Here is a 115,343-nt window from a genome sequence, read left to right on the forward strand (position 1 = left end):
TGAGAGAAAAATTAGAAGTATCGCCTGTAAAACCCAAATTTTTAAGTCGCTTGCTGGATTGAATTCTTGATTCTAAATCAAGCATATCTATGAGAAAAAAATTAGAAGTATCACCTGTAAAACCCAAATTTTTAAGTCGCTTGCTGGATTGAATTCTTGATTCTAAATCAAGCATATCTATAAGAGAAAGATTAGAAGTATCACCTGTAAAACCTAATTTTTTAAGACGTTGACTACTATTAATTTTAGAGGTTAATTCAAAATTATCTAGAGAGGTAGAGTAGCTATAGAGTTTAGTATTTTTCTTACTAGAATTTGATGAGTACGAGGTTGTGTAGGGAATATTTAAATCTTTTACAGTTGAAGGTGTATAAACTTTTTCTTTATTAGAGTTAAGAGTTTTTATACCATATTCACCTGTATATGGATTCACATTGCCACTAGTTGACCAATTATTATAAAAATTCCCATCAGGATTTGATCGGTAATGTGGTTGTACATAAGTACCATCTTTACGATAGTAGCCTTTAACTTTAACATCTGCTAATAAGCTTGAGCTGAAAATAATTAAAGTTAAAAAAGTTACTAATATTTTATTTAAATTCATATAAAAACCCCGCATTAAGCGAGGTTTTTATAACATGGAATCAATTCATTAGCGAATAAATCAACCAATCAACTTCTTCATCAACTCATTTACTTGTGCAGGGTTGGCTTTACCCTTAGACGCTTTCATTACTTGACCGACAAGACCGTTAAATGCCTTCTCTTTACCCGCTTTGAATTCTTCAACCATTTTTTCATTGGCTGCAAGCACGTCTTTAATAATCGCTTCAATTGCACCTGTGTCGGTTTCTTGCTTCAAGCCTTTTTCGCTAATAATGGCATCGGCAGATTTACCTTCATCCCACATAAAGCCAAAGACTTGCTTCGCAATTTTACCGCTGATGGTGTTGTCCACAATACGCGCAATCATGCCACCTAACTGTTCAGCCGAAACAGGGGATTCAGCAAGGTCTAGGCTCGCTTTATTTAAAGCACCTGAGAATTCGCCCATCACCCAGTTTGCAGCCACTTTACCTTGAGCCGCACCGCCAGAAGCCGTCACAACAGCTTCATAAAAGTCTGCCATTTCGCGTGAAAGTGTCAATACATGAGCATCGTATTCAGTCACAGCAAAGTCAGCCACAAAACGCTCACGACGTGTCGCAGGTAATTCAGGCAAAGTCGCACGTGCTGCTTCAATCTGAGCATCAGAAATAATCACAGGCAACAAGTCAGGATCAGGGAAATAGCGGTAATCGTTCGCTTCCTCTTTCGAGCGCATTGAACGGGTTTCCATTTTCACAGGATCAAAAAGACGCGTTTCTTGGTCAATCTTGCCATCCCACTCCAAAATTTCCATTTGACGTTCAATTTCAACATTGATCGCTTGTTCAATGAAACGGAATGAGTTGAGGTTTTTAAGCTCACAACGTGTACCAAATTCATTGCCCGGACGACGCAACGACACGTTACAGTCACAACGGAACGAACCTTCGGCCATGTTGCCGTCAGAAATACCCAACCAACGTACCAAAGTGTGAATCGCTTTAATATAAGCAACCGCTTCTTCAACCGAACGCATGTCCGGTTCAGACACAATTTCAAGTAAAGGTGTACCAGCACGGTTTAAGTCAATGCCTGACATACCTTCAAATTGGTCGTGAATCGATTTACCTGCATCTTCTTCAAGATGCGCACGTGTTACGCCAATGCGTTTTACTGTGCCATCTTCAAGTTGAATGTCGATATGACCTAAGCCGACAATCGGATTATCCATTTGGCTAATTTGGTAGCCTTTAGGCGAATCTGGGTAGAAATAGTTTTTACGTGCAAATACCGACGCTTTGTCGATATAAGCATCAATTCCCAAACCAAAGCGAATGGCAAGATCAACCACTGCTTTGTTCAATACGGGCAACACACCCGGCATCGCCAAATCAACAAGGCTGGCTTGTGTATTTGGGTCTTGACCAAAAGTGGTTGATGAACCTGAGAAAATTTTAGAGTTTGTTGCGAGTTGAGTATGAATCTCAATCCCGATCACCACTTCCCAACCATCAATCAACAGTGATTTAGCTTTCTTTTGAGCTGTTTTTGAGATATTCGTCATTTATGCATTCTCCTCAGCAATTGCCGCACGTTGAGTATGCCAATCGGTCGCTTGTTGATACTGATGAATCACAGACAACAATTGCGATTCAGACCAATAGTTACCAATCAGTTGTAAGCCAACAGGCAATTGATCTTTATCAAAACCAACCGGTGCATTGATTGCAGGAAGACCCGCCAAGTTCACAGCGATGGTGTAGATGTCGCCCAAATACATTTCAACAGGGTCTAAAGAGGCACCAATTTTATATGCCGTGGTTGGCGCAGAAGGAGCGGCAATCACATCAACAGATTCAAAAGCTTTTAAGAAGTCTTGTTGGATCAGACGACGTACTTTTTGTGCTTTGACATAGTAGGCATCGTAATAACCAGCAGACAACGCATAAGTACCAATCAAGATACGACGTTGTACTTCAGGGCCAAAACCTTCTGAACGTGAACGCTTATATAAATCGGTTAGATCAACTGGATTCTCACAACGGTAGCCATAACGTACACCGTCATAACGCTGTAAGTTTGACGATGCTTCAGCAGGGGCAATCAAGTAATACGTCGGAACATAAGCTTCAGTCATGTTGAGATCAATCTCAACCAAGGTTGCGCCCATGTCTTCTAACTTTTTCAATGATTCTTCAACGCGTGCTTTTACATCAGCATCTAAGCCGGCAACATTAAAGTATTGTTTAGGAATACCAATGCGTAAGCCTTTTACCACTGTGCCGTTTAGGTTAGCCACATAATCATCAACGTCTTTTTCCATAGAGGTTGAATCTTTTGCGTCATGACCTGCCATCACGTTCATCAGGTAAGCACAGTCTTCAGCCGAGCGAGCCATTGGGCCGCCTTGGTCTAAAGACGAGGCATACGCGATCATACCGAAACGAGATACACGACCATAAGTCGGTTTAAGCCCTGTAAGACCACAGAATGACGCAGGTTGACGAATTGAACCACCTGTATCTGTACCTGTGGCAAACGGTGCCAGATCAGCCGCAACAGCCGCAGCAGAACCACCTGATGACCCCCCCGGAACATGATCCAGTGCCCATGGATTTTTAGTTGCGCCAAAGTAAGATGACTCCGAGGTCGAGCCCATGGCGAATTCGTCCATGTTCACTTTACCTAAAGTCACCAGACCAGCAACTTTGCCTTTCGCTACAACGGTGGCGTCGTAAGGAGAGATAAAGTTATCCAGCATTTTTGAACCCGCAGTGGTCTTAATGCCTTGGGTACAAAAAATATCTTTATGCGCAATCGGTACACCAGTCAGTACAGTTGCAGTACCTGCTTTGATTGCAGCATCCGCAGCATCTGCTTGAGCCAATGCCTGTTCTGGCGTTACGGTTACAAAACTTTGCACTTGAGCATCAATTTTATTAATGCGTTTTAAATAATGTTCAGTCAGTTCGCGAGATGAGAATTTAGCTTGGCTTAAACCCTCAGTGATTTCACGAATCGATAAGCGATGTAAATCAGTCATGAGAAAAAATTCTTTACCTTAAATTTGATTTAATGGGTTTAACTGAATAAAAATTATTCAATCACGCGAGGAACTAAGTACAAGCCATCCTGTGTTGCAGGTGCAACAGCTTGATATTCTTCACGATGATTCTGTTCAGAAACCACGTCTTCACGTAAGGGTTGTGGGTGATCAAATGGGCTTTTAAGTGGTTCAACACCATCAGTGTCGATACCTTTTAAGGTTTCCATCATGCCTAAAATTTTATTTAGACTTTGAGCATATTCAGTAGATTGCGTCGCATCTAGCGACAATCGAGCAAGATTGGCGATTGCCGAAACTGTTTGTGCATTTAAATCCGCAGAATGCTGTGCATCCGATGTAGACATAACATCACCTGAGTCAGTATTAAAAAAATTCAAAATATCGTGCGTTATAATAAGCGATTGACTTGTTCAAATCATCACATTTAGTTAAAGTTGCCACCTTGCGTCCACATAAAGTTTAATCGAGAACGTCTCCGTGATTCTAAAAAGACTAATTGGCTTGTTTTCGCCCGATCTAGCCATTGATTTAGGTACAGCAAATACACTTATTTATGCACCAGGACGAGGCATTATATTAAATGAACCGACTGTTGTGGCAATTCGTCATAGTGGTTCACAAAAAATTGTTGCCGCGGTCGGTCTGGATGCAAAGCAAATGCTGGGTCGTACGCCTGCGAATATTTCTGCAATTCGTCCGATGAAAGATGGTGTGATTGCCGATTTTGAAGTCACAGAAACCATGCTGCATCAATTTATCAGTAAAGTGCATGAAAAACGTCTATTTCCACCTGCGCCGCGTGTTGTGGTGTGTGTGCCGTGTAAATCGACTTTGGTCGAACGCCGTGCTATCCGTGAAGCGGTTTTTAATGCTGGTGCGCGTGATGTGCGTTTAATTGAAGAACCAATGGCTGCGGCAATTGGTGCAGGTATGCCGGTTGAGCAAGCATGTGGTTCGATGGTGGTTGATGTTGGTGGTGGTACCACTGAAATCGCGATTATTTCATTACAAGGCTGTGTCTACGCTGATTCATTACGTATCGGTGGTGATGTGTTTGATGAGCAAATCATTAACTACGTCCGTAAAGCACACGGTTGTGTGATTGGTGAAACGACGGCTGAAGTGATTAAAAAAGAAGTCGGTATGGCTTTGCTTGATCCTGACTCAAAAGTACTTGAAATTGAAGTACGTGGTCGTAATTTGGCAGAAGGCGTGCCGCGTGCAATTACCGTGACTTCGGTTGAAATTGCTCAAGCGATTTCTGATCCATTACAAAATATTGTTTCTGCGGTGAAGTCGGCACTTGAACAAACTCCTCCTGAATTGTCTTCTGACATTGCCGAGCGTGGCATTGTGTTGACGGGTGGCGGTGCATTATTACGTAATCTAGATAAACTCCTTGCACAAGAAACGGGCTTACCTGTGGTTGTTGCTGAAGATCCATTAACGTGTGTGACTCGTGGTGGTGGTAAAGTCTTAGAATTCTTTGATAATCCAAATCATGACATGCTATTTGTAGGCTAAGTTAAGGACGAGGCGGGTGCAAACAAATCTGTTTTCTAGACAACCGCCATCTTTTCGCTCATTTATCATTGCGGTCATCACATGTTGGGTTGTGCTGTTTTTTAATTGGCACATGCCGCATGTGATTCAACCCGCACGTGATGTCTTGTATGCGGCATATAATCCAATTTATGCCTTAGCAAGTTATCCAGTGTTATCGCGAGAATGGCTCAATCAACAAACCAAGTCCGAGGCGCAGTTACGTCGTGAAAATACCGCGATGCATGCCGAACTTTTACAGGCGCAAGTTCGTCTGCAAAAACTATCTGAACTTTCTGCTGAAAATACCCGTCTAAGAGGCTTACTCGATACGCCACTGATTATTGATGGTCGGATGGAAATTGCAGAAGTGATTGGTACAGATGCAGATCCACTGCGTCATATTATTGTGATTAACCGAGGTGCAAGTAGCCAGCTGAAAGTGGGTCAAACCGTACTGGATGACAAAGGTATTATGGGGCAGATCATTAATGTCTATCCACATAGTAGTCGCGTGATGTTATTGTCGGATAAAGAGCACTCTTTATCTGTACGTTTAGAACATACTGGAATGCGGGCCATTGTTTCGGGTACGGGTGATTTAGGTCATTTGAAAATGGAATATGTTCCAACCAGTGCCAATATTAAAGTGGGTGAAAAAGTCTATAGTTCTGGACTGGGCGCACATTTCCCTGCGGGTTATTTGGTCGGAACGGTGTCTAAGGTGAATCGACATAATTCAGGTGAATTTTCCAAAATTGATGTGATTCCAGCAGCACAGTTGGCCGGTGGGCATCATGTGGCGGTTCTATTTTCCGATTCTTTAGCGATGGAGCAACCTTATGCTAATCGCTAAACTGCGTTCTGAAAAAAATCGTGATCCGTTAATTGCGATTGTACTTTCCGTCATTATTTGTTCAGTACTCATCGTTTATCCGTTGTCTTACGCTGTTTCAGGTGCGCGTCCATTATTCATGCTGTTGGTGGTGCTGTTTTGGGTCATGTGTCAGCCCACATGGTGTGGTATTTGGTTTGCTTTTGGGACAGGAATTTTTACCGATCTTTTGGTTGATGCGCCTTTAGGCATGAATGCCTTCAGTTTTGTTGTGATTACCTTTGTGGCACGATTTTTAACCCGTGAACGCCGTATTTTGACTTTTGGTAATCTGTGGGCAATTAGCTTTTTAGCCGTATTGGCACATTTATTTATCACTTGGATTGCGCAAATTATGGGTGGGTTGCAGTTTTCGATTGCAAGACACTGGCAGCCTTTGTTAAGCAGCATTTTAGTTTTCCCACTGATTTATTTTGTACTGAAAAAATGGCGCATTTAATTCTTGCTTCAAGTTCTCCACGTCGCCGTGAGTTACTGCAACAACTGGGACTAGAGTTTGATATTTTTAGTCCAGAAATTGATGAGTCTGTTTTAGCAGGTGAGGACGTTGCAGCCTATGTTGAACGACTGGCATGTGCAAAAGCTCAAGCAGTTTTAGAGCAATTCCCAGATGCCATTATTCTGGCTGCTGACACCAGTGTTGGGGTGGCTGATCAAATTTTAGGTAAGCCTGAATCTAAGCAACATGCTTTTGAAATGTGGCAATCCATTTCAGGACGTAAACATGATGTATTTTCAGGTGTTTGCGTGCGTACAAGGCGCGAAAAATCAAGTATAGTGGTACGAACGCAGGTTGAGTTTCAAGCATTAAGCCGCAATGATATGGAAGATTATTGGGCGACAGGTGAGCCTTTAGGTAAAGCTGGTGCTTATGCCATTCAGGGGATTGCAGCACGTTATATTCCTCGTATCGAAGGAAGTTATAGTAATGTGGTGGGCTTACCCCTATACGAAACAGTACAGTTATTAAAAGTAGTTAAGGCCCTAAATTAACTGCTGAACAAGAATTTTTATAATGTTTTGAGTCTTATTATGTCTGACGAGCTACTGATTAACGTCACCCCTATGGAATGTCGGGTGGCTTTAATCCAAAATGGTACGGTCAATGAATTATTTGTAGAACGCACGGTTAAACGTGGTTTAGTGGGCAATATTTATAAAGGCAAAGTGGTTCGCGTTTTGCCGGGTATGCAAGCGGCATTTGTCGATATTGGTTTATCTCGCACAGCCTTTTTACATATCAATGATATGATCTGGCCACGTAATCAGCCCACACCCAATGTATTTGAATTGCTGCAACCGGGCCAAGTGCTTACGGTTCAAGTGATGAAAGACATGCTTGGAACCAAAGGCGCTCGCTTAAGTACAGACTTGTCTATTCCTTCACGTTATTTGGTACTCATGCCGTATGGTCATCATATTGGTGTTTCACAACGCATTGAGTCTGAAGAAGAACGTAACCGCTTACGTTCGATGATTGAGCCTATTCAAAGCACACATCAGCTACCGGGCAGTGTGATTGTTCGTACGGCTGCCGAAGGGATTCCAGAATCAGAAATTGCCCAAGATATGGCATATTTGGCCAAGCTTTGGGAATTTATTCAACGTAAACAAAAAAGTATTGTGGTGCCTTCACTTATTTTTGAAGAGTTACCCCTTCCGCAACGCGTGATTCGAGATTTAGCCAACGAAGCAACCTCTAAAATTTCAGTTGATTCACGTGAAATTCATGCCAAGTTACAAGAATTTGTCGCTGAATTTGTACCTAGTATGCAAACCAGACTGATTCACTATCCGGGTGAACGTCCTATTTTCGATTTATATAATGTCGAAGAAGATATCCAGAAGGCTCTACAAACTCGTGTAGCGTTGAAGTCTGGTGGATATTTGATGATTGACCAAACTGAAGCCATGACCACCATTGATGTCAATACGGGTTCATATGTAGGGGGAAGAACACTAGAAGATACGGTGTTTAAAACCAATATGGAGGCAACGCAAGTCATTGCACGTCAACTCCGTTTACGTAATTTGGGCGGCATTATTATTATTGACTTCATTGATATGCAAGAAGCGCAGCATCGTGAAGAGGTGATGAGCCAGTTTGAGCGGATGCTTGAACGTGATCATGCAAAAACCAAGATTACGCAAGTTTCGGAACTGGGTTTGGTTGAAATGACGCGCAAGCGTACCCGTGAATCCTTGGAACATTTACTCTGTGAATCCTGTCCAACCTGTCAGGGCCGTGGTTATGTGAAAACAGCAGAGACAGTGTGTTACGAAATTTTTCGAGAAATTTTAAGATATGCACGTGCTTTTGAATCAAAAAGTGGCTTTACTGTGATTGCTCATCCGTTGGTGATTGACCGATTGTTAACAGCTGAAGCACCCGCAGTGGCCGATTTAGAGCATTTTATCGGGCGTGTGATTAAGTTTCAGGTGGAAAATTTATATACGCAAGAGCAATACGATATCATTCTGAGTTGAAATTGTAACAGAATATCGTTAAACAGTTGTTACATCTGAAATTTTACTTTCGAAGTGTAATTTTTAATACTAGGCATACACAGTAGCCAAAGCCAAATTTCTCCTTTTGGCTTAGCAAAAAAAAGAGGTATGACATGAGTATAAGCCAAGTAATTATTAAACAAAGTTCGAAAGTTTTAGACCATAAACCTGACACTAATAGTGGTTATATTGTGGATGAACAAGGTAAAGAAGTTCAAATTACCACGGCTATGGTTCGTTCCGTCTGCCACCAATTATTAAATCGATGCCGAGCTATTAAAAATTAAGGGGCTAATTTTAAGCCCCTTAATTTATTTAAGATTTATTTTCAAAAATCGCGGTTAACTCACCGCCTGTAACTTTGGGTTTTCTTGACCTATGATTTGTTCAAATCGTTGAATTTCATCTTCTAAGTGGGTCAGTAAGTTTTGTATTTTAGGTAATGCATTGCGGCAACCCGTTAAACCGACTTCCAATTTGTCTAAATAGCTGGTCATCGTGATATTAAGTGCTTGTCCATCTAGCACAATAGATGCAGGGTAGAGCGCATCTAGTTTGGCACCATTCCAATACAGCGGTTCGCGTGGTCCCGGTACATTAGAAATAACAATATTAAAAGCTTGGCGCTTAGGCATCATGCCTGAAACGATATTGAAGCCAGCTGCACCATAAACCAATGCACTATAGTTTAAAATCTGATTTGAGTTCATGCGCTTAAAACGCTGTTTTGCGTTTAGCACACTACGGCGAATAATTTGTAGGCGTTCTAGTGGTGTTTCTTTATTGGTCCCTAAGTTGGCCAAAATCATGGTAATACGATTCGATACCTCAGAATCATCATCACGGATAGATGCCGGAACCATTGCAATCAGTGGTTTTTTCGGTAAAGCCTGTTGAGTAATCAGGTACTCACGTAAAGCCCCTGAGCAAATAGCCAAGACCACATCATTAATGGTGACACCCAGTGCTTTAGCAATTTTGCTTAAGCGTTCCAGTTCAAAGGATTGTGCTGCAAAACGACGAGAAGAACTGACTCGTTGATTTAAAATACTGCTAGGTGCTTGGAAGCTGGATACGTAATCTGGATTACGCCCCATATCCTTCATAATGGTTTGAGATAGCTCACGGAACACGATTGGGGTAGCTTCAAATTGTTGTTTGATTCCGCCCATAATTTTTTTAAATCTGCTTGATGTGGGTTCTTTTAGGCGTTTAGCACGTGGACCTTCAACACACCAAGGCGGCACAATACTTTTCGCGTTTGGATCCTGTGAGAGCGATTTTTCAACGAGGCGCATGCCTGCAATGCCATCCACCATCGCATGGTGAATTTTAAAGTACATGGCAAAGCGATTACCCTCAATGCCTTCAATAATATTACAGGTCCAAAGTGGCTTAGCACGATCAATTAGGGCACTGTGTTCTTGTGAAATATAAGTTAATAATTCACGGATTCGACCGGGGTGTGGAAGTGCAATATGACGGAAATGATGGTCTAAATCGAATTCTTGGTCTTCATCCCAAAACAGACCATTCAGTTTATTATTAAAAGGTGGGACGGGGATTGATTTTGAACTACGAATATCTGCAACAAGATCTTGAATAAAGGTTTTCGGTGCATGATCGGGAATTTGGAATAGAAAGAGTCCACCAACATGCATCGGCTGCTGTCGCTTTTCTAGTGACAGGAAAATAAAATCAATTGGGTGTAAAGGACGCATAGCGTTGGATGCCTCACTGCAATTTTATTGGCTGTTCATGTCTAAACTTTGAACAGGTTTGTTAGAATTATAAAAACCGTCTTTTTAGTATATCGCTTTTCAAATATAAAAAAACTTATTTCTGTATAATGATGAGTATAAGAAAAACCACTGATATACAGTGGTTTTTTTGAAAAAAGCTATTTTTTTAAGTTGCCGGAATGCAATCCGCACTCTTTATGGGTTGCTTCTTCCCACCACCAGCGACCTTCACGTTCATGTTGATTGGGAAGGACTGGACGAGTACAAGGTTCACAGCCAATGGAAATAAAACCACGTTCATGCAGTGGATTATAAGGGATTTCCATCATCCGAATATAGTTCCATACGTCGGCACTTGACCAGTTTGCTAAAGGATTATATTTGATCAATTGCTTATCTGGACCTGAAAAACCAGCATCTGCTTGAATAACAGGAATTTCATTACGTGTGCCCGGACTTTGATCTTTACGTTGACCTGTAATCCAGCCATCTAATGTAGCAAGTTTTTTACGTAGCGGTTTTACTTTACGAATACCACAACATTCTTGATGGCCATCTTCAAAAAAGCTAAAGAAACCTTTTTGTTTGACTAAGCTTTCGATGGCTTCAGATTCAGGAAAGCAAATTTCAATCTCAATATTATAGTGTTTACGCACCGTTTCGATAAATTGATAGGTTTCTGCATGTAAACGCCCCGTATCTAAGCTAAAGACACGAAAAGGTTTACCGAGATGAGAGGCCATATCAATCAAAACCACATCTTCAGCACCTGAAAATGAAATGGCAATTTCACCTTCTTGGCTTAAAGCCAGTTCTAAAATCTCACTTGGAGACTTATCGGTATATTCAGATGCAAGTGCATCGACAAGGTCAATGGTAGGGATAATTGTCATGACAGTTCCTGGCTATAGGCTTGGACACTTAAAAACCTATATTAATTTAATTCACAATGATTTTAATAGCATTGAAATAATCTGCTTAGCAATAAAAAATAAATGCTTATGAATTAAATAGATTTAAAAAACAGCACCTAAGAAATCATTTTTTAAGCTATGATAGCGCAAATTTTTTTCACTGGCCTGAGGAGAACCCATGGAAATCGTATGTCTTGATCTTGAGGGTGTGTTAGTTCCTGAAATTTGGATTAACTTCGCAAAAAAAACCGGTATTAAAGCATTAGAAGCAACGACACGTGATATTCCAGACTACGATGTGTTGATGACGCAACGTTTGAATATCTTAAAAGAGCATGGATTAGGCTTAAATGATATTCAGGATGTGATTGCAGATATGGGACCTTTCCCAGGTGCAAAAGAGTTTGTGAAATGGGTCAGTACTCATTTTCAGCTGATTATTCTTTCAGATACATTTTATGAATTTGCTCATCCATTGATGAAACAGTTGGATTGGCCAACTATTTTTTGTCATAAATTAGAAACTGATGAAAATGGCATGATTGCAGCGTACAAACTTCGCCAACCGGATCAGAAACGTCAAGCGGTGAAAGCCTTGCATGGTTTGAACTTCCGTGTGATTGCTGCGGGTGATTCGTATAATGATACGACCATGCTGGGTGAGGCTGATCATGGTTTCTTATTTGATGCGCCTGAAAATGTGATTGCTGAATTTCCACAATTTCCATCTATTCAGGGTTATGAGGCATTAAAAGAAGCGATTCGTAATGCTTCTGTACGTGATATTCCAGCTTAATTTGATCACTAAGTTGTAATAGAGAAGGGCACCAATGGTGCCCTTTCTTATTTAATTTGAATCTTTTTAATTAATTAGAAACGGTAGCCGATTTTCATACCATAACCAAGAGCCGTATTATCTTCAAAGCTACCAGCAACTCTTCCACCTGTTTGGGCTTGAGCATCACCTAACCAGAAGTATTTAACGCCTGCTTGGATGAAATAATTTTCAGCAGGACTATATTGACCACCTAAGCCAACACTCCAATAACCTTCAACGGGACCTAAAGTTGTTACTGGATTACCAGCACCTGAATCCCAGCCAACAGCAGCTGTACCAGACCATTTAGCGTTAAATTTATGACCTAAACCTACTGTTGCAGACCATTGATCATCAGAATAATCAATCAAATTATTTTTTGATTTTTCTTTAAGAACATTTGGTGTAACTGCAAACTGGCTCCAATGTACCCAACGGATATTCGCAAACGCCAAAGTATTTTTAGCAATACCTGATTGTAAATCTAGATTAACAGATTGTGGTGTAGTTACTTCAGTGGTGCTACTAGGAAATATTAATTTACCTAAGCCGAAGGTCTCAAATGTTTCTACTTCATGTTTAATTTCAGAGCGATAAGTTACTGCTGCTTTTAGCGCAATTGCAGGAATTTGGTAGGCAAAACCTGCCAACCAGCCATAAGCATCATCTTCTTTAAGCGCAATATCATAACCACCGACAGCAGTTGGACCACCATAAGCAGTACCACGTAAAGATACTTTTGCCTTTACAGTTTGATATACAGGACCTGCATAAACATTCCAGTTTTCAGTCGGTTGGTAACCAATTAAAGCTGTAATATTATTGGTTTTAACTTCAACGCCTGTACCTTGTTTACCGTCGCCAAATGCGCCAGCATCAGTTGCGTATTGAGAATCTGCGCCATAAGGTTGATCGTAAAGTAAGCCCAAAGAAATTTGATCTGTTGCTTGAATTTTTATAGCAGCAGCAGGAAAGTAGTAGTCTTCGCCCATATCGCTGACTTTATTGCCAGCATTGTCTTTCCCTTGAACCTCAGGATCTAAAACTGAAAGACCTGCTTCAGCATAGTTTCCCGGTTGTAAAAAGGCTGAAATAGATTGTCCTGAACGATCAAGTCCAGCGGCAAATGTTGCTGTCGTCGGAATTAAACTAAGTAAAATTGCTGAATGAATCGCTGTAAGCTTCATGAATTCTTTTCCTTGAGCCGCTTAATCGTTATTTAAAAGTTACGGGAAAATAACATAAATAAAAAAAGAGTAAATGCTCAGCTCTGATTGGGAAATGAACTGTGTAATTCAAAAAATAAACTTGAATAGAGTAAAAGTACTAATAGTGACTTAGTATGTAAATGATTTATAAGTAAAAAAATAGAGTAATCATTTTAAAAAATGAAAGTAATATAAGGGGTTCTTTTTGATTAAATTTAAAACATATAGAAAGCTAAGTTTAAAAAACAATAGGCATAATGTAAAAAGACCATAGCAAACTATGGTCTTTTTTTAAATATTGAATGGCTTAAATTAGAATTTGTAACCAATTTTTAGACCATATGCAAGTGCATCATTGTCTTCAAAATTTGCTACATAAGAAGCTGTACCAAAGTCAGAAGCAACTTGAGCTTTAGCATCACCTAACCAGAAATATTTAACGCCGCCAGCAATAAAAGTTTGTGGTGTTGGGCTAAACTGAGCACCTAAACCAACATTCCAATAACCTTCAGTTGGACCTAATGTAGAAATAGGGTTGCCTGCACCAGAGTCCCAACCTACTGATACGTTACCAGCCCATTGTTCACTTAGTTTACGACCTACACCGACAGTTGCTGAGATTTGGTCATCTGTGTATGCAACTAAATCAAATCCTTGAGCTTTACCAGGAATGAATTTGGATGCATGACCAAAATCATTTGGACGAATCGCAAAATCTTTCCAGTTAACCCAGCGAATATTTGCGAATGCTACGGTATTTGCCATTACACCTGTTTGGAAATCTAAATTTACAGATTGAGGTGTTGTTATTTCAGTTTGGCCTGGTGTGTATCCAAGTGCAGGATTAATTGTTGCTGCTAACCCACTAGCGCCTAAACTTTCAGTTACTTGTATTTTATGTTCAATTTCAGAGCGATAGGTAACTGATGTTTTTAAAGCAATTTCAGGGATTTGATATGCGAAACCTGCAAGCCAACCAGCAGCACCATCTTCATCAATATTGGCATTATAATCTCCAAATGCTGCTAGGCCACCGTATGCGACACCGCGTAATTGAACATCACCTTTTACTGTTTGATAAACAGGGCCTGCATAGATATTCCAGTTTTCAGTTGGTTGAAAACCAAAAATCATTGATAGGCTCTGTGTTTTTACTTCAACAGATGTTCCTTCTGTGCCATTGTGGAATGCACCTTGATTAGCAAGTGCAGGAGGTAAAGCAGCAGATGTTGTTTTTGTATCTGTTTTATATTCAGCATCAGCACCAAATGGTTGGTCGTAAATCAAACCAAAAGAAAAGTTATCAGTAACTTGTAGTTTTAGTGCAGCGCTAGGAAAGTAATAATCACCAGCCATTTCACCAACACTTGTATTTTCAAGACCGATATTTGCTGCTGGTAATGCAGGATTTGGAGTCCATCCACTTTTTACATTACCTGAAACATTTGGGTCTAAAACAGAAATGCCTGCTTCAAAATAGTTACCTGGCTGTAAAAATGCTGCGATTGATTGACCTGAACGGTCTAAAGCTGCTGCGAATGCACCTGTCATTGGTACGGTTGTAAGGATAATGGCTGTGGTAAGTGTTTTTAATTTCATGCTGTATCTTTCCTTGAGGTACAAATTTTATTACTGAAATTGCTGTTATTTATGTTCAGTATTCATTTTTGGCAACATCGGTTTTTAAACCTGATATGATTTGTTACTCCATGTGACAAAAATAGCACAATAAAAAAAAGAGTAAATGCTCTAGAAAAACAAATAAGGATAAAAATTTATTTATTTAATTTTTTTTGTTTAAAAAGTGTTGGTTTTTTTATTTTAAGTTATTGAAAATTAATTGAATAAATAAAATTTAATGCTGCTTAGTTTTGTTTTTTATTTGGTTATAAAATAATCGTTTATTATGAGGGATAGAATGTTTATTTGCAGTTTTGATCACACTATTTAACAGTAAGTACCTTACTCAGCTAACGATAATCTTTTAATAGATTAGATCATGATGATTGTGGCCTTGCAGAGCCATGCTCCTCATACAGTATCAAACCATAGATATTCTCTTTTTTGCCCATTAATTAAACTGATATAAATCTGCAAATTAGGTGTTGATAGTCTTCGCCAGAAGAGTAAATTTTTTGTACATAGCGGGCTACTTTCTACTCCAAAAGAAGCGAATGCTGTCTGATTTGAATAGATTGAAATTTACTATAAATCGGGTAACACAGTATTCTGTAAATAGTTGGTTAGGTCCTAAAAACCTTGAGCAAAAAGATTTAATAATTTAGAGGGATGAGGAGCCTTATTCCGTAAATTTCATAATTTTTTAATAGTTTTGTCTAGTATCAAAAACTGCATAGCTTTGATGTTATGGCAACTCATGGTAGGATTACGCTTGTTGTTTCAATCCGATGATTTAAACTTTGAATAATGATATTGATATATTTTTCAACATCATCTTTAAAAATCATATATTGCAATGCTAAACCATAACTTAATGAAATTAACTCAGCGGTAATCGTCTCAATCTGATTTTGATCTACAGGTTGTGCTGCTGGAATGAGGCAGATTAAAATTTTGGCTACTTCATCTTTATGTGTCTGCCAAACTTTTTGATATTCTAATGCAAAAGATTTATCACGCGCTGCATATAATTGAAGCTCAATTGATATTTTTAACCATTCAAAGTTATTAAAAAAATCACTTAGCCAAACACGAAGTTTCTCAATCGAATAATCACTATTTAAGTCTTCTTTGGATATTATCGTTTGAAGTTGAAGATTTTCTTTCTCAAATTGCAGTCGCATTAATTCTAATAAAAAATCTTCTTTATTACTAAAATTTGAATAAAAAGCACCTTGAGTGTAGTTGGCATGTTTAGAAATATTTCTAATAGAAACAGCACCATAACCATGAGTGGAAATTAAAGAAAATCCAGACTCAATAAGGGCTAGGCGAGTTTTAAGCTGTTTTTCATCACGTGATAGTTTTGTTGAATTCATGAAAGCGAAATAAATGAGATAACAATTGATATCTTAAATTTTATGAGATAAATTTGCTACTTATTTTTCAAATATCAGTTGTAATCTGAAAAATAAATATTTTAATTTTAGAGATGATTATGAGCCATAGTGCATATAAACGAATAGTTGTCATCAATGGGCATCCTTCAAAAAGCAGCTTCAATGCTGCATTGGCAGATGCATATATAACGTCCGTAGCCAAGTACAACGTTCAGGTCGATTTGATTGAAGTGGGGCAATTGCATTTTGATCCTAATCTTAAAAATGGCTATGAAAAGAGAATGGAACTAGAGCCAGATTTAATCGAAGCTTGGAAAAAAATTGAGCTTGCTGATCATTTGGTCTGGGTTTTTCCTGTGTGGTGGGGCGGGCTGCCAGCAGTGACTAAAGGTTTTATTGATCGTGTATTTTTACCGAGTACTGCCTTTAGCTATTATGAAAACAGTAATCGCATTAAAGGCCATTTAGTCAATAAAACAGCCAGAATAATTACAACATTGGATCAGCCAGGTTGGTTCTATAAGTGGTATTTTGCTGAACCGAGTACTCGGCAGCTGAAAAAAACCACCTTAGAATTTTGTGGGGTAAAAAAGATCAAAACGGTTTATATCGGTTCTGTTCGCGGTTCCAGTGAACTGAAACGTGAAAAATGGTTAAGACAAATGGAAATGTGTGCAAAGCAGGATTGCTATAATGCTCAAAGTTTTTACTTAAATAATAAGCCAGCAGCGAATAAATCAGGAAATTACTGAGCTGTAAAAATGAATGCCTATTTGGAGTGTGTTAGCTTGCAGGGGGTTAGGCTATATGGCGAATGGCCAAATAGGCAATACAGTAAAGACTAAATAAATGATCTATATTTTTAACGCGCAATTGAGATCGTATCGATTTATTTCCATGACTGCGCTAAAAAGCATCTGCTTCACATAAATTTCATGTCGACTCCATTAAACTCATTTAAACAAAATCTAATAATTTTGAAATTAGGATTAGCGATGTTCAAAAGTCTTATGCGCTGGGTAGATAGTTGGTCCATAGCTGTTCAGGCAGAGACCATTTCATCTGAGAAAAAGAAAATTCAATGGCTGCGGATTTTCCCCTTTATTATTCTGCATATTGCTTGTCTTGGCGTATTTTGGGTGGGGGTCTCGTGGTTCGCAGTTGCCTTCATGCTGATTTTTTATTTGATTCGCATGTTCTCAATTACCGCATTTTTCCATCGTTATTTGTCACATAAGACTTTTCAGACTTCAAGGACGGTGCAATTTATTTTTGTGTTGCTTGGCACGATGAGCGCACAGCGTGGACCTTTGTGGTGGGCGGCCCATCATCGTTATCATCATCGATTTACTGATACAGAGCAAGATCCGCATTCATCTACTCATGGATTTTGGTACAGTCATGTAGGGTGGTTTTTAAATGAATATAACTTTGCCACACGCAAAGAAGTGATTAAAGATTGGTTGAAATATCCTGAACTTATTTGGCTTGACCGATTTAGCTTTATCATTGTATTCATGACTGCGGGGGCAATTTATATATTAGGAGAATGGTTGGCTGTTGCCTATCCATTTCTTGCAACATCGGGTTTACAGTTGTTGGTCTGGGGGTTTGTCATTTCAACTGTATTACTGATTCATGCGACTTTGTGTATTAATTCACTTGCCCATCTCTACGGCAGTCGTGACTTTGAAACTCAAGATCAAAGCCGCAATAATTTATTTTTATCCATTATTACGTTAGGTGAGGGTTGGCATAACAATCACCATTTTTATGCAGGCAGTACACGGCAAGGCTTTTATTGGTGGCAAATTGATATCACTTATTACCTTTTAAAAATGATGTCTTGGTTTGGCTTGGTCTGGGGATTCAAGCCAATTCCAGCGCGGGTTTATGAGCTAAGTAAAATAGCGCAATCATCCGTAGCAGCAAAAAAATTAATTAAGACCAATACAAAGAATATTCAAACTGGGGAGTCTTCATGAAAATTGCCATTATTGGTTCGGGTATTTCTGGGTTATATGCGGCATGGAAACTTTCAAAGCAACATCAAGTGACTGTTTTTGAGAAAAATAATTATTTTGGCGGTCATACAGATACGCATGATCTAGAAATAGAGGGGCAGATGCTTGCCGTCGATAGTGGTTTTATCGTATTTAACGACTATAACTACCCACTTTTTAGTCAAATGCTTGCTGAACTTGGGGTCAAAGCTCAAAGCAGTGATATGGGCTTTTCTGTGAATAATCAGGTGACGGGGCTACAATATAATCCATCGAAAAAAATATCATTACTGTGCCGACCGCAGAATTTTTTGAAATCTAATTTTAGAGTAATGTTAGCCGATCTATTTAGATTTTATGCAGCAAATAAAGAAGTGATGGTCGATGATTGCGAGATCACATTAAGTATAGAAGATTATTTAGACCAAAATGGCTATTCAGAGGCCTTCCGCCAAGAGCATTTATATCCGATGTGTGGTGCACTCTGGTCATGCCCAATTGAGCAAGTGGGACAAATTCCTTATAAATTTGTGGTCAGTTTTTTTCAGCACCATCGAATGTTACAGCTCAAAGACCGGCCACAATGGCAAACAGTCAAAGGCGGTTCTGCTCGCTATGTTCAAGCCATTCAGCAACAGTCACCCAACATTGTGTTTAAGCAACTTGCGGTCAACAGCGTATCACGGTTATCCGATCAGGTGATTGTTCAAACAGACGTGGATACACAGCAGTTTGACTGGGTGGTTTTTGCCAACCACGCCGATGATAGTTTAAAACTTTTAGCGGATGCGACAACACTTGAGCAAGATGTACTGGCAAACTTTTCTTATCAAGATAATCGAATGGTGGTACATAGCGACCTGAGTATCATGCCGAAACGCAAGTCTCAATGGGCGAGCTGGCATGTGCATGTCACTGAAGCTGAATCTGATGTTGAAGCCGTATTTCAGCATGCAAAGGTTCACTATGGTTTTAGCTACTGGATGAACAAGCTGCAAAATTTATCCTGTAAAACACAAATTTTTGCCACGCTGAATCCGAATTTTCGCATTAATCCCAAGTTTATTTGGGTCGAACGCCAGTATCGCCATCCCATTTTTAATGCAGCAGCCATTGCGGCGCAAGCGCGTTGGGCAGAAATTAATGGACAAAATCGAACCTCATTTTGTGGGGCTTATTGGGGTTGGGGATTTCATGAGGATGGTGCGCGTAGTGCGGCGAAAGTGGTGGAGCAATTGGCACAGTTCGTAGCCGAGCCTGCTTAGGAGCATGGTATGTTGATGACCTCACTTGCTGTTGCGCCTGCCATGATCAGGCATCGTCGCTATTTGCCGAAGTCACATGAATTTGACGCGCAATTAAGCTACCTATGGTTTGATCCCGATCAGATGGATTCTATTACGCAGCAATCATGGTTGTGGTCATTGAAGCGCTGGAGTGTGCTGCGGCTAGATGCAGATGATTTTTTAATTGCAGAGCATGGTTCAATTCGGGAAAAAATTAAAAAAATACTCCTTAAACAAGTCAATATTATCTTGGCTTCAGATACTCAAATTCGTGTGTTGGCACTACCACGCACCTTGGGTTTTTATTTTAACTCGGTGGTCTTTTATTTTATTTTGGATGCCACTGAGCATCCGATCTTTATTTTGAGTGAAATCACCAATACCCCTTGGAATGAACGTCAGGTTTATATCCACGATTGTCGGGATAAAGCAGTTCAACATTCACATTTTCAAAGCTATTCGTTCGAGTTTGAAAAATCATTTCATGTCTCACCTTTTATGCCGATGGATATGGATTATTGTTGGCGCTTTAATTTTTCAGAACAGCAAACTGTCATCCATATGCAGTTGTTTCAACAGGATGTAGTGCAATTTGATGCCACAATGCGTTTTTCACTGCATCCCATCACAGTTCCTTCACAACACTATCGTTATGCTATTTCCTGTGTCTTTGAACCTTTTAAAATGATGGCGGGTATTTATTGGAACGCTTTTCGTTTATGGACGAAAAAAGTTCCATTTTATCGACATCCCAAGAAAAACAAGGGAAATACAATATTATGAAAACACTCATTTCCAGTGAACAAGATTCGCTACCTTTGGTTTTACGTAGTTTATTTAAGTTGCGTCACGGTCAAATTATATTTCAAGGGGTCTGGAATGGTTTTGTCGGCGACAGTATTGAGTTAAGTGCTGTAGTTCGAGTTCATAATAAAAAACTGATGGAGTTGATTTTTAAAAATGGTGTATTGGGTGCAGCCGAAGGCTATATTCGGGGCTATTGGAGTACGGATCATTTAGTCGAACTGATCCAAATTCTGGCGCGTAATCGAGATGTTTTAGATAAACTTAATCAAAATATCATTTCTCAAGCCAGCCAAATCTTTTTAAAGGCATGGTACAAAACACGTAAAAACTCAATCGATGGTAGTCGAAAAAATATTGCTGATCATTATGACCTGAGTAATGATTTCTTTAAGTTGTTTCTTGATCCATCACTGATGTATTCCAGTGCTGTATTTAAAGAACCGAGTATGAGTTTAGAACAGGCTTCAAATTATAAAAAAGAGCTGATTTGTCAAAAATTACAGCTTAAACCGATGGATCATTTGGTGGAAATTGGCAGTGGCTGGGGCGGGTTTGCAATTTATGCAGCACAACATTATGGCTGCAAAGTTACCACGATTACCATTTCACAAGCGCAATATGATGAAGCCGTGGCGCGTGTAGATGCTGCTGGTTTGGCACATCGTGTCGATGTACAGTTAAAAGATTACCGCTTGCTGGAAGGGAAATTCGACAAACTGGTTTCTATTGAAATGATTGAAGCCGTGGGTGAACCCTACTTACCGACTTATTTTCAGCAATGTCGCAATTTGTTAAAACCGAATGGTTTGGCTCTGATTCAGGCGATTACCATTGAAGATGCGCGTTATAAAAAAGCGTTAAATACTGTGGATTATATTAAGCGTTATATTTTTCCCGGCAGTTTCATTCCGTGTATCAGTGTCTTAACTCAAACGGCATCAGAACAAAAATTACGTTTAAAACACTTGGAAGATATTGGGCAAAGTTATGCCCAAACATTACATCTTTGGCGGAAAAATTTTTTAGCTGCACGTGAACAAGTCCTTGCACTGGGTTTTGACGAAAACTTTATCCGTATGTGGGATTTTTACTTGTGCTATTGCGAAGGTGGTTTTAAGGAAGGCGTGATTAGTGATGTGCATATGTTGTTTGAGGTCAGTGCATATTAAATTTCAACCTTCTATATGAATTTGCCAAGGAGAACGCTAAATGCTGTTGGATTTATTGTTGCTTGACGTCTTCATTATGCTGTGTTGCTGGGTCATTGTGACTTATAACCATCGTGCAGGTTTAGTCGATGTTGCATGGAGTTTCAGTATTGCCTTCAATGTCATATGGGCCGCACTTTTTCTGAATACCGCACCAATGGCCGTGCGTGTCTTTATTGGTCTTGCAAGCAGTATTTGGTTTTTACGCCTGACATGGCATTTATTGCGTCGTTATGGGCATGAAACCGAAGAAGATCGTCGTTATGCCAATATGCGCCGTGCTATGGGGGCATTCCAGCATCTTGGTTTTTTAGCTTTTTTCATGTTTCAAGCGGGTCTTGCGATTCTATTTTTATATCCGATGCTGGCGCTACTGAGTACCACACAGATGCAGTGGAATGACTGGAGCAGTTGGGTACTGATCGCTGCCGCATTGATTATGCTGGTGGCATTTATGGGGGAAAGTCTGGCCGATCATCAACTGTATCGATTTAAACAAAATCCTGCCCATCAGGGTAAAACTATGGATCAAGGCTTATGGAAATATTCACGGCATCCAAATTATTTTTTTGAATGGCTGCATTGGTTTGCCTATCCCATTTTAGGTCTTGCGGCTGGGCTGTATATGTTATGGATTTATCCCGTATTGATGTGGTTGTTTTTGTACTACATCACAGGTATTCCGTTTAGTGAACAACAAGCATTACGTCATCGCGGTCAAAACTACCGAGATTATCAACAACGCACGTCAATGTTTATTCCCTGGCAACCTAAAGAGTAGGACAACCTATGGATTTTATTATTCAACAGTCGCTAAGAATTGTCGAAAGTGGATTGCTTCCAGATCAGGCGATTCGTGCTGCAATACGGGGCTTAAGTAAAAAACGCTTAATACAAGAAGGACGTTATGATCCTGAACAGGGCGCCCAGCGTTATATGGACGTACTGAACATGCTCAAACACAGTGAAATTGCCATCGAAACCGATAAGGCCAATGAACAGCATTATGAGTTACCAACTGAATTTTTTCAGGCTGTGCTGGGCAAACGCTTAAAGTACAGTGCAAGTTTATTTGCCGATGCTCAAACCACGTTAGATGAAGCTGAGGAACTGGCTTTAGCGAGCTATTGTCAACGTGCGCAATTACAAGATGGTCAACATATTCTAGAGATCGGTTGTGGTTGGGGATCTTTAAGTCTATGGATGGCAGAGCACTATCCGAAGGCAAGCATTACCGTGGTCTCTAATTCTGCAACGCAACGTAAATATATTCAACAACAAGCTAAATTACGACAGTTTAACAATTTGAGTGTAATCACTTGTGATGTGAATGTATTGGAACTTGAAAGTGCTACATTTGATCGAGTCGTATCGGTGGAAATGTTTGAACATGTGCGTAATTATCAAAAACTATTTGAAAAAATAAACACTTGGCTGAAGCCTGAAGGATTACTTTGGTGTCATATTTTTTGCCATCGTTTTTTACATTATCCATTTGAAATTAAGAATGAATATGATTGGATGTCAAAATATTTCTTTAGCGGTGGACTCATGCCATCGGCTTCAACTTTCTTACATTTTCAAGATCATTTACAGTTAGAGCAGCATTGGCAGTGGTCAGGGACACAGTATGAACGCACTGCCAATGCTTGGCTGGAAAATATGGATCGGCATGAGCAACGCTTAAAACCCTTATTTGAAAAAACCTATGGCAAGGCTGCCGCAGCGTGGTGGCAACGTTGGAGGATTTTCTTTATGGCCTGTGCTGAATTATTTGGTTTTGAGCAGGGGCAAGAGTGGGTAATTGGTCACTTTTTGTTTAAAAAGAAAGTCCTATAATCTAAATTGAATTTGACCCTTCGTTGGTCAGGTAAGGGATTGAGTCTATGTTGAAGCTATTTAAGGGCAACCGTGCTCATCCCTTGGGTGAAGTCTTTAATCGTTACTATTGGTTGCAAATTGGACTGATTGCGTTATCAATTGTGATTGGTATTTCATGCAGTGCATGGGTGATTAAAGGCACATTGCTGAAAACGGCGCTTGAACAGGAAATGGAGCATTATTGGATGCGTGTTGAGCGTAATCCAAAGGCAGATTTACCCGATACGAAAAATTTGTATGGCTACCGATGGAACGGGGTTAGGCCAAGCAAGTTTCAAAATATGCAGTTAAAATCAGGTATTGACCGTCATTTTATTGATGGCAAAGAGCGCATGACCGTTTATGGAGAACGCAATGGACAGCATGTACTTTTAGTTTTTGGCGAGAGTAACGTCAATAAGCTGGTTTGGTTGTTTGGTTTGGCACCGTTAATGTTTAGCCTATTTATCCTTTATAGTGTGCTGTGGTGGTGGAATCGTCGTGCGCGCCGATACTTTTCTCCAATTACCCGACTGGCCAATGCTTTAGAAAATATCGACTGGGAACATCAAAATAAAGAAGCGTCGCCGTTTCAGGACATCAGCACGGATGCCAACATGGAAGCGGAATATTTAAAACAAGCGCTAGAGAAATATCATCAGGTATTAAGTGAGTTTATTCGTCGTGAACGTGAGTTTAGCGGTGATGTCAGTCATGAGCTTCGCACACCGTTGACGATTTTAAAAGGCAATGTGCAACTTTGCCAAGCACGTTATGGTGATAACAAAGCTTTTACGCGTTTGGGCAATACCATTGAAGATATGCAGTTATTGGTCGATACCTTGTTGGCAATTGCGCGTAATACCACCAATACGCTGACTCCAGAACATAGATCACTATTCAATATTTTACAGGAATTACAAGTCGATTTAGACAGTGTGGGGCAGGCCAAAGGGATACAGATTCATCTTCAACAGCATGGAGATGAACAGACACGTCAACTTTATCCGTCTATGACCAAAATGGTCTTTGGTAATATTTTGCGTAATGCCTTAAATTATTCGCAAGGTTCAGAAATTGATATTATTTTGCAAAAAAATAAAGTGTTAATTGCTGATAATGGCATTGGCATCAATTTACCCAATGATGTGAAAGTACAGGAATTGTCGAGCCGGCAACTTAAATTAGAAACCAAAGGGCATGGTATTGGGCTGCAATTGGTACAAAAACTGTGTCTGCAATTGGGCTGGCGTGTGGAATTGTTTGATCGTCAATATTATTTAACGATCCAGAGCGATATTGATTTAAAGCCTTCAACGGGATTGATTGTGGTGGTGTATCTTGCCTAGTTTAGTTTAGCTGAGCTGGATCGGTTTCAATTGAAATTTTTAAGCCAACCCCAGACACGGTATGGATTAGTTTCTGATTGAAAGGTTTGTCGACCATTTTGCGTAGATTATAAATATGACTACGTAGCGCATCACTTTCAGGCTCGGCATCACCCCATAAGGCCATGATAATTTCTTGTTTAGTCATGACTTTGGGGGAGTTGCGCATTAATAGCTTTAACAGTTTAAACTGAATTGGCGGGAGTTCGATGCTTTGACCCGCACGGCTCAAACTTTGACGAGCACTATCTAAAATAAGGTCATGAATTTGCAATTGGCTCTTTGAAACTTCACCCAGTGATCTTTTAATTAAAGCCCGAACGCGCACCACCAACTCATTAAAGTCGAAAGGTTTGACTAGGTAATCATCGGTGCCTGAAGCAAAACCTTTTAGTTTATCATCTAAGGTATCGCGTGCAGTCAGCATCAGCACAGGCAGGTCTAAGCTTTGTTCTGTCCTTAACCATTCACAGAGATCATAACCTGAGCCGTCCGGCAAATTAATATCCAATAACAGAATATGATAGGGATGCTGTCTTAATAAATTGCGTGCCGCATCTAAATTACGTGCATGATCTATGACAAAACCATGCTCTTCTAAAAACTCAGACAGGGTAGAGGCAAGCTCGTAATGGTCTTCGACGATGAGGATAAAATGTTTGGTCATAACAATAAATTCAGAGATTTAGTTTAAGAGTTGTTGTTTTAATTTAGCATTAAAAGGCTGTGGCCCTAGCCAAATTTTAAAATACTGATTGGCTTGATCATTTTGAATATAACCTAATTTTTTTTGATTCAGGGACAGTGTCAATGTTTTCGATGGATGTGTATATAGCAAAGCGTATAAATCGCCATTTTTGACTGGTTTGTAGAGCTGTGTAATATGATTCAGGGCAGAGTTTTCTTGAAAATTGGCAATATTTTTCTTTAAAAAATGCGTGGCTGCGCGTTTAAATGCCCATTCTGGAATATCTTGAGTATAAGCAAAATTCAGTTGAATACTTTGACTCTCCCAAGTCTTGTTACAAGACTGGGCAAAATAGCTTGCTTGACCGACTTGTTTTTTGCCAATGAAAAGCGGTGCTGTTGCACATGGTTGGAGCGCTGTGTCGAGCGTTAAGGCACTGACCGATAAACTGCTTAGGCAAACAAGGCTTAAGGCGATTTTTTGAATGGTAATAACCATGAGTAAACACCTCCAACATAGGGTAGTGAACGATATAAACCATTTGCTGGATCCCAAAAATCTTGCTGGAAAATAATTTGCTGGGCAGCATTCACTTTAATTTCACTTATTCCGTGTGAAGCCATCTTTTTATGAGTGCCTAAAAATTTGAAATCATAAGCCATATACCAATGCACATACGCTGAATCTTGATGATGGCTTGTGCTTAATAATTTGACCGTGACATTACTGACACGTTCATTCATGCCTTTGAAATGCTCAACCAAATTTTGTCGCGATGAAAACTGAGACAGTGTGTCATTAATAAAAAGTTGCTCTGCATATAGCGCACTCGCTTGCTGGACAAATTCGGGCGTGCCCAAGGTATTAAAGGTCGAGGTAAAGCGTGTACCAATTGCTAAGGCTTGTGCGTCATTTAGCATGATGCCAGTCATATTATTCTTGGCGCTATGATAATCAGCGGAATAACTGGGGATACTTTTACATCCGGATAAACACAGTAATGCCAGCAAAGACGTTGCTATTGTTTTACGGTATTTCATGATCATTATCCATCTTAAAGCTTATATTGATACTTTAGAGCGATGGGTGTGAATGGAATGTGAATATTTAAGCTTTGAAAAGTTAAGTTGCTGCTGAAAAATTAATAGTTTAGCGTACGACCACGTTGCCATTTTGATGCAGAATTTTACGCAAATTTTACGCCTAAGGTCATTTATTCAATAGAGAGTTTACGCCGTTATTTTTCATACTACATCGTGGAATATCCCCGATGTTTAGGATGGAAACGATGGACGCTAAATTCATAGCTCATCAGCAGTTAAAACAGCAAATTAGATGCTTACAATGCAAGACAATTAAAAATATAACGCAGATCAACAGGGTGACCTTATTTCAAGGGGCGTTGCCATGTTAGAACTCATTCTGCTTTTAGTTATGGTCACGCTTTTGGCTGTTCCACTCGGAAAATATCTTGCTGCCATTATGCACAACCGTACGATGAAGATTGATCCACTGTTTAATTGGATTGAAAAACCGATTTATGCAATTTTGGGAACCAATCCTAAACAAGGCATGAATGTTAAAACGTATATCTTAAGTTTTATCTTCAGCTGCATGGTCATTGGTGTGGTCGTCTGGGCACTCTTTATGGTGCAGGCATGGTTGCCGTTCAATCCAAACCATGCACCCAATATGTCATGGGATTTGGCTTTACATAGCATGATTTCATTCTTGACCAATACCAATCAGCAACATTATTCAGGTCAGGCACAGCTTTCCTATTTGTCACAAATGGTTGGAATTGTGGGCTTACAAGTCATTACCCCAATGATGGGCTTGGCAATGGTGGTTGCAACCGTTCGTGCTTTATTTTTTGATCGTTCCAATGAGCAAAGGGCGACAGCATCGCATTCTTCTGACCAAAGCTTTGCTGAAAAAATGAAAAGCATCAATGTCGGAAATTATTGGGCAGATGTGATTCGTCCAACCTTTCGCTTTTTATTACCCATTTGTATGGTTTGGGCATTATTTTTAAATAGCCAAGGTGTACCTGCAACCTTTCAGGGTGGGCCAGACGTTCAGGTTGTTGACCAGACTGCGGAATTAAAAACACAAAAAATTCCATTGGGACCTGTTGCACCGATGGTTGCCATTAAACAGCTCGGCAGTAATGGTGGCGGATGGTATGGCCCAAACAGTGCTGTACCTTTAGAAAATCCAACACCATTTTCCAACTTTATGGAAATGTTGGCGATCTTATTGATTCCGGTGAGCGTTATTTTCATGTTGGGTTTTTTCACCAAACGTCCAAAATTTGCAGCCTTTGTTTTTGGCTCAATGTTGTTGATGTCGGTGATTTCAGCTTCAAGTGCAATCTGGTCAGAAAGTCTTTCGCAAACTGCATCGCAAATTTCTGCGATGGAAGGTAAAGAAATGCGTTTTGGTGAATCCTCTTCTGCGCTATGGGCCGCATTAACCACGCAAGTGAATAATGGTTCAGTCAATATGATGCATGATTCGGCATCGCCATTAACAGGATTGGTTGCGCTGTCCGATATGCTGATTAATGCGATTTGGGGCGGTATCGGTTGCGGCTTGCAGCAATTCATCATCTATTTATTTTTGGCGGTGTTTATCGCAGGTTTAATGACTGGGCGTACTCCTGAACTTTTTGGTCGAAAAATTGAAGCGGGTGAAATCAAACTGCTGGCTGTGGTGATTCTGATCCAACCAATTGTGATTTTAGGATTCACCTCGGTGACTTTATTTTTCCCTGAACTCACAGGCAATAGTAATCCTGCCTATCACGGCATTTCGCAAGTTTTATATGAATATGTTTCCGCATTTGCCAATAATGGTTCAGGTTTTGAAGGTTTAGCAGATAACACGGTGTGGTGGAATGTGACCTGTAGCATAGCCTTATTACTCGGACGTTTCCCAACTTTAATTATTCCGCTGATTATTGCGACACGTTTAGCCGCTAAACGTCAGGCGCCTGAAAGTAATGGTAGCTTAAAAGTCGAAACCCCCACCTTTGCTTTAACCTTAATTGCCATCGTAGTGATGTTGACCTTATTACAATTTATGCCTGTCTTAGTGTTAGGGCCAATCGCGGATCATTTGTTATTGGTTCAAGGCTAAGGAGTGAAATTCATGAACAAGTCAGTACATTCTGAACAAAATACTTCAACGCTTTTTCAAGCTGAAGCATGGAAAAATGCCTTTGTTAAGTTACTCCCACAACATGCTATGCAGAATCCGGTCATGGCAATTGTGTGGCTTGGCACGATTGTGACTTTTATTAGTACCATTTTAGGCAAAGCCAGCCTTATTTTTGGTTTGCTGGTAAGCCTAATTTTATTGATTACCGTGTTGTTTGCCAATTATGCAGAAGCCATTGCAGAAGCCAAAGGGCGTGGTCAGGCATCATCGCTTAGACAGGCGCGTCAAAATTTAACCGCAAGACGGATCGCAAATTTACACGATATTGATGGCATACAAGTTGCTGCGACTGTATTAAAACCGAATGATTTAATTGAGGTTCGTGCCGGTGAACTGATTCCCTCCGATGGTGAAATCGTTCATGGCTTTGCCACCATTAATGAAGCCGCAGTAACAGGTGAGTCTGCACCAGTGCTACGTGAAGCAGGAACAGATCGTTCAGGTGTGATTGGCGGAACCAAAGTTTTAACCGATCGTATTATTGTGCAAGTTACAGCAGAAGTGGGTAATAGCTTTTTAGACCGTATGATTGCTTTGGTGGAAGGTTCAAATCGTCAAAAAACACCCAATGAAATTGCACTGGGTATTTTATTGACCGTCATGACGGTGACTTTTGTCATGGTTGTGGTCAGTTTGCCGATCATTGGGCATTTTCTGAATATTTCCATCAATCCGATTCTGTTGGTGGCTTTATTGGTGTGCTTGATTCCAACCACCATTGGCGGCTTACTGCCTGCAATTGGTATTGCGGGAATGAACCGTGCGTTAAAAGCCAACGTGATTGCAAAATCAGGTAAGGCGGTTGAAGTTGCAGGGGATATTGATGTTTTGCTGTTGGATAAAACAGGAACCATTACCTATGGTGATCGTCAGGCGACGGCATTTTATCCTTTAGCCGGTGTTTCGGACGCGGAACTTCGTCAAGCCGCGGTATTGACCTCACTTGCCGATCCTACACCTGAAGGTAAATCCGTGGTTGCACTGGCGAAAGAACAGGGTGAAAAGGTTCTAGAACCTGAGCAGGCTGAATTTATTCCATTTAATGCCTCAACCCGTATTTCAGGTTTGAATCTGCTCAATGGTCAGCAAATTCGTAAGGGCGCTTTAGATGCGATTTTAAAATTCACCTCACAGGATATTTCCCGCAATAGCGAACTCAAAACCCGTGTTGAACAAGTCGCATCGAAAGGGGCAACACCGCTTGTCGTTGCTTATGGTCAAAACCTATTGGGCGTGATTGAACTGTCGGATGTAATTAAATCTGGCATTAAAGAAAAGTTTGCACGTTTGCGTGAAATGGGCATTAAAACAGTCATGGTGACTGGGGATAATCCGCTGACTGCTGCTGCAATTGCCGCTGAAGCAGGCGTGGATGATTATATTGCCGAAGCCAGACCTGAAGATAAATTGAACTGTATTCGTATTGAACAAAACAAAGGCCATTTGGTTGCGATGGTTGGTGATGGGACCAATGATGCACCAGCACTGGCACAGGCAGATATTGGCTTGGCGATGAACTCAGGTACACAAGCGGCCAAAGAAGCTGGCAATATGGTGGATTTAGATTCTGATCCGACCAAATTATTGGCTGTGGTTGAAATTGGAAAACAACAATTGATTACCCGTGGTGCATTGACCACCTTCTCTTTGGCCAATGATATTTCAAAATATTTTGCAATATTACCGGCACTTTTTGTTGCCGCCATCCCACAAATGAGTGTGTTAAATGTGATGCAATTGGGCAGCTCTGAAAGTGCCATCCTTTCTGCACTGATTTTTAATGCCATCATTATTCCATTACTCATTCCAATCGCGTTACGTGGTGTGAAATTTAAACCATCAACATCGACACAATTATTACGCCGTAACATGCTGATTTATGGTGCAGGTGGTGTGATCTTACCATTCATTGCCATCAAAGCCATTGATCTGGTGATCAGTCAAATCTTGGTTGTATAAGGAGCGGAACATGAATACTGTAAATACAGAACACTTGCTACAACCTTCATATGCCTCATTGCTTCGTGCTTCAATTGGGCTGACCATCGTCGGTTTGGGTTTATGTGGTTTTTTATATAGTGCAACGGCGACAGGACTTGGGCAGCTTTTATTTCCAGCTCAAGCCAATGGTAGCTTGATTGAATTAGATGGAAAGATTTTAGGTTCCAGTTTAGTGGCGCAACCCTTTACTGATCCGAAGTATTTTCAGCCCCGACCTTCGGCAGCCAATTATGACCCTATGGCCATGGCAGGCAGTAATATGGCAAGAACCAATCCTGAATTGACGAAAATCATTGAGCAACGTATCGCGGATATTGAAGCTAGGGACCATATTGATGGTCGTCAAATTCCGAGTGATTTGGTGACGGCTTCAGGCAGTGGGATTGACCCTGAAATTAGTTTGAAATCTGCCATGATTCAGGTGCAACGTGTTGCAGAGGTGAGACATTTGTCTGATCAGCAAGTGATTGAGCTGATTCAGCAATATACCTTAAAGCCAACATTTGGTGTATTGGGGCAAGAGCGTATTAATGTACTTGAGTTAAATTTGGCTTTGGATCAGATAAAAGAATAATTCCTGTATATTTACCAGAAGGGTTAGTCATATTTTTTCACGACGGAGTCCTACCAGATAAAGTTTAATGGTAGGAGCTCGTTTATTACTTTTGTCATGGCAAAAGTAACCAAAACCATTTGTCATCCGCTGAACTCGTCAAAATGCAATAGTGCTCAAATATTTCGCAGAAACATGATGGAATAGATTGCTGTTTGCCTCGAACAGCAGCGGATGACGTTACCGCGTATCCTATTTTTAGTTCGGGTATCAATAATTTATATTTTCGAAAAGCAACATTGTTGATTTAATTATTTTAAAAAGATATTTCTATGGAAAATCGAAAGAATAAAGTAGATGTTTTATTGCAACATGCCAAGCGCTATCAATCGGGGCGTTTAACCATTTTTTTAGGTGCTGCTCCAGGGGTAGGAAAAACCTATGCCATGCTGGTTCGAGCACGTGATTTATTTCAGCAAGGGCAAAATATTGTTATTGCGTATATCGAGACGCATGGTCGTGCGGAAACCGAAAGTTTAATTGAGGGATTACCCTGTATTCCTCGAAAAAAGATGCAATATCAAGGGCATCATCTTGAAGAAATGGATTTAGATGCCGTTTTAGAACAGAAAGCGCAAATTGTTTTGGTCGATGAATTTGCCCATACCAATATGCCCGGCAGTCGGCATGAAAAACGCTGGCAGGATATTAATGAACTGCTTGATGCCGGTATCGATGTTTTTACCACCATGAATATTCAGCATTTGGAAAGTTTAAACGATGTGATTTATCAGATTACAGGGATTCGAGTTAAAGAAACCGTACCAGACCGCGTCTTTGATCGCATTCGGGATATTCGCTTAATTGACTTACCGGTCAATGAGTTGTTAGAGCGTTTAAATCAGGGCAAAGTTTATATTCCCGAGCAAGTTCAACATGCATTACATGGCTTTTTTAATAGTTCAAATTTAACTGCTTTACGTGAACTGGCCATGCAAACGGTTGCCAGTCATGTCGATAGCGATGTCCGTGAGAATTTTGCCTTACAAGGACTGACCCCAATTCCGCTTAAGAATCATTTGCTGATTATGGTTGATGGTTTGGGACAATCTGAAGCTTTGGTACGCGCAGGATGTCGGCTTGCTGAAAACCGTTTAGCCACTTGGACGGTGGTTGCTTTTATTGATCAGCATCAGCAGCAAAAACAGAATCAACAGCTGCATCAAACAGATGCACAAAGCAGGGAAATAGAGCGGACCTTGAATTTATGCCGGCAACTGGGTGGGATGACCGAAATTTTATATGGTCAGCAACATGCCAAAATACTGTCAGAGTTTGCGTTGGAACGGGGTATTTCAACTTTGGTGGTGGCACAGACGCAGGCTAAAAAATATCGCTTCAATTTTAAATCCAATTTAATTGCGCAAATTTTAAAGCATCATCCACATTTTGAGCTGAGTATTGTTCCGATTCCATCGGGACAAAAAATGCTGCACCCTGTAACCCAAATTGGTTTATTTCTAAGTGTTAAAGAATCACTATTGGTTTTATTCACGACAATTATCAGCATTATCATTGCCAGTTTGGGGGAGAGGTATCTGGGTATTGAAGAACTTTCAATCATCTTTATTACCGCCGTGGTCTTTGTTGCATCCAAAACACGCATGACCGCAGCAGCATGTTCCGCAATCATTTTCTTCCTTGCATATAACTTTTTCTTTATTGCACCTCGATACACCTTTCAGATTTCAGCACATCAGGGCGTAATCACCGTTGTGGCATTTTTTGCAGCGGCACTGATCGCCAGTCGTTTGGCATCTCGTTTACGTGAGCAAGTGACTGCGTTAAAAGCCGCCAATAGCTATAACAGCATCATGCAGGATTTAGGGCAGAAGTTATCGACAGCGGTAAATATTGAACAGGTGAATGAAATCGCAACACAGAGTTTAGAAAAAAATCTGCAAGCTGATGTCCTGCTGTATTTTTCCAATCAAGAGCTGATGGGCAATGATCACGCTGACTCAGCGCTTTCAGAGAAAGAGCAAATATCGGCAGCATGGAGCATTTCCAATCAGCAGCCTTCGGGTCGTTTTACCCAAACCTTGACCGAAAATGAATGGTGGTTTTTGCCGCTTTTGGCATCGAAACAATGTTTGGGTGTGGTCGGGTTAAAGTTTCCCAGTGTTATGAACATACTGAGTGTTGAACAAAAGCGTTTAGCTGAAACCATGATTGAATATATCGCGCAGGCCATTTCACGAACGCAACTGAGCAAAGAATTGGAAATCGCCAATGTGACATCTGAAACTGAGAAATTACGTTCGGCATTGTTATCCTCCGTTTCACACGATTTACGTTCACCTTTGGCTTCCATGATTGGAGCCGCGGAGACTTTAACGCATTATCGACATGCGATGGATGAGGCAGATCAAGACAGTTTACTTGAGGCGATTCATTTAGAAGGTGAGCGCTTAGATCGTTATATCCAAAACTTATTGGATATGACCCGTTTAGGGCACGAAGGCTTAAGTTTAAAACGGGACTGGATTGGAGTCGACGAATTGGTTGGGTCAGCCGTGCGCCGTTTAAAGCGATATTTACCGAAAGTTCAGGTACGCATTCGCATGCCTGAAGAGGGGATGAATTTATTTGTACATGCGGCTTTAATTGAACAAGCCATTTTTAATGTATTGGAAAATGCAGCGAAATTTTCACCTGAAGATGAAGCTGTTGAAATTGAAGTTAAAAAAGTCAGTGAGGAGCAGATACAAATCGCGATTAGTGATCAGGGTTTGGGGATACCTGAAGATGAACGCAATCGAATTTTTGATATGTTCTATACCATGCAACGTGGCGATCGTGGACAATACGGCACAGGTTTGGGATTGACCATTGTAAAAGCTATTATTGGGGCACATATGGGACAGATTTCAGCCACTGAAGCAAAAAATCATCGCGGGACCTGTATTCGCATTGTATTGCCGATACAGCAGGGCATAAATGAGAAATAAATGAAAATGAATGATTTAAATGTTCCAAGCAATGCCGTGAATGTATTAATCATTGATGATGAACCACAAATCCGTAAGTTTTTGGATATTGCTTTACGTGCGCAAGGCTATAAAACTTTTTTGGCAGAAACTGGGCAGATGGGACTGGAAATGCTTGCCTTACAAGGTGCCGATTTGGTGATTCTAGATTTAGGTCTACCTGATTTAGATGGGCAAGAGGTTTTAAAAGAGTTGCGGGCGTGGTCACAAGTCCCCGTGATTATACTTTCAGTACGTGCCGATGAGACTGAAAAAGTGGCACTTTTGGATGCAGGGGCGAATGACTATGTAACCAAGCCTTTTAGTGTACAAGAGTTGATGGCACGTATACGGGTTATGTTGAGAAATCAGGTTGCACAGACAACAGAATCCGCTATTTTTGATGATGGGGTATTAAAAATTGATTTTGCCCAGCGGCAGGTGTTTTTATCCAACGCGTTATTATCTTTAACCCGTAAAGAATTTCAACTCTTGATGTTGCTTGCGCAACATCGTGGGCAATTGATTACCCAACCCCAAATTTTAAAAGAATTATGGGGGCCGACACATCAGCAAGATACGCATTATTTACGCATTTTAGTGGCGAAATTACGCGCTAAATTAAATGATGATGCCATTCATCCTCAGTATATTGCGACGGAAACAGGCGTGGGGTTACGGTTTTTAGGTAAAAACGGTTCTGCTGCATCAGTCAAAGAATAACCACGTTCCGTTGTCACGATATTATCTTGAAGCATAGGTGAAATGTGTCAGATGAATAACAAAAGGCAAACCTGACTCGAGCTGATCAGGTTTGCTATGCGCAATGTGCTAATACTTCATTTTTATTTCATTATTTTTATTGAATCAGAATTTATGCTTTATAGGTAGACAATAAAATACTGGTTTCGGTGTTATAAATTCCTGATATATTTCGTATTCTTTCTAATATTTTATCAAAACTTTCTAAGCTATCTGACTCTAATTCTACCAATAAATCCCACTTGCCATTGGTCGTATGTAAAGTCTGTACTGCCGAATCTAGGCGTAATGCTTTAACAACAGCACGGGTTTGGGTGCCTTCCACCATAATATTCATCCAAGCCCGAATGGTATTTTGGTTGGCACTGGGCTTAATACGGATGGTATAGCCCATAATGATGCCATTCATTTCCATATATTCAATCCGTTTTTGAACGGTGGCGCGTGAAACACGAATTTTATTGGCCAAATCGGTAATCGACATTCTGGCATTGTCACGCAGTAAACCTAGAATTTGGCTGTCGGTATCATTCATTTTGATTTTGTCACTTAGCAAATTGATAAAATTTATTTCATTTTAATTAAAATAACAACTTTTTTGATTCAATTTGATTTTTCATACTATATCTATGGACACATACATGACATTCGGAAACTCATCTGGATAGATAAAGACCATGTTGTATGGTGTCACCTGTTTTTTTAATGGATTTGATCAAACGAATTTTACAAGGGAAAATATCTATGTCTTTGTCGTATGAAATGGAAACTAGCCGAGCATGGCAGACTTATCTTGCGCAGATCAATCAGGTTACTCCTTATTTAGAAGAAGATTTAATTCCTTTTGTTAATACATTAAAGCGACCAAAGCGTGCGCTTATCGTAGATGTACCGATTGTGATGGATGACGGTTCTATTCAGCATTTTGAAGGCTACCGTGTTCAACACAATCTATCGCGTGGTCCGGGTAAAGGCGGGATTCGCTATCATCCAGATGTTGAACTGAATGAAGTCATGGCACTGGCTGCTTGGATGACCATCAAGACCGCAGTATTGAATTTACCTTATGGTGGTGCCAAAGGCGGCGTTCGCGTTGACCCACGTAAATTATCTCCTCGTGAATTAGAACGTTTGACGCGTCGCTTTACCAGTGAAATCAGCCCGATTATTGGTCCACAAACCGATATTCCAGCACCGGACGTAGGCACCAATGCTAGCATTATGGGCTGGATGATGGATACCTATTCCAGCATTAAAGGTCATACCGTAACTGGCGTAGTGACAGGTAAGCCTGTGCATTTAGGCGGTTCATTGGGTCGTGTGCGTGCGACAGGTCGTGGCGTGTTTGTGACGGGCTTAGAAGTTGCCAAAAAAATCAATTTGGCAATTGAAGGCAGCCGTGTTGCGATTCAGGGCTTTGGTAATGTCGGCAGTGAAGCGGCTTACTTATTCCATAAAGCCAATGCCAAAGTAGTTTGCGTACAAGACCATACAGGCACGATCTATAGCGAACAAGGCTTAGATGTTAAACAGTTGCAGGATCATGTAGCACAGCATCAAGGTGTCGCGGGCTTCCCAGAAGCAAGCATGATTGATGATCAAGAATTCTGGAATATCGACATGGATATCCTGATTCCTGCTGCTTTGGAAGGTCAAATTACCGCAGAACGTGCGCAAAAGCTCACTGCTAAATTGATCTTGGAAGGTGCAAACGGTCCAACTTATCCAGAAGCTGAAGAGATTTTATTACAACGTCAGATCAGCATTGTACCGGATGTATTGTGCAACGCTGGCGGGGTAACGGTCAGTTACTTCGAATGGGTACAGGACATGGCGAGCTATTTCTGGACGGAAGATGAAATTAATGAGCGTTTGGACAAACTCATGATGTCGGCGGTTGAAGATGTTTGGGGCAAAGCGCAGGAAAAACAATGCAGCTTGCGTACAGCAGCTTACATTTTGGCATGTGAACGCATCTTGAAAGCACGTAAAGAACGCGGAATTTTCCCGGGCTAATTGTCGCTTCACCACTGTTCACCCTTCAGTTTAAGTAAAAATAAAGCCTTATTTATGTAAGGAAGAGGATCTCATGAGCCAAAATTTTCATCCGAATCGCCAAGACTTCAATCAGTATATGGTCCCTGTTTTTGCACCTGCACAATTTATTCCTGTACGAGGCGAAGGTTCTCGTTTGTGGGATCAGGCAGGTAAAGAATATATCGACTTTGCTGGTGGTATTGCCGTTAATGCTTTGGGGCATGCGCATCCTGTAGCCGTTAAAGCTTTGGTCGAACAAGGGCAAAAGCTTTGGCATATTGGCAATGGCTATACCAATGAACCGGTTTTGAATTTGGCAAAACAATTGGTTGAAAGTACTTTTGCCGATAAAGTCTTTTTCTGTAATTCAGGCGCAGAAGCCAATGAAGCGGCATTGAAATTAGCACGTAAGGTGGGCTTGCTTTCAGGTTCTGCCCATAAAAATAAAATTGTCGCTTTTCAAAATGCCTTTCATGGTCGCACATTATTTACCGTGACCGCCGGTGGTCAGCCGAAATATTCACAGGATTTTGCACCGCTGCCAGAAGGTATCCAGCACCTACCATTTAATGATTTGGAAGCTGCACGCGCTGCCATTGATGCCGAGACTTGCGCAGTGATTGTCGAGCCGATTCAGGGCGAAGGTGGTGTGATTACCGCAACACCTGAGTTCTTAAAAGGCTTGCGTGAATTGTGTGATCAACATGGCGCCGTACTGATTTTTGATGAAGTGCAAACGGGTGTGGGCCGTACAGGTTCATTGTATGCCTACATGAACACCGAAGTGACACCCGACATTTTAACCACAGCAAAAGCTTTGGGCGGTGGTTTCCCGATTGGTGCGATGATCGCTACAGACAAATACGCCAATATGTTTGTGGTGGGTGATCACGGTACGACTTATGGCGGTAACCCGCTGGCGTCTGCGGTAGCAAGCGCGGTATTTGAGTTTATCAACACGCCTGAAGTCTTGAATGGTGTGCGTACTCGTGCACAGATTTTTGCCGAAGGCTTAAATGAGTTAAATGCACGCTATGGCCTGTTTGAAGAAATTCGCGGCCAAGGTTTGTTAATCGGCTGTGTACTGAAAGCTGAATATGCTGGCAAGGCCAAAGACATTGTGACCCTTGCGGGTCAGGAAGGCTTGTTGGCTTTGGTGGCTGGCCCGAATGTCGTGCGCTTTACACCGTCATTAATCATTGCTGAAGAGCAGATTAAAGAAGGCTTACAGCGCTTTGACCGTGCTTTAGCGCGTTTCGTTAACGAGAAATAGGCTTCTCGCTATGATGATTGTTAGACATGCAGAGCATAAAGACCTCGACGATATCTATATTTTGGCAGGGAAGTCAGGCATTGGCCTGACCTCTCTTCCGCAAAATAAAGAGATTTTGTCTGCCCGTATTTTACGCACCCAAAATACCTTGCAAGGCCAAGCTGCCCAAAGTGAACAGGGCTATCTTTTTGTCTTGGAAGATACCGAATTACAACGTGTGGTGGGGGTCAGCGCAATAGAGGTTTCTGTCGGTCTGACTGAGCCATTTTATAACTATCACGTCGGCAAGCAGGTGCATGCATCACAAGCACTGAATGTTTATCAGACGCTGAATACGCTGTTTCTAAGTAATGACCATACTGGATGCAGCGAACTATGCACCTTATTTCTTGACCCTGATTTCCGCAAAAATCAGAACGGCAAATTTTTGTCCAAAATCCGCTTCCTATTTATGGCGGCTTTTCAGGACTGCTTTAAAAATACGCTGATTGCTGAAATGCGTGGTTACTCAGATGAAAATGGGCGTTCGCCATTCTGGGATGCGTTGGGCCATCATTTCTTCGATATGGACTTTGCTACCGCAGACTATTTAAGTGGCATTGGGCAAAAAGTCTTTATTGCAGAATTGATGCCGCGTTTTCCGGTGTATATGGACCTGCTTCCTTCCGCTGCGCAGCAAGTGATTGCACAGGTGCATCCACAGACTTTGCCGGCAGCACATGTGCTGGAAACGGAAGGGCTACGCTATCAGGGCTATGTCGATATTTTTGATGCTGGCCCGACGTTGGAAGCTGAAATTAAAGATTTGCGCGCTGTTCAGGACAGCCACGTCTGTAAGGTGAGACTGGTGCCTGAAGTGCAGGAAGGAACCATCCGCTATTTGGTTGCCAATGACTGCTATCAGCATTACCGCGCCATTTTGGTCAGCAATCAGGCGGATCACGCAAGCTTGCCTTTAACCGCTGCACAGGCCGAGGCCTTGGGCGTACAAGCGGGGCAGTGCGTTCGCCTGCTGCCTTTAGATATCATGGAGAAACAATAATGTCACAAGGAAATTTATATATTAACGGAGCATGGTCTCCTGCGCATGGCGCAGTGTGGAACAAACTTGATCCGGTGACTCAACAACCAATTTGGCAAGGCGCTGAAGCAACTGCGGACGAAGTCGCACAGGCTTGTCAGTCTGCACGTGCCGCATTTGTAGCGTGGGCACGTCGTCCTTTAGCAGAACGTCTTGAAATTATCCAACGCTTTGCCACTTTATTGGAACAGAACAAACAGCAGTTAGCGACAGTGATCAGTCGTGAAACCAGCAAACCACTTTGGGAAACGCTCACCGAAGTTCAATCTATGGTTGCCAAAGTGGCGATCTCGGTTCGTGCTTATCATGAACGTACTGGGGAAAGCCTGACTGAAATGGCGGATGGGGCTGCATCATTACGTCATCGCCCGCATGGGGTGTTGGCTGTATTCGGACCGTACAATTTTCCGGGTCATTTACCCAATGGTCATATTGTTCCTGCCTTGATTGCAGGGAACACCGTGGTGTTTAAGCCGAGTGAGTTGACACCGTGGACGGCAGAAGAAACCGTTAAGTTATGGCAAGCCGCAGGTTTACCTGATGGTGTGTTGAACTTGGTTCAAGGTGGTCGCAGCACAGGCGAAGCGCTTGCACAATCAAGCGAAATTGATGGCTTATTGTTCACGGGCAGTGCCAACACGGGCTACCACTTACACCAGCAATTGGCAGGTGCGCCTGAAAAGATTTTGGCGCTCGAAATGGGTGGCAATAACGCACTGATTATCGATGAAATTACCGATATTGATGCTGTAGTGAATTTGACCATTCAATCGGCTTTTGTTTCTGCGGGACAGCGTTGTACTTGCGCACGCCGTTTAATTATTAAAAACGGTACAGAAGGTGATGCTTTCATTCAACGTCTAGTTGAAGTGACGCGTGATTTGGTGGTCGGTCAATGGGATGCACAGCCGCAACCGTTCATGGGCGGTGTGATTTCCTTAAATGCTGCACAACAAATTTTGCAAGCACAGCAGCGTCTGATTGATTTAGGCGCAACGCCATTATTGTCAGTGACGCAGCCAGATGCAAATAGCAGTCTATTAAGCGCTGGAATCCTTGAAGTGACCGGTGTTAGCCATGTGCCTGATGAAGAATACTTTGGGCCACTGAGCTGTATTTACCGCTATGACAACTTTGATGAAGCGCTGAAAATTGCCAACGCAACACGTTTTGGTTTGTCTATTGGCTTAGTTTCTCCAGACCGTGATTTGTTTGAGCGTTTGTTGATTGAAGCACGCGCAGGCATTGTCAACTGGAACAAACCATTAACTGGGGCTTCAAGTGCAGCACCTTTTGGTGGTGTTGGTGCATCGGGCAACCATCGTGCAAGTGCTTTCTATGCGGCAGATTATTGTGCATGGCCAATGGCATCGCTTGAAAGTGATCAGGTGAATTTACCTGAAAAATTATCGCCAGGCATTGTGCTGTAGTTGAAGGATAGGGAGTTTAAAAATGTCAGGCTATGAAATTAATTTTGATGGTTTAGTTGGACCGACTCATCATTATGCGGGATTGTCGTTCGGGAACGAAGCATCGACCAAAAACCGCAATAATGTTTCCAATCCTAAACTTGCTGCCAAGCAAGGCCTTTTAAAAATGAAGGCTTTGTCGGATATGGGCTTGAAGCAAGGCGTATTTGCACCGCAAGAACGTCCACATGTCCCGACTTTACGTAAGTTAGGTTTTCGCGGTGATGATCACAGTGTGATTGAACAGGCGATGCGTACATCTCCTGCATTGTTGTCTGCACTCAGTTCAGCGTCATGTATGTGGACGGCAAATGCGGCAACGGTTTCGCCTTCGGCAGACAGTGCGGATGGACGCGTGCATTTTACTGCAGCCAATTTGAATAACAAATTCCATCGTTCGATTGAACATGAAACCACGTCACGCGTTATGGCCGCGATGTTTAATGATGAGTGTCATTTTGCGCATCATGCTGCATTGCCACCTGTCTCATTGTTTGGCGATGAAGGTGCTGCCAATCATAACCGTTTAGGCGGTGCTTATGATCAATCCAGCGTACAAGTGTTTGTTTATGGACAGCAATTTTTGGGTGGCGGTATTGGCCCGAAACATTATCCTGCACGTCAGTCGCTTGAAGCCAGTGAAGCCGTTGCACGCCTACACCAGCTTAATCCTGCACAAACTGTATTTGTACAGCAGCATCCGGATGTGATTGACCAAGGTGTTTTCCACAATGATGTAATTGCGGTAAGTAACCAACAGGTCTTATTCCATCACCAGCAAGCCTTCTTAAATCAGACTGAAGCTTTGTCTGAAATCCGCCAGAAAATGGCGCATTTAGAACAGGACTTTATTTCGATAGAAGTGCCTGAGCAGCGTGTTTCGGTAAAAGATGCGGTAAATACCTATTTGTTTAACAGTCAGCTGTTGACCCGTCCAGATGGCGGTATGAGCATCGTTGTACCAGAAGAATCACGTCAAAATAAAGCGGTGTGGGACTATCTGAATGACATGATCCAGATGGGTACACCAATTGATGACATTAAAGTCTTCGACTTGCGTGAAAGCATGCGTAATGGCGGTGGTCCAGCGTGTTTGCGCTTGCGTGTCGCGGTGAATGAAGCAGAACTACAAGCGATTAACCCGAATGTGTTGATGAATGAGCATTTGTTCAATCGTTTAAATGTATGGGTAGATCAACATTACCGTGATGCAATGACTCAGCAAGATTTGGCCGACCCGATGTTGTTGATTGAAAGCCGTACGGCGTTGGATGAACTCACCCAAATCCTTGGATTGGGTTCAGTTTACCACTTCCAGCAATAGTTCAGCACACGAGTTGAAAGCGCATGATTGATTTCTTAGGTCTGGTTTTAGCAGCAAAACAACCCGCATTATTGCGGGGGATGCAGGACCATTTTGCATGGGAATGGCTGGCTGAAGGGGTTTTATCTTTGACCCCGAAACAGGCCTATGAAAAAGTTGTGGTGCTTTCAGCGGGTGTACATGGCAATGAAACTGCGCCAATCGAATTATTGGCACGCTTGAGTCAGGATATTTTTACGGGACAGTTGGAACTGAAGGTTCGTTTATTGCTGATTTTAGGTAATCCTGAAGCGATTCGTTCAGGGCAACGCTATATTGAAAATGACATAAACCGCATGTTTTGCGGTGTGCAGCAGCAATTTGTGGTGACGGACGAAGCACAGCGCGTGGTAGAACTGGAGCAAATCGTAACGGATTTCTTCACAAACAGTCATGCACAGGCACAGCGTTACCACTATGACTTGCATACGGCGATTCGCCCGTCATTGCTGCCAACCTTTGCTTTATTTCCGTATCAAACCCATGCCTATGATGCTACGTTGCTTGCCAGTCTGAATGCTGCCGAGCTGGATGCTGTTGTGTATCACAATGCCGTAGGCAAAACTTTTACACATTTCACCAGTTCAATATTTCAGGCCGCAAGTGCCACTTTGGAACTGGGACATGCCAAGCCTTTTGGTCAAAATGATTTATTGGCATTCTCTGCCATCGATCAGGTGCTGCGGACTGTACTGAGTGCGCAAGACCTACCAGTGCGTAACAACAAAGCAATTCAAACATTTCAGGTCGCGGATTCCATCATCAAAACGGAAGATGATTTTCAGCTCAATCTTGCAGATTCCGCACCGAATTTTTCAGTGTTCCAGTCTGGTGCAGTGATTGCCACACAGCAGGGTAAACCTTATGTGGTGGCGCAGCAGCAGGTCTGGATTTTATTTCCCAATCCTCAGGTAAAAAAAGGTCTCAGGGCAGGCCTGCTTTTAACTGAAGTCAATTAATTTGTTTTTAAGTGTCATATTTTAAAATGGTGAAATTATAGTTTTAGGTTGCATAGTTTTGATTAACTTTTTAAATGGAATTAAATATATGGATATTGTTAACAATATAAATTCAATATATTCCGGTGAAGATCATTTTTATATTAATCTTCAACGGGAAGTTTTATATCGTGTTTTATTTAAGCTCATGTTTTTTAATAGATAATAGCTTTATTTTGGCATGCGTGTTGCATCTTGCGACAATTATATCAGGTGACTCTAGATTTTAAGGATATGGAATCTAGCGCCTGAATAATATGCAGAATAAGTGTATTAAAAATATGTGTGGCTGAATATTGGATTGCGAAAAATCAATGATTGATTCCTGTGCAATCCCATATTTACAACCTGATGTGTTGTAAATTGGAGTAATAAACATGATGAATGGCAACAAGAACAATCGATCAAATGAAGCGCTGGAAGGTGATTTGCTGGGCGGGCATCATTATGAGTCGGTTGAAGAGGAAAAATTAGAACGGTCACTGACAAACCGTCATATTCAGATGATTGCCATTGGCGGCGCCATTGGTACGGGTCTATTTATGGGATCGGGCAAGACACTGGCTGTGTCGGGCACCTCGATTATTTTGACTTATTTAATTATTGGCTTTTTCTTCTTCTTCGTCATGCGTGCGATGGGAGAGCTGCTGCTTTCCAATACCAACTATAAGTCTTTTGCTGATTTTGCCACGGCTTATTTAGGGCCTTGGGCAGGCTTTTTCTTAGGCTGGTCATATTGGCTAAGCTGGATTGTGACTGCAATTGCGGATGTGATTGTGATTGGCGGCTATGCCCAATTCTGGTATCCCGATTTACCCGCATGGATACCGGCATTCAGCTCGATTGTTATTTTAACGGTACTCAATTTTGTTGCGGTGAAATTGTTTGGTGAAGTCGAATTCTGGTTTGCCCTGATTAAGATTCTCGCGATTATCTTGCTGCTGATGGTGGGGATTTATTTGGTCACCGTTGGTTTTGTCTCTCCAGATGGTGTTAAGGCTTCTTTGGCACATGTTGTTGATCGGCAATCCATGTTTCCCTATGGCGTCAGTGGTTTCTTAGCGGGCTTCCAGATTGCTGTTTTTGCTTTTGTCGGTATTGAGTTGGTCGGGACAACGGCCGCAGAAACCAAAGATCCGCATACTGCTTTACCACGTGCAATTAACTCTATTCCTTTACGAATTTTATTGTTCTACGTTGGCGCACTGGTCTGTATTATTGCGGTCACGTCTTGGGCACATATCTCACCTGATAAAAGCCCGTTCGTAGAAATGTTTACCTTAATTGGCTTGCCTGCTGCGGCCAGTATTGTCAACTTTGTTGTCGCAACTTCAGCGATGTCTTCGGCAAACAGCGGCGTCTTTGCCACCAGTCGTATGTTATATGGTTTGGCGGTTGAAAAAGATGCACCTAAAAGCTTTGGTCGCTTGTCAAAAAGCAAAGTGCCTGTCATTAGTTTGTTGTTTTCGATGTTGTGTGTGGTGATTGGTACATCCATTTTATTTGTTGTACCGAATGTGATGACGGCCTTTATTATTATTTCGGCCTTTACCTCCATTTTGTGTATTTTCACCTTTGCGATGATTATTTTGTCTTATTTGGCATATCGCAAGAAAGCACCAGAATTACATCAACAATCTGCTTATAAAATGCCGGGTGGGGTATTTATGGCGTGGATTACCTTGGCTTTTCTGATTTTTGTGGTTGCGATTTTGGCATTAGATCATGACACCATGATTTCTTTGGCTTTTTCACCTTTATGGTTCATCGGACTCTTTATTGCTTATCGCTACAAGAGTAAAAAATACGTGCAACGTTCATGGATTTTGACCCATGGCAAACGTATAGAACCTGATGAATTTAACGAGACTAACTAGCGTCTGTTGACATTAGTTGTTTAAAAATAGCGAGCAGTAAAATTCAACTCCCAAACTGAATTGACTGCTCGCTATAACGGGTACAATGCTGACTGATCATGATCACAATAGAAAACCAGTTCAATTGATAATAAAGACTAGAACACTGCATGATGCAAAAGGTACATCTGATTTAGGTGCTAAATTCGATTAAAGACAAAACCGAAATTGTTCGAAACCATTTAAAGTGCTTAGAATCAGCGATATGAAATCAGTCATATTATGATTCAAGATCAACTAACGCATGGTGACGAATTCTTCCGCTGAAGTGGGGTGTATGGCGACCGTATCGTCAAAGTCTTTTTTGGTGGCACCCATTTTCAGTGCAACAGCAAAACCTTGCAGGATTTCATCCATTCCATACCCAATGCCATGAATACCAATAATTTTTTCTTCTTTGCCAGAACAAATCAATTTCATTTTTGACACTTGTCGATGCTGCGTGACTGCCGTATACATAGAGGTAAAAGACGAGCTATAGACTTTAATTTGATCTTGACCAAATTGGGCAATGGCTTGTTCTTCGGTTAAACCAACCGTACCAATAGGTGGATGACTAAACACAACTGTCGGTATATTTTCATAATTGAGATATTCTTCAGATTTGCCATTGAACAAGCGCTCTGAAAGTTTGCGACCCGCAGCGACGGCAACAGGTGTTAATTCTGCTTTGCCGATAATATCTCCTACCGCATAAAGACCAGATTGGGAGGTATTTTGAAATTGATCAACTTGAATGTAACCTGAATCATCCAATTGAATATGGGTACGCTCTAATTTAAGTGCTTTCGTGTTGGGCTCTCTGCCTACAGCCCAAATCAGACAATCAATTATATGTTGCGTGCCATCCTCAAGCTGTAAAAGCAGAGACTGATCTTCAAGTTTGGACACTTTAACCGGAGTCGCTTGCGTGTGAACTTGAATATGATCACTTCGCATACTTTCTAATAAGGTTTCACCTAAAAATTTATCTAGGCTACGTAAAGGCAAATGTTTGCGTATAAAAAGTTGAACATTGGAACCTAAAGAATTTAAAACACCCGCGAGTTCAACCGCGATATAACCTGAGCCAATAATTGCGGTACGTTTTGGTAATTCTTGTAATTCAAAGAAACCATTTGAATCAATGCCGTATTCTGCACCTTCAATATTAGGACGCGAAGGCTGCGTTCCTGTGGCGATTAAAATATGCTCTGCTGTGAAGGTTTCACCGTTAACTTCAATGGTTTTATGATCTACAAACGTTGCAAAGCCATGAATAACATCGACCTGATTTTTACTCAGACCAGATTGATAAGAGGCATGAATTCTTTTGATATAAGCTTGTCTATTTTCGATGAGTTTTTTCCAATCGAAGCTTTTGAGTTCGCTATCAAAGCCATAATCAGAACCATATTTTTGAATGGCATCCGCAATTTGAGCAGAATACCACATGACTTTTTTAGGCACACAGCCGACATTGACACATGTCCCGCCCAGATCACCCGCTTCAATCAAAGCACATTTTTTGCCATAAGATGCAGCACGATTCACCGATGCAATTCCGCCACTCCCTCCACCAATTGCAATATAGTCATAATGTTTAGACATGAAGGACCTCGTTCTATTTTCAAGTTATTTTGTTTGAGATGCACGCTTGCTTGTAAGTGCTTAAAGTAGGAATAACCGAAGTTTAACATTGGCTAAATTTAAGTCATTGCAATGTTTTGTATCTATTTTTGCCAGAAGTTGTTGTTTGTTTGAAGGTAAGTATTGACCAATATCTTGTAGCGAGTGATTTATTTAGCTCACTTTTATGTTAAAAAATTTACAGGTGATGATGTCGATTTTTATCGTGGAAAAGACAGCGTGAAATTTAGATGCTATGAACTGAAGTGATGAACGGTTGTAAAATGAATGAGAACATTGATTTGTTGATGCTCTCATGTATAAATTTAACTTTCTAAAATTTTAATTTAAATATGAATGATCTGCACCTACAGCGAATACCACGCCAATAATAAATATAGAGCAGTAGATAAAGAACCACAAAATTGCGCGTTTAAATGCTTTATCTGAAATAGAGCTATCTGCATATTGCGGCGATTTTCTTGAATTTTGATCTTTGTTCATTGTCAAATCTCTATCAATATTGAAGATAAAATAATTATGTAGCGTTTGGCTTAAGACGTGTAGATACAAAAAAGGATTAAAAAAATATAACAAATTTTGGGGTTTTGACTCATCTGTTATGGTTATCTGTCTATCAATGCAACATCAGGCTTTTTGCCTCAGTCATTTTTTGCTTGATGCAAGCGATCTAATATATGGATTTGCCTTTATATAAAATTAGCGAGTCAAAATACAGGGCTACATAAAATCATTACCAAGAATTTCAATATGCGATGATCCGCTAGAATGATGTTATAAAAATATGCTAGCTTTAGCGTGTACGCATTTCGAGTTAAGAATTTTAATTCTTAATATATTTCATATAAAACAATAGTTTATTTGGTTTTATAGGGTCATTGAGATGTATGGGCAAGGTTTAAAAACCGATACTGATGGTGCTGTGTTGCATCATGATGTCTAATTTAGACCAAGCCATGTATTATTTTAAATAATTGATTCGTTCGGGATATGATCATGGATGGTTTATCTAAATTTTCTTGGCAGGATATCAAGCATAACTTTTATAATACTGGCGAGCTTCCAGAATCTATTGAAAAAAATTCGCCTATTATTCAAGCATGGCAGCAGTCTAAACAAGCAGGCCTGAGCCCATTTTTCAAGGTGACCTCTTTACAGGGCTTTCCTTTAGATGGCTTGTCATTAGAAGATCAAAACTTAGCCACGCTTACAGAGGTGGTTTTAGAAGATATATGGCAGCTATTTGGACAGCAAGATGTCAGTGTCTATTTAATTAATAATCATTCAAAAATTATTGCAGAAAAGCATAATTCTTCCTTGGGCGAAAAATATCATTTTTTACAGCCCGGTCGAATTATTGAACTATCCACTTTTGGCGCAATCGCCCCCACCTGTAGTATCCGTTCCAAACAACCCATGGTGATGGTGGGGCATCAGCATTATCTAAATGAATTTGCAGATTATTCCTGTGCTTCAGTCCCCGTTTTTAATGGCTGTGGTGATGTGTTGGGGGCTTTGAATGTCACCTCGACACGCGGTTTATTGGCAACCAATTGGTTAAGACATTTACTGTATCAAAGCTATGTTTTAGAAAATAAAATTATTTTATCCAAGATAAAAACCAATCAGCGTGTTTTACATTTTCAGCACTCTAAAGATCTGTTACACAATGCTTATGCTGGCCTGATTGTGATGGATGAATTTGGGCAGGTGCTTAAAGTCAACCAAATGGCATTAAAGTTATTAAATTGTACTGTTGAACATTTAGTTCAGCAGAATATTTCGGACTTCTTTGTTGCAGAGCATTTTTTTCAACATCAGAGCGAAGCATCATTTTTTATACAAAGTCATGATCATGCCTTTTTCTATGCTTATTTAGAAAAAGTCGTGCAAAAATCACAATCTATTCATCAACAGATTCAAACTGCGACGGATATCGATAAAGCTTTTAAAGCACTTCAAGCGGATATTCCAGTATTAATCACTGGTGAAACAGGTACGGGCAAAGACTATTTTGCGCAAAACCTACATCAAAAATTGAATTCAAATTTGCCCTTTATCTCGATTAATTGTGGCGCAATTCCAGAAAACTTACTTGAAGCTGAATTATTCGGTTATGAGGGCGGAGCATTTACTGGGGCGAAAAAACAGGGTGAAAAAGGGCTGATTGAATTAGCAGATCAGGGGATTTTATTTTTAGATGAAATTGGTGATTTACCCTTACATTTGCAAGTGAAAATATTAAGAGTGTTGCAAGATCAGCATTTTTACCGTGTCGGTGGGCGTAAGCCGATTAAATCGTCATTTCGTTTGATTTGTGCAACCAACCAAAATTTAAAAAAAATGGTGGAACAACAGTCATTTCGCAGTGATTTGTATTATCGCATCAGAGGTTTTGAGGTTTATTTAGAGCCATTACGCTTACGCGCAGACAAGCAATCTATTCTGCATTCCATTTTAACTAGTTTAGAGGTTTCCGATTGGAGCATTCAGGTTGAACAGCAGTTTAATCAATATGCATGGCCGGGAAATATTCGTGAGCTTATTCATGTGCTTAAATTATCCACTGCATTTAAAGAGGGAACGTGTTTAGAACAACTCTGTTTACCCGAATCGCAGATTTCCTCACCGACATTAATGGAGGATGGCATTTTGCTTCACGCTAATTTAGAAACGGTGACGAAGCGATTAATTCTTCAAGTCTTACAAGAAGAAAAGGGCAATATTGCGCGTACTGCCAAACGGCTTAACATTTCTAGAACGACGGTATATAAATATTTAGATAGTTAATTTTTAATTATTTCATCATCAAAAAAGTGACTGTCTGTTTATTGGACAGTCACTTTTTTATTGTGTCCATTTTATGGACATTGGAGATTTTTTGTTTTTATAAACTATTGATTAATAAGCTTTAAATTATTGGCATGTAAACTGCAATTATTCTATTGCTCATACTCGTTGAAGAAGGACTCTTGATGATTTTTGGCAAATGATCAACGGATTTAAATGCCATTAACACGTTCAAGAAAAGAGATGAGTCATTAAGGATAATTTGAATGAAAGGAAACATATTATGCATTTTAGGAATAAAAATGCGTTACTTCTCATGCTGAGTGGTTTACTCGCACAACATAGCCATGCCATTGATGTGAATGCGGGGGATTATACGGCTTTACCGAGTGGAACCAATGTTGGTGTTTTTTATTATCAACATGGTGAAATGGATGGCTACTATCAAAATGGTGATAAAGCCCGTGCCGAATCCAAATCTGATATTGGCATTGCACGCTTTATTCATTACACCGATATCGCAGGCTTACGAGCGACCCCGCAAGTGGTTATTCCCTTTGGATCGGTGCGTAATACTCAAATTGGGGATGCGCATTTAAACAATGCATCGGGTTTTGCTGACCCCATCATTGCCTCCGCTTTTTGGTTGATCAATCAACCTGAACAGGGCGTTTCTGGTCGCTATCTTGCAGTTACGCCGTTTATTTATTTGCCGCTTGGGCAATACGATAAAAATGATGCCGTGAATCTGGGTGAAAACCGTTTTAAATATGATGTGCAGTTGGCTTGGGTACAACCGCTTTATGGCAAATTGGGCTTTGAGTTTTATCAAGATGCAATTTGGTATGGAGACAATGATGAAGCAGGCAGTGGCAATCAGACGCTGTCTCAAGACACCAGTTATCAAACACAGGTCAATTTACGTTATGACCTGAATGCCAAGCAACGGATTGCCTTAGGTTATGCCGCAAATTATGGTGGCGATCAGTCACTAGATGGCATTCAGCTTGAACAGAATATGGAAAAGCAGCAAGCAAGAGTTGAGTTCCAGCAAATGATTAATTCCAAAACGCAATTGAGCGCACAGTTGGTTTCAGACACTCAAGTCGAAAGCGGATTCAAGAAAGATTTAGGACTGAATTTTCGACTTTTTTACATTTTTTAATTCAAAGCATGGTGTATGACAACACATGAATTGTTTTAGTTTTGCGACTATGAAATTTGAACAATAAATGAATTGTCTAAATAAATTTTAAGAGGTCATGATGTCTATATTAGCAAAAGAGATTTGGGATAAAAAACTGTTCAACGGTGCATGGCAACCAGCTCAAGCAACTTATAACGTAGTGGAAGTGGCTACGGGTCAAGGACTGGGTGAAATTGGTTATGCTTCCGCTCAAGATGTGGTGGAGGCAGCCCAACAAGCAAAAATTGCCCAGCAGCAATGGTGGTCTTTGTCTTATCAAGAACGCCAAGCGGTATTTGAACGCGCAGCCGCTTTACTTACAGAACACCAAGCGGAGGTGATTGCATGGTTAGTGAAAGAAAGTGGTTCTTTACAGCTCAAAGCAGGCTTTGAAGTCAGTATTTCGATTCAAGTGCTTAAACATTGTATCGGTTTACCTGCTGCGGATCAGGGTACAGTACTGCCAACCCAAAATGGCAAACTAAGCATCGCCAAACGCGTACCGCTTGGTGTGGTTGGGGTCATTTCACCATTTAATTTCCCACTCTATTTAGCGTTACGTGCTGTAGCACCAGCTTTGGCACTGGGCAATGCAGTCGTGCTTAAACCTGATGAACGGACAGCGGTGTGTAGTGGTTATGCGATTGCACGTATTTTTGAGCTTGCAGGTCTTCCAAAAGGTCTTCTACATGTCTTACCGGGTGGAGCCGAAGTCGGGGAAGCACTCACTCTAGATAAAAATATTGCCAGTATTCAGTTTACTGGCTCAACAAATGTTGGGCGTATTGTAGGCGCTAATGCTGCAAAAACGTTGAAGAAAGTATCGTTAGAGTTAGGCGGTAAAAACTCGCTGATTATTTTAGATGATGCTGATATTGAATTGGCTGCTGAAAATATTGCATGGGGAGCATTTTTGCATTCAGGTCAGATTTGTATGACTTCAGGCAAAATTCTGATCCATCAAAATATTTATGAACAAGTCAAACAGCGTGTGATTGAAAAAGTGAAAAACTTTGTGGTGGGCAACCCGTCAGAAAGCCATGTCACGATTGGTCCACTGATTAATGCCAAACAAGCGCAGCGTGTAGAACAATTGGTGAATGCTGCAGTTGCCGAAGGCGCAACATTGGAAATTGGCGGACGTGCCGATGGCGTCTTCTTTGAACCGACAGTTCTTGCAGGTGTGACTTCAAACAATTCAATTTTTAGTGAAGAAATTTTTGGTCCTGTTGCGGTGCTCATCCCTTTTAGTACAGATGAACAAGCGATTGAGTTAGCCAATGATGGTGACTATGGGCTTTCAGCAGGTGTGATTAGTTCAAATGTTGGGCGTGCGATGCAGCTTGGTGCGCAGCTTAAAGTGGGTTTACTACACATCAATGACCAAACCGTAAATGATGAAACGGTCAATCCATTTGGTGGTTTCGGTGCATCAGGAAACGGAACGCGTATTGGTGGTCCTGCCAATGCAGATGAGTTTACTCAATGGCAATGGATGACCGTACAGGCTCAAGCGCCACATTATCCTTTTTAATCAGTTGAATCATTTATTACAGGAAGTAATCATATGAACGAAATGAAAGAAATTATTGCCGCAGTGACGGCATGTAAAGGTGCAGACTTTGAATTGCAACCGCTTAAAATCCGCCAGCCTCAAGGCGATGAAGTACTGGTAAAAGTGGTTGCCACAGGCATGTGTCATACCGACTTAATTGTCCGCGATCAATATTATCCTGTGCCATTGCCTGCGGTGCTTGGACATGAGGGGGCGGGTATTATTGAGGCCATTGGTCCGAATGTCACTGACCTTCAAGTGGGCGATCACGTGGTTTTAACCTATGGTTACTGCGGAAAATGTACGCAATGTAATACAGGTAATCCGGCTTATTGTGCAGAGTTTTTTGGGCGCAACTTTAGTGGCGCTGACCTAGAAGGGCATAGTGCAATTTGTACCCATGATCATGCAGTCGTACACGACCACTTTTTTGCTCAGTCCTCTTTTGCAACCCATGCCTTAAGCCGTGAAAATAATACGGTTAAAGTCACCAAAGATGTACCAATCGAGTTACTTGGGCCTTTAGGCTGTGGTATTCAAACGGGTGCTGGTGCATGTATCAATGCACTTAAAGTCACACCAGCAAGTAGCTTTGTAACATGGGGCGCGGGTGCGGTTGGCTTAAGTGCTTTACTCGCTGCAAAAGTGTGTGGTGCTGCAATCATTATCGCCGTCGACATTGTCGAATCTCGTTTAGAACTGGCCAAACAATTGGGGGCAACTCATGTCATCAATAGTAAAACGCAAGATCCTGTCGCTGCGATCAAGGAAATTACGGGTGGCGGGATCAATTTTGCTTTGGAATCAACGGGACGACCTGAAATCTTAAAACAGGGTATTGATGCATTGGGTATTTTAGGCAAAATTGCGGTCGTTGGTGCGCCACCTTTAGGTACGACTGCTCAATTTGATGTGAATGATTTATTACTGGGCGGAAAAACCATTCTGGGTGTAGTTGAAGGCAGTGGTTCACCGAAGAAATTTATTCCTGAGTTGGTCACGCTATACCAACAAGGTAAATTTCCGTTTGATCAGCTGGTGAAGTTCTATGCCTTTGATGACATTAATCAAGCTGCACTAGATAGCCAAACAGGGATTACCCTTAAGCCCATTATCAAGATTGGCTGATTTTTGATGACCTGATCATATTAATGTGATCAGGTCATTTCATTTTAAAAAATGTATAAATAATAAATTCAGGGAACAGAAAAATGGCGGATCAACCTTTTGTGGTAAACACCAATACTATGCCGTGGGAATTTATACCCATTCCCTTTTTAAATGATGCACTGCCTGTCAAAACCTGTTTACAGGACCCAGATACAGGCATGATGATTTGGAAATTACGTTATCCAGCTGGGTTTAGAACAGTGGAGCATTGGCACAATTGTGCGCACGGCATGTATGTCTTAGAGGGGCATTTAGTCACCAGTGAGGGCGAGTTTGGACCGGGAAGTTTTGTCTGGTTTCCAGAAGGATCGGTGATGTTTCATGGTGCACGGAGTGATAATGATGTGTTAATGCTCTTTATTACCAATAAACCCTTTGATATTCACTTTACTGCCGAAGAAGGAATGCCTGTTTAAAAGGTCTATAGGAACGAAACAGAGAGCTTTAGCTGTAATGATCAGCAGTGAAAAATGACTTTTTCTATAAAGCATTTTTAATTTATAGGCGAAATTGATTTAAGTTTAAGTGTTTTTGATAAAAACCAACTAATTAAGTTGGTTTTTTAACAACATTGATGCAGCTGGGGAGAACTTTACTTAACCTTCGCTGCATTTAAAGCTAAACTATGACATTCAGTTGTATGTCCGTACTTGGAGTAAACGTATGTCATGGCTTTCTTCGCTTAAATCTGTTTTTTCGCCCTCGCAGGAAGTGAAGGAAGACGAAATCCAAGCTGTGCTAGAAGGCTATTTATTGCCAGATTCAAACCATGCACTGAAAGACCGAATTAGCCAAGTGAATGTTGAAGGACGAGTATTACAAATTACCATTAATACTTATCCTGCCGAAGCGGATCAACTCCAAAAAATTCATGATGATTTAGCGGATGCATTGGAAAAATGTGGTATCCAAGAACTAAATATGCACGTGATTCAGCAAAAACATGCACATGGAGAAGGTTGCTCCACGCATGATCATGGCAAAGAAGGACATAGTTGTTCCAGTAAACCACAATCTGAAGCAGCAGCTCAAACTGCAAAACTTCCACCTGTGGTGGATGCTTCAGGTAAAACAGCCCAAGCTGAAATGCAAAAACCGCAACATGAAGACCCAAACAATCCACCTATTCAAAAACCAGCGCCACAACAAAGAGATGTGCCTAAGCATCCACGTATTCAAAATGTCATCTTGGTTTCATCGGGTAAAGGTGGCGTAGGTAAATCGACGACAACCGTAAATCTGGCTTTGGCATTACAAAAATTGGGCTTAAAAGTGGGTGTTTTAGATGCCGATATTTATGGGCCAAGTATTCCAACCATGTTGGGAAATGCAGGCCGTACCCCCATGATCGAAGCGGAAAATTTTGTTCCGATTGAAGCTTACGGCATGGCTGTTTTATCGATTGGGCATTTAACTGGGGATAACAATACACCTGTGGCTTGGCGTGGTCCAAAGGCAACAGGCGCATTAATGCAATTGTTTAACCAAACCTTATGGCCAGATCTAGATGTTTTGATGATTGATATGCCACCGGGGACAGGTGATATTCAATTGACACTGGCACAACGTATTCCTGTGACGGGTGCTGTCATTGTGACAACACCGCAAAATGTGGCATTAATGGATGCGATTAAAGGCATTGAACTATTTAATAAAGTTCAAATTCCAGTCATGGGTGTGGTGGAAAATATGTCGACCCATATTTGTTCAAATTGCGGTCATGAAGAGCAAATTTTTGGTACAGGTGGGGGCGATAAATTATCAGAACAGTACCAGATTCCTTTGCTTGGACGCTTACCTTTAAATGTGCAAATCCGTGAAAATGCCGATGCAGGTAAACCGTCTGTGATTGCAGGTGATGATGCAGCGGAAAGCTATCTTGCGATTGCGCAAAAAATTATAGACCAACTTCCTAAAGCGGAAAAACCACAGAACCGAATTTTCTAAAAAACATGGAAATACCATTTCAAACAGCTCAACTTCGGTTGTTATGCTGCTCACTTAAGCATTTTTTAAATCCTCCCCAACCCTCCTTTTTCAAAGGAGGGAGTTTCAAGAATATAAAATGATTTTAAATTCTCGATAGTTCCCTTCTTTTTCAAAGAGGGGTTAGGGGAGATTTTTAAATGAGTAATCATTGAATTCTCCTTAATTGATCAGCATTACAACCTCGGTTGAGCTTTTTATGATGTATATATCTACGTTTGTCGTTTATAAAGCGTGATAAAACAAGGACGACGAGGGACAATTCTAAAATGGTTGTCATAACAGAAATAAAGAGATTCGCTTATCTAAAGTTTACTTGATGATTTGATATAACGACGACGTTTATAATGCTGAATAATGCTCCATCGCCAAAATAATCGGGTCATGACAAATAATATAAGGGCAAAAATAAAAGCTTCCAATACTAAACCTGACAATAGAATTTTTGCCAAACTGAAGTCAATATGTCCGTGACCAAAATGACTAATCCAGTGACTGATTTGGTGTAAAACACCAAGCATCATATCTTGATCAATCATATTGACCTGAAAGACCTTCGCGCCTAACCAAAAACCAAGATATAAAATAGGCACCAGCGTAAACGGATTGGTGAGCCAAGCGAGGCATAAACTAATCGGTAAATTGACTTCAAAAAATAATACGGTCAAAACAATTAAAAGACTATGAAAAGGCAAAGGCAACATGCCCCAAAATGTGCCAATAAAAATGGCTTTTGAAATGGACTTTCTGTTCACATACCACAGTAAAGGATTTAAGGTACGTTGACCAAAAATCTTCATCAGTTTCATATTTGAGACTTTAAGCGGAGAGGGAAGCCATGAGCGAAAGAACTGTTTTGCCATAAAAGTAGGATGCTTAAGTAATGAAATATTGTGCCTGAATCGAGCAGCAAGTGACAGTTTAACTATCGGTTAATGTAGCGCATTGAGGCTTAAAATGGGATGGTTGAAATTTTTATTAACAAATGACTCTCAAGTTATATGGAATATATAGGGTTAACTTTTTAATTATTATATATTTTTATGAACAAATTGAGTGTTTTGGATAAGATACAAAATTTCGTATTTGCTAAGTATAATAAACTGATTTACTCTTCGCGCACTCTATATGAGAGAGGTCGCATATGATTTCATGGCTGTTCATCGGTTTGGTGGTGACTATTTTATTGACACCTGGCCCAACAAATACATTGCTTGCATCTTCTGGTATACAGGTAGGTGTGCGCCAATCATTACGACTTATTCCCGCAGAATCAATGGGTTATTTAATTTCAATTACCACTTGGGGAATGATCATTGGGACGGTTTCAATTCAATTTCCAATTATCCCGACATTTCTCAAGCTATTAAGTGCACTGTATATTATTTTTCTTGCGATTAAACTTTGGAAAACGGCTGATATCGAAGCCAGTTATAATCAACCCACCATTCGTGCACGTGAGTTGTTTTGTGCAACGTTGTTGAATCCTAAAGCATTACTTTTTGCGTCTGCTATTTTCCCCAGTACCGCTTGGCTGACCATGCAGGGTTATTTACTGCATATTGGGCTGTTTTTACTTTTGATTGTACCAATTGCGTTGTTTTGGACTTTTATTGGTTCTATTTTAGCTTCGAATAAAGTGCGTTGGTTAAATCAATCGAACTTGCAAAAAACAGCATCTTTGGTGTTGATTAGTTTCTCTATTCCACTGAGTTATTCTGCCATTTTAAGTCTTTAAAATAGGGCGATGAAAATGCGCATTTGGTAAAAAATGACATCATCGCCTGATCATCATTTCCATTGCAGCCGATTTCAGTTAAAGTACAGCGCAATAATTGATTTAACTATTTTTGGATAGAAAGAATGGCAATTAAGTCTGATCGTTGGATTCGTGAAATGAGCGAAAATCACGGCATGATTGAACCGTATGCAGAAAACCAAGTTCGCTATGATGACGCGGGTGAAAAACTCATTTCTTATGGTGTTTCAAGCTATGGTTATGATGTACGTTGCGCACGTGAATTTAAAGTATTTACCAATGTGCATTCAGTAATTGTCGATCCAAAAAACTTTGATGATAAAAGCTTTATTGATATTGAATCTGACGTGTGTATTATTCCGCCAAATTCATTTGCCTTAGCACGTACGGTCGAATATTTCCGTATTCCACGTAATGTTCTGACGGTATGTTTAGGTAAATCAACCTATGCTCGTTGCGGGATTATTGTGAACGTAACGCCACTTGAGCCTGAGTGGGAAGGTCATGTGACCTTAGAATTTTCAAATACAACCAACTTACCTGCACGTATTTATGCGGGTGAAGGTGTTGCGCAAATGCTATTTTTTGAATCGGATGAAGTATGTGAAACTTCATATAAAGACCGTGGTGGTAAATACCAAGGTCAGACAGGTGTGACTTTACCCAAAGCATAAATAGTATAAAGATTTGAATAAGCGGATCATTTTGGTCCGCTTATTTTTTGTGGGCTTCATTCATCGGAAACTACTTACATTTGCCCAGTTTTTTTTGCAATTGGGTAAATATTCAGCATAATGAAAAGTTGTACAGCCTTGGTTAGAATATTGTTGTCATGACAAATAAATAAAAATTTGACATACCAAGCTTAGGACGAAATGAAAATAATGATGCGGAGCATCTGATAAAAAAGGAAGGTCGTGATGACTCAAAGTTGGAATACAGGATTTAAAAAGTCTTGTTTGGCCAGTGTAATTGCTGTTTTGATGAGCCAATCAGTTTATGCGCTTGAATCTTTGTCAGATGATCACCTTGCAGACACAACGGGTGAGGGTATGGCACTGTTACCTGAAAATTTCAAAATGGTTTTTCAGGGGGCTAATGATTTATCAACCGCCTCAAGTTATGGCGTTTTAACCGATTCTACTGCTTTACTACAAGCATCGAAAAAAGATACCGGTTTTATACGTATTATTCCGACTGGTGAAAATTATTCCAACCTCACATTAACAGCCGCTCAAGCCGCAGCGAAAAGAACCAAAGCCGATATTTTTATTTATGGTTTAGCGTTATCTGCGAGTAATAGTAATTTAAATCAGCGTTTTAGTAATGTTGGTTTTAACTGGGGAAGTTCTATTAATCCTTGGTTATTTCGTGCAGGTACAGCGAATAATATTCAGCAATTTTCGAGTAGTAATGCTGCTGGAGACATTAGTTATTTAGCTTTAGAGGCACCTTTAGCTCAAGTCACTGCCGATGAAAGCGATAATAATATTAAGCTCGGTTTCTGGTTAGATGCATTTTCACGCAGTTGGAGCTCAAGCAATGCCGTTAATCCGATTACAGGCGCACCCGTTGCAAAGCCTGTAGCAAATGATCCTAGCAATGATGTTGATTTAGATAAAAATCAGCGTATAAGATTGCAGTATGTTGCCAATGGGCTAAGTTTGAGTGGTTCACAAGTGCGACTCTTTCAAACCATGCCATCAACAACAGTGCAATATAATCAAACTTTGGGAATGGCCAGTGTTTTACGCTTAAATACCAATGATAACCCTGCAAACCTGAAATTTACTGATGCAGGTTTAGATGCAAAAGCGATTCGCCTAAGTACGGCCACAACCAATGATGGAACATATTCGACACCAGCATTACAACAAAATTCAGAGGCTCCTTTATTTAATGATAAAGAAGGCATGTATTTATATAGTCCGAATATTAATTTAGTTTTAGGAAATATGTATCAACCCTTTGTTTTAGGTTCTGAAGGGAGCAATATTTTTTTAGAAGTCACTCGTATACCAAATGTCCCTAATATCTATAAGAAAATTTATACAAATTATGATGTCCCTTATAGCAGTTTATCTGCGACCAGTGAGTATCAAGGGTCAACCTGTAATGTCTACGTATGCGGATTTAATACGTCTTCACTGACCTCTGGTTCAACTACCATTAACTATCAAGGAAATAATGCGACGCATAGTAGTATTGCTATTGGTAGTGTAACGCGTGATCCCACCACTAATTTGTTAAAAGCCAATACTGGAGCAGATGCTACAGGCGTTGTATTTAGAAGCCCTACAGGAACTGCGGTTAACTTGGGTTCTGTGGCTATAGATGGTGTGTTGATTCAACATCTTAAATTTAAAACTACAGGTTTATAGGAAATTGAAATGTTAAATAAAATAGCTATTTCCATTGCTTTATTATTTACTTGTACGGTTCACGCAGAATTGGTCGGTCTTGATAATGCAGAATTGTTAGATGTGACTGGGCAGGGAGGCGCAGATTTGAGTTGGACATTGTCCTTAAACCATCAATATGCGAATGATATGAGTAAAAAAGATATTTCTAATCTTGCGCTTATTAATGCAGGAAATATCACTGGCGCATATTATCAGTATGATTGTGTAGCCAATGTTTTATGTCGTTTTGCTTTCTCTCCAAATAATCATATTGAAAAAGTGAATGGCGTGGATAATAAGAAATGGTTAGTCTTTAAGCAAATCCAAGGCACAATTCAAATTGATAAATTTTCTTTAGATGGTTCCACCATTATTAATAAAGATGGTAATCCGCAAACAGCGATGAACCTGACCTTTTATGATGATAAACCATTAAAAATACGTAATTTAGGTTTTTCCAGTTTAGCTGTGGAGAGTAATGGTGAAGAGGGTTATTTAAATAAAAATACCTATACCACATATAATAATGGCAATGCAGTACCTAGTTTTGATCAAGGCGCTGAAACAGGATTTATGGGCGTAAATGTGCATGGGAATTTGCATATGTCAGGTAATTTGAAAATCTTTAGTTATAACTGTGCAGGAACAACAACCAGTCGTTGCTAAATAAAATTTTCAAAAAATAAGGATGTTAAAATGAAAAAAATAACAAAATTAAAGTTACTTACCGTATGCATTTTTTTAGCACAACATAGTCATGCATTAGAGCGATTAAATGATTCCTCACTAAGTACTGTTACAGGACAAGATGGCATATCAATTACGCATGAAGTGTCTAAGGTTACTGTTGATCAAGTCAATTGGATAGATTATAGCAATACAGGCAGTATGAAATTAGGGCTGCATAATGTTGAAGTGAAAGGCTTAGATAACAGCACTATTAAAAGCACGCTTGATTTTGATGTAGGGAAAACAGATCGTGGTGCTGGTATCCGAATTCAAGCCAGTATTTCACCCTTTCAGGCCACGATTGAAAAATTGATGTTACTGTGTGGCGCGGCTGACTGTACCACGGCTTCACAAAATTTAGGCTCATTAAGTCTTTCAGCGATTTCGCCTTTACAGCTTTATTTGCAAACATCTGCGGGTTTATTTAATCGTGATGAAATAGCTCATTTAGATTTTCAATTGCAAAATGCCAGTATTGGTTATGGTTTAAATGGGCAATCGTTAACCTTAAAAGATTTCAATTTTAATTTTTCTGCCGATGGTTATTTGTATTTAGACCAGAATGAGGGAATCGCTTTAACCACGAAAAGTAAAGATGGTCAAACCGATCATCTTGTTAATTTGACGCCAGTCACAGACTTGACCGATGTTGATTCAAGTCGGACGGGGGCAAAGAATCCAGGGGTAAATATTGATTTACGTTATGGGTCCGATCCCAGCAATCAGAAAAATATCATTCGGATGGGGGCATCGGGTGCGGTGACCAACGGTAAAGTCTTTTTTAATGCAAATCAGACCGGTCTTGCTGAATTTAACTCGGTTAATCATGCATCAGCAAATCTCACAGAAACTACAAAGACAGCAGCAGGTTATGAATTTGCGGGTGCTGGCGGTCTACATTTTGGGGTTTCTGCCGATTTTACCCGAAAAGGAAATGCTTTATTAGGGGTTAATGATAATCCTACGACTTTAGAAATTGGACATACTGGGCATGGAAGTTATGCAGTTGAGTTCTCGAACTTATCACCTTTAACCATCCGTAATTCGACCGTTGTTTCGGACCTGAATACACGTAATGCATATATTGATTTTGGTGATATTTATATCAATACAGCGCAGGTCAAAAGCTTAAGCTTTATTGTTAATGAGAATGTCAAAAAAGTGCTTGGTGCTGCGAGCACAGATTTAAAATATGACATGGTGCCAGCAGATAAGGGGCAGAATGTCGCTTTAATTGCCATTCGTGGTATGGATTTTCAAGCAATTGCACGTAAAGCCCGTTTTATTTCTGATAACTCGATTGCTGAAATTACAAGTTCATCTGGGGAATGGGGAATTGGCTTACCTATCTTTAATTTAAATGCAAATTTAGCCTTATTTTCTCAGAATTATAGTTATAACAATACGACAAAATCTGGCTTAGGGTATAACTTGGCTATGTCGACAGAAGGCTATGGTATTGATAAAAAAACCAATGCACCAAGTACAACTTCTATTATTATTGTTGATGGCGCTAAAGGTTTACATAATGAAGAAGTGAACTATTATGCGGGTCTCAGAAATATTGATTCATATTTAAAATCAGATGGCGTTATTGGTTTTGAAAATGATGGAATTTATATTAAAGCGAATAATTTATTATTTGCAGCAAAAGCAGAAATCGCAATAGGACAACTGCCTGGTTCTTTATATAACTGTCAGAGTGGTTCTAATCAATGTGGTCAAGTTGTTCCAATCGATAATTTTGCCCGTAAAGATGATGTATTAAGTTCAATCGCTTTTAAACTCGATGGTAAAGGTGAATTATTTATTATTCCAGGTATGAATTCTTCAACCGCAACACCAGATACTAATTTTTTAAGTCTAAAGGCAAATTTTGAATTTAATCCTTTAACGACAGCAGAAAAAAATAATCAAGCTGTATTGGGGAGTTATGTGAGCTTTATTACAGATGATGTGAAAAGCAATCAGTCTGTTGTTTCAACAAGTGTTAATTTAAATAAAATGCAAGGTCATGTTGGTCTTGAATCGGCAATTCAGGTTAAAAAAGATACCGTTGTTTTGGATAATAAAATAAATTTCAACCATCCAACGACAGCATTAACAAAAGCGCAAATCGATGCGGGAAATGTAGGGCGTGTGTTTCGAGCAGAAATGGCCATGTCTCCATCAGGGAGTATGCAAAAAGTAGCTGAGTTTGCAATTACAGGAGGAGCAATGCGCAGTACTTTTGGAATTACACCTAGATAAATCATTATAATACAGGGAAATATAATGAAAAAAACAATAATAGCAAGTATGGCTGTTTCAGCTTTAAGTTTGACGACAATGAGCCATGCGATGACGAGTTTGGATGATCAAGCATTATCAGAAGTGGATGGTCAAGCTTTATTGAATTTGGAATATTTGCAGGGTAGTAATCAGACTGATGCCTTAGGTGTAAGTTACAATCAATCCAATATCGGATTTTATAAATTAGGCTTAAATGCTGAAATGGAGTTGAATGCGAATATTAAAAAGCTTCAGCTTGGTTGTGGTGGTAGCAATGGTGCGGGAAAATGCGATATTGATATCGATAATCTTTCTTTGAGTGGATTGCCTGCAAATTCAAACTATACTTCAGATGAGCGAGCAGCGACTTCAGCAAAAATTACCAATCCCTTTATTCAGTTTGCAATCAAGAATCCAACGTCTGCTGCAAGCCGTGAGGTTTTAGGCTTTAGGGTTAGCGCAGAAAAAATTTCAGGGTTAATGACATTAGGTACTACAAATGATGTAGATGCTCAAGGGAATGGAATTCCGAATGGTATTAACAGTTTTAGTGGTTATATGAAAACTAAAGCGGCTTCAGGCATAGCTGTAACGGCTGAGAGAACGATGAGTTATTCTGATGTTAATCAAACTATCAATGGAATTGTACAGGGGCGATTATTCGGTAGTAGCTCTGGAACAACATGTCAGTCTGGCTTTCTTGATCCATGTTATGATATTTCCTACTCTTCGAATGATTATAATTTAACATTGTCCTCGACTTCAGCTCCTTTTACTATAGGTTCAACTATTGTCTCTGGAACTCGGATGACCGATGTAACGCTTAAAGGGAGTGGAACAGTAGGTCGAATTGATTTCTCAGGTGATTTAACAGCGACAGTTTTAGGTTTTCTTAATCTTGATAAAACGGTTACGGGAAGTATTACAGGGCTAAAAACGGATATTACGGTGAATCAGAGTTTGGGCTTAATTCATGCACTGTATTTAAATAACCCTGCATCTTTATCGTTACAATCACAAAGCATTTTATGGTCGGGTGCAGCGGTTGGGGCGAATAAGGGTTGGTGGTTGGCGATGGAGGATGAGGTTGAGCTTGGTAGCTTAAGCCCGACGACTAAAGTTGCAATTACCAATGAAGTATTAAAACAAACGATTGCAGGAATTAGTAAGGATTTGACAGATAATCCACGTAACTGTGGAAATTTATTAACTGGATGTGTCGGAGGGAGCTCATTGGTAGTAGGAAATGTACCAATGAATTCGACTACATTAGATTTTCCTTTAACGAACTTAACCCTGCAAGGGCAAAATTTCCGACCGAACTGCTATGGCGGTGTGAAGTTCTGCTAAGTCTATTCCGTCCTTAGAATAGAGATAAAAAATCCCGCATAAAGCGGGATTTTTTATATTAAAGAATTATTTGGCAATTTTAGCCAAAAGTTCTTCTTTGCTGATATTTACAGACTCAGCATCAGTACGACCCTTGTATTCAAAAGTGCCTGCATCCAAGCCTTTTTCCCCAAGCACAATACGATGTGGAATACCGGTCAACTCTAGGTCAGAGAATTTAACCCCTGGACGTTCGTTACGATCATCCAGAAGTACATCATAACCAGCAGCTTGTAATTCTGCATACAGGGCTTCAGCAGCTTCTACAGTGCGTGGTGATTTATGGGCATTCATCGGCACAATAGCAATGTCAAAAGGTGCAATCGCCATAGGCCAAATAATGCCTTTGTCATCAAAGTTTTGTTCAATAGCAGAAGCAACCACACGTGTTACCCCAATACCATAACAACCCATAGTCACAACCAGCGGTTTGCCATCTTCACCTAACACTTTACAGTTGAGTGCTTCAGAGTACTTTTGACCCAATTGGAAGATGTGACCCACTTCAATACCACGTTTAATTTGCAGTGTGCCTTGACCATCTGGAGATGGGTCACCTTCAACCACATTACGTAAATCATAAACTTCAGTAAATTGCGCGTCGCGTTCCCAGTTTACGCCGGTCGCATGCTTGTCTGCTTGGTTTGCTCCAGCAACGAAGTCTGAAAGTACCGATGCTGCACGGTCAACGATCACCGTTAAGCCTTTTTCAACTAAACCTTGTGGGCCAATAAAGCCAGTCACTAAACCAAGTGCAGCAATTTGTTCTTCTGTTGCAAAAGTTAAAGGTGAGGCAATTGCAGCATGTTTTTCAGCTTTAATTTCATTTAATTCGTGGTCGCCGCGAAGGAATAAAGCAACCACAGGTACATGACCTTTTTCATCTGCTACGCCTTGAACCAAGAGTGCTTTTACTGAATCTTTCGCATCTGATTTTAGGAACGCAGAGACATCAGCAATGGTTTTTTGATTTGGTGTATCGACCAGTGTTAATTCTTGCGTTGCTGCTGCACGTGTGCCAACCAGAACTGCTTCAGCCATTTCGACGTTAGCTGCGTAATCGGATTCAGTCGAGAAGGCAATATCATCTTCACCACTTGAAGCCAAGACATGGAATTCGTGTGAACCAGAACCACCAATCGAACCTGTATCTGCCTGTACTGGGCGGAAGTTCAAACCTAAACGAGTAAAGATACGGCAATAGGTATCGTACATCACGTCATAGGTTTGTTGTAATGATGCTTGGTCGACATGGAACGAGTAAGCATCTTTCATGATAAATTCGCGTGAACGCATCACACCAAAACGTGGACGAATTTCATCGCGGAATTTGGTTTGAATTTGGTAGAAATTGATTGGAAGTTGTTTGTAACTTTTTAACTCGTTACGCGCAAGATCGGTAATTACTTCTTCATGCGTAGGGCCAAGGACAAAGTCATTGTTATGACGGTCTTTGAAACGTAATAGTTCTGGACCATATTGCACAAAACGACCTGACTCTTCCCAAAGGCTTGACGGTTGAGTCACCGGCATGAAAACTTCAAGTGATCCTGCACGGTTCATTTCTTCGCGTACAATCGCTTCCACTTTATTTAGCACACGTACGCCCATCGGCAACCAAGTGTATAAACCCGAAGCCAATTTACGAATCATTCCCGCACGTAACATGAGCTGATGTGAAATAACTTCAGCATCGTTTGGGGTTTCTCTTAACGTAGCAAACAAAAAGCGACTCGCGCGCATGAAAACTGTCCTAAAAATATAAGCATGAAAGCCAGATTATACGATAAAAAAATGAGGTGAACATTTCATAATGTCGCCTAGCTGCAAATTAACTCGTGAGACACGTTGTGAAATTGAGGCACTATTGATGTTTTTGAGGTTATCTCAGTGAATAGAGAGCATAGGTATAACCGCTAAAGATAGAGTGTTTAGATATCATTACACCACTAATGACAGCATGTGCTATAGGGTATTTTTTTACTATTTTCACTTTAATCTAATGCCAGTGGAATCATCCCTATCAATATGGCACTGCTGGTCATTTAAATAGGGTGTAAACGGATTTGGTTTATGAAAATGATTGCATTAATCTGTTTAAATTATTGATTTATATTTTTAAATATTGGTTAGTGAGTTTGTATTGGGGTTGAGTAATCGAAAATAAATCCATAGTTGAGTTAAGTCGAAATAAGGTGAGGGATTTAATCAGTGATAGGGATGGGGCTATAAACGCAGTAGAGTGTGGTAGTTATATAGCAAGTTCAACTTTTTAGACCCAACTGGTGTCGCTGTAATTTGACCTTGATCCAGCGTAGTATATGAACGATATTTTCTTTATATACCCTAATTGCATCATCACTCAGCATATCCATCCTAGAAGTCATTTATTCAAGTGTTTTTAAACGAGCGATAATATTGTCGTACTCTGCTTGAGTATTGCGATAATTCGTTTGTAATGAATTGATGTTTTTCTTTTTTTCTTCAATATTTTTTTTGTTGTAATCTAAGTTGTTTTTTAAGGCTATCGGCGTGTTTTCGCCTTTGCGCAAATGTTCCATTTGTTGGCGTTTAAAGTAGATTCGATCATTTTGTAGTTGTTTTAACTGATCTTGTTGAAAGGCAAGTTGTTTTTTAATATACATCAATGCATCATTTCGCTTTTTAATAGCAACTTGACTGTTGGTATAGGCTTTTTTAAGTTTTAAGTCTGCTGTTTTTTGTTGTGCTTGTGCAGCACGTAATGGTGCTTTTTTTACATCTGCCTCACTATTGTAAGCACGGTTACGCTGAATCACTTGCATGTTTTGATCTAAGGCTTCATAACCATGGCGAATATGGTTTGGTGTTACATTTGTACTGATATTGGCTACGCCTTTAGTATCATAGTAACGATACCATGTTGGTTTAAGTGGAGTTTGAGCGCAAATAGCTGTAGATTGGAAAATCATTAAAAATAGAAAAATGAATTTTCTAGTCATTTTTTTTTGCGCAATGAAAGCGAGTTTTTGTTTAAACTGACTTTGCACTGTATCCCCCAATGTAATGTTGACTAAATTACTTATTTTGAAGTAATAAAATGGTATATTAGACTCAAAATTGAGAATAAAAAACCATTCTGAATCAAAAAAAAATCGTTGGTCGATAGAAAGTGTGAAGCCGTTGTGGTAAAAGCAAAAAAATGAGTCTTTGTTTGGAAAATGGTCGTTGAAAATGCAAGTAAAGATATGTTAAAAATGTTTATAACTTGTAATAGAACTTTCTACTCAAATTGTTTGTACACTCAAAAAATGTGAAGGGTCATTAAATGGACGATAAATTCCAAAATCTAAAAGTTATGGTGATTGATGATTCAAAAACCATTCGTCGTACAGCAGAAACATTATTGCAACGTGAAGGTTTTGAAGTGGTAACTGCAGTAGATGGTTTTGAAGCCTTAGCAAAAATTGCAGAAGCAAATCCTGATATTGTCTTTGTCGATATTATGATGCCTCGTTTGGATGGTTATCAAACTTGCGCATTAATCAAAAATTCTCAGAATTATCAAAATATTCCAGTCATCATGCTATCGAGTAAAGATGGTTTGTTTGATCAGGCAAAAGGTCGTGTTGTGGGGTCGGATGAATATTTAACCAAACCCTTTAGTAAAGATGAATTATTAAACGCAATTCGAAATCACGTAACAGCATAAGTTAATTTTTATTGGGGACAAGCATGTCACGTATCCTTATAGTTGATGATTCACCAACAGAAACATTCCGTTTTAAAGAAATTTTAACCAAAAATGGGTTTGAGGTTATAGAAGCGGCAAATGGTGCTGATGGTGTCACAATGGCACAAGCGGAGTTGCCAGATCTTGTGTTAATGGATGTGGTGATGCCAGGGGTAAATGGTTTTCAAGCAACGCGTCAAATTGCACGTGGAGACACGACAAAACACATTCCAATCGTGATTGTCAGTACCAAAGACCAAGCAACAGACCGAGTTTGGGGGAAACGTCAAGGGGCGAGTGATTATTTAACCAAGCCTGTAGACGAAAAACAATTAATTGATGTGATTAAACACCACCTCAATGCAGGATAAGCTCTATGGCAGCTAACGGATTTATCGAATTACTTCGGCTTGCTAAACGTGGTAACAAAAACTACGTTACAACTGAAAATGAAGTAAACCGATGGTCAGGCATTGCTTTTGAGATGATGGGGCAATATTTCGTTGCCCCTTTAGGTGAAGTAACTGAGGTGATTTATCCACCTAAATATACGCCAGTTCCCAATACTCAATCATGGGTGATGGGCTTGGCGAATATTCGGGGACGTTTACTTTCAGTAGCTGATTTAGCTCAATATATTTCTGGGCATAGAAGTCAGTTTTCACCTACTCAGAAAGTATTGTGTATTAGTCATAATGACCATTATGTCGGTTTAGTTGTAGATCAAGTTTTAGGGATTCAGCACTTTAATAAGAAAAGTTTTTTTTCTAAAAATAGTGAGTTAGACAGCAATTTAAAAGAATATTGTCAGGGATATTTTTATCAACATAATCAACACTGGCATGTTTTCTTATTTAGTCGTTTATTGCAAAATCCAAAATACATGAATGCATCTATAAAATTTATAAATTAATAGTCGCGCGCTGAAGAATGATGGCGAAAGTCGGGGAGAAGCTGGATGGGCTTTAAACTTAAAAAGAAAAATACAGGTGAAGGCAGCAGTCGTAAGATTGGTGATGTTTTATTCGCTAAGATTCAATCACAGACAGATCAATTATCACGTGTATTTGGTGACAGTGAAAAGTCCAAACCATTAATTTTGGGTGCAGCTTTTTGTCTTGTCTTAGCACTATTCCTATTATTGTACTTATTCTATAGTGTGCCGCGTAATAATGAGTTAACACGTAGTGTTGGTGATTTACGTCTATTATCACAAATGATTTCACGTCAAGCGACTGAAGCAACAGCATCAGGTACGAAAGAATCGATTGATAAATTAAAAAAATCTCAAGAAGCATTCACCAAAAATCTTGAAACTGTGAAAGATATTCATGCTCGTACTCAGCCACTCGCTGACGTAGAGACGCAATGGAAAAAAGTATCAGAAGAAATTGATTTAATTTCTGCGCAACAAAAAATGATTAACCAACTTTACGATACGAATATTGCGATTGGTGAAACCATTCCAGGTATTCAGGCTGAATATAACTTGATGGTTGACCAAATGGCCCGTCAAAATATGCCAAGTAATCAGGTTGTTATTGCGAAAAATCAGGTGTTTATTGCAGAACGTATTCTTCGTTCTATCAGTTCGGTATTGACCGGTAGTGAAAACTCTCGTGAATCAGCAGATGACTTTAGTGCCGATACAGAAACATTTGGTTCGTACCTGAATGCACAGCTCAATGGTAGTGCTGAATTAGGTGTAGAGCGTATTACTGATCCAGCTTTACTTGAATCATTAACAGGTATTAAGGCCGAATATGATGATGTATTAAAATCAGCATCTGCAACGATTCTTAAAAACTCAGCACAAATTGTTAAAGTACGTCAGGCTTCTTCTGCAATTTTTGCACAATCAGATGAATTGTTAACAAACCTGTATAAATTATCGGTTGGTTCGAGCTTAACCATTGCGATTCCGGGTCTGTTTTTACTTTTATGTTTAGGCGGTTTCTTATTCTGCGTATTCAAATTACTTGGTTTACGTGGTGAGTCAGATAAACAGCGTGTAGCACGTTTACAAGAAGAGTATGACCGTAACCAGAATGCGATTTTACGTTTACTCGATGAGATCGCCGATCTTGCAGATGGTGACTTACGTTCATATGCAACCGTATCTGAAGATTTTACCGGTGCGATTGCCGACTCGATTAACTTCGCGATTGACCAATTACGTGACCTCGTTTCACGTATTACCGATACCTCTCAAGAAGTTGCGCAATATACTGCAAATACGCAGGGTATTACTAACCAGTTAGCTGAAGCATCTGAACACCAAGCGCAAGAAATTGCGGGTGCATCTGCCGCAATTAATGAAATGGCAATGTCTATTGACCAAGTATCTTCGAATGCAACAGAGTCTGCGGTGGTTGCGGAACGTTCGGTAAAAATTGCTGCCAATGGTGCTGATGTCGTAAACCGTTCAATTGAAGGGATGGATACGATTCGTGAACAGATTCAAGAAACCTCAAAACGTATTAAACGTTTGGGTGAGTCTTCACAAGAAATTGGTAACATTGTTGCCTTGATTAACGATATTGCCGACCAAACGAACATCTTGGCATTGAATGCAGCAATTCAGGCATCGATGGCAGGTGAAGCAGGTCGTGGTTTCGCCGTGGTAGCGGATGAGGTACAGCGTCTAGCTGAACGTTCAGCGTCAGCAACCAAGCAGATTGAAGGTCTGGTAAAAACCATTCAAACAGATACAAACGAAGCTGTAATTTCGATGGAACAAACTACATCTGAGGTTGTTCGTGGTGCGAACTTATCTAAAGATGCGGGCGTGGCATTGGATGAAATTCAAAACGTATCGAGTAACTTGGCGAAATTGATTGCTAACATTTCTGATGCTGCAAAACTACAGTCTGCTTCCGCAGGTCATATTGCAACCACGATGAATGTTGTACAAGAAATTACATCACAAACGACAACAGCAACATTCGATACAGCACGTTCAGTATCTGAATTGGCAAATATGGCCGAATCGCTACGTGAATCTGTAACTGACTTTAAATTACCTGACTAAGGTAAGGCTAAAGCTATGGGGTAATGTGCCTTACTTTCGGGTAAGGCACATCAATAAATCACAGATAAAGCATCGACAAGATGAACTTAGCTTCAAAGTTAGGTCTCGTGTGATGGTGATAATTAAGTTTGAGCGCCCTTCTTGGTGGCAGATAAACGTAAGAAGCCTAAGCTATGAAAGAAATATTAAAAAATTTAGTTGAAACGACTACGCTTCCTGAAGATAGTTATCTTGATCAAGATGCAGAAATTTTAGAAATTTTTGTTGAAGAAATAGAAGAGATCTTTGTTGAATTAAGTACTTTATTTACCACATGGTTTGAAAATCCAAGTGATCAAGAAACGTTGAGCACAATCCGCCGCCATTTCCACACGCTAAAAGGGTCTGGGCGAATGGTGGGAGCGAAATCTGCTGGCGAGTTGGCTTGGACTGTTGAAGATATTTTAAATCGAGCTATGTCGGGTACAATTCCTTTAGATGATAAAGTTCAATACTTTGCTCAAACGGTATTCAAGATTTATCAATATAAGTTATATCCTATTTTTAAGACCGTTCAGCTTGCTGATATTGATTTACGCCCTTTGGTTTTATTGGGTCAGCAAATACAACAAAAATTAAGTCTGGAGCCTGCATTAGAAGAATTACTTGAGCTGGCTACAAATTTGACCACAGAAGATGGTATTACTGGTTTAGAATTTATAGATGAACGATCAAGTGCTGTTGATACTCAAGCAGAAGGTATTGCAACAGAACATACTGAAACAGAAGATAATAACTATATAGAAGAAACGATTGCGATCTTTATTGAAGAAGCTGAAGATCATTTAGCGACGATAGATCAGTTCTTGAAAAATGAAGAAGATCATACTCAAGATTATAATGGGCTTATTCGTGCCTTGCATACTTTACGTGGTAGTTCATCAATGGCTCAAATTGAGCAAATTTTTGAAGCCAGCACTAAAGTAGAAAATTTATTCAAGACCCTATTGCAAGACGATATCGTATCTACATCGAATCAAACGGCACTGTTAATTCAGTATGCTGAGTTTGTACGTGATTATTTGCATATTTTAAGACAGGGTCAAACGCAAAAACTTGATGCCATTTATGAAACTTTTAATAATGCATGGAATAATTATGGTTTTGCTTCAACTGAAATAGATGAAGGCGTTAATCCTCAAGGCTTGGTTTCTAAGCTGATTGCATTGAATATTGATTTGTTATTGGATGCTGAATTCGAGTTTGAGAAGCGTGCAAAAGTTGAATATCCAGAATATATACAGGCTTTAACTGAACAAGCGCAACAATTATTAGATCATACGGATAATCGTGCTGCGATTGGAATTCACCAATTTACCCATGAATTAAAGTTAAGTTATGAAACATTGGTGTTAAAGCCAGAGCTTTTAAATCTTGATTATGCCTATGAATTGTTTGCACAAGCGCATCAAGAATTTATCCATTTGTTTGATACGTTGGCTGCTGGACAACGTGTTATTTTGTCGGCCGATGTTCAGAAAGTCTTAAATGATCTTTCTGCTTTCGTTCAGCAAGATTTCGAGCAGTTTGATGAGGTGGCAGCACCTGTTGCAACCAGTACGCTATTGGCTGTTGTTGACCTTGCGCAGATTTCACAAAAAATCCGTTCTGCTCGTGCTGAAATGCATGCAGCCGATGCGAATCATGATTTTGATACGGATTTGTTGGAAATTTTCTTAGAGGAAGCCGAAGAATTACTGGTCGGTATTGACCAAGATTTGAATACTTGGGCGAAGGATCAGACCAATACAGCCTCTTTAAATAATTTGATGCGTTATTTGCATACCTTAAAAGGTGGTGCAAATATGATTCAAGCGACTCATATTGGTTTGATTTCACATGAGTTAGAGTCAATTTATGAGCGTGTGATTCGTAAACAAATTGAGGTAACACCACAACTCGTTAGTATTGTTCGTTTAGTACAAGATGATGTTACGGACCGAATTCAAATTATTCGTGAAAATAATATTGACTATGCGGGTCGTGAATCGATTGAAATTTTACGTAATATTCAACAGATTGCGCAAGGTAAGTCTGTAGGCGTAGCTACGATTGAAACGGTTGCAGTTGAAGCTAATACATCAGAAGTAGAAGTTGAAACATTTGCAGTAGAACTTGAGACAGAACAAGAGCCTGTTGTCGCAGATGTAGAGCATTTTGAAAGTCCAGAAGAGAGTATTCGCTTAATTGCAGAAGAAACCTTCTTAGAAGAAGCTGAAGAAATTCTTGAGTCTACAGATGAGTTCTTAACAAAATGGTTTGAGCAACGAAGCGATCGTAGCTTACTTCTTCAATTGCAACGTGCAGCTCACAGCCTTAAAGGTGGTGCGCGTATGGTTGAAAATGAACCTGTCGCGGCAATTTCATATCAATTAGAAACCACGTTCGAACAGTTTGCAGTCCATCACTTTAACTCGAATGCTTACGATTTATTATTACAAACGACATTTTCATGGTTGAAGCAAGCCATCTTTGAGCGTGATTATAGTAATTTTGACAGTTTAAGATTAAGTTTAGAGTCTATTGAGTTGGTGAATGTCACCGCTCAATTACCAAATCGCGTGACTCAGGCAAATAGCCTGTCAACGCCTAAAATCTTTGAATTTATTCAAGGTGATGGTACTGAGCCACCTGCTATGTTGGGTGAGTGGGGCTCAAGTTCTCAACAAGACAATAGTAATGAAATGATCCGTATTTCTGCCGATTTGGTGGAAAAAATGATCGACTTGTCTGGTGAGAATGCAATTAACCGTTCGCGTATTGAAATGGACTTGGGGCAAATCGGTAATACTTTAAATGAGATGGAATTGGCGATGAAGCGTTTAGCTGACCAATTACGTCGAATGGAAGGTGAGTTAGAATCACAAATTATTGCCAAACATGGTTCAGAAAATTCACGTTATGCTGATTTTGACCCATTAGAGATGGATCAATATTCATCTTTAAATCAGTTATCAAAATCTTTGGCGGAATCTGCATCTGACTTGGTCGATTTCAAAAGAACCTTGGCGGATAAAATTCGTGATGCTGAAGGCTTACTTTTACAACAATCACGTATTCAGGCTGAGATTCAAGAAAGTTTGATGCGTACTCGACTGGTGCCATTTTCACGTTTATTGCCTCGTTTACAACGTATTGTGCGTCAGACTTCATCGACCCTCAATCGTCCGACTGAATTGATTGTCAACAATACTGAAGGTGAGTTGGATCGTACTATTCTTGAGCGTTTGGTCACTCCATTTGAACATATGCTGCGTAATGCGATTGACCATGGTATTGAAGATACTGAACAGCGTCAGCAAGCTAAAAAAACAGCAGTGGGTCAAATTGAACTCAATATTAGCCGTCAAGGTACTGATGTATTGGTATCGTTTAGTGATGATGGTAAGGGTATTGATGAAGCTAAGATTCAAGAAAAAGCGCTTAACTTAGGTTTGATTAAGGCTGATCAATTCCTTGATAAGCAAGAAATTCTTCAGTTGATTTTCCATCCTGGATTTAGTACAGCGAAAGAAGTGACCCAAATTTCTGGTCGTGGTGTTGGCTTGGATGTGGTTCAAAGTGAAATTAAAGCGCTTGGTGGTCATGTTTCTGTTGACTCAAATCTGGGTGAAGGAACAACGTTTACCATTCGAGTGCCAACCACTGTATCTGTTAGTGATGCCTTGATGGTGAAAGCAGGCGATCAACAATTTGCAATTTCACTTGCCCAGATTGACCGTATTGTGCGAATTGCACCTTCAACACTGGAAGCGTATTTCAATAGTAAAGATGACTTCTTTAAAATTGATAACACCAATTATAAATTGCGTTATTTATCTGAATTCGTTTCAAATCAACCACTACCACGCTTGAGCAATATTGCACATTCTTTACCAGTATTATTAATTAAGGGTAATAATGGTCAAACCATTGCATTGTTGGTCGATCAATTGATTGGTTCGCGTGCACAAATTGTCGTGAAACCAATTGGTCAGCAATTCTCCAGTGTCGGTGTGGTTGCCGGAGCAACGATTTTAGGTAATGGTCAAGTCTGTTTGATTTTAGAAGGTCAAAACATTGCTCGACAAATTCAAGCAACACAGCGCATTAAACATATTTCTGATTCACGAGATTTGTCACGACACAATAATGCACGTCGTTTAATTATGATTGTCGATGACTCAGTGACTGTACGTAAGGTGACATCACGTTTACTTGAACGCCAAGGTTATGATGTGGTGACTGCTAAAGATGGTGTTGATGCGATAGAACAACTTGAAAATGTGAAACCTGATTTAATGTTACTTGATATTGAAATGCCACGTATGGATGGTTTTGAAGTCACGAATTTGGTCCGTCATCATGAAGTGCATCAAGACTTACCAATTATTATGATTACATCAAGAACGGGTGAGAAGCATCGTGAGCGTGCATTCAGTCTTGGGGTGACACATTATATGGGTAAACCATTCCAAGAGGCCGAATTGCTAAGCAATGTTGAAAATTTGTTAGAAGCCAGTCAGGGAGCAACTAAATGAGCCAAAAGAGTGTTTCAAACTCTGCTGTTGATCAAATGACGCAACAAGAGTTACATCACCTTATTACTGTATCGACTGGTTTTATTGATGCTTATATTATTGACTGTCATGGTAAAGAGGCAATGTTGTTACCACAAAACATTGTCTTGTCGGCACTCGATAGCGCCACTGATGTGCCATTTGTAGAATGGCATGAGCTTAAATTGCCTGTTTATGCGGTGAATAATCCTGAACATAAAGCTGGCGTTGCACTGGTTATTGAAGGCGATGATGTGAGTCAGCGTTTTGCATTGATGTGTAACGAGATGCCAAAAACCATTCGTTTACGTATTTCTGAAGTCGTTGATGAAGAACATGTTTTAAATGATGCCACGGTATTCCAATATGTGCGTATGGCTGATCAAGTTTTTCACATACCTAATCTAGCCCAAATTCAATCCTCTTTAGGTTTTAATTGAATTCAGCATCTCAAGCGCGAGACCGAAAAAAAGGAACTGTTTACAGTTCCTTTTTTTTATTTTTGGGATTTTTAGTTCGCCAATAAACCTTCTAATATTTGTTCATAAATTTCAGCAAGAGGTTCTAAATCAGCCACATTTACATGTTCATCAATTTGATGAATGCTGGCATTTAAAACACCAAGTTCAAGTACTTGCGCGCCTGTAGGTGCAATAAAGCGACCATCTGACGTACCACCACTGGTAGAAAGTTCTGTTTCAATTCCTGTGACATTGCGAATGGCATTCTGAGCAGCATTGACCAGTTCACCGACTGGGGTAAGGAACGGTAAGCCAGATAATGTCCATTCAATATCATAATTCACATTGTGGCGGTCAAGAATTTCTAAAGTACGTGCTTTAAGTTGTTCTGCGGTCACTTCAGTGGAATAGCGGAAGTTAAACAGGGTATGCATGGTTCCTGGCACAACATTGGTTGCACCTGTACCAGAGTGAATATTTGAGATTTGGAAAGAGGTTGCTGGAAAATATTCATTGCCATTGTCCCAAACGGTATCGCATAGTTCAGCTAGGGCTTTAGATGCAGTATGGATGGGATTGATGGCAAGGTGAGGATAAGCAACATGCCCCTGTTTACCCTTCACTGTAAGCCTAGCATTGAGTGAGCCACGACGACCATTTTTAACAATATCACCCAATTGATTGGTACTTGATGGTTCACCAACCAGACACCACGTCATTTTCTCATTGCGTGCTTCTAAGGCTTCAATCACTTTCACTGTACCGTTAATTGAAGGGCCTTCTTCATCGGAGGTAATTAAAAAAGCAATAGAGCCTTTATGATTTGGATGTTTCGCAACGAAGCGTTCAGATGCAACCACCATGGCTGCAAGTGCAGTTTTCATATCTGCACTACCACGACCGTAAAGCTTACCATCGCGAATTTCTGGTACAAATGGATCGGAGTTCCAGTCGTCTAAACTGCCCGTTGGAACAACATCGGTATGTCCTGCAAAACATAAAACTGGAGCTTGGGTTCCTTTACGTGCCCATAAATTATCGACATCTTCAAAACGCATTGATTCAATATTGAAACCAATTTTTTCTAAACGGTCTGCCATAATGTTTTGGCAACTATGATCGACTGGCGTCACAGAAGGTTGACGTAATAACTGTAAACTAAGCTCTAGAGTTTCTGAGTGGTTCATACCGGTTAAATCAATCGAAAATGTGCCGAGTATAATAGGGGAATCATGTGGATAAGGTAAGGGGCGTTTTTAAATATAAAAAAACCTTATCTAGACATAAGGTTTTTTTGAGATCGATCACATTACATTTTGTCTTGCGTTTTTTCAGCCGTATTGGTGACTGCATCGCCAGCTTTTGAAACATCTTTACCAAAACCTTTAAACGTATTACAACCGGTTAAAACAAAAGCCATAATGAGGGACGCAGCAAGAATTTTTTTCATCATCATCTCCAAGTATGAATCATTATTTTGATGTGGTTTTAGGTTAATTAATGCTCAATGTAAACAATATGAGTTTTTGATGGTAGAAAAGTAACCAATTGTTATACGTTAGAGGGATTTTAAAGTCATTGCGACAACGTAATTTACTTTTAAAATGTTAATTAGCTTAAATATATGTTTTACCATGTTATTTTTTAAAACATTGAGAAAGTAACGGTGCATTTCTAAACATATAGATATGAGATTGATCTTGTTGTTGATACAAACCATTGATCCACCAATGTGCAGTTTCACTACTTATATCAGCTTGCGGACAAATCCATTCTTGACGTTGTAAGCGATAAAATGCGGAGTCTTGAGCAGGAATCATACTTCCCCAACAGCCTAAGCGACGTTGTGAATTGACCCAAGTTGGAATAGGGTTTTGTGAATGCTCGATAGGAAGATAAAGCTGACCTTTTAAGACCACAAAGCGTTGTTCAATTTGATATTCAAGCGCATCTTTAAATTGAAATTGTTTTTGGCTAAAGTGATTTAATTTTCGCAGCAATGTGTCACTACGATTTAAACCGTACCAATAAGCTAAAGAAAAATCCCGTTCCGCCAAATAATATTTTAAAGCCACTTCCCAGTGTTCAATTTGATTGCTTTCTGTATTGCGCAATAGAAAGTCGAGTTCACCTAAAGTTTTAGGCCCCGCAATTTTTTGAATACTATGACCCAGCAATTCATAGGGATGATAGCTATGATCGAGTAACCAAAACCAGATAAACATTTCAAAACGTAGACCTAAACGGGTACTTTTCAGTTGTTGTAAAAAGACTTCTAGTTCTTGAGGATGTTGATCTAAGTGAAGCAATCTAGCGTGGTAGTGTTGAAAATGCGTTGTCCATGTTTCAGTGTTATGCAATGCAAAGGCATGCTTGAGTTCCAGTTCAGGAGGAATGGAACTTAAAGTATTTGGACTGCATAGGCAAAATGCCAACTGCCTAACCAATAGATTTTTGAATTGAAGCCAAGGTTCATGAAGATCAGAAGCTTGATTTAAAGCAAACATAGAAACACCCAGCGCTAAATTAAAAAGTGCAGAATTACAACGGATCACAGATAAAAACACTTTATACTACCGCAATTAGTTGTATAGGGCAGTGCTATGAAAATGTTGTTTTGGCGGAGTTTAGTGATGATTTTTGTCATTCTAGGCTTTATCGGAGCGCTTTTACCGGGTATGCCAACAACAGTATTTCTTATTTTAGCAGCTTGGGCCGCGTCAAAAGGCTGGCCACAAATGGATGAATGGTTACTCAATCATCCTAAGTATGGTCAAACCTTAAGAGCATGGCGTGAAAGCGGGACTGTGCCGCGCAAAGCGAAATGGTTTGCCAGTATCATGATGTTGATCAGCGCTATGCTGATGTTATTGACCAACGCGCCTGTGTTGGTCAAAGTATTTACAGACTTGATTATGTTAAGCGTCGCAATTTGGTTGTGGCTACGTCCTGAACCTTCGACTGGACAGATCAAAAAACCACAGATCAAAAAAACCACAGATTAAAGAGCCTGAGTAATACACATCATGTCATATTCTTTAGCACACGCAGATATCTGGATTGATTTAGCAGAGCAAACCTTAACTTTACCTAAACATAATAAATTTTATCTGATTTCTTCAGGTCAAAATGGCATAGGTGAACAAGAAAATACAGGCAAGACACCTAGAGGTTGGCACAAGATTGCACTTAAATTTGGTCAGACAGCACCTCAAAATGCAGTCTTTATTGCCAGACAAGAAACGGGTGAAGTTTATGATGAAGCCCTAGCCGCACAATTTCCTGAACGGGATTGGATTTTATCTCGTATTCTTTGGTTAAGTGGTTTAGAAGATAATTTTAATCAAGGTGAGGGGTGTGATACTTTTAAACGCTATATTTATATACACGGTACACCAGACACTGAACCGATGGGCATTCCCATGTCGCATGGCTGTATTCGTATGCGTAATCAGGATGTGATCGAATTATTTGATCTGATTGCTGAAGATGCTTTGGTTTTTATTTCCGAACATAAATTAAATTTAACGGACTTGGAAAGCAGTACAAATAGATAAAACAACATCTAAGAATAAAATCATTTACTGTTTATTCAAAAACATGAATATTTTTTGAGTGAAAATTGTACGATGAATTGAGGTGTTTTTTAGTAAAATCCTAAATAAGTTGCAGAAATTGTTTGTTTTTATAGCGAATCACCTATTTTTTAATCACTCAAACATAAAAAACTCAAAACAGGCAGAAAAGCGTTTGACAGGCTGCATAGATTCTCTATAATGCACCACACAAACGATGAAGTCGTAAAGGGCGCTTAGCTCAGTTGGTAGAGCGTCTGCCTTACAAGCAGAATGTCGGCGGTTCGATCCCGTCAGCGCCCACCAAGTCTTTACGTTAAATGTTTTAAGTGCAGCGGTAGTTCAGTTGGTTAGAATATCGGCCTGTCACGCCGAGGGTCGCGGGTTCGAGTCCCGTCCGCTGCGCCACTTAATTCAGATAGCAAGTTGTTTGTACTTTAATAGCGATATTATGTAAGTGCAGCGGTAGTTCAGTTGGTTAGAATATCGGCCTGTCACGCCGAGGGTCGCGGGTTCGAGTCCCGTCCGCTGCGCCATTTACATGATAGACCTTTTAAGGGCGCTTAGCTCAGTTGGTAGAGCGTCTGCCTTACAAGCAGAATGTCGGCGGTTCGATCCCGTCAGCGCCCACCAGATTTTTTGTGATGCAGCGGTAGTTCAGTTGGTTAGAATATCGGCCTGTCACGCCGAGGGTCGCGGGTTCGAGTCCCGTCCGCTGCGCCATCTTAAAATCGAAAATGTTAGACCCTTTAAGGGCGCTTAGCTCAGTTGGTAGAGCGTCTGCCTTACAAGCAGAATGTCGGCGGTTCGATCCCGTCAGCGCCCACCATATCTTCGGATATAAAACTTAGTGATAAGTTTACAATGCAGCGGTAGTTCAGTTGGTTAGAATATCGGCCTGTCACGCCGAGGGTCGCGGGTTCGAGTCCCGTCCGCTGCGCCATTTTTTAGATTCCTTGTTCTAGATCATGGTTACATTCAGCAAGATTTCTTTCTTGCATCATAAAAATAGCCACGCTATTTTTATTCCTCAAGGGCGCTTAGCTCAGTTGGTAGAGCGTCTGCCTTACAAGCAGAATGTCGGCGGTTCGATCCCGTCAGCGCCCACCATATATTCTCCTTGCTCAAATTCTGTTTTTTTCATAGAATCTCAAGCCTATAATAATTTTAAATATTGAAAAACTATGAGAAATCAATATCAACGCAAAGCTGCGTCGAAAAATCAGAATAAAAGTTATAATGCGCAAGATATTTATAAACAATTCATTGAAACGATCGTTGCTCAAGGCTCTGTAAGTGCTCTATTTGACGATGGATGGGCTTTATGTGCAACACCAACAGGTCAGCGTGCTTTCGCAGTGTGGCAGCAGAAAAGCTTAGCCAAGTTATTGATTAAAGATAACTGGCAAAATTATCAAATTCAGGAAATTTCACTCAAAGATTTTGTTGAGAAAGTGATTCCTTTTTTACGTCAAGAAAAAACCTGTATCTCGATGGATTTAACCCCTGAAGGGCAAAATGTATTGGTTGCACCTGAAAAATTACTCATAGACCTGAAAAAATATCTGTATCAGATCTATGTGCAAAAACCCGAGTTATTTAAGGACACGAAACTTCCTTTGCCGCGCAATATCCGTTTAAATTAATTTTAGTATTCTTGTAATATCCAACCACTGATAAAAGCAAAATATTCTCTTAGCCATGCGTTATAGCGCGTGTTTAAGGGAGTTTCTGCGCTGCTCATGATGACATTTTGATAGCCCAGTTTTTTGGCAATCGCGGCTGCTCGTAAGGTATGGAAGTCACTGGTTACAATGGCAATTGGCGCAGAGAGAGGAATGTTCTGATACTTTAAAATGGTCTTTGAGTTAAGCAGGTTTAACTCCGTACTGGTGCTTTTATCTTCCAAATAAATGCGTTGTAGCGGAATGTTATACTGTTGATATAAATATTTGGCCATAATTTCAGCTTCAGTCTGTTTTTCAGTATAACCAATGCCACCCGTGACAATAAGAATGGCTTTTGTCTGTTGTTGTGCCAGTTCAGCACCCTGATCTAAACGTTTCGCTAAAGTCGGAGAGGGTTGACCATTTTGGATGCCACTACCTAAAATAATAATCGCTTGTACTGTTTGCTCAGTATTTTGCTGTTGGGTATGCTGGTGAATATAAGCGAAAAATACAGCCACACTGATAAGCCAAAGTAAAAAACCACCCCATGCCCATTGGTAGAGCACTTTAAGTTGTACTTTTTGCGCTAAAAAGTGCTGTATGGAACGATAAAAAATGGCATGAATCAGCAATACAAAACCCAGCAATAGCGGTAATACAGTACCCAGATGGATTTTATTGTGCAAAATTAACCATAAACCGTCACAGAACAAAAGGCAGCCTAAGATCAAACTAAAGATTCTTTTTATTTTTTCAGACATAAAGACTGTTTTAGTGCAGATGAGATGTTTTGCAGTCTAACTGAAGTTCGATATTTTTCTAGTGTTGTTTGAAAAAACCGAGCACTGAGGCTCGGTTTTGATCTGATTTAATGGTCTTTTTTTGAATTAATAGACATCACGACGGTAACGACCTTCTTGACGAAGCTGATCAAGCATTGCTTCACCTAGAATAGCAATCAGGGCTTGATCTACATCGCTTGCCATGCCATGAATACTACCGCACACATAAATCGCAGCACCATTATTGATCCATGCTTGAAGTTCTTGTGCTTGTTCACGAAGTTTGTGATGTACATATACTTTGGCTTCTTGATCACGAGAAAAAGCCAAATCAAGGCGTTGTAGCATGCCTGTGGTTTGCCATGCTTCAATGGTACTTTGATAGAAGAAGTCGTGCTCACGTTGGCGTTCACCAAAGATTAACCAGTTTTGTGTGTAGTCTTGACGTGTACGTGCATGCAATAAGCTCATTAAGCCCGCTAGACCTGTACCGTTACCAATACAAATAATCGGGCGGTTATCATCAATCAGATGGAATGAGTCATTGGTGCGAATACGCAGTGCAATTTCACTCTTTAATGCTGCATGTTGAGTCAACCATCCAGAGCCTAAACCCAGTTGACCTTGATCATCTGATTGTTGGCGAACCACCAAACGCAAGACCTGCTGCGATGGAATACTAGCAATAGAATATTCACGCGAAGGTAAAGTCTGTAATTGCTCAAGCAAGTGTTCTAAATTGGCAAAAGGTTCAACTTCGGTGGTTAAATCTTTATCCCATAATGCTTGTTCAATCTTGATATTTAGTGATTCAACTGGGCTATGCGCAGTAATCTGGTATTTTTGCATAAAGTGGGCAATACGCTCAGCACTATTACCAGGTTGAATTTCGGCAATATCACCTGCTTGCCAATGTACTTCATGCGTTGGTTTGAGTTCAATATTAAATGCTGCTGCACCTAGGCTGTCAGGATTGAGTACATCACGTTGAGTTAATGTCCATGAGTCGAATGTTTTTTCAATATTCATGGCTTGTAATTCAAGTTGAGTCACTTTTGCTAAAGCCATATTCCATGCTTGGATCTGTTGATGGTTGGCATTATTCACTTCAATGGTAGTAAATAATTGCTTCGCACCATTTTGTTTTAACCAATTATCAATAGCGTGCCCGAAACTACAGAAGGTTTCAGGATATTCTTCAGAACCTAAGGCTAAAACAGCATAGTTGAGATGGCTTAAATCAACGTGCATTGGGAGTATTTTTTTCACAAAGCTTGATGCTAAATCCGGTGCTTCACCCGTACCGTAGGTACTGACGACAAACAGGACTTGTTCAGTATTTTTTAAATCATCTAAGCTTAGATGTTGTAATGCTTTGACGGTTACAGGCTGACGAGCCTCTTGTAAGCTGGTTGCAGTCCGCCATGCCAGTTGTTCTGACGTACCCGTTTGTGTTGCATAAGCAATGAGCCAAGGTTTTGCATTCGGATCGATAGTGACTGCGGTTGCAGCAAGACGTGCTTGTTGGGTCAGTTTCTTTTGTTTACGACGTTTGAGATAAAGCATCCAACCTGTCACAAAGAACAATGGCATGACTAACGCCGCAAGCATGGCTAAGAATTGGTATACAGGTCCAAAGAAACTACCGCGATGCACAGGCAACATGCTGCTCATGATTTTTTCATTTAATTTTTGATCTTCATAGAGATCCATTTTTTCAATAGTTGAAGTTTGATAATTAAATGTGGCTTTGTTACGTGCACGTTCATGTTGCGGAACGACATCAACAAAGTTTAACTCGATTTTGCCATCGGGTTTTTTCGGTAAATTGACCGTCAGGGTGGAATAGTCACGGCCGACTTGTGCATTAAAGCCAGTCCAAGTTTGGGTTAAAGCGAGATTAATTTGCGCTGCTGAGAGTGCTTTTTTTGCCTCTTTATGCTTTGAATTGGCTTCACCACCAGCCGCTTCATTTTTATTGCGCTGTTCACCTGCATTTTGACGGTTGCCTTTGCCTTCTTGCATTTCTGCTTGAGGAGACTCAACGCCCAATACTTTATACATGCCATTACGCCACCAGTCATAAGACCAATACAGTCCAGTACAGGCAAGTATTAAGTAAAAAATCACCACCCATGTACCCACAACAGCATGTAAATCCCAAAGAAAATTCCGTCCTTTGAGCTGCGGTTTAATCATGAACCATTGTTTTAAAGAGTGTTTTTTAGGCCAACGTAGATATAGTCCACTCAAAACAAAGAGAATGAGAATAAGGGTAGATGCGCCCGTAATTTGTTTTCCGACAGGGCCAACCGTTAAATTACGGTGCAATTGTTGGACAAATTGGAAGAAATCTCGGCCTTTAATTTCAGGCAAAACTGCGGCAGTGTAGGGGTTAATCATCATGTTATAACCCTTACGTGCACCTTCTTTGACAATATTAATGCTAGAAGAGGCCGTCGGATCTTTGGTAATGGTAATGCTATTAATTTTGATTTTTGGGTCGGTATTCTGGAAATGCTGATACAGTTCCGCAGGTGTTAATTTATCTCGATTTTCAGCTTGTACGGTATAACTATCTGGATTCAGCCATTTTTGAATAGGTTGTTCATATGAGTAAATGGCACCTGTGACGCCCATAATAGAGAGGATCAATCCGGCGGTAATTCCGAGGAACCAGTGGATCTGAAAAAAGATTTTTTTTAACATAGCTGGAAAATGAGGTAGGCGGTGAACAGTATTAGCGCGAATTATAACTGAACTTTAAGTAGATGTTATGGATTTTGAAATTAATATACATTCTCATTCTCAGTTGTGCTTGTGGTATTAAAAAAACCCCCAATATTTTGGAGGTTTTTTATTTAAAAATTTTGCATTACAGCAGGTCTTAAACTTGTTTGGCTTCGCCAACCGTTTCAGTTAAATGCTTACGAATGGTATTGAATGAAAAGTTTCTTGAATCCATACGTTTTGGCAGAATATAAGCACCTTGTTGACCTTTCACTTTGAAGTTAATCAACAAAAAGTCTGGTGTGTTATACCATTCATAAATATCTTTCCAGCCAATCGCACCAACACCTTCTTGTGCACCCATTTTTTGGCGCATAATTAGACCATGCGGTTGCACGCCTAAACGAATCCCTTTGATTTCCTGAACTGGAAATTCATTCATTTTACGTTTAACGTACCATTCCAAACCGAATTTACGAATCAAGAAGTAAGCAACTACACCGACCAATGCGACCCAACAAAAAATAGTCGAATAGTTTTTTAATAAGATAATACCGACAATGGATAATACAGCGACGACAGCCATGATAATCCATGATTTAGTGCTGATTTTGTTGGTACTACGCCAAATAGCAAGTTGAGCTTGACGTTGTTCAGCCTCTGAAATTTCATAGTTCACAGGTTGAAGGGTATAAGCGTATAAATTTTTCGCGGTCATAATGAAAATAACAAATTTAGAACTGTAAAAAGTTTAGCATTATTTATGGCAATTCAGTGAGTATATTGTTCCAAAATCATCCTATTTATAATGAGGCTAATTCGGTGGCTTTATCATCACGGTCATGACTCAAACTTTGCTTCAAACGGCTGAGTTGATTCAGAATGCTCAACATTAAAGATAATTGTTGTAACACAATCAGCGCTTTTTGATCATCTTTATTATTTGAGCTTAAGCGTTGCCGAATCGTATCCAACATATTTTGTGCATTAAGATCAGGAGCTTCATCTTTGAGTAAAGATCCTTGGATATTTTCTACAGCAAGATCTAAAAGCGTTAATACTTCTTGATCTTCTATTTTTTCACGATGTGCGCCTAAAGCCGCAATATAACTTAAGAGGGTATGATTCAAACACAAAAATTCAAAAGCTAAGCTTTTTTGAGTGGGATCAAAATCGGGTTCTGTGGCTAAGGTTGAAATGAGTGATGCAACTTCTGCATCATTATTATGTGCAGCACGACGTATCACACGATATTTCAAACCATTATTACGGCCATATTTGTATTGCTCTGCAACTTCCGCTAAATAGTTGCATTGTGCGGTGAGAGAGCGATTGATGGTGCGTGATAGACGGCGGAATTTCCAGTCGGGGAAAATAAAACTGACCCCAAACCATGCCAATGCACAACCAATTAATGTATCAATCATACGGGGTAGGGCTGCTGCAAAACCTACACCGTCAAGATTAAAGTTAATCATTGCAAGAATAGTAATAAAAGCAGTGGCTTGTGCATATTGTTTACTCCGTAATTCAAAGAATAGCACGCCACTTAAAATGAGCAGTAATAATTGCCCCTCAATGGAAGGGATAAAATACAAAATGGCATAACCTAAGATAATTCCCACTAAAGTGCCGACAATACGTAAACGTAAGCGCCGCTTGGTGGCATTAAAATTGGGTTGGCTGACAAAAAGAGCGGTCAGTAAAACCCAGTAACCATATTCAATATTGCTCACTTGGACAAAAATATAACCAATCAGTAAGACAATAGAGACACGTATGGCATGCCGAAACAGAACGGATTCGGGGGTTAAGTGCTGTTTGATTCGGCTAACAATGTCATCCCAGCCTTTTAAGTCATCATCTTTGAGTTGGTTTTCAATATGTTTGGCTCTATCAAATATCATATGACGTTCAGTTTCTACATTCCGCAGTTGAGCATCAATCGCCTTTAAATTTTGATAGAGTGAAAATAGTGCATTGACCCAGACTTGATCATATTGTTGTTCTGTACGTAACTTTTCTAAAGATAGTTTTAAATTGGCAAAAGTATGTTTAAAGCGTTTATTGTGCTGATAGGTTTCACGATGCAAAATGCTGTGGCTTAAATCTTTACAGGCTTTAGCTTGAATAAATAAAATCCGTTGGAAGCGAAATAAAATATCACTGTGTTCAAAAATTTTGACCAGTTTTTGGTAATCAATATGCGCTGAGTCAGCGCGTTCGTGAATATCTTGGGCAACAAAATAATATTGTAAGCTACGACGGGTATCTTTTTGTCCGCGGTCACCTTTTAAACGGGTCAGTAGTGCGGTTTTCATTTCGTTAAAAATACCGACTAATTTGCCATTTTCTAAGGACAGTTCAATCATACTTTGCTGATAACTGTTGGGGGTCATATCCACATCAAACAGGTTGGATTTTGCAAAGAGAAAATCACCTAAAGATGAATAACATTGCGATAACTTGTCTTGTACTTGGCGAACGGGAAATAATAAAAAGCTAATGGTTGAAATCACGCCATACCATGCTGCACCAATCACTAAAAGTAAGGGCTGAATATACCAATGATCAAATAGTCCAACACCTAGCATTGAGTACACGGAAATGACTAAACAGCCATAGGAAATGGTGGCATAACGACGACCCAGTGAGCCAAGTAAGATCCAGCCAATGCAGGAAACAATCAAGCCTAAAGCAAATATAATTGGGTAAGGAAATAAGAAATAAACCGATGCGGCAGTAATAAAAAAACCAATATAAGTATAAATCAGGTTCATGATGCGGACCGAAAAACGGTCATCAATATCACTTAGACCAGCAGCAACCACCCCTAAAGTCAATGGAATAGTGGCGATCTGGTATCCCATAAAATAAGGAACAAAGGCAGTCCCTGCAAATGCAATGACCATACGCAGGTTATACATAAAGGTGGTGTTATAGGTCGCTTGTTTAATACGCGTGAGCCAAGATTTCAAATTATGTCCTTACCACAAAGTGATCTATGCATCATGAAGTAAAATTATGTGATTTTTCACTCTCAATTCTTAGAAATAATACTATGTACAGTGTAAGCTTGTCTTCAAAGCTATCATTTAAAAATTAAATATCCATATGTCTGTACAACAGTCTACTCAACAATATTCCACGGCATGGATTATGCTGCTAGCATTATTGACATCCTTAGGTCCACTTTCGATAGATATGTACTTACCCGCGTTGCCTCAAATGGCACAGGATTTTGGCGTAAGTACACAAATGGTTGCTAATACCTTACCTGCATATTTTTTAGGTTTAGCATTGGGACAGTTGGTTTATGGGCCACTGAGCGATCGAATTGGACGTAAAACACCGCTCTATTTTGGGTTAATCCTTTATATTGTGGCAAGCATGTTATGTATTTTTGCGACCAATGAATGGAGCTTAATTGCGGCACGTATTTTACAGGCGGTTGGTGGTTGTGTTGGGGTAGTGATTGCTCGCGCTGCGATTCGTGACCGTTTAGATATGCATGCTTCTGCACAAGCTTTTGCCAGTATGATGATTGTGATGGGGATTGCCCCAATTATTGCACCCAGTTTAGGGGCAATGGTGCTCAAGTTTTTTTCTTGGCATGCCGTCTTTGTGTTTTTGACTTTGATGGGTGTGATCTGTCTATTGTGTATACATTTTTTCTTTAAAGAAAGTTTAGCACCTGAACGTCGTTTAAAGTTAAATATCAACCAAATCCTAAATTTATATGCAGTGATTTTAAAAGATCCGAGTTTTCGCTGGCCCATGTTGGCAGGCTGTTTTTCTGGTGGTATTTTATTTTGCTATATCAGTTCATCAGCTTCAGTACTTATGGATGACTATGGCTTAAATCAACAACAATTTGCTTATGCTTTTGGTCTAAATGCTTTTGGTATTATGTTGTTATCGACACTGAATAAGAAACTTGCCTATAAGTTTTCAGTCCTGAGTCGTTTAAAAATGGGCGGTATGCTACAGCTTGTCGGTGCATCCATCTTATTTGTTGCGGGTTTATTCAGTCATAGCCCGTTGTGGATTGTTTTTATTGGCATGTTTTTGGCGGTTTCTGGTATCGGTTTTACTGGACCGAATGCCATGGCTTTGGCCATGTCTGAGCAAGGTGCACGAGCAGGAACAGCCAGTGCTATTATGGGCAGTATTCAATTTGCCTGTGGTTTACTCGGTGGAGTGATTCTGAACTTTTTGGTTTGGAATGCACTTTTGAATATGGGGATTTTGATGTTAATTTTTGTTGTCATCACATTGGTTGCGATTATGAAATTAACACCACCTGTACAGCATCAAAGCACTCATCGCTAATATGTAAATAAATTAAAAAGAGACCTTCATGATAGGTCTCTTTTTTAGCTGAAATGAATTATTGATCTAAGAAAACAGTAAATTCTTCAACTGCAATACGCGGGGTAATAAAAGTATTCACAATATCATCCGTATCGGCATAGCCTAAAGCAATGGTACATACCAATTCTTCCTCTTCAGGTGCCCCCAGTACATCCAGTACGATTGGATGGAAATGATTCCACGCTGCTTGAGGGCAGGTATCCAGACCACGTGCTTTTGCTGCAATCATGACATTTTGAATCATCATGGCAATATCCATTTTCGAGCCAATGCCCATGGCTTTGTTGACGGTAAAATACAAGGCAACGGGTGCATCGAACAATTGGTAATTGCGCAGTTGTTGGCGCGCCATTTTTTCTTTTTCACCTTTTTGGATATTTAATAAACCATATAATCCCCAACCATTTTCACGGCGGCGGTCAATGAATGGTGAAATCCAATTTTCTGGGTAATAAGCAAAGGTTTCTTGATATTGGCTTGCAAGTTCAGGCTGTGTAAACAGTTCGATTTGTGCTTTACAAACACGATCCACCATTTCATCACGTTTTTTTCCAGTCACCACATAGACTTTCCAAGGTTGTGTGTTGGTTCCTGATGGGGCGCGACTGGCTACGGTCAAAATATCTTTGATGATTTGAGCATCAACCGTTTTATTGAGAAAGGCGCGAACGGAATGGCGTGAGGTAATGGCATCATCTACATGGTGAACTTGTTGCAAATTCATGAAAACTCCTTTTTAAATGCATTTTTTAACTCAATTTTATTATATACATTAGTCGAATATTTGTACGTAAAGCTTTCTGTAAATAATAGCTAAGTTTAAGAATATATTCATTATTTTGAAATAAATCTTTAACAATAAGAGAGTTTTTTAATCGTTGTTTGACAAAATCGATTTTAATAAAGCATAGAACTTGATAGATTGATGGTTACATATGGTTTACATATGTTGCACTTTTACAATATTTTAAGCTTTTTAACTGTACTAATAGCAGAAAATGCAATGATTTTTGAAGCTTTTTACAATAATGAATCTATATTTTTCATTCATTTGTTGAGTTTTTCAGGGTTGTTTATGCACGGATGCGAGATATTTAAATTGGAGATTAGAATGAGTCGCTTACTCAACAGTAAATTTATGGCTAAAAGCCTAGCATTAGCAGTGACAGCTGTAATGGTAAGCACAGCACATGCTGGTAAAGCTGAGCAAGAACAAATTCAACAACTGCGTAAAGAAGTTGATGCATTAAAATCTTTAATTCAACAGCAACATCAAGTTCAACAACAGCAACAAACTCAAATTGAACAAGTAAAAGCACAGCCTGTACAAATTGCAGCAGTCGCAGTGAAAGCTGAATCGCCACTTACAGGTTTTAAATCTAAAGCAGGCGCGAATGTAAACTTATATGGTTTTGTCCGTGGCGATGCCAACTACATTATTGAAGGTGCGGATGACGACTTTAATGCAGTACATAAAGTAAATGGGTCAGGAACTACAGATCCTAAACTGGTAAATGATAAATTACGTGCGACGGCTAAAACCACGCGTATTGGTTTAGATTTTAATACACCTGTTGGCGATGCAAAAGTTGGTGGTAAAGTCGAAGTTGACTTTGCAAGTTCGACTGAAAATTTACGTATCCGTCATGCTTATTTAACTTATAACGATTGGTTATTTGGTCAAACAACCTCGAATTTCTTGTCGAATCATGCACCTGAAATGATTGATTTTAGTACTAACCTTGGTGGTGGTACAGCACGTGTTCCACAAGTTCGTTATGGCTTTAAACTTGCTCCTGCGACTCAATTATTTGTTTCGGCAGAAAAAGCAGATAGCTCAGGTACAGGCGTTAAATATAGTTTACCGAATTTGACTGCAAAATTAACCCAAGGGTTTGCCGAAGGTAAAGGTTCTGTTTCTGCACGTGCATTGGTTGAAAATTATAAATCGACTGTTGCTGATGATAATGAAACAGGTTGGGGTGTTGCAGCAGGTGTTAATTATCAAGTCTCTGCGCCATTGAAAGTATCAGCTGATATTTCTCATGTTGTTGGTAATAGCAACTATTTATACGGCAGTAATTCAGCTTATGTCGTGAATGCGAATAACAGTATTGAACAAAATGAATTTAATGCTGTGCAAGTGGGTGCGACATACAAATTCTCGCCTAACTTCCGTTCGACTTTAGCGTATGGCGCAATTTTTGCTGATGATGATACTGATTATGCTAAATCTACATCGAGTGTAAATGCGAATGAAAAAGTTCAACAAGCATGGATTAACTTTATCTATACGCCTGTTGCGCCAATTGACTTAGGTGTTGAATACATCAATGGTAAGCGTGATACATTTGCTGGACAGTCATATAAAGATAACCGTGTAGGTTTAATGGCTAAATATAGCTTCTAATTTAAAAAGTTTAGACAGAGCAAAAGAGGCGATTAATTCGCCTCTTTTTTATTAAAAAATATTCAAATTTGAAAGTAATATAAAAAATGATAATTTACACCAAAAGATAAAATTGTAAAAAACTAAAGACATTAATAGCTAAATCTGCATAATGTATCCTCTTTTTGAACATTACTTACCGTAATACCACTATTATTGTGAGTGATGTATGTTTATTTTCGCATACCCTGCGTGAATCAGCATGACCAGGACTAGAAGCTTTAAATGAGATAACCTCTCATGAGTCAGTCGGTTAGTTGGCATTCAAATGAAATGATCCTTTTATTTGCGCGCTAGAACATAGTAACTCGTATTGTCTTTTTTTATGATTTTCCATCATGGTGGAAAAAATCATCTCGCTGTCCTGTAGTTTCATCAAAAATGAATTTTTGTTCTTATACCTTTTTGTTGTATAGCTTTCACTGTGGTTTGGTATTGACCAAATGATCCTTGAAATTGTTTTTCTTTCAGGTGCTAATAAGGTTATAGAACAAAAAGAATCCACTTATTTTATGGACAATAATGATGGAATTTACTTTTAATGCCTTTTATACGCTCATTGCAGCGGTAATCGTTCTTTTATTAGGACGTTTTCTTGTCAATAAAATTGATTTTTTAAAGCGCTATAATATCCCAGAGCCAGTTGCAGGTGGTTTAGTTGCAGCGATTGTTTCGCTGTTAGTTCACAATTTTTGGGGTTTTAGTATCTCTACAAGCAGTGAACTACAAACCAGCTTTATGCTGATTTTCTTTGCTTCTATTGGTTTAAGTGCAAACTTTGCCAAGTTAAGAGAGGGTGGCTTTGGACTGGTCATTTTCCTCGTCTGCGTTGCTTCATTTATTGTAGTACAAAATTTTGTTGGTATTGGTTTAGCGACTTTATTAGGTATTGATCCTTTAATTGGCCTGATTGCTGGTTCAATTACGCTCACTGGTGGTCATGGTACAGCGGGTGCTTGGGGGGAGATTTTAGAAGTACAGCATGGTATTCAGGGTGCATTAGCCTTGGGTATGGCAAGTGCGACTTTTGGTTTAATCATTGGTGGTATCATTGGTGGTCCTTTAGCTAAAATGTTGATTAATCGTCATCAACTAGCTATTTCTCGTACCAATAAACAAATTGCAGATCGCGATTCAACCCTCAATGCGGATACAGATTCAGATGAGTTTACGCAATTTGAATATCCACATCAGGTGCGTTTAATTACTGCTGATAATGCGATCACCACTTTGGGTATGTTCGCGGCGTGTTTAGCATTTGCTGAATTTATGACTGGCTTTAGTAAAGGCACTTGGTTTGAGTTGCCAACTTTTGTATGGACCTTGGCTGGTGGTGTCATTCTACGAAATGTCCTTGAAGGGGTATTTAAAGTTGGAATTTTTGACCGCGCAATTGACGTATTTGGTAATGCATCGTTATCACTTTATTTGGCAATGGCATTACTTTCATTGAAGTTATGGCAATTGGCCGATTTGGCTGGTCCATTGGTGATTATTTTAGGTGCGCAAACGCTGACAATGGCGCTTTATGCGGCATTTGTGACTTTCCGCGTGATGGGCAAAAATTATGATGCTGCTGTGCTTTCAGCAGGACATTGTGGCTTTGGTATGGGTGCAACACCGACTGCCGTAGCCAATATGCAGGCCATTACCAATATGTATGGTCCATCGCATAAAGCCTTCTTGATTGTTCCATTATGTGGTGCATTCTTTGTCGATTTAATTAATGCGACAGTGATTCAGCTTATTCTTAAGTTTTTTGTATAAGTCTTCATCTTGCTAAGAAAAGCCTGTTTTCAGGCTTTTCTTTTTTGCTCATTCTCTGCTTGGACAATGCTGCTATTGCACAAAGCTAATTCAATAAGTGCTGTGTTTTCGAATATTTGGGCATTAATGGTATTGGATAAAATTTGAAAAAATGTACCGCAAGGCCGCGCAATGAAAGACAGGCGAATTTAAACAAAGTCAGGAAAATAGTGCGATAATGAAGAAGGGAAATGGGCAAATTCATTCGGGTTGGTCTTAGATAGACTAATCTTTTTGGATGACAGTTTAACGAAATACTACAGTGTGAAAAAGAGATCGTTTTACACTATGCAACTTTTAAAAGCTAAGCTTATTTATCATTAGGTGATTCATGATCAAGATTAAATATGGTTTTATTGCTTTCGCTGCATGCAGTGTTGTGGGCTGCCAAACTATGCCGCAGTCCAAGGTTACTGTTGGCTCTACAGGTCTATCTGAATCACCAAGTGTTGAGGCTCAAGTCCGTGCAGATCGGATCAATTTTAAAAAAATAAAGCAGCAACAAAGTCGTCCCATCGTTGCTTTGGTACTCGGCAGTGGTGGTGCACGCGGTTATGCACATATCGGTGTGATTAAAGTCTTGGAACAACAAGGTATTCGTCCTGACTTTATTGTGGGTACGAGTGCAGGAAGTATTGTCGGTTCAATTTATGCAAGCGGTAAAACAGCCGATGAATTGCGTGACATTGCGCTGAATATGAAAGCCAATGATGTACGTGATATCAAACTGGACATGAAAGGTTTTTTTGATGGCAAAAAAGTTGAAAATTATGTCAATCAACAAGTGAATAATACGCCTTTAGAATTGCTTAAAACACCGATGTATGTGGTGGCGACAGAATTAAAAGAAGGCAAAAAAGTGGTATTTAATTATGGTAACACTGGGCAAGCTGTACGTGCGTCAGTGTCTATACCGAGTATGTTTGTTCCCACAAAGATTGGTGAAGATGAATATGTCGATGGCGGTTTAGTCAGTCCTGTACCTGTCGATGTTGCTCGTGATTTAGGTGCAGATATTATTATTGCAGTCGATATTTTAGCTCAACCGATGCATACCGAAACCAGTAATGTTTGGGGAATGTTTAATCAAAATATTAATATTATGCAGAACCACTTAGCCAGAGAAGAGCTTAAACATGCAAATATCGTGATTCAGCCTGACTTAAGAGAGAAGGGGCATATTTTTGATGTCAAAGGTCGTGAAATGACCATACAAGCGGGCATTGATGCAGCACAAAATCAATTACAGCAAATTTCAATGGTATTTAATCAAAAACAGACCCCACAAGGGCAGAAGCTTCAGCAATTTAGTGTACATGATTAAGCAAGCTGATGACTGCAATGATGCAGGTAGAGTCAGCAAATTTAAAATTAGATTTTTAGTGAGGCCGATGGTGGGGTTTTTTGCTCACAAAGCAACCTTATTTGAGTGGGTTATATTGTAAAAGTAAACTAATGAGTTGATATTTTTCATGAAAATAAATTAAGTGGCTAAATGTCTTATTCTATATCATTTTTAGATTAATACTTTTTGTTCAATTATTTAAGTTTACCCACTACCAGAAAGTCAATAAACTTTATCTCAATAAATTTGATACAAAAATGTGTATTTATAAGGGTGGTTCAATGAATAAAAGTAATCCGAAGAGAGAAAAAATTACAATAGGTCATAAAGTCAAAATGGCCTCTATGGAGCATCTAGTTTTTACCGTGATTTCGGAAAATACAGATGGTACATATGGGATTGAAATACAGTTAGATCAGCAGAATGTGCTGAATTACGGAAATATTTCTCAAGAGATGTTACGTAAAGTATAAAGTATCTGCTTCATCTTATTTATTCAGTTTTATCTTAGTCATTCAATATATTATACCGTAGGTGCAAATGGATTTGCATGCATGCTTGATCCTTAAGAGGGGGAGCATAATGATGATGAACGGAGAAAGTTTTCAATTTATCGGTGGGTGTTTTTTGTAATAATTTTTTTTGAGCATTTATTCTATAAGTTGGTGATATATAAAAAATTAATAATATACAGTGGTTTGAGTTGATTTTTTGAGTCTTTCTTGGAATGCTGCTTTTTTAACTATAAATAATAATGATGATTTTATTGTCAATTGGGACATTCAATTTCTTTGAAAAACGATATAATAATAGTTACATATACTATTGTCTGTTAAAGAGTCTAGAGAACGCGATGTCCCCATTAGATCAAATTGCTCCAGCATTAGATGACCAAGCTGAATTGACCATGTCAGTATTAATGACCCCTGATATGGCAAATTTTTCAGGTAATGTTCATGGTGGAACAATTTTAAAATTGTTGGATCAAGTCGCTTATGCATGTGCTAGCCGTTATTCAGGCAGCTATGTAGTGACTTTGTCGGTCGATAAAGTAAATTTTAAAGAACCGATTCATGTCGGTGAGTTGGTTACTTTTCTTGCTAGCGTAAACCATGTTGGTCGGACTTCAATGGAAATCGGGATTCGTGTGGAAGCGCAGAACATTCAAAAGCGTACTGTACGTCACACCAATAGTTGCTATTTCACCATGGTTGCTGTCGATAAAAGTGGCAAGCCACAACAAATTCCTGCATTAAATTTAGACAATGATTGGAAGCGTTGCCGTTTTGAGGCTGCCGAACATCGTAAAGTAGCACGTCTACAAGAAAGTCATCATCCATCATGTAGTATTTATAAGAAAACTTCATAATGCGTAGCATTATCGATTGAATAAACAGACTGCTGCTAAGCGGTCTTTTTTTTGATTCAAAAAATGAGATTTACGCTATACAGGCACAAGAAATCAGCATAATATAAAACGATACGTATCGTTTTGTTTGGGTGGTGTAATGACTGAAGCGGAAAAAACTTCACGCCGTAAGCAGTGTATTTTAAATGCAGTGTCTGAGGCATTAGAGGAATATGATTATAGTCATTTAACTGTAGAAGACATTGCGGCACGTGCAGGGGTGGGTAAATCCACGATCTATCGCTGGTGGAAGCATAAATCCGATTTAGTCTTAGATGCGTTTAAAGAACAAACTGCACCTGTATTTGAATTAGATTTTCAACAAAGTTTGGCATTTAATTTTAACCAGCAACTTTTAAAGTTATCACAAGCATTAAACCACCCTGTGGGTCGAGCCTTATTGGTGGTGATGGCGGAACATCGTGAAGCGGCGGGTGAATTCTTTAAACAGTATTTATTACCACGCCGTGAGCAAATGCGTAAGTTGATTCAAGTTGCAATTGAACGGCATGAAATTATTGCGGAATATCCTTTTGAGCTCATGCTCGATACGCTTTATGGCCCAATCCATTATCAAATTATTTTCTTTAATCGAATACCAGATCAAATCTATATTGAACATCTAGTTAGTTTAGTCATGCAACCCATTCTTGTTCAAAACTCGCCATAGCTATGCAGTAAGTTGGTCATTATGATTACGACAGCCACTGAGCGTTTATGGAATCGCTCTTTTATCTTGTGCCTTTTTAATAATTTGTTTTTATTTACTTATTATTATGCGCTACTGACTATTTTGCCAATTTATATCATGAAAAATTTAGGTGGAACGGTAAAAGAAGCGGGTTTGGCATTAACCTTATTTTTGGTTTCTTCGATTGCGGTTCGTCCATTTTCTGGCCTGATTGTTGAAAAATTAGGAAAAAAAATAGCGTTCCGTGGTTCAGCATTTTTATTTGTACTTTTTGCTTTCAGCTATTTATTTGCCGATGGTTTGTGGGCTTTATTGGTGATTCGTTTTATTCATGGTATTTGGTTTAGTGTTTTAACTACGGTTACAGTGCCGATTGCCAATGATTTTATTCCTGATCATCGTAAAGGTGAAGGCATGGGATATTTCGTGATGTCGACCAATCTTGCCGTGGTGTTTGGGCCATTGCTGGCATTAACGATTATTCAATTTACTGATTTTAAAAACCTATTTTTAATTTTAGCCAGTGTGGTTTGTCTTGGCTTTATATTCTGCCTGATGGTTCCTGTAGCAAAAAATCAGATGGATTCAAGCGATGATGATAAAAGAGCAGGAAAGCGTCTAGGTTTTCATGACATTATTGAAATGCGTGTAGTGCCTATAGGTTTTGTTGCTTTGCTCACTGCATTTGCTTACTCCAGCATTATGAGTTTTATTACCGCATATAGTGAAACTCAACAGCTGCTTGCCTATACCAGCCTATTTTTTATTGTCTTTGCCATTTCGATGATTATTGTACGTCCTTGGGTGGGTAAAATTTATGACCGTAAAGGTGCAAGTGCGGTGATTTACCCATCCTTTATTTTCTTTGCGATTGGTTTGGTCATTGTCAGCTTTATCTCCAATCAATGGATGCTTTGGCTCTCTGCTATATTTATTGGTATTGGCTATGGTTCATTATTTCCATGTTTTCAAACGGTGGCTATTCAGTCGGTGCCTAAACAGCGTATGGGGCATGCAATTTCGACCTTCTTTACCTTATTTGATTTAGGCATGGCGATGGGTTCAGTGATCCTTGGTTTGATCATTGCCTACTATGGTTATCAAATGACTTATCTATTTTGTGTGGTCATTACTGTGGCAACATTATTTGTCTATAAATACACCGTTTCAGCAGCACTTAAACAACTCAAATAAAGAGGTACGGCCATGGAATTACGTCATTTACGCTATTTCGTTGCAGTGGCAGAAGAGCTGAATTTTACTAAAGCTGCACAACGTATGTGCACGGTACAACCTTCTTTAAGCCAGCAAATTAAAGACCTTGAACAAGAAGTGGGTGTGCAATTGCTGATTCGATCGAATCGCAAAGTCGAACTGACTGAAGAAGGTAAAGCATTTTTAAAAGAAGCCTTGTTAAGTTTAGAGCATGCTGAAAAAGCCATTCAAGATGCACGGAAAATTGCCAATTTAAACAAAGACCAACTGAATATTGGTTTTGTTCCCGTGGCTGAAATGAAAATTTTCCCTTATATCATGCCGAATATTCGGGCGCATTTTCCTGAAATTAAAATTAATTTTCATAGTTTGACGGATGCAAATCAATTTAAAGCGTTAAAAAAAGGTGATATTGATATCGCTTTTACGCGCTATGTGGATGAGTCGAGTGAACTTGAGCATGTACAAATTTTCAGTGAGCCCTTGGCTTTAATTGTTCCCAAAGACTCGGCCATTGCCGCACAGCGTCATGTGAGTATTAAGAGCTTTAATCAGCAAGATTTTATTATTAGTGATGAAGTTGCATCACCACAACTGTATAAAATTATTACGGATTTCTTTAAGCAGTCCAAACTAAATGTAAATGTGGTGCAACAATCGACCAATATTTTATTGAATGTAAACCTAGTGGGCATGGGAGTCGGTTGGAGCTTGGTGCCCGCTTATGTGATTCCACTTTTGGGTGATAAAATTGTGGTAAAAAATACCATTGAGCCGTTGCCGATGATTGACCTGCATGCCAGTTATCGTAAAGGGCAAAAAAATGAAGTCATTGAACTGATTTTAAAAATATTAAAAGAGCAGTTTTATATGGGCTTCTTTTAAAAAGTTAAGCATTAATAATATCCTAAATGTTGCACGATGCTTTAAAAAAGCAAAAGCATCGTGAGCGATTGCACACATCACATAACAATAATGCACAAACTGTTTTAGCTCTTTATAGTTAAAATCGAAAACAACAATATAGGTATGATAAGAATGATGAAGCTATATAACAATGCACAATCACGTGGCATGACCCTTTTTCCTTTGCTCAAGGAGCTGGGAATTGCAGAGCAAATTGATCAAATTCAGATTGCTTATGAAGATATGCATAAAGCAGATTATTTGAACATTAATCCTATGGGGAAAGTCCCTTGTTTGGTCGATCAAGGTATCGTAATTTCTGAAACGGCTGCAATATTTACCTATCTGGCCGATAAATATATTGAAAAGGGTTTGGCACCTGCATTGGATGATCCAAAGCGCGGGGCATATTTGAAATGGATGTTTTTTTGTCATGGTCCTTTGACTGAATATATGGATTTGCGCAGCCTTGAAGTATCGGATGAACGAATTGAACAGAAAAAACGAGGCTTAGCATTTGGTGATCAAGAAACCTTATTTGCCTTTTTAAAACAGGGGATGCAGCAGGCGAACCCTTATTTGCTTGGGGAAAAAATTTCAGCAGCAGATTTATATTTGGGTTACTGGCTGGTTTTTGCAATTGCCTTCAAAATCTTACCTTATTTGGATGAGTTCAAACCTTTTCTTGAATTGATTCAGCAGCGTGATTCGATGAAAGATGTGATTTGGTTTCAGAAATTAAATGGCTAATCTTTTTTATGTAGCTAATTTAATCATCAAGGAGAAATAAAAAGACCACGCTTTAGCGTGGTCAGATCTGTAAATATGATTCAGTTGATGGATTATTTTACATGTAGCTTTTTGAACAGTTGTTGGCTGACCTGATCTAAAGTTTGTGGAATCGCAAGCGCGGCCACAAAGCGGTCAGGACGTAAAATAACAACAGATTCAGATGTTTTACCAAACCATGTACGAATGTCTGTACCAATATCGCCTAAAGTAATCACGCCTTCAAACTTTCTACGGTTCTCATTGCCAAATTGAACTTCAGGAATAATTTGAATGAATTTAACCCCTAAATTTTTCCATACTTGCATATTGGCATCGTTAATTCCCCATTGTGGGTCGACGCCCCAAGCGATAATGGCAAAGTCATTGCCAATGATGTCATCCAGTAAAACTTTTTCACCTGACTCCAGTTTTACATGCGGTTGGATGAACATTTTACCAATCGGCGATTCTTTTTTACCATCTGCCAGCAATGCACCATCGTTATATTTAGGCATAGGTTTAAAACGCATTTCAAGCAAATATTGCTTAATCGGTTTGATGTAATTTAATGCATAAGCAATACCATCACGGACAAAACCTTGCCACTTTTTAGGTGGCGCAAGCACATGACCTGCCATCACAGAAAGATCAATCATCGCTTTGGCATGGTCTTTACGTTCAACTTGGTACGAATCCAATAGATCAGGAGTTGCTTTACCTTGTACCACCAGCGCAACTTTCCACGCTAAGTTAAAGGCATCTCGCATACCACTGTTATAACCTTGACCTTGCCATACTGGCATAATGTGTGCAGCATCACCGGCCAGTAAAATACGGTCGACACGGAACTTATCGGCAATACGTGCATTGTGTGTATAGACACGTTGACGAATCACTTCAATGTTTTCAGCATTGGGTAAAACTTTAGACAATAATTTTGCAATATTTTCGGGTTTGCTCAGTTCTTCTTGTGTTTCACCGGGCATGACCATAAATTCGAAACGACGAATACCGTGTGGTAAAGCCGCAGATACATATGGACGTACTGGGTCACAGCACAGGTAAATGTGTGGTGTTGCTAAAGGATCATTTTCAATATCAATCACGATCCATTGGTTTGGTGCAGTTTTACCATCAAAAGCAATATTTAAGCTACGACGCACAATCGAGTTACCACCATCACAGGCAATTAAATATTGTGCATGAATGGTTTCTTGTTTTTGATTTTTGTCTTGAAGCTTTAACGTGACACCATTTGCATCTTGGCTAAATTCATTGAGCTGACGTGAAAATAAGACCTTTGTTGTTTCGTATTGTTTTAGACCTTGCAGTAAAACATTGTCGACTTGAGGCTGAATAAAAGCATTACGACGTGAGAAACCAAATTCACGGGTAAGCGGCTGAATATCTGCGAAACAGCGACCTTTGGGGGTTAAGAAACGCATCGCATGGTTTGGTGTTGTATGCGGCAAGACCTGATCGACTAAACCGAGAGATTGAATGGTACGCAAAGATTCATCATCAATCCCAATCGCACGTGGGTAGTCAATTAAACTATCCAACTGCTCAATAATAGTGACTTGTACACCTTGCTTACTTAAATAATTCGCAATTGTTAAACCAACAGGACCTGCGCCCAATATAGCCACTTCAGTGGTGTAATTCGTTTTGTTTGTGCTCACAGCGAATATCCATTCAATTCACGATAATGCTATTAACGATGAATTTAAGGGGCCAAACAAGCTATGCCATAGTAGATATGTTGATTGAAAAGAAAACACGCCAAACACCATGTTATATATTAAGATATTGAAAAATATAAAATAATAACAGATTCAACCATACGATTTTTTAAATGAGTGATCATTTTTTTCTATGACTCATAACGACCTTCTTACAGATGAAAAGGCTTTGAAAATTTATAAATGAATTTGAATACGTTGCCATCTGGCAAGGAAGAAATTAAAGTGGAACCATTCAGCAGACCCAGAGCGTAATTTGCGCTGATGACGACCTGAATTGATTTCCACTTTAGTTAAAAGCGAGTAAGTTTTGAAACTGATTTCTCCAACGCAAGCTGTACCGACGCATATTATTTCTGGATTTTTAGGCGCTGGAAAAACCACTTTGCTGAAGCATTTGCTTAGCCAAAAGCCAGAAAATGAAGTTTGGGCCGTGTTGATGAATGAGTTTGGGCAAATTGGTGTCGATCAGCAGATGTTACCGCAAACCCAAGGCTATGAAGTTAAAGAACTCTTGGGCGGTTGTCTGTGTTGTAGTAGCCAATTACCCATGCAAATTGCTTTATCGCGACTATTGTCAGAAACCAAACCAAACCGATTGTTTATTGAACCGACGGGTTTGGGGCATCCAGCACAATTGTTGGAACAACTGACTGAACCGCATTGGCAGCAAAGTATTGCGATGCGTGCTTTAGTGACCGTGGTGGATGGTTCACGCTTACATGATCGCCAATCGACTGAGCAAAATTTGTATGCCGACCAATTAAAAGCTGCACAAATCATTGTAGTTTCTCATGCCGATCGTATGGATTTTGCAGATCAGCAAGCTTTAGAGATCTTACAGACAGAATATCAGGCGTATGCACAAACTTGGCTTAGGAGTGGGCAAGCGGATATTGACCTTGAGCAGATTGATCAGCCTTATGTTGGGACTGAACGTAAGATTCAACCTTTATTGAAAATTCAAAAAACACTGCTTGCAGGACAAACTTTGCCTGAAATTAAACAGTTGCCTTATCATTATGTTGAAACGACACAAGGGTATAGTGTGGCGGGCTGGAAATTACCCAAGCGTTGGCTTTTCGATTTTTATCCATTATTAGATTTACTGTGTGAGCAACAAAATTGGCTACGCATTAAAGGTATTTTTAATACCAATCAGGGTTGGAAAACCTTTAATTTTAATCCGCAGCAATTTAATTATCAGTCTTCAGAAGAGGGGATTGATAACCGTATTGAAATTATTGTGCAAGATCAGCGCGATTGGCAACACTTTGAAGATCAATTATTTCAATGTCAGTTGAATGCAGATAATACGGATAAAACAACTCAGCAAATTTAGTCTAAATCTTATATGCTAAGCGCCAAATTTGAGGACTTTTTTATGGCGCTTAAAGCAACGATTTATAAGGCTGATTTGAATATTGCCAATATGGATGATCATCAATATGCTGATTATCAGCTGACGATGGCTTTGCATCCGTCAGAAACGATTGAGCGCTTGATGGTACGTATTTTGGCATATGCTCGTTTTGCTGATGAAGCTTTAGAATTTACCAAAGATTTATTTGAAACCAATGAACCTGCTTTGTGGGAAAAAGACTTAACCGGTCAATTGATCAAATGGATTGAAGTCGGTAGTCCAGATGAAGATAAAGTTAAAAAAGCCAGCGCACGTTGTAAACAAGTTGCCGTGGTGACGTATGGTTCAGCTGTCGATGAATGGTATAAGCGTAACAGTAAATTAAAAACCATGAGTAATGTGCAAGTGTGGAAGTTATCGACTGCCACAACGGATGCTTTGCCACAATTATGCGAACGCACCATGCAGTTACAATTAAATGTGATGGATGGCGAATGGACGTTGATTGGTGATCAGGCCCAAGTGTTGGTTGAATGGGAACAATTACAGTAAATCATTTCAGGATGCAGGTTTAGGCTTGCATCCGCATAGTAAAATTGCGTATACCTTAAAAAGAATAATTTAAAACGGGTAGATCAATGGGTCCTGATTTATATCATTTGCTGATTGCCCTTGTGATTGGTGCAATTATTGGTGCAGAGCGTGAGTATAGAAGTAAATCTGCGGGCTTAAGAACCATGATTATGGTTAGTTTAAGCTCGTGTTTGTTTACGATTCTGTCATTAAAAATTGGTGTGGAAAACCCTGATCGCTTAGCCGCCAATATATTAACGGGGCTGGGTTTTTTGGGTGCAGGCGTGATTTTTAAAGATGAAAATCGTATTTCAGGCATTACCACGGCAACCACCATTTGGATGACGGCTGCACTGGGCATGGCTGTAGGGGCCGGTTACGTGCTGTTGAGTTTGTTGGGGACACTAATTGTTCTGATCGTATTAATTTTTTTAATTTATCTGCAAGAGCGGATTGAGTCACTTAACCAAGCACGAATCTATCGGATTGTTTGCGACTACCAACAAAAAACTTTAGATAACTACGAAGATTTATTTAAAACCTATGAAATGAAGGTTGTCCGTAGCGCACAACATAAAACAGAACATAAAATTAGAGGGCGCTGGATTTTAATTGGTTCAGCCGAAAATCATAAAAAATTGACCGCTTATTTACTCAATGATGCGAATATTCAAGAGCTCAGTTTTTAAATGTTGAAACATTCAAATTGCAAGGAATTCAATAATCCAGTTTATACTAGGGATTGAAAACATAGCTGTAGGTTGGGTAAATGACAATGTCGAATGAATTAGAAATTATTGATTTGAAAGTGGGTGAAGGCAAAGAAGCAGTCAAAGGCGCGCTGATTACCACGCATTACACAGGTTGGTTAGAAGATGGCACCAAGTTTGACTCATCTGTTGACCGTGGTAATTACTTTGAAACAGTGATTGGAACGGGCCGTGTGATTAAAGGCTGGGATCAAGGCATTATGGGGATGAAAGTGGGTGGTAAACGTAAATTACTTGTTCCTGCACATTTGGCTTATGGTGAACGTAAAATGGGTAAAGTAATTCCTGCCAATTCAAACCTGATTTTTGAAATTGAATTATTTGACGTAAAAACACGTGATTAAGCACATTGCATGCTTTGATTAAAAAATATTCTACAAGAGACAAGGATGAATCTTGTAGATAATAAAAAAGTTAGTTGAGTTTTATTTTTTTATCGTTACATTAAAGTATAGCTAAGCGTAATTTAAGGAAGATTCGCTTTTTGTTTAAAATAAAATATTTAATAGATTTCTTTAAGTTTTTTCTTTTGGCATGTTTATGCTTATTCATGTGGCAAAGATACGCATGTGCACAATATGAGGCTGCACCTGAATCGTATTATTTACATCAAAAATTAATTAATCAGGTCGATTTTACCGACAAAACCACCAGTCCGCTGAATGGGCTGTGGCAGTATTATCCTGAACAATTGATTATTAAACCCAGTTCAGTGTTAAAATCAGAAACAGTACAGTTACCGATTTCTTTCAAAGCACTGACTGGAACCAATCAAACCTACGGCACATTTATTGGGCATTTTAAAATGCCGAAACAATATTTGGGGCGCCGGATCGCAATTTTTATTCCGAATCAATATGGTGCTTATCGTATGTACCTAAATGGAGACTTTCTACTCCGTTTAGGTGAGGTCGGTCGGGATGCAAAAAGCCATCAAACAGAAAATGCACCTAGAATTGCTTTTTTTGTCGTGGATAAAGAATATTTCACCATCACTATGCAAGCCTCAAATTTTAATCATCTGCATGGTGGTTTAGAAAATCCCATGCGAATTGGCCTTTCTAAAACCATCAGTCGGCAATACCAACAGCTGATGATGAGTATTGGCCTAGTCTGTGGTGCAGTATTGGGGATTGGAATATTTACCTTAATGTTTTCAATTTTTCAAGGTGTCATTGGGCGCAGTAACATTAAAGTATTTGTGTTTGGTATTTTTATCCTGTTTTTAGCCTTACATAATTTATTTTCAGCGCCGTATGCTTACACTGCATTTACAGACATTAGTTGGCTGTGGGGGGCACGATTAGAATATCTGTTTACTTATTTTGCCGTGGTCTTTTTTCTAAGTTATATGTTTTTACTCAATCAGCGTTATTTACATCCGATTGTGTATTTTTCCGCTATGGTTTTGTTGGCGATTGATATTGTGGTCACGGTGTTAACCTTACCAGAGGTATTCCAGCGTTTCGCATTTTATAGTTTCATGTTTAGCTTTGTGGTCATTTCAAATTTTGCTTATGGTTTTTATTTAATACTAAAACATAAAGAACCGTATTCTAGGGTCAATTTATGGGCGGTTATTTTGTTGTGTGTCACCTTTTTACATGACTTTTTATTGACGCTTAATTTAATTGATTCTTTTAATCTTTCGTTTATTTCCACCAGTTTCTATGCGCTGTTGATTATGTTCCAGCAGGCAAAAAATTACGCACATCATACATCTTATATTCAGCAATTGAATGATAATTTAGTGGAGCTGAACAGTTCTTTAGATCACAAAGTACAACAACGTACCTCACAATTGCATCAGTTAAATGAAAAGTTAGCACAGCAAATTCAAATTGATGCATTAACAGGGGCATTTAACCGCCGTGCTTTAAATATTGAAATTCAGCGTTTATTTACGCTGACTCAAAATCACACTAACAGTACCTTGACCTTTGCCATGTTGGATGTAGATTATTTTAAAAATTATAATGATTACTATGGGCATTTAAAGGGCGATGCCATTTTGAAAGATTTGGTCAAGGTGATCCAACAGGCTTTACCCGAATCTGCCTATGTTGCACGTTATGGGGGTGAGGAGTTTGCGATTATTTTGCATGATGTGCCACATGCAGTGGTATTAAATGTTTTGCAGCAGGTGCTCAATGCGGTTCGAAAAAAGCATTTTGAACATTTAAATCGACCTGACCAAAAGCAATATGTCACTTTAAGTATGGGCATTGCGTGGATAGATCGGGAGCATCAATATGCGAATATTCATGAATTAATGAAAGCCGCGGATGTGCAACTGTATGCTGCGAAGCATGCTGGGCGAGATCAATATCAAGTGCATAATGCGATAAATAGTGCTATATATGCTAAACAAATTTGAAGATGACTTTCGCGCTGCGGATGATTAAAAATACACAAATGAAGATTGGAAAATCACTTATAAAATAAGCTATTGTTGTTTTAACATGTTTGTTTCTTAGAAAAATAGTCCTTTAATATTGATTCCAGTTTGGCTTGATAAAAATGATGTTGCAATAACGATATACCATACATCATGCAAGGGAAAGCTCAACATATTATTGATGGACGATGAGTGTTGTTCAGAGCATAAATAATTTTTGAGTACCATGAAATGAAGACTCGCTTGCTTTCCACTTTGCTTTCAATCTCACTTTCTGCTGTTTTATGGCAGCTTCCTCATTTGGCTTGGAGTGAAACCTTAGCGCATAATCCGACACTGACCGTCATTGGCTATCATGAAATTACCAATCGTAAAAATGCACTGATTCCTGAATATGCCGTAAGCACGACACACTTTAAACAACATATCGTGTGGCTCAAAAATAATGGTTTTCACTTTATTAGTGTCGATCAGCTGATTCAAGCGAATCAAGGTCAATCCCCGTTACCCGCGAAACCGGTTTTATTGACCGTAGATGATGGTTATGCATCTTTTTATCAAAATGCCTATCCGATTATTAAAGCCAATAGCATTCCTGTTGTATTGGCGGTTGTCGGTTCATGGTTAGAACCGAAAGAAGGGCAAAATATCGATTTTTCAGGCAAACAGATTCAGCGTAATGAAATGTTGTCTTGGTCAGAATTGAAAGAGATGCAGGACAGTGGTTTGGTCGAAATCGCCAATCATAGTTATAACTTACACCGTGGGATTTTGGGCAATCCACAAGGCAATCTTGAGTCTGCGGCAGTCACCCGTTTATATCATCCTCAAACCGCACGTTATGAAGATGATCAGCACTATCAACAACGGATTTTTGATGATTTAAAACGAAATAACCAGTTATTGACAGCGCATGGTTTGAAAGCGCCACGGGTCATGGTGTGGCCTTATGGTCACTATAATATGCAAACCGTCAATATTGCTAAACAACTAGGTATGCCGATTACCATCAGTTTGAATGATGGTGCAGATTCGGCGAAAAGTTCCTTGGGGCAACTGAACCGTATTTTGGTTGAAGGTGATATGAGCATCACCGATTTGGCGCAGGAAATTAAAGATCGTCAGCAGAATTTAGGCGATAATAATCGCCCACAAAAAATTATGCATATCGATTTAGACTATATTTACGATCAAGATCCTGTTCAACAAGAACGTAACCTTGATCATTTACTGGATCGTATTGTAGAGGTGGATGGAAATACCGTGTATTTACAAGCGTTTTCCGACCCCGATGCCAATGGTTCTGCGGATATGGTGTATTTCCCGAATCGTTATTTACCCATGCGTGCAGATTTATTTAACCGAGTTGCATGGCAAATTCAGAGCCGTACCCAAGTCAGCCGCATCTATGCTTGGATGCCATTGTTGGCATGGGAATTACCAAAAAATAATCCTGCTGCACAAGATCGGGTCGAAACTCAAGCTACACAGGATTCTAAACATTTAGATATGGGCTATCATCGCCTCAGTCCATTTTCAGCTGATGCACGAAAAACCATAACCGGTATTTATACCGATTTAGCCAAATCTGTGCCATTTAACGGCATTTTATTTCACGATGACGCAACGTTGTCGGATTATGAAGATGCCAGTCCTGAAGCGATGCGGGCTTATGCTTCCATTGGCTTACCGAATGATTTAGCTAAAATTCGCAGTAATGATGCCGACTTACAAAAATGGACAGCCTATAAAACCAAGTACCTTGATGACTTTGCGATGCAACTTGCCAGTGATGTACGTCAGTACCAGCCCTTTTTGCTGACGGCACGAAATTTATATGCACAAGTTGCATTGGAACCTTATGCAGAAAATTGGTATTCCCAGTCATTAGAACAGTCTTTAAAGCGTTATGATTTTACCGCCATTATGGCAATGCCTTATATGGAACAAGCACCGAATCATGATCAGTTTTATCGGGATATTGTGAAGTATGTGAAGCGGTTCCCGAACGGTATGAAGAAAACGGTATTTGAATTACAAACGGTCAATTGGCGCAACAATCAAAAAATTCCATCAGAGGAAATGGTGACCACGATTCAGTCTTTATATAGACAAGGGGTAATGCATGTGGCTTATTATCCAGATGATCCTATTCAAGATCATCCAGATACCGAAGAGTTACGTCAAGTCTTTGAACTGAAGTCGGAAGATCTTGTTCCTTAAAAGCAATTTTATCGGTTAATGCTGCTGCATTTTGGCATTCTGTAAGACTGCCTTTAACCCAAAATTGTCAATGATCCCGAGTCTAGATCAAACTCGGGATTTTTTAGACTTTGCTACGGACTTGAAATGAATAGAGGGCTAAACCGAGGCAGAGTAAAAACAGTCCCAAAATTAAATCTGGACTTAATTGCTCCTGATTTAGCCAGTTACCCCAAACCGTAGCCAGCACGGGTGTCATGATGGTAATGAGCATCAGTGTGGTCGGACTGACTTTATTGAGTAAATCATAATAAAAAATCATCGCCAGCACGGAGGAAAATAAAGCGCTATAGATGAGTGCAATACTGCTCTGTAATGATGGCAATTGAGCTGGCATCTCCGACCAGAAAAACGGTAACAAACTACTATAACCGACCCATGATACGAGGGTTGCACCTGTCATTTGGCTGATTGGGTGGATGCTGGTATTGACAGATCGAACTGCAAAAGCAGAAAGGACATAAAGCAGCATCGCAATCAGTTCTAAACCCACGCCTAAATAGTTGAGTGTGAAGCTTTGAGAACCGAATCCGAGTGCGAAAAATAGCCCGAATATGCCCAGCATTAAACCCATCCATTGATAGGCACTAAAGGTTGTACTTTTAAAAATATAGATGGCCATTAAGCCTGACACCAATGGAGCAATCCCATAGATCATTGAAATAATGGCTGAAGGAACTTTGGATGCGCCCATATAACAAAAAGCCATGGAGGTAAATAAGCCTATAGCACCTGCGGCATAGCTGAGTAACGCTTGCGGATGAATCGGTATTTTGACTTTAAAGTAAAGCTGACAGACGAAGGCGATAGGAATAGCCAAGCTAAATCGAATAAATAAACCCCACGCCCAATGAACTTCATTCACTGTCCAGACGGCTGCAAGTGGTGTCAGTGACCAAATTAGCACAACAGTAATAAATTGACCGGTTGTAGCGAGGCGTGAGTTTCGATTTAAAGACGCTGCAACCGGATCGCACAGTGGCGAGGATAAGTCTTTTGAATTAAATGGATTACTCATGGGTTATGTCCTTATTTTTTGGCAATAAAAAAGGCCGCTATTGAGGCGACCTGGAATGATTTTATGGTGTAGTGATTATTCTAAAAAATGATCACGGTATTGCTTCCAAGGCACCTCGCGTAAAAAGTCCACACGTCGTGAATAGGCCTTGTTGACTGGAATGTCCAAAGCGAAACAACTCACAAGCGGGTCTTGAGGGTATGGAATAGGGAACATGTAGAAAGAATCTATGAATGAACACTTTTTATAGCATAATATTTTAAAAATTGTATAAATTTTATTCAAATTGTTTTATATACTATAAAAATAACAATTATTTACTCGTGAGAGTGACGCTATGCTGAAAATACTCATATGGTTGTGTTTTTTCATTGTGTTGATTGGACTTTGGAAAGTATGGTTTAAAATTCATATACATCGACATTTTCAGCAAAACCGAAATAAGCAGCAAGAATCTTTCAATAAACCGATTGCCACTTCGATTGGCGAGATCCCCCTTTTTGCCGAAGCACGTATAGAAGAAGTTGAAGAATATGAACAGCAGCTTTTTGATGATGTCTGCCAAATCTTTTTTGAACAAAGACTGACTGAACGAAATTTGAGTCAAGCAATGTCGGTTCAAGAAGATGTACTAAAAAAAATGCCTGCAAAAACGCAGACCCAAATTCGTCAACTTGATTTAAATGAATGGTCTATTTATTGGACTTTTTACGATCAGTCTTTGGAATACTATGTGGGGCGCTATGGGGTATTTTATACCCATGTTGACCGTTTTGGTTGTGAGCATAAATTTGAAATAAAAAATGCTCACAGCTGTGTTTAAAGAGGGGGATGAATTTGAGCATTGCCAATTTTACCATGAACATAATGCTGTATTTTTAGCTGGACTGCATATGTAACTGTTTTAAAATTCTAAGCTTGACCTGATCAAGATAAAAAACATCATCATTCAGACGGTACATTAAAATGGCGCCTTCATAATCGGCCACGCTTTGTTTGGCTAAAATTTGGGCTTCATGATTGTTCAGTTGGATTTTAAAGAATTGATAAAATGCCATTTCCCAGTCTTTAAAAATACTGCGAATTTTTTCTAAAATATCGCCAGACTGATACAGCGCTTCGATAGAAAGAATTCCCACTAAACAGCCTTTAACGCCATAACTAAAAAATTGTACGGCACGCTCATGTAGCTGTTCAAAATGCTCAACGACGCAAAGCGTTTTATATTCACCAAGCTTAAATAAATGCGTATTTAAATATTGCTGGGTAAGTTCGAGCACATCCAGCAATAAAGCTTCTTTACTGGCATAGTAATAGTAAAAAGAAGCTTTGGTCAGTCCACAGGCTTTGGCGAGCATGCCCATACTGGTCGCTGCATATCCATGCGTCTTAAACTGTAAGGCACATCTGTTGAGAATTTGCTCTCGGCTAAGTTTCTGTGGACGCATTTATTTAAAGTCTCTATCCATTTTTTGTGGCAATAAAGTCATGAAAGGCTTGTAAAATTTCATCCCAGATTTTTTCTGCGCCTTTACGGAAATAACCCATATGTCCAATTTCTTTTAAGCCATAGTCTGAAGCTGAAATATTAATAAATTGCATCGCTGCTTGGCGGTAATGTTGCATAAAAGCATGGCGTGAATTGGGTAAAGCCCAATCATCATCCAGTGCAGATACTGCATAAATAGGGGTTTTCACCTGTGCATATTGTGCAATTAAGGCATGTTGTTCGGGGTCAGCAAAGAAATAGGTTGGGTTTTTACACCATTTTCGCCATTGCTGATAGACCCCGATGGGTAGATCTGCCCCCATATTCAGTTTGCTCCACGGTAAATAGCCTGTGACTGCAACCATCGGCGGGAAGATAATATTCCAAATGACCTGAACCTTCATTTTTTCTTTAAAAGGCATATAACCATGCCAACCTGCGCCCGTGCCAAAGCAATACATTGCCGTCACTTTGGCATGGTTTGGTGCTAAACCTAGGGCTTGTCCACCGTAAGAATGCCCAATCATAAAGAGCGGAATGGGATCTTGTGCCAGAAAATCAATAGCCGCAGCAAGGTCTAAAGTGCCCCAATCAAGGTAGGACATTTTAAAGCCTTTGAGTCGCTTCGGGGCAGATTGCGCGACACCACGATAATCAAAGGTCAGCACTTGATAGCCAAACTGCGTGGCATATTCAGCAAAGCGACGATAAAAGGCTTGTGGAACACCTGTGGCGCTAGCCAGCACGATATTGGCTTTTATACCATGCTCTGGTGTGTAAAGTGTACCAATCAGAGGGTAACCATCGCTTGCGCTAAAGGGTTGTGTGGCAACGCTAAAATGCGGTTTTTGTGGGTTCTGATTGAAATGCGGCATAACGAACTCATTTTCTATATAGGTTTGGGTTTAAATTATTGACCTTTAAATTGTGGTGCACGTCGTTGCAGCATGGCCATCACACCTTCTTGTACATCTTGCGTGGTTAACAAGGGGGTGAGGTGCTGTTGTAAATGAGAAAATGCCATTTCAGTCCCGTGTTCAGCAGCTTCTTTGGCAGAGGCAAGTGTGGCTTGCACTGCAAGCGGTGCAGCTTGAGCAATGCGTTCAGCCAGTTCAATGGCACGATTGAGCGGTGATTCAGTAGTAATTTCATTGATCAGATTTAAATTGAGCGCCGTTGCTGCATCAAAGGCATCGCCTGTAAGTAAGTAGCGCATGGCTTTCGACCAACCCGCGGCTTGTACAAAACGGGCGGTTGCTCCGCCAAAAGGTAAAATGCCACGTTGTACTTCCATTTGGGCAAATTGGGTATTGTCCTGCGCGATGGCAATATCAGCATTTAACATCAGTTCTATGCCTGCGGTATAGCAAAAGCCTTGTACCGCAACAATCACTGGTTTTTTACGCGCGCGTCCACTGGTTCCCCACGGGTTGATCTGATGCTCATCATAATTAAAGATACCGCTACTGAGCTTGGGCTGTAATTCGACCAAATCTAAGCCTGCGGTAAAGTGCTCACCATGGGCAAAAATGACGGCACAGCGTAACTCAGCATGATCTTCATATTCTGTTAAGGCGAGGGATAAGTCATGAATAAGATGACTATCAAAGGCATTTCTTTTCGCTGCACGGTCTAAACCAATCATAAAAAGATGTCCGCGAATTTCACGACTGACTTTACCTTGTTGTTCTGACATTTTTATTCTTCCAAGTTGATCATTTTTTATATTTTTAAACGATCGTTAGAAAACTGTCAAATCTGTTCAGTCAAATTTTTGACAGAGCTTTGTAACTACACATTGTGATAGAAGAAGGGAATCGCGATGCACAGCGAGTTAACAGACCAATCGGCATAATTTGTCTTGCGTTCAGCATTATTTTTTTCATAATAGCGGCACTATTTATACATTTGTTTATTGCTATGTCACCTTTAGAAATTATTGCAGTCATTATTAGTGTTATTGGTGTGACATTAACCGTTAAACGAAATATGTGGTGTTGGTGGTTTAACTTCGCGGCATTTGTTTTATATGCTTATTTATTTTATGAATTTAAGTTGTATGGTGAAACCATCTTGCAGTTCTTTTTTATAGTGGTGAATTTTTATGGTTTCTATCATTGGTTCAAAGGTAAACAGCAAGATCATGAAATTCGCATTGAACCGATTGCTCAAAAAACAGTCATCTTTCAAATGTTGTTGGCAGCGTTAGGTGGTTTGATTTTCGGTTTAACTTTAAAACATTTTACCGATGCTGCCGTACCGATGCTCGACTCACAATTGGCTGCTTTTAGTTTGCTGGCAACCTATTGGACCAGTCGTAAACATATTGCGACTTGGGTGCTTTGGATTGTTGTCGATATTGTTTATGTGGGTATGTTTATTTATAAAGATTTATTCCTAACTGCGGGCTTATATGCCGCTTTTGTTGGTTTGGCAGCTTTTGGCTGGTGGCAGTGGGAACAGGTGAAAAAGAAACATGCACACAGCCATTTTAAGGGGGTATAACCTATTTTAGGCTACACTTGGATGAATAAATATGCTGATTGATTTTGTTCAACATCAATTCACACAATTTGATGAAATGGCAGCACGCATTCAGGCTGCTCCTGAAAAATATATCAATTTTGATTCGGTCTCCGATTTTTATAAAGCCAAATGGTTGAATGATTTTCCAAAAGGCACCACATGGTCGGCCACAGGTCTTGATGATGGTGCTGAACAATTTTATGCAATCATTGAGTATAGAACGCATTTTCTGAGCATTTCCTGTACCGAGCAAATTGAAATACGCTGTGGCATTCATCGGGAATAGTTTTGTATACTTGGTCAATGACAGCATGACTAAAATTCAATTAAATAAACCGCGCTAAAATATGCGAGATCAGCGCTGATTTAATGGTCAAGATGTTTAAATAATTAAAAAATAAAGGATAGCAATATGGCACATCGTTTTACCGTCAATGCCACCATTCATGGTGTTTCTTTGGATGACTTTCGTCGCTTAGCAGCAGACCCAGAGATGCATGAAGCAGTTTGTAAACGTATTCCGGGGGAAAAATTAGAAATTTTAGAATCTAAAATTGTGGGTGATATTTACACTTTAAAGCGTGCTTATAACTTGGATGTCAATATTCCAGATATTGCTAAAAAACTGCTAAAAGATGCATTTCGTTTAAAACGTACAGATATTACCAATTTAGGTGCTTTAACTTCGACCGTTGAATTGGGTGCAAATTTACCTTTAGAGGCACAAGGTGAGCGCTCTGTTACGGGTAATGCACAGCAAGTTGATATTCAATTAGATTGGACCATTAAAATTAAAGTGCCACTGATTGGCGGTTTTCTAGAAAAACATGCAGAAGGTGAAATTCGTAAATTTAGTGATTTGGAACTCCAAATTGTAGAAGATGAATTAAAGAAAATTTTAACGGTTTAATTTGAAAAAATAAGCGATTTAAGCTCATTATTGATCTTGTTTAATCCACAGAGTCGCCCTTGTTTTTGCCAAATAAGGGCGATTTTGTTTGTAAAATATATATTGCTACAAGGTTTTTCTGAAAATAGAAAATAATGCCAAGTTTTGCTTAAAAGAATTTTTCTTATTTAAAAAGTTATGTTGAGCATGATTTAAATGTGTTGTTATGCATCATGGCAGTAAAGAATGAGACGAGACATGGTACTCAAATTTAATACATCACATGTTTCTGTCGTGGTTTAAAGTCGAATAAAATAAGGCAAGATTGAGAGCAGTATACCTATAGATGCCAACATTGCTGTATTTTCAATGAAGTAGGGAAAGATCATAAGCACCAAGCCACAGACCAAAGGCACCGTCACTTTTTGTTTTTTGCCATAGATAAAATAGCCCAAACCTATAGAACTAAAAAGAACGCCGAGCAAAAGTTGAGTGGTATTCATATTTATTATGCTTATGTGGAATTAGGCTTATTATAAAGTAGAAGATTAAATTTAGCTTAAATGACCACGATTTTAGGGGTAGATATAAAATCAATAACTGTTGATTAATCCTGAGTTAGATCACTTCAACGCGCTATAACAACGATATTTTTAACATTGAAGCAACATTAGTCTTATTAAAATTTAAAATGGT

Annotated in this window: 99 protein-coding genes, 8 tRNA genes and 2 pseudogenes; 76 read left to right on the forward strand and 33 right to left on the reverse strand. The window is 39.7% G+C overall.

Translation table 11 applies throughout. The features are described from left to right. The 4 genes and pseudogenes from F994_RS17680 to gatC all read right to left on the reverse strand — a co-directional run. Nucleotides 1–607 (reverse strand): annotated as a pseudogene (locus F994_RS17680) (hypothetical protein); the annotation flags it as partial. A 60-nt stretch (nucleotides 608–667) separates the two neighbouring features. Further along, nucleotides 668–2,155: an Asp-tRNA(Asn)/Glu-tRNA(Gln) amidotransferase subunit GatB gene (gene gatB, locus F994_RS00735; protein ID WP_004648072.1), complete on the reverse strand. Its 1,488-nt coding sequence runs from the start codon at nucleotides 2,153–2,155 to the stop codon at nucleotides 668–670. Next, nucleotides 2,156–3,634 (reverse strand): Asp-tRNA(Asn)/Glu-tRNA(Gln) amidotransferase subunit GatA, encoded by a 1,479-nt coding sequence (gene gatA / locus F994_RS00740; RefSeq protein WP_004648073.1) that lies wholly within the window; start codon nucleotides 3,632–3,634, stop codon nucleotides 2,156–2,158. Between the two features lie 53 nt (nucleotides 3,635–3,687). Then, nucleotides 3,688–4,002, reverse strand: a complete 315-nt coding sequence (gene gatC / locus F994_RS00745) for an Asp-tRNA(Asn)/Glu-tRNA(Gln) amidotransferase subunit GatC (protein ID WP_004648074.1) — start codon at nucleotides 4,000–4,002, stop codon at nucleotides 3,688–3,690. 133 nt (nucleotides 4,003–4,135) lie between these two features. Between gatC and F994_RS00750 the strand changes: the two genes are divergently transcribed. From F994_RS00750 to F994_RS17520, 6 genes are all read left to right on the forward strand, one after another. Then, nucleotides 4,136–5,182, forward strand: a complete 1,047-nt coding sequence (locus F994_RS00750; RefSeq protein WP_004648075.1) for a rod shape-determining protein — start codon at nucleotides 4,136–4,138, stop codon at nucleotides 5,180–5,182. A 16-nt stretch (nucleotides 5,183–5,198) separates the two neighbouring features. After that, nucleotides 5,199–6,056, forward strand: coding sequence for a rod shape-determining protein MreC (gene mreC / locus F994_RS00755; protein ID WP_004648076.1), 858 nt, complete (start codon nucleotides 5,199–5,201; stop codon nucleotides 6,054–6,056). Continuing rightward, the gene (gene mreD, locus F994_RS00760) at nucleotides 6,043–6,534 is read left to right on the forward strand and encodes a rod shape-determining protein MreD (RefSeq protein WP_004648077.1); all 492 of its coding nucleotides are present in this window, start codon (nucleotides 6,043–6,045) and stop codon (nucleotides 6,532–6,534) included. Before mreC ends, mreD begins: the two co-directional genes overlap by 14 nt. Continuing rightward, nucleotides 6,522–7,088 (forward strand): Maf-like protein, encoded by a 567-nt coding sequence (locus F994_RS00765; RefSeq protein WP_004648079.1) that lies wholly within the window; start codon nucleotides 6,522–6,524, stop codon nucleotides 7,086–7,088. The genes mreD and F994_RS00765 overlap by 13 nt, the downstream gene beginning before the upstream one ends. Nucleotides 7,089–7,127: 39 nt before the next feature. After that, a complete protein-coding gene (gene rng / locus F994_RS00770; protein ID WP_004648080.1) occupies nucleotides 7,128–8,582 on the forward strand; it encodes a ribonuclease G in 1,455 nt (484 codons plus the stop codon). Nucleotides 8,583–8,716: 134 nt separating this feature from the next. Then, a complete protein-coding gene (locus F994_RS17520; protein ID WP_004648081.1) occupies nucleotides 8,717–8,890 on the forward strand; it encodes a PA1571 family protein in 174 nt (57 codons plus the stop codon). 54 nt (nucleotides 8,891–8,944) lie between these two features. Here F994_RS17520 and F994_RS00775 read toward each other — a convergent pair whose 3' ends face one another. Both F994_RS00775 and F994_RS00780 read right to left on the reverse strand, forming a co-directional pair. Next, nucleotides 8,945–10,324, reverse strand: a complete 1,380-nt coding sequence (locus tag F994_RS00775) for a WS/DGAT/MGAT family O-acyltransferase (protein ID WP_004648082.1) — start codon at nucleotides 10,322–10,324, stop codon at nucleotides 8,945–8,947. Nucleotides 10,325–10,503: 179 nt separating this feature from the next. Beyond that, nucleotides 10,504–11,238 (reverse strand): phosphoadenylyl-sulfate reductase, encoded by a 735-nt coding sequence (locus F994_RS00780; RefSeq protein ID WP_004648083.1) that lies wholly within the window; start codon nucleotides 11,236–11,238, stop codon nucleotides 10,504–10,506. A gap of 199 nt (nucleotides 11,239–11,437) precedes the next feature. Here F994_RS00780 and thrH point away from each other — a divergent pair, with 199 nt between their 5' ends. After that, complete coding sequence (thrH, locus tag F994_RS00785) at nucleotides 11,438–12,055, forward strand: bifunctional phosphoserine phosphatase/homoserine phosphotransferase ThrH (RefSeq protein WP_004648085.1); 618 nt, start codon at nucleotides 11,438–11,440, stop codon at nucleotides 12,053–12,055. Between the two features lie 74 nt (nucleotides 12,056–12,129). Here the strand turns inward: thrH and F994_RS00790 are convergent, their stop codons facing one another. The 3 genes from F994_RS00790 to F994_RS00800 all read right to left on the reverse strand — a co-directional run bounded on the left by F994_RS00790 (nucleotide 12,130) and on the right by F994_RS00800 (nucleotide 16,283). After that, nucleotides 12,130–13,263 (reverse strand): OmpP1/FadL family transporter, encoded by a 1,134-nt coding sequence (locus F994_RS00790; protein ID WP_004648086.1) that lies wholly within the window; start codon nucleotides 13,261–13,263, stop codon nucleotides 12,130–12,132. A 333-nt stretch (nucleotides 13,264–13,596) separates the two neighbouring features. Then, a complete protein-coding gene (locus F994_RS00795) occupies nucleotides 13,597–14,883 on the reverse strand; it encodes an OmpP1/FadL family transporter (RefSeq protein WP_004648087.1) in 1,287 nt (428 codons plus the stop codon). Between the two features lie 776 nt (nucleotides 14,884–15,659). Beyond that, nucleotides 15,660–16,283, reverse strand: a complete 624-nt coding sequence (locus tag F994_RS00800) for a TetR/AcrR family transcriptional regulator (RefSeq protein ID WP_004648088.1) — start codon at nucleotides 16,281–16,283, stop codon at nucleotides 15,660–15,662. A gap of 119 nt (nucleotides 16,284–16,402) precedes the next feature. Between F994_RS00800 and F994_RS00805 the strand changes: the two genes are divergently transcribed. The 8 genes from F994_RS00805 to F994_RS00840 all read left to right on the forward strand — a co-directional run bounded on the left by F994_RS00805 (nucleotide 16,403) and on the right by F994_RS00840 (nucleotide 24,817). Further along, nucleotides 16,403–17,056 (forward strand): NAD(P)H-dependent oxidoreductase, encoded by a 654-nt coding sequence (locus tag F994_RS00805; protein ID WP_004648090.1) that lies wholly within the window; start codon nucleotides 16,403–16,405, stop codon nucleotides 17,054–17,056. 243 nt (nucleotides 17,057–17,299) lie between these two features. After that, nucleotides 17,300–18,289: an acyl-CoA desaturase gene (locus F994_RS00810; protein WP_004648091.1), complete on the forward strand. Its 990-nt coding sequence runs from the start codon at nucleotides 17,300–17,302 to the stop codon at nucleotides 18,287–18,289. Beyond that, the gene (locus F994_RS00815) at nucleotides 18,286–19,572 is read left to right on the forward strand and encodes an NAD(P)/FAD-dependent oxidoreductase (protein WP_004648092.1); all 1,287 of its coding nucleotides are present in this window, start codon (nucleotides 18,286–18,288) and stop codon (nucleotides 19,570–19,572) included. Before F994_RS00810 ends, F994_RS00815 begins: the two co-directional genes overlap by 4 nt. A gap of 9 nt (nucleotides 19,573–19,581) precedes the next feature. Then, nucleotides 19,582–20,376 carry a DUF1365 domain-containing protein gene (locus F994_RS00820; RefSeq protein ID WP_004648093.1) on the forward strand — a complete coding sequence of 265 codons (795 nt, stop codon included), beginning with the start codon at nucleotides 19,582–19,584 and terminating at the stop codon, nucleotides 20,374–20,376. Beyond that, the gene (locus F994_RS00825) at nucleotides 20,373–21,569 is read left to right on the forward strand and encodes an SAM-dependent methyltransferase (RefSeq protein ID WP_004648094.1); all 1,197 of its coding nucleotides are present in this window, start codon (nucleotides 20,373–20,375) and stop codon (nucleotides 21,567–21,569) included. Before F994_RS00820 ends, F994_RS00825 begins: the two co-directional genes overlap by 4 nt. A gap of 40 nt (nucleotides 21,570–21,609) precedes the next feature. Continuing rightward, nucleotides 21,610–22,389, forward strand: coding sequence for a DUF1295 domain-containing protein (locus F994_RS00830; RefSeq protein WP_004648095.1), 780 nt, complete (start codon nucleotides 21,610–21,612; stop codon nucleotides 22,387–22,389). A gap of 8 nt (nucleotides 22,390–22,397) precedes the next feature. Further along, the gene (locus F994_RS00835; protein ID WP_004648097.1) at nucleotides 22,398–23,447 is read left to right on the forward strand and encodes an SAM-dependent methyltransferase; all 1,050 of its coding nucleotides are present in this window, start codon (nucleotides 22,398–22,400) and stop codon (nucleotides 23,445–23,447) included. 47 nt (nucleotides 23,448–23,494) lie between these two features. Then, entirely contained in the window at nucleotides 23,495–24,817 is a 1,323-nt protein-coding gene (locus tag F994_RS00840; protein ID WP_004648098.1) for a sensor histidine kinase, read from the forward strand. 1 nt (nucleotide 24,818) lies between these two features. Here F994_RS00840 and F994_RS17340 read toward each other — a convergent pair whose 3' ends face one another. The 3 genes from F994_RS17340 to F994_RS00855 are packed head-to-tail and all read right to left on the reverse strand — an operon-like array spanning nucleotide 24,819 to nucleotide 26,584. Continuing rightward, nucleotides 24,819–25,523, reverse strand: a complete 705-nt coding sequence (locus F994_RS17340) for a response regulator transcription factor (protein WP_004648099.1) — start codon at nucleotides 25,521–25,523, stop codon at nucleotides 24,819–24,821. 18 nt (nucleotides 25,524–25,541) lie between these two features. Beyond that, the gene (locus tag F994_RS17345; protein WP_004648100.1) at nucleotides 25,542–26,042 is read right to left on the reverse strand and encodes a chalcone isomerase family protein; all 501 of its coding nucleotides are present in this window, start codon (nucleotides 26,040–26,042) and stop codon (nucleotides 25,542–25,544) included. Further along, a complete protein-coding gene (locus F994_RS00855; protein ID WP_004648102.1) occupies nucleotides 26,012–26,584 on the reverse strand; it encodes a hypothetical protein in 573 nt (190 codons plus the stop codon). Before F994_RS00855 ends, F994_RS17345 begins: the two co-directional genes overlap by 31 nt. Nucleotides 26,585–26,951: 367 nt before the next feature. On the opposite strand from F994_RS00855, the gene kdpA reads away from it, so the two are divergent. The 5 genes from kdpA to F994_RS00880 all read left to right on the forward strand — a co-directional run bounded on the left by kdpA (nucleotide 26,952) and on the right by F994_RS00880 (nucleotide 35,072). Next, nucleotides 26,952–28,685, forward strand: coding sequence for a potassium-transporting ATPase subunit KdpA (gene kdpA / locus F994_RS00860; protein ID WP_004648103.1), 1,734 nt, complete (start codon nucleotides 26,952–26,954; stop codon nucleotides 28,683–28,685). A 12-nt stretch (nucleotides 28,686–28,697) separates the two neighbouring features. Continuing rightward, complete coding sequence (gene kdpB, locus F994_RS00865; protein ID WP_004648104.1) at nucleotides 28,698–30,725, forward strand: potassium-transporting ATPase subunit KdpB; 2,028 nt, start codon at nucleotides 28,698–28,700, stop codon at nucleotides 30,723–30,725. Nucleotides 30,726–30,735: 10 nt separating this feature from the next. Next, nucleotides 30,736–31,341 (forward strand): potassium-transporting ATPase subunit KdpC, encoded by a 606-nt coding sequence (gene kdpC / locus F994_RS00870; RefSeq protein ID WP_004648105.1) that lies wholly within the window; start codon nucleotides 30,736–30,738, stop codon nucleotides 31,339–31,341. Nucleotides 31,342–31,652: 311 nt separating this feature from the next. Continuing rightward, on the forward strand, nucleotides 31,653–34,331 hold the full coding sequence (locus F994_RS00875) for a sensor histidine kinase (protein ID WP_004648106.1): 2,679 nt from the start codon (nucleotides 31,653–31,655) through the stop codon (nucleotides 34,329–34,331). Between the two features lie 6 nt (nucleotides 34,332–34,337). Next, nucleotides 34,338–35,072, forward strand: coding sequence for a response regulator (locus F994_RS00880; RefSeq protein ID WP_034696598.1), 735 nt, complete (start codon nucleotides 34,338–34,340; stop codon nucleotides 35,070–35,072). Nucleotides 35,073–35,223: 151 nt separating this feature from the next. Here the strand turns inward: F994_RS00880 and F994_RS00885 are convergent, their stop codons facing one another. Continuing rightward, a complete protein-coding gene (locus F994_RS00885; protein ID WP_004648109.1) occupies nucleotides 35,224–35,646 on the reverse strand; it encodes an Lrp/AsnC family transcriptional regulator in 423 nt (140 codons plus the stop codon). A 209-nt stretch (nucleotides 35,647–35,855) separates the two neighbouring features. On the opposite strand from F994_RS00885, the gene F994_RS00890 reads away from it, so the two are divergent. The 7 genes from F994_RS00890 to F994_RS00920 all read left to right on the forward strand — a co-directional run bounded on the left by F994_RS00890 (nucleotide 35,856) and on the right by F994_RS00920 (nucleotide 45,209). Continuing rightward, nucleotides 35,856–37,127, forward strand: coding sequence for a Glu/Leu/Phe/Val family dehydrogenase (locus F994_RS00890; RefSeq protein ID WP_004648110.1), 1,272 nt, complete (start codon nucleotides 35,856–35,858; stop codon nucleotides 37,125–37,127). Between the two features lie 73 nt (nucleotides 37,128–37,200). Then, nucleotides 37,201–38,421, forward strand: coding sequence for an aspartate aminotransferase family protein (locus tag F994_RS00895; protein WP_004648111.1), 1,221 nt, complete (start codon nucleotides 37,201–37,203; stop codon nucleotides 38,419–38,421). Nucleotides 38,422–38,431: 10 nt separating this feature from the next. After that, a complete protein-coding gene (astA, locus tag F994_RS00900) occupies nucleotides 38,432–39,463 on the forward strand; it encodes an arginine N-succinyltransferase (protein ID WP_004648113.1) in 1,032 nt (343 codons plus the stop codon). Continuing rightward, complete coding sequence (gene astD / locus F994_RS00905; protein WP_004648114.1) at nucleotides 39,463–40,932, forward strand: succinylglutamate-semialdehyde dehydrogenase; 1,470 nt, start codon at nucleotides 39,463–39,465, stop codon at nucleotides 40,930–40,932. Before astA ends, astD begins: the two co-directional genes overlap by 1 nt. A 22-nt stretch (nucleotides 40,933–40,954) precedes the next feature. Next, the gene (gene astB / locus F994_RS00910) at nucleotides 40,955–42,295 is read left to right on the forward strand and encodes an N-succinylarginine dihydrolase (protein ID WP_004648115.1); all 1,341 of its coding nucleotides are present in this window, start codon (nucleotides 40,955–40,957) and stop codon (nucleotides 42,293–42,295) included. A 23-nt stretch (nucleotides 42,296–42,318) separates the two neighbouring features. After that, complete coding sequence (gene astE / locus F994_RS00915) at nucleotides 42,319–43,293, forward strand: succinylglutamate desuccinylase (protein ID WP_004648116.1); 975 nt, start codon at nucleotides 42,319–42,321, stop codon at nucleotides 43,291–43,293. A 416-nt stretch (nucleotides 43,294–43,709) separates the two neighbouring features. Further along, complete coding sequence (locus F994_RS00920) at nucleotides 43,710–45,209, forward strand: amino acid permease (RefSeq protein ID WP_004648117.1); 1,500 nt, start codon at nucleotides 43,710–43,712, stop codon at nucleotides 45,207–45,209. A gap of 276 nt (nucleotides 45,210–45,485) precedes the next feature. On the opposite strand, the gene gorA is transcribed toward F994_RS00920, so the two are convergent. Both gorA and F994_RS17525 read right to left on the reverse strand, forming a co-directional pair. Further along, nucleotides 45,486–46,838 carry a glutathione-disulfide reductase gene (gene gorA, locus F994_RS00925; protein ID WP_004648118.1) on the reverse strand — a complete coding sequence of 451 codons (1,353 nt, stop codon included), beginning with the start codon at nucleotides 46,836–46,838 and terminating at the stop codon, nucleotides 45,486–45,488. Nucleotides 46,839–47,198: 360 nt separating this feature from the next. Then, complete coding sequence (locus F994_RS17525) at nucleotides 47,199–47,360, reverse strand: hypothetical protein (RefSeq protein WP_004648119.1); 162 nt, start codon at nucleotides 47,358–47,360, stop codon at nucleotides 47,199–47,201. Nucleotides 47,361–47,873: 513 nt separating this feature from the next. Between F994_RS17525 and F994_RS00930 the strand changes: the two genes are divergently transcribed. The 6 genes from F994_RS00930 (at nucleotide 47,874) to apbC (ending at nucleotide 55,525) form a co-directional block, all read left to right on the forward strand. Beyond that, nucleotides 47,874–49,667, forward strand: a complete 1,794-nt coding sequence (locus F994_RS00930) for a sigma-54-dependent Fis family transcriptional regulator (RefSeq protein ID WP_004648120.1) — start codon at nucleotides 47,874–47,876, stop codon at nucleotides 49,665–49,667. Between the two features lie 283 nt (nucleotides 49,668–49,950). Beyond that, nucleotides 49,951–50,832 carry a transporter gene (locus tag F994_RS00935; RefSeq protein ID WP_004648122.1) on the forward strand — a complete coding sequence of 294 codons (882 nt, stop codon included), beginning with the start codon at nucleotides 49,951–49,953 and terminating at the stop codon, nucleotides 50,830–50,832. A gap of 100 nt (nucleotides 50,833–50,932) precedes the next feature. Next, nucleotides 50,933–52,387: a benzaldehyde dehydrogenase gene (locus F994_RS00940; protein ID WP_004648123.1), complete on the forward strand. Its 1,455-nt coding sequence runs from the start codon at nucleotides 50,933–50,935 to the stop codon at nucleotides 52,385–52,387. A gap of 33 nt (nucleotides 52,388–52,420) precedes the next feature. Further along, nucleotides 52,421–53,536 carry an NAD(P)-dependent alcohol dehydrogenase gene (locus F994_RS00945; RefSeq protein WP_004648124.1) on the forward strand — a complete coding sequence of 372 codons (1,116 nt, stop codon included), beginning with the start codon at nucleotides 52,421–52,423 and terminating at the stop codon, nucleotides 53,534–53,536. An 83-nt stretch (nucleotides 53,537–53,619) separates the two neighbouring features. Continuing rightward, nucleotides 53,620–53,994 carry a cupin domain-containing protein gene (locus tag F994_RS00950; protein WP_004648125.1) on the forward strand — a complete coding sequence of 125 codons (375 nt, stop codon included), beginning with the start codon at nucleotides 53,620–53,622 and terminating at the stop codon, nucleotides 53,992–53,994. Between the two features lie 247 nt (nucleotides 53,995–54,241). Next, nucleotides 54,242–55,525 (forward strand): iron-sulfur cluster carrier protein ApbC, encoded by a 1,284-nt coding sequence (gene apbC, locus F994_RS00955; protein WP_004648126.1) that lies wholly within the window; start codon nucleotides 54,242–54,244, stop codon nucleotides 55,523–55,525. A gap of 344 nt (nucleotides 55,526–55,869) precedes the next feature. Here apbC and F994_RS00960 read toward each other — a convergent pair whose 3' ends face one another. Next, nucleotides 55,870–56,427 carry a DUF2062 domain-containing protein gene (locus F994_RS00960; protein WP_004648128.1) on the reverse strand — a complete coding sequence of 186 codons (558 nt, stop codon included), beginning with the start codon at nucleotides 56,425–56,427 and terminating at the stop codon, nucleotides 55,870–55,872. A 281-nt stretch (nucleotides 56,428–56,708) separates the two neighbouring features. On the opposite strand from F994_RS00960, the gene F994_RS00965 reads away from it, so the two are divergent. The 6 genes from F994_RS00965 to F994_RS00990 all read left to right on the forward strand — a co-directional run bounded on the left by F994_RS00965 (nucleotide 56,709) and on the right by F994_RS00990 (nucleotide 64,075). Further along, nucleotides 56,709–57,302, forward strand: a complete 594-nt coding sequence (locus F994_RS00965; protein ID WP_004648129.1) for a LysE family translocator — start codon at nucleotides 56,709–56,711, stop codon at nucleotides 57,300–57,302. Between the two features lie 125 nt (nucleotides 57,303–57,427). Next, nucleotides 57,428–57,997 (forward strand): dCTP deaminase, encoded by a 570-nt coding sequence (gene dcd / locus F994_RS00970; protein WP_004648130.1) that lies wholly within the window; start codon nucleotides 57,428–57,430, stop codon nucleotides 57,995–57,997. Between the two features lie 246 nt (nucleotides 57,998–58,243). Continuing rightward, entirely contained in the window at nucleotides 58,244–59,704 is a 1,461-nt protein-coding gene (locus tag F994_RS00975) for a hypothetical protein (RefSeq protein WP_004648131.1), read from the forward strand. 9 nt (nucleotides 59,705–59,713) lie between these two features. Continuing rightward, nucleotides 59,714–60,391, forward strand: a complete 678-nt coding sequence (locus F994_RS00980) for a hypothetical protein (protein WP_004648132.1) — start codon at nucleotides 59,714–59,716, stop codon at nucleotides 60,389–60,391. A gap of 30 nt (nucleotides 60,392–60,421) precedes the next feature. After that, nucleotides 60,422–62,704: a DUF6160 family protein gene (locus tag F994_RS00985; RefSeq protein WP_004648133.1), complete on the forward strand. Its 2,283-nt coding sequence runs from the start codon at nucleotides 60,422–60,424 to the stop codon at nucleotides 62,702–62,704. A gap of 24 nt (nucleotides 62,705–62,728) precedes the next feature. Next, nucleotides 62,729–64,075, forward strand: coding sequence for a hypothetical protein (locus F994_RS00990; RefSeq protein ID WP_004648134.1), 1,347 nt, complete (start codon nucleotides 62,729–62,731; stop codon nucleotides 64,073–64,075). Nucleotides 64,076–64,141: 66 nt separating this feature from the next. Here F994_RS00990 and F994_RS00995 read toward each other — a convergent pair whose 3' ends face one another. After that, on the reverse strand, nucleotides 64,142–65,857 hold the full coding sequence (locus F994_RS00995) for a proline--tRNA ligase (protein WP_004648135.1): 1,716 nt from the start codon (nucleotides 65,855–65,857) through the stop codon (nucleotides 64,142–64,144). Between the two features lie 644 nt (nucleotides 65,858–66,501). Continuing rightward, the gene (locus F994_RS01000; protein ID WP_081399734.1) at nucleotides 66,502–67,095 is read right to left on the reverse strand and encodes a hypothetical protein; all 594 of its coding nucleotides are present in this window, start codon (nucleotides 67,093–67,095) and stop codon (nucleotides 66,502–66,504) included. A 326-nt stretch (nucleotides 67,096–67,421) separates the two neighbouring features. Between F994_RS01000 and pilG the strand changes: the two genes are divergently transcribed. From pilG to F994_RS01030, 6 genes are all read left to right on the forward strand, one after another. Then, the gene (pilG, locus tag F994_RS01005) at nucleotides 67,422–67,805 is read left to right on the forward strand and encodes a twitching motility response regulator PilG (protein ID WP_004648137.1); all 384 of its coding nucleotides are present in this window, start codon (nucleotides 67,422–67,424) and stop codon (nucleotides 67,803–67,805) included. Between the two features lie 23 nt (nucleotides 67,806–67,828). Then, the gene (locus F994_RS01010; protein ID WP_004648139.1) at nucleotides 67,829–68,197 is read left to right on the forward strand and encodes a response regulator; all 369 of its coding nucleotides are present in this window, start codon (nucleotides 67,829–67,831) and stop codon (nucleotides 68,195–68,197) included. Nucleotides 68,198–68,202: 5 nt separating this feature from the next. Further along, complete coding sequence (locus F994_RS01015; RefSeq protein WP_004648140.1) at nucleotides 68,203–68,739, forward strand: chemotaxis protein CheW; 537 nt, start codon at nucleotides 68,203–68,205, stop codon at nucleotides 68,737–68,739. 45 nt (nucleotides 68,740–68,784) lie between these two features. Next, the gene (locus F994_RS01020) at nucleotides 68,785–70,857 is read left to right on the forward strand and encodes a methyl-accepting chemotaxis protein (RefSeq protein WP_004648141.1); all 2,073 of its coding nucleotides are present in this window, start codon (nucleotides 68,785–68,787) and stop codon (nucleotides 70,855–70,857) included. Nucleotides 70,858–71,030: 173 nt separating this feature from the next. Then, a complete protein-coding gene (locus F994_RS01025) occupies nucleotides 71,031–75,416 on the forward strand; it encodes a hybrid sensor histidine kinase/response regulator (RefSeq protein WP_004648142.1) in 4,386 nt (1,461 codons plus the stop codon). After that, a complete protein-coding gene (locus F994_RS01030) occupies nucleotides 75,413–75,874 on the forward strand; it encodes a hypothetical protein (protein WP_004648143.1) in 462 nt (153 codons plus the stop codon). The genes F994_RS01025 and F994_RS01030 overlap by 4 nt, the downstream gene beginning before the upstream one ends. 71 nt (nucleotides 75,875–75,945) lie before the next feature. Here the strand turns inward: F994_RS01030 and dapE are convergent, their stop codons facing one another. The 3 genes from dapE to F994_RS01045 form a co-directional block, all read right to left on the reverse strand. Next, nucleotides 75,946–77,082 (reverse strand): succinyl-diaminopimelate desuccinylase, encoded by a 1,137-nt coding sequence (dapE, locus tag F994_RS01035; RefSeq protein ID WP_004648145.1) that lies wholly within the window; start codon nucleotides 77,080–77,082, stop codon nucleotides 75,946–75,948. Nucleotides 77,083–77,204: 122 nt separating this feature from the next. Continuing rightward, nucleotides 77,205–77,348 (reverse strand): entericidin A/B family lipoprotein, encoded by a 144-nt coding sequence (locus F994_RS01040; RefSeq protein WP_086165505.1) that lies wholly within the window; start codon nucleotides 77,346–77,348, stop codon nucleotides 77,205–77,207. 184 nt (nucleotides 77,349–77,532) lie between these two features. Continuing rightward, a complete protein-coding gene (locus F994_RS01045) occupies nucleotides 77,533–78,402 on the reverse strand; it encodes a DUF1853 family protein (protein WP_034696600.1) in 870 nt (289 codons plus the stop codon). Nucleotides 78,403–78,498: 96 nt separating this feature from the next. Here F994_RS01045 and F994_RS01050 point away from each other — a divergent pair, with 96 nt between their 5' ends. From F994_RS01050 to F994_RS01100, 11 genes are all read left to right on the forward strand, one after another. After that, nucleotides 78,499–78,900, forward strand: coding sequence for a YbaN family protein (locus tag F994_RS01050; protein ID WP_034696426.1), 402 nt, complete (start codon nucleotides 78,499–78,501; stop codon nucleotides 78,898–78,900). Between the two features lie 21 nt (nucleotides 78,901–78,921). Continuing rightward, complete coding sequence (gene elsL / locus F994_RS01055; RefSeq protein WP_004648150.1) at nucleotides 78,922–79,452, forward strand: cell wall-recycling L,D-carboxypeptidase ElsL; 531 nt, start codon at nucleotides 78,922–78,924, stop codon at nucleotides 79,450–79,452. Between the two features lie 248 nt (nucleotides 79,453–79,700). Further along, a tRNA-Val gene (locus F994_RS01060) sits at nucleotides 79,701–79,776 on the forward strand. A gap of 25 nt (nucleotides 79,777–79,801) precedes the next feature. Next, nucleotides 79,802–79,878 (forward strand) — tRNA-Asp (locus F994_RS01065). Between the two features lie 51 nt (nucleotides 79,879–79,929). After that, nucleotides 79,930–80,006: transfer RNA gene (locus F994_RS01070), tRNA-Asp, on the forward strand. 21 nt (nucleotides 80,007–80,027) lie between these two features. After that, nucleotides 80,028–80,103, forward strand: a tRNA-Val gene (locus F994_RS01075). A 13-nt stretch (nucleotides 80,104–80,116) separates the two neighbouring features. After that, a tRNA-Asp gene (locus F994_RS01080) sits at nucleotides 80,117–80,193 on the forward strand. A 30-nt stretch (nucleotides 80,194–80,223) separates the two neighbouring features. Beyond that, nucleotides 80,224–80,299: transfer RNA gene (locus tag F994_RS01085), tRNA-Val, on the forward strand. A gap of 37 nt (nucleotides 80,300–80,336) precedes the next feature. After that, nucleotides 80,337–80,413: transfer RNA gene (locus F994_RS01090), tRNA-Asp, on the forward strand. Between the two features lie 91 nt (nucleotides 80,414–80,504). Further along, a tRNA-Val gene (locus F994_RS01095) sits at nucleotides 80,505–80,580 on the forward strand. Nucleotides 80,581–80,654: 74 nt separating this feature from the next. Beyond that, on the forward strand, nucleotides 80,655–81,116 hold the full coding sequence (locus F994_RS01100) for a DUF2750 domain-containing protein (RefSeq protein ID WP_004648151.1): 462 nt from the start codon (nucleotides 80,655–80,657) through the stop codon (nucleotides 81,114–81,116). Between the two features lie 2 nt (nucleotides 81,117–81,118). On the opposite strand, the gene F994_RS01105 is transcribed toward F994_RS01100, so the two are convergent. The 4 genes from F994_RS01105 to yccS form a co-directional block, all read right to left on the reverse strand. Continuing rightward, the gene (locus tag F994_RS01105; protein WP_034696428.1) at nucleotides 81,119–81,901 is read right to left on the reverse strand and encodes a YdcF family protein; all 783 of its coding nucleotides are present in this window, start codon (nucleotides 81,899–81,901) and stop codon (nucleotides 81,119–81,121) included. Nucleotides 81,902–82,027: 126 nt separating this feature from the next. After that, nucleotides 82,028–84,631, reverse strand: coding sequence for a PepSY domain-containing protein (locus F994_RS01110; RefSeq protein WP_004648153.1), 2,604 nt, complete (start codon nucleotides 84,629–84,631; stop codon nucleotides 82,028–82,030). A 178-nt stretch (nucleotides 84,632–84,809) separates the two neighbouring features. Continuing rightward, nucleotides 84,810–85,370 carry a YcxB family protein gene (locus F994_RS01115; protein ID WP_004648154.1) on the reverse strand — a complete coding sequence of 187 codons (561 nt, stop codon included), beginning with the start codon at nucleotides 85,368–85,370 and terminating at the stop codon, nucleotides 84,810–84,812. 85 nt (nucleotides 85,371–85,455) lie between these two features. After that, on the reverse strand, nucleotides 85,456–87,630 hold the full coding sequence (gene yccS / locus F994_RS01120) for a YccS family putative transporter (protein WP_004648155.1): 2,175 nt from the start codon (nucleotides 87,628–87,630) through the stop codon (nucleotides 85,456–85,458). Nucleotides 87,631–87,766: 136 nt separating this feature from the next. Between yccS and F994_RS01125 the strand changes: the two genes are divergently transcribed. Continuing rightward, entirely contained in the window at nucleotides 87,767–88,984 is a 1,218-nt protein-coding gene (locus tag F994_RS01125; protein WP_004648156.1) for a multidrug effflux MFS transporter, read from the forward strand. A gap of 58 nt (nucleotides 88,985–89,042) precedes the next feature. On the opposite strand, the gene F994_RS01130 is transcribed toward F994_RS01125, so the two are convergent. Next, entirely contained in the window at nucleotides 89,043–89,750 is a 708-nt protein-coding gene (locus F994_RS01130) for a nitroreductase (RefSeq protein WP_004648158.1), read from the reverse strand. A gap of 387 nt (nucleotides 89,751–90,137) precedes the next feature. Here F994_RS01130 and F994_RS01135 point away from each other — a divergent pair, with 387 nt between their 5' ends. From F994_RS01135 to F994_RS01175, 9 genes are all read left to right on the forward strand, one after another. Continuing rightward, a complete protein-coding gene (locus F994_RS01135; RefSeq protein ID WP_004648159.1) occupies nucleotides 90,138–91,436 on the forward strand; it encodes a DcaP family trimeric outer membrane transporter in 1,299 nt (432 codons plus the stop codon). A 564-nt stretch (nucleotides 91,437–92,000) separates the two neighbouring features. Beyond that, on the forward strand, nucleotides 92,001–93,242 hold the full coding sequence (gene gltS / locus F994_RS01140) for a sodium/glutamate symporter (RefSeq protein WP_034696429.1): 1,242 nt from the start codon (nucleotides 92,001–92,003) through the stop codon (nucleotides 93,240–93,242). A gap of 370 nt (nucleotides 93,243–93,612) precedes the next feature. Then, nucleotides 93,613–94,605, forward strand: a complete 993-nt coding sequence (locus tag F994_RS01145; RefSeq protein ID WP_004648161.1) for a patatin-like phospholipase family protein — start codon at nucleotides 93,613–93,615, stop codon at nucleotides 94,603–94,605. 278 nt (nucleotides 94,606–94,883) lie between these two features. After that, nucleotides 94,884–95,099 (forward strand): hypothetical protein, encoded by a 216-nt coding sequence (locus tag F994_RS01150; RefSeq protein ID WP_228128021.1) that lies wholly within the window; start codon nucleotides 94,884–94,886, stop codon nucleotides 95,097–95,099. A 380-nt stretch (nucleotides 95,100–95,479) separates the two neighbouring features. After that, complete coding sequence (locus F994_RS01155; protein WP_004648163.1) at nucleotides 95,480–95,995, forward strand: acyl-CoA thioesterase; 516 nt, start codon at nucleotides 95,480–95,482, stop codon at nucleotides 95,993–95,995. A 139-nt stretch (nucleotides 95,996–96,134) separates the two neighbouring features. Then, entirely contained in the window at nucleotides 96,135–96,704 is a 570-nt protein-coding gene (locus F994_RS01160; protein WP_004648164.1) for a TetR/AcrR family transcriptional regulator, read from the forward strand. Between the two features lie 21 nt (nucleotides 96,705–96,725). Beyond that, a complete protein-coding gene (locus F994_RS01165; protein ID WP_004648166.1) occupies nucleotides 96,726–97,919 on the forward strand; it encodes an MFS transporter in 1,194 nt (397 codons plus the stop codon). A gap of 12 nt (nucleotides 97,920–97,931) precedes the next feature. After that, nucleotides 97,932–98,825 carry a LysR substrate-binding domain-containing protein gene (locus F994_RS01170; protein WP_004648167.1) on the forward strand — a complete coding sequence of 298 codons (894 nt, stop codon included), beginning with the start codon at nucleotides 97,932–97,934 and terminating at the stop codon, nucleotides 98,823–98,825. A 156-nt stretch (nucleotides 98,826–98,981) separates the two neighbouring features. Further along, on the forward strand, nucleotides 98,982–99,596 hold the full coding sequence (locus tag F994_RS01175; RefSeq protein ID WP_034696430.1) for a glutathione S-transferase family protein: 615 nt from the start codon (nucleotides 98,982–98,984) through the stop codon (nucleotides 99,594–99,596). 92 nt (nucleotides 99,597–99,688) lie between these two features. On the opposite strand, the gene F994_RS01180 is transcribed toward F994_RS01175, so the two are convergent. Next, nucleotides 99,689–101,299 carry a bifunctional 3-(3-hydroxy-phenyl)propionate/3-hydroxycinnamic acid hydroxylase gene (locus tag F994_RS01180; protein ID WP_004648169.1) on the reverse strand — a complete coding sequence of 537 codons (1,611 nt, stop codon included), beginning with the start codon at nucleotides 101,297–101,299 and terminating at the stop codon, nucleotides 99,689–99,691. Between the two features lie 370 nt (nucleotides 101,300–101,669). Here F994_RS01180 and F994_RS01185 point away from each other — a divergent pair, with 370 nt between their 5' ends. From F994_RS01185 to pgaB, 6 genes and pseudogenes are all read left to right on the forward strand, one after another. Further along, the gene (locus F994_RS01185) at nucleotides 101,670–102,701 is read left to right on the forward strand and encodes a CobW family GTP-binding protein (RefSeq protein ID WP_004648170.1); all 1,032 of its coding nucleotides are present in this window, start codon (nucleotides 101,670–101,672) and stop codon (nucleotides 102,699–102,701) included. Between the two features lie 42 nt (nucleotides 102,702–102,743). Further along, entirely contained in the window at nucleotides 102,744–103,274 is a 531-nt protein-coding gene (locus tag F994_RS01190; protein ID WP_004648171.1) for a YaeQ family protein, read from the forward strand. A gap of 86 nt (nucleotides 103,275–103,360) precedes the next feature. After that, nucleotides 103,361–103,984: an MgtC/SapB family protein gene (locus F994_RS01195; RefSeq protein WP_004648173.1), complete on the forward strand. Its 624-nt coding sequence runs from the start codon at nucleotides 103,361–103,363 to the stop codon at nucleotides 103,982–103,984. Nucleotides 103,985–104,070: 86 nt separating this feature from the next. Then, nucleotides 104,071–104,409: an FKBP-type peptidyl-prolyl cis-trans isomerase gene (locus F994_RS01200; protein ID WP_034696431.1), complete on the forward strand. Its 339-nt coding sequence runs from the start codon at nucleotides 104,071–104,073 to the stop codon at nucleotides 104,407–104,409. Between the two features lie 206 nt (nucleotides 104,410–104,615). After that, nucleotides 104,616–106,442, forward strand: coding sequence for a sensor domain-containing diguanylate cyclase (locus F994_RS01205; RefSeq protein WP_004648175.1), 1,827 nt, complete (start codon nucleotides 104,616–104,618; stop codon nucleotides 106,440–106,442). Nucleotides 106,443–106,796: 354 nt separating this feature from the next. Beyond that, nucleotides 106,797–108,686: pseudogene (pgaB, locus tag F994_RS01210) on the forward strand (poly-beta-1,6-N-acetyl-D-glucosamine N-deacetylase PgaB); the annotation flags it as partial. A 103-nt stretch (nucleotides 108,687–108,789) separates the two neighbouring features. Here pgaB and F994_RS01215 read toward each other — a convergent pair. Both F994_RS01215 and F994_RS17430 read right to left on the reverse strand, forming a co-directional pair. Beyond that, on the reverse strand, nucleotides 108,790–109,743 hold the full coding sequence (locus F994_RS01215) for a DMT family transporter (RefSeq protein ID WP_004648178.1): 954 nt from the start codon (nucleotides 109,741–109,743) through the stop codon (nucleotides 108,790–108,792). A 75-nt stretch (nucleotides 109,744–109,818) separates the two neighbouring features. Next, on the reverse strand, nucleotides 109,819–109,959 hold the full coding sequence (locus F994_RS17430; protein WP_154649936.1) for a hypothetical protein: 141 nt from the start codon (nucleotides 109,957–109,959) through the stop codon (nucleotides 109,819–109,821). A gap of 121 nt (nucleotides 109,960–110,080) precedes the next feature. Between F994_RS17430 and F994_RS01220 the strand changes: the two genes are divergently transcribed. Further along, a complete protein-coding gene (locus tag F994_RS01220) occupies nucleotides 110,081–110,566 on the forward strand; it encodes a hypothetical protein (RefSeq protein ID WP_004648179.1) in 486 nt (161 codons plus the stop codon). 55 nt (nucleotides 110,567–110,621) lie between these two features. Here the strand turns inward: F994_RS01220 and F994_RS01225 are convergent, their stop codons facing one another. The 3 genes from F994_RS01225 to F994_RS01235 are packed head-to-tail and all read right to left on the reverse strand — an operon-like array spanning nucleotide 110,622 to nucleotide 112,928. Continuing rightward, a complete protein-coding gene (locus tag F994_RS01225; protein WP_004648180.1) occupies nucleotides 110,622–111,191 on the reverse strand; it encodes a TetR/AcrR family transcriptional regulator in 570 nt (189 codons plus the stop codon). Between the two features lie 13 nt (nucleotides 111,192–111,204). Next, nucleotides 111,205–112,107, reverse strand: coding sequence for an alpha/beta hydrolase family protein (locus tag F994_RS01230; RefSeq protein ID WP_004648181.1), 903 nt, complete (start codon nucleotides 112,105–112,107; stop codon nucleotides 111,205–111,207). Between the two features lie 35 nt (nucleotides 112,108–112,142). Continuing rightward, nucleotides 112,143–112,928 carry a crotonase/enoyl-CoA hydratase family protein gene (locus tag F994_RS01235; RefSeq protein WP_004648182.1) on the reverse strand — a complete coding sequence of 262 codons (786 nt, stop codon included), beginning with the start codon at nucleotides 112,926–112,928 and terminating at the stop codon, nucleotides 112,143–112,145. A 224-nt stretch (nucleotides 112,929–113,152) separates the two neighbouring features. Between F994_RS01235 and pnuC the strand changes: the two genes are divergently transcribed. The 3 genes from pnuC to F994_RS01250 all read left to right on the forward strand — a co-directional run bounded on the left by pnuC (nucleotide 113,153) and on the right by F994_RS01250 (nucleotide 114,668). After that, a complete protein-coding gene (pnuC, locus tag F994_RS01240; RefSeq protein ID WP_004648183.1) occupies nucleotides 113,153–113,737 on the forward strand; it encodes a nicotinamide riboside transporter PnuC in 585 nt (194 codons plus the stop codon). A 31-nt stretch (nucleotides 113,738–113,768) separates the two neighbouring features. Further along, nucleotides 113,769–114,044, forward strand: a complete 276-nt coding sequence (locus tag F994_RS01245; protein ID WP_004648184.1) for a hypothetical protein — start codon at nucleotides 113,769–113,771, stop codon at nucleotides 114,042–114,044. A 126-nt stretch (nucleotides 114,045–114,170) separates the two neighbouring features. Next, nucleotides 114,171–114,668, forward strand: a complete 498-nt coding sequence (locus F994_RS01250; protein ID WP_004648185.1) for a DUF2505 family protein — start codon at nucleotides 114,171–114,173, stop codon at nucleotides 114,666–114,668. A 278-nt stretch (nucleotides 114,669–114,946) separates the two neighbouring features. Here F994_RS01250 and F994_RS01255 read toward each other — a convergent pair whose 3' ends face one another. Beyond that, entirely contained in the window at nucleotides 114,947–115,150 is a 204-nt protein-coding gene (locus F994_RS01255) for a hypothetical protein (RefSeq protein WP_034696433.1), read from the reverse strand. Nucleotides 115,151–115,343: the final 193 nt, after the last annotated feature.

It is taken from the genome of Acinetobacter bohemicus ANC 3994 (genome assembly GCF_000367925.1).
GTDB classification, from domain to species: Bacteria; Pseudomonadota; Gammaproteobacteria; order Pseudomonadales; family Moraxellaceae; genus Acinetobacter; species Acinetobacter bohemicus.

Coding starts and splice junctions, on each gene's coding strand:
- gatB (WP_004648072.1), bottom strand. CDS start 2,155: ATGACGAATATCTCAAAAACAGCTCAAAAGAAAGCTAAATCACTGTTG.
- gatA (WP_004648073.1), bottom strand. CDS start 3,634: ATGACTGATTTACATCGCTTATCGATTCGTGAAATCACTGAGGGTTTA.
- gatC (WP_004648074.1), bottom strand. CDS start 4,002: ATGTCTACATCGGATGCACAGCATTCTGCGGATTTAAATGCACAAACA.
- mreD (WP_004648077.1), top strand. CDS start 6,043: ATGCTAATCGCTAAACTGCGTTCTGAAAAAAATCGTGATCCGTTAATT.
- F994_RS00765 (WP_004648079.1), top strand. CDS start 6,522: ATGGCGCATTTAATTCTTGCTTCAAGTTCTCCACGTCGCCGTGAGTTA.
- rng (WP_004648080.1), top strand. CDS start 7,128: ATGTCTGACGAGCTACTGATTAACGTCACCCCTATGGAATGTCGGGTG.
- F994_RS17520 (WP_004648081.1), top strand. CDS start 8,717: ATGAGTATAAGCCAAGTAATTATTAAACAAAGTTCGAAAGTTTTAGAC.
- F994_RS00775 (WP_004648082.1), bottom strand. CDS start 10,324: ATGCGTCCTTTACACCCAATTGATTTTATTTTCCTGTCACTAGAAAAG.
- F994_RS00780 (WP_004648083.1), bottom strand. CDS start 11,238: ATGACAATTATCCCTACCATTGACCTTGTCGATGCACTTGCATCTGAA.
- thrH (WP_004648085.1), top strand. CDS start 11,438: ATGGAAATCGTATGTCTTGATCTTGAGGGTGTGTTAGTTCCTGAAATT.
- F994_RS00790 (WP_004648086.1), bottom strand. CDS start 13,263: ATGAAGCTTACAGCGATTCATTCAGCAATTTTACTTAGTTTAATTCCG.
- F994_RS00795 (WP_004648087.1), bottom strand. CDS start 14,883: ATGAAATTAAAAACACTTACCACAGCCATTATCCTTACAACCGTACCA.
- F994_RS00800 (WP_004648088.1), bottom strand. CDS start 16,283: ATGAATTCAACAAAACTATCACGTGATGAAAAACAGCTTAAAACTCGC.
- F994_RS00805 (WP_004648090.1), top strand. CDS start 16,403: ATGAGCCATAGTGCATATAAACGAATAGTTGTCATCAATGGGCATCCT.
- F994_RS00810 (WP_004648091.1), top strand. CDS start 17,300: ATGTTCAAAAGTCTTATGCGCTGGGTAGATAGTTGGTCCATAGCTGTT.
- F994_RS00815 (WP_004648092.1), top strand. CDS start 18,286: ATGAAAATTGCCATTATTGGTTCGGGTATTTCTGGGTTATATGCGGCA.
- F994_RS00820 (WP_004648093.1), top strand. CDS start 19,582: ATGTTGATGACCTCACTTGCTGTTGCGCCTGCCATGATCAGGCATCGT.
- F994_RS00825 (WP_004648094.1), top strand. CDS start 20,373: ATGAAAACACTCATTTCCAGTGAACAAGATTCGCTACCTTTGGTTTTA.
- F994_RS00830 (WP_004648095.1), top strand. CDS start 21,610: ATGCTGTTGGATTTATTGTTGCTTGACGTCTTCATTATGCTGTGTTGC.
- F994_RS00835 (WP_004648097.1), top strand. CDS start 22,398: ATGGATTTTATTATTCAACAGTCGCTAAGAATTGTCGAAAGTGGATTG.
- F994_RS00840 (WP_004648098.1), top strand. CDS start 23,495: ATGTTGAAGCTATTTAAGGGCAACCGTGCTCATCCCTTGGGTGAAGTC.
- F994_RS17340 (WP_004648099.1), bottom strand. CDS start 25,523: ATGACCAAACATTTTATCCTCATCGTCGAAGACCATTACGAGCTTGCC.
- F994_RS17345 (WP_004648100.1), bottom strand. CDS start 26,042: ATGGTTATTACCATTCAAAAAATCGCCTTAAGCCTTGTTTGCCTAAGC.
- F994_RS00855 (WP_004648102.1), bottom strand. CDS start 26,584: ATGAAATACCGTAAAACAATAGCAACGTCTTTGCTGGCATTACTGTGT.
- kdpA (WP_004648103.1), top strand. CDS start 26,952: ATGTTAGAACTCATTCTGCTTTTAGTTATGGTCACGCTTTTGGCTGTT.
- kdpB (WP_004648104.1), top strand. CDS start 28,698: ATGAACAAGTCAGTACATTCTGAACAAAATACTTCAACGCTTTTTCAA.
- kdpC (WP_004648105.1), top strand. CDS start 30,736: ATGAATACTGTAAATACAGAACACTTGCTACAACCTTCATATGCCTCA.
- F994_RS00875 (WP_004648106.1), top strand. CDS start 31,653: ATGGAAAATCGAAAGAATAAAGTAGATGTTTTATTGCAACATGCCAAG.
- F994_RS00880 (WP_034696598.1), top strand. CDS start 34,338: ATGAATGATTTAAATGTTCCAAGCAATGCCGTGAATGTATTAATCATT.
- F994_RS00885 (WP_004648109.1), bottom strand. CDS start 35,646: ATGAATGATACCGACAGCCAAATTCTAGGTTTACTGCGTGACAATGCC.
- F994_RS00890 (WP_004648110.1), top strand. CDS start 35,856: ATGTCTTTGTCGTATGAAATGGAAACTAGCCGAGCATGGCAGACTTAT.
- F994_RS00895 (WP_004648111.1), top strand. CDS start 37,201: ATGAGCCAAAATTTTCATCCGAATCGCCAAGACTTCAATCAGTATATG.
- astA (WP_004648113.1), top strand. CDS start 38,432: ATGATGATTGTTAGACATGCAGAGCATAAAGACCTCGACGATATCTAT.
- astD (WP_004648114.1), top strand. CDS start 39,463: ATGTCACAAGGAAATTTATATATTAACGGAGCATGGTCTCCTGCGCAT.
- astB (WP_004648115.1), top strand. CDS start 40,955: ATGTCAGGCTATGAAATTAATTTTGATGGTTTAGTTGGACCGACTCAT.
- astE (WP_004648116.1), top strand. CDS start 42,319: ATGATTGATTTCTTAGGTCTGGTTTTAGCAGCAAAACAACCCGCATTA.
- F994_RS00920 (WP_004648117.1), top strand. CDS start 43,710: ATGATGAATGGCAACAAGAACAATCGATCAAATGAAGCGCTGGAAGGT.
- gorA (WP_004648118.1), bottom strand. CDS start 46,838: ATGTCTAAACATTATGACTATATTGCAATTGGTGGAGGGAGTGGCGGA.
- F994_RS17525 (WP_004648119.1), bottom strand. CDS start 47,360: ATGAACAAAGATCAAAATTCAAGAAAATCGCCGCAATATGCAGATAGC.
- F994_RS00930 (WP_004648120.1), top strand. CDS start 47,874: ATGGATGGTTTATCTAAATTTTCTTGGCAGGATATCAAGCATAACTTT.
- F994_RS00935 (WP_004648122.1), top strand. CDS start 49,951: ATGCATTTTAGGAATAAAAATGCGTTACTTCTCATGCTGAGTGGTTTA.
- F994_RS00940 (WP_004648123.1), top strand. CDS start 50,933: ATGTCTATATTAGCAAAAGAGATTTGGGATAAAAAACTGTTCAACGGT.
- F994_RS00945 (WP_004648124.1), top strand. CDS start 52,421: ATGAACGAAATGAAAGAAATTATTGCCGCAGTGACGGCATGTAAAGGT.
- F994_RS00950 (WP_004648125.1), top strand. CDS start 53,620: ATGGCGGATCAACCTTTTGTGGTAAACACCAATACTATGCCGTGGGAA.
- apbC (WP_004648126.1), top strand. CDS start 54,242: ATGTCATGGCTTTCTTCGCTTAAATCTGTTTTTTCGCCCTCGCAGGAA.
- F994_RS00960 (WP_004648128.1), bottom strand. CDS start 56,427: ATGGCAAAACAGTTCTTTCGCTCATGGCTTCCCTCTCCGCTTAAAGTC.
- F994_RS00965 (WP_004648129.1), top strand. CDS start 56,709: ATGATTTCATGGCTGTTCATCGGTTTGGTGGTGACTATTTTATTGACA.
- dcd (WP_004648130.1), top strand. CDS start 57,428: ATGGCAATTAAGTCTGATCGTTGGATTCGTGAAATGAGCGAAAATCAC.
- F994_RS00975 (WP_004648131.1), top strand. CDS start 58,244: ATGACTCAAAGTTGGAATACAGGATTTAAAAAGTCTTGTTTGGCCAGT.
- F994_RS00980 (WP_004648132.1), top strand. CDS start 59,714: ATGTTAAATAAAATAGCTATTTCCATTGCTTTATTATTTACTTGTACG.
- F994_RS00985 (WP_004648133.1), top strand. CDS start 60,422: ATGAAAAAAATAACAAAATTAAAGTTACTTACCGTATGCATTTTTTTA.
- F994_RS00990 (WP_004648134.1), top strand. CDS start 62,729: ATGAAAAAAACAATAATAGCAAGTATGGCTGTTTCAGCTTTAAGTTTG.
- F994_RS00995 (WP_004648135.1), bottom strand. CDS start 65,857: ATGCGCGCGAGTCGCTTTTTGTTTGCTACGTTAAGAGAAACCCCAAAC.
- F994_RS01000 (WP_081399734.1), bottom strand. CDS start 67,095: ATGACTAGAAAATTCATTTTTCTATTTTTAATGATTTTCCAATCTACA.
- pilG (WP_004648137.1), top strand. CDS start 67,422: ATGGACGATAAATTCCAAAATCTAAAAGTTATGGTGATTGATGATTCA.
- F994_RS01010 (WP_004648139.1), top strand. CDS start 67,829: ATGTCACGTATCCTTATAGTTGATGATTCACCAACAGAAACATTCCGT.
- F994_RS01015 (WP_004648140.1), top strand. CDS start 68,203: ATGGCAGCTAACGGATTTATCGAATTACTTCGGCTTGCTAAACGTGGT.
- F994_RS01020 (WP_004648141.1), top strand. CDS start 68,785: ATGGGCTTTAAACTTAAAAAGAAAAATACAGGTGAAGGCAGCAGTCGT.
- F994_RS01025 (WP_004648142.1), top strand. CDS start 71,031: ATGAAAGAAATATTAAAAAATTTAGTTGAAACGACTACGCTTCCTGAA.
- F994_RS01030 (WP_004648143.1), top strand. CDS start 75,413: ATGAGCCAAAAGAGTGTTTCAAACTCTGCTGTTGATCAAATGACGCAA.
- dapE (WP_004648145.1), bottom strand. CDS start 77,082: ATGAACCACTCAGAAACTCTAGAGCTTAGTTTACAGTTATTACGTCAA.
- F994_RS01040 (WP_086165505.1), bottom strand. CDS start 77,348: ATGATGAAAAAAATTCTTGCTGCGTCCCTCATTATGGCTTTTGTTTTA.
- F994_RS01045 (WP_034696600.1), bottom strand. CDS start 78,402: ATGTTTGCTTTAAATCAAGCTTCTGATCTTCATGAACCTTGGCTTCAA.
- F994_RS01050 (WP_034696426.1), top strand. CDS start 78,499: ATGAAAATGTTGTTTTGGCGGAGTTTAGTGATGATTTTTGTCATTCTA.
- elsL (WP_004648150.1), top strand. CDS start 78,922: ATGTCATATTCTTTAGCACACGCAGATATCTGGATTGATTTAGCAGAG.
- F994_RS01100 (WP_004648151.1), top strand. CDS start 80,655: ATGAGAAATCAATATCAACGCAAAGCTGCGTCGAAAAATCAGAATAAA.
- F994_RS01105 (WP_034696428.1), bottom strand. CDS start 81,901: ATGTCTGAAAAAATAAAAAGAATCTTTAGTTTGATCTTAGGCTGCCTT.
- F994_RS01110 (WP_004648153.1), bottom strand. CDS start 84,631: ATGTTAAAAAAAATCTTTTTTCAGATCCACTGGTTCCTCGGAATTACC.
- F994_RS01115 (WP_004648154.1), bottom strand. CDS start 85,370: ATGACCGCGAAAAATTTATACGCTTATACCCTTCAACCTGTGAACTAT.
- F994_RS01125 (WP_004648156.1), top strand. CDS start 87,767: ATGTCTGTACAACAGTCTACTCAACAATATTCCACGGCATGGATTATG.
- F994_RS01130 (WP_004648158.1), bottom strand. CDS start 89,750: ATGAATTTGCAACAAGTTCACCATGTAGATGATGCCATTACCTCACGC.
- F994_RS01135 (WP_004648159.1), top strand. CDS start 90,138: ATGAGTCGCTTACTCAACAGTAAATTTATGGCTAAAAGCCTAGCATTA.
- gltS (WP_034696429.1), top strand. CDS start 92,001: ATGGAATTTACTTTTAATGCCTTTTATACGCTCATTGCAGCGGTAATC.
- F994_RS01145 (WP_004648161.1), top strand. CDS start 93,613: ATGATCAAGATTAAATATGGTTTTATTGCTTTCGCTGCATGCAGTGTT.
- F994_RS01150 (WP_228128021.1), top strand. CDS start 94,884: ATGTGTATTTATAAGGGTGGTTCAATGAATAAAAGTAATCCGAAGAGA.
- F994_RS01155 (WP_004648163.1), top strand. CDS start 95,480: ATGTCCCCATTAGATCAAATTGCTCCAGCATTAGATGACCAAGCTGAA.
- F994_RS01160 (WP_004648164.1), top strand. CDS start 96,135: ATGACTGAAGCGGAAAAAACTTCACGCCGTAAGCAGTGTATTTTAAAT.
- F994_RS01165 (WP_004648166.1), top strand. CDS start 96,726: ATGATTACGACAGCCACTGAGCGTTTATGGAATCGCTCTTTTATCTTG.
- F994_RS01170 (WP_004648167.1), top strand. CDS start 97,932: ATGGAATTACGTCATTTACGCTATTTCGTTGCAGTGGCAGAAGAGCTG.
- F994_RS01175 (WP_034696430.1), top strand. CDS start 98,982: ATGAAGCTATATAACAATGCACAATCACGTGGCATGACCCTTTTTCCT.
- F994_RS01190 (WP_004648171.1), top strand. CDS start 102,744: ATGGCGCTTAAAGCAACGATTTATAAGGCTGATTTGAATATTGCCAAT.
- F994_RS01195 (WP_004648173.1), top strand. CDS start 103,361: ATGGGTCCTGATTTATATCATTTGCTGATTGCCCTTGTGATTGGTGCA.
- F994_RS01200 (WP_034696431.1), top strand. CDS start 104,071: ATGTCGAATGAATTAGAAATTATTGATTTGAAAGTGGGTGAAGGCAAA.
- F994_RS01205 (WP_004648175.1), top strand. CDS start 104,616: ATGTGGCAAAGATACGCATGTGCACAATATGAGGCTGCACCTGAATCG.
- F994_RS01215 (WP_004648178.1), bottom strand. CDS start 109,743: ATGAGTAATCCATTTAATTCAAAAGACTTATCCTCGCCACTGTGCGAT.
- F994_RS17430 (WP_154649936.1), bottom strand. CDS start 109,959: ATGTTCCCTATTCCATACCCTCAAGACCCGCTTGTGAGTTGTTTCGCT.
- F994_RS01220 (WP_004648179.1), top strand. CDS start 110,081: ATGCTGAAAATACTCATATGGTTGTGTTTTTTCATTGTGTTGATTGGA.
- F994_RS01225 (WP_004648180.1), bottom strand. CDS start 111,191: ATGCGTCCACAGAAACTTAGCCGAGAGCAAATTCTCAACAGATGTGCC.
- F994_RS01230 (WP_004648181.1), bottom strand. CDS start 112,107: ATGCCGCATTTCAATCAGAACCCACAAAAACCGCATTTTAGCGTTGCC.
- F994_RS01235 (WP_004648182.1), bottom strand. CDS start 112,928: ATGTCAGAACAACAAGGTAAAGTCAGTCGTGAAATTCGCGGACATCTT.
- pnuC (WP_004648183.1), top strand. CDS start 113,153: ATGTCACCTTTAGAAATTATTGCAGTCATTATTAGTGTTATTGGTGTG.
- F994_RS01245 (WP_004648184.1), top strand. CDS start 113,769: ATGCTGATTGATTTTGTTCAACATCAATTCACACAATTTGATGAAATG.
- F994_RS01250 (WP_004648185.1), top strand. CDS start 114,171: ATGGCACATCGTTTTACCGTCAATGCCACCATTCATGGTGTTTCTTTG.
- F994_RS01255 (WP_034696433.1), bottom strand. CDS start 115,150: ATGAATACCACTCAACTTTTGCTCGGCGTTCTTTTTAGTTCTATAGGT.